The organism is Mesorhizobium sp. 128a (assembly GCF_053848025.1).
Map to the genome: position 1 here is coordinate 1 of NZ_JBSPKY010000013.1, position 114,527 is coordinate 114,527.

Annotated in this window: 103 protein-coding genes and 1 pseudogene (1 of these 104 running past the window's edge); 38 read left to right on the plus strand and 66 right to left on the minus strand. The window is 63.5% G+C overall.

What is annotated here, in order from left to right; translation table 11 throughout:
* Nucleotides 1-88 precede the first annotated feature (88 nt).
* Nucleotides 89-1,183 carry an S-methyl-5-thioribose-1-phosphate isomerase gene (gene mtnA, locus ACWTU9_RS21055; protein ID WP_455859950.1) on the minus strand — a complete coding sequence of 365 codons (1,095 nt, stop codon included), beginning with the start codon at nt 1,181-1,183 and terminating at the stop codon, nt 89-91.
* Entirely contained in the window at nt 1,180-2,454 is a 1,275-nt protein-coding gene (gene mtnK / locus ACWTU9_RS21060) for an S-methyl-5-thioribose kinase (protein WP_455859951.1), read from the minus strand. Before mtnK ends, mtnA begins: the two co-directional genes overlap by 4 nt.
* A 137-nt stretch (nt 2,455-2,591) precedes the next feature.
* Between mtnK and ACWTU9_RS21065 the strand changes: the two genes are divergently transcribed.
* The 3 genes from ACWTU9_RS21065 to ACWTU9_RS21075 all read left to right on the plus strand — a co-directional run bounded on the left by ACWTU9_RS21065 (nt 2,592) and on the right by ACWTU9_RS21075 (nt 6,278).
* Nucleotides 2,592-4,103, plus strand: a complete 1,512-nt coding sequence (locus tag ACWTU9_RS21065; protein WP_455859952.1) for a sugar ABC transporter ATP-binding protein — start codon at nt 2,592-2,594, stop codon at nt 4,101-4,103.
* A gap of 80 nt (nt 4,104-4,183) precedes the next feature.
* Entirely contained in the window at nt 4,184-5,179 is a 996-nt protein-coding gene (locus tag ACWTU9_RS21070; RefSeq protein WP_455859953.1) for an ABC transporter permease, read from the plus strand.
* 46 nt (nt 5,180-5,225) lie between these two features.
* Complete coding sequence (locus ACWTU9_RS21075; protein ID WP_455859954.1) at nt 5,226-6,278, plus strand: substrate-binding domain-containing protein; 1,053 nt, start codon at nt 5,226-5,228, stop codon at nt 6,276-6,278.
* Nucleotides 6,279-6,344: 66 nt separating this feature from the next.
* Here the strand turns inward: ACWTU9_RS21075 and ACWTU9_RS21080 are convergent, their stop codons facing one another.
* The 5 genes from ACWTU9_RS21080 to ACWTU9_RS21100 form a co-directional block, all read right to left on the minus strand.
* The gene (locus ACWTU9_RS21080; RefSeq protein ID WP_455859955.1) at nt 6,345-6,617 is read right to left on the minus strand and encodes a type II toxin-antitoxin system YafQ family toxin; all 273 of its coding nucleotides are present in this window, start codon (nt 6,615-6,617) and stop codon (nt 6,345-6,347) included.
* A gap of 1 nt (nt 6,618) precedes the next feature.
* Nucleotides 6,619-6,876, minus strand: coding sequence for a type II toxin-antitoxin system RelB/DinJ family antitoxin (locus ACWTU9_RS21085; RefSeq protein WP_455859956.1), 258 nt, complete (start codon nt 6,874-6,876; stop codon nt 6,619-6,621).
* Between the two features lie 64 nt (nt 6,877-6,940).
* Entirely contained in the window at nt 6,941-8,011 is a 1,071-nt protein-coding gene (locus ACWTU9_RS21090; protein WP_455859957.1) for a D-alanine--D-alanine ligase family protein, read from the minus strand.
* Nucleotides 8,012-8,227: 216 nt separating this feature from the next.
* Nucleotides 8,228-10,282, minus strand: a complete 2,055-nt coding sequence (locus tag ACWTU9_RS21095; RefSeq protein WP_455859958.1) for a bifunctional aldolase/short-chain dehydrogenase — start codon at nt 10,280-10,282, stop codon at nt 8,228-8,230.
* 96 nt (nt 10,283-10,378) lie between these two features.
* The gene (locus ACWTU9_RS21100) at nt 10,379-11,356 is read right to left on the minus strand and encodes a sugar-binding transcriptional regulator (RefSeq protein WP_455859959.1); all 978 of its coding nucleotides are present in this window, start codon (nt 11,354-11,356) and stop codon (nt 10,379-10,381) included.
* A gap of 191 nt (nt 11,357-11,547) precedes the next feature.
* Here ACWTU9_RS21100 and ACWTU9_RS21105 point away from each other — a divergent pair, with 191 nt between their 5' ends.
* The 6 genes from ACWTU9_RS21105 (at nt 11,548) to ACWTU9_RS21130 (ending at nt 21,837) form a co-directional block, all read left to right on the plus strand.
* Nucleotides 11,548-13,188, plus strand: a complete 1,641-nt coding sequence (locus tag ACWTU9_RS21105; protein WP_455859960.1) for an acyl-CoA synthetase — start codon at nt 11,548-11,550, stop codon at nt 13,186-13,188.
* A gap of 359 nt (nt 13,189-13,547) precedes the next feature.
* On the plus strand, nt 13,548-14,153 hold the full coding sequence (locus ACWTU9_RS21110; protein ID WP_455859961.1) for a TetR family transcriptional regulator: 606 nt from the start codon (nt 13,548-13,550) through the stop codon (nt 14,151-14,153).
* Between the two features lie 55 nt (nt 14,154-14,208).
* Nucleotides 14,209-15,348: an efflux RND transporter periplasmic adaptor subunit gene (locus tag ACWTU9_RS21115; protein WP_455859962.1), complete on the plus strand. Its 1,140-nt coding sequence runs from the start codon at nt 14,209-14,211 to the stop codon at nt 15,346-15,348.
* Nucleotides 15,349-15,599: 251 nt separating this feature from the next.
* Nucleotides 15,600-18,740, plus strand: a complete 3,141-nt coding sequence (locus ACWTU9_RS21120) for an efflux RND transporter permease subunit (RefSeq protein WP_455859963.1) — start codon at nt 15,600-15,602, stop codon at nt 18,738-18,740.
* Nucleotides 18,741-18,860: 120 nt separating this feature from the next.
* Nucleotides 18,861-20,354, plus strand: a complete 1,494-nt coding sequence (locus ACWTU9_RS21125) for an aldehyde dehydrogenase family protein (RefSeq protein ID WP_455860119.1) — start codon at nt 18,861-18,863, stop codon at nt 20,352-20,354.
* Nucleotides 20,355-20,481: 127 nt separating this feature from the next.
* Entirely contained in the window at nt 20,482-21,837 is a 1,356-nt protein-coding gene (locus ACWTU9_RS21130) for an LLM class flavin-dependent oxidoreductase (RefSeq protein ID WP_455859964.1), read from the plus strand.
* Nucleotides 21,838-21,896: 59 nt separating this feature from the next.
* On the opposite strand, the gene ACWTU9_RS21135 is transcribed toward ACWTU9_RS21130, so the two are convergent.
* From ACWTU9_RS21135 to ACWTU9_RS21210, 16 genes are all read right to left on the minus strand, one after another.
* Nucleotides 21,897-23,606 (minus strand): APC family permease, encoded by a 1,710-nt coding sequence (locus tag ACWTU9_RS21135; protein ID WP_455859965.1) that lies wholly within the window; start codon nt 23,604-23,606, stop codon nt 21,897-21,899.
* A gap of 253 nt (nt 23,607-23,859) precedes the next feature.
* Nucleotides 23,860-26,229 carry a DUF1989 domain-containing protein gene (locus tag ACWTU9_RS21140; protein ID WP_455859966.1) on the minus strand — a complete coding sequence of 790 codons (2,370 nt, stop codon included), beginning with the start codon at nt 26,227-26,229 and terminating at the stop codon, nt 23,860-23,862.
* Between the two features lie 260 nt (nt 26,230-26,489).
* Nucleotides 26,490-27,113, minus strand: coding sequence for a sarcosine oxidase subunit gamma (locus ACWTU9_RS21145; RefSeq protein ID WP_455859967.1), 624 nt, complete (start codon nt 27,111-27,113; stop codon nt 26,490-26,492).
* Nucleotides 27,106-30,087: a sarcosine oxidase subunit alpha gene (locus ACWTU9_RS21150; protein ID WP_455859968.1), complete on the minus strand. Its 2,982-nt coding sequence runs from the start codon at nt 30,085-30,087 to the stop codon at nt 27,106-27,108. Before ACWTU9_RS21150 ends, ACWTU9_RS21145 begins: the two co-directional genes overlap by 8 nt.
* Nucleotides 30,087-30,362 (minus strand): sarcosine oxidase subunit delta, encoded by a 276-nt coding sequence (locus tag ACWTU9_RS21155; RefSeq protein WP_455859969.1) that lies wholly within the window; start codon nt 30,360-30,362, stop codon nt 30,087-30,089. Before ACWTU9_RS21155 ends, ACWTU9_RS21150 begins: the two co-directional genes overlap by 1 nt.
* A gap of 10 nt (nt 30,363-30,372) precedes the next feature.
* Complete coding sequence (locus ACWTU9_RS21160) at nt 30,373-31,626, minus strand: sarcosine oxidase subunit beta family protein (protein WP_455859970.1); 1,254 nt, start codon at nt 31,624-31,626, stop codon at nt 30,373-30,375.
* Between the two features lie 36 nt (nt 31,627-31,662).
* Nucleotides 31,663-32,970 (minus strand): type III glutamate--ammonia ligase, encoded by a 1,308-nt coding sequence (gene glnT / locus ACWTU9_RS21165; RefSeq protein WP_454573663.1) that lies wholly within the window; start codon nt 32,968-32,970, stop codon nt 31,663-31,665.
* A 36-nt stretch (nt 32,971-33,006) separates the two neighbouring features.
* Nucleotides 33,007-34,335 (minus strand): FMN-binding glutamate synthase family protein, encoded by a 1,329-nt coding sequence (locus ACWTU9_RS21170; protein ID WP_455859971.1) that lies wholly within the window; start codon nt 34,333-34,335, stop codon nt 33,007-33,009.
* A 6-nt stretch (nt 34,336-34,341) separates the two neighbouring features.
* The gene (locus ACWTU9_RS21175; RefSeq protein WP_455859972.1) at nt 34,342-35,070 is read right to left on the minus strand and encodes a GltB/FmdC/FwdC-like GXGXG domain-containing protein; all 729 of its coding nucleotides are present in this window, start codon (nt 35,068-35,070) and stop codon (nt 34,342-34,344) included.
* A gap of 4 nt (nt 35,071-35,074) precedes the next feature.
* Nucleotides 35,075-35,971: a class II glutamine amidotransferase gene (locus ACWTU9_RS21180; protein WP_454573666.1), complete on the minus strand. Its 897-nt coding sequence runs from the start codon at nt 35,969-35,971 to the stop codon at nt 35,075-35,077.
* 85 nt (nt 35,972-36,056) lie between these two features.
* Nucleotides 36,057-36,383 (minus strand): hypothetical protein, encoded by a 327-nt coding sequence (locus ACWTU9_RS21185; protein ID WP_455859973.1) that lies wholly within the window; start codon nt 36,381-36,383, stop codon nt 36,057-36,059.
* Complete coding sequence (locus ACWTU9_RS21190) at nt 36,380-37,069, minus strand: hypothetical protein (protein WP_455859974.1); 690 nt, start codon at nt 37,067-37,069, stop codon at nt 36,380-36,382. Before ACWTU9_RS21190 ends, ACWTU9_RS21185 begins: the two co-directional genes overlap by 4 nt.
* A gap of 42 nt (nt 37,070-37,111) precedes the next feature.
* On the minus strand, nt 37,112-38,518 hold the full coding sequence (locus tag ACWTU9_RS21195; RefSeq protein ID WP_454573668.1) for an APC family permease: 1,407 nt from the start codon (nt 38,516-38,518) through the stop codon (nt 37,112-37,114).
* A gap of 14 nt (nt 38,519-38,532) precedes the next feature.
* Nucleotides 38,533-38,694, minus strand: coding sequence for a hypothetical protein (locus ACWTU9_RS21200; RefSeq protein ID WP_455859975.1), 162 nt, complete (start codon nt 38,692-38,694; stop codon nt 38,533-38,535).
* A gap of 27 nt (nt 38,695-38,721) precedes the next feature.
* The gene (locus ACWTU9_RS21205) at nt 38,722-39,099 is read right to left on the minus strand and encodes a hypothetical protein (RefSeq protein ID WP_455859976.1); all 378 of its coding nucleotides are present in this window, start codon (nt 39,097-39,099) and stop codon (nt 38,722-38,724) included.
* A 10-nt stretch (nt 39,100-39,109) separates the two neighbouring features.
* Nucleotides 39,110-39,397, minus strand: a complete 288-nt coding sequence (locus ACWTU9_RS21210; protein WP_455859977.1) for a hypothetical protein — start codon at nt 39,395-39,397, stop codon at nt 39,110-39,112.
* 286 nt (nt 39,398-39,683) lie between these two features.
* Here ACWTU9_RS21210 and ACWTU9_RS21215 point away from each other — a divergent pair, with 286 nt between their 5' ends.
* The 4 genes from ACWTU9_RS21215 to ACWTU9_RS21230 are packed head-to-tail and all read left to right on the plus strand — an operon-like array spanning nt 39,684 to nt 43,467.
* The gene (locus ACWTU9_RS21215) at nt 39,684-40,817 is read left to right on the plus strand and encodes an aminomethyltransferase family protein (RefSeq protein ID WP_455859978.1); all 1,134 of its coding nucleotides are present in this window, start codon (nt 39,684-39,686) and stop codon (nt 40,815-40,817) included.
* Nucleotides 40,818-40,858: 41 nt separating this feature from the next.
* Complete coding sequence (locus ACWTU9_RS21220; RefSeq protein WP_455859979.1) at nt 40,859-41,455, plus strand: dimethylamine monooxygenase subunit DmmA family protein; 597 nt, start codon at nt 40,859-40,861, stop codon at nt 41,453-41,455.
* Nucleotides 41,452-42,417, plus strand: coding sequence for a PDR/VanB family oxidoreductase (locus tag ACWTU9_RS21225; protein WP_455859980.1), 966 nt, complete (start codon nt 41,452-41,454; stop codon nt 42,415-42,417). Before ACWTU9_RS21220 ends, ACWTU9_RS21225 begins: the two co-directional genes overlap by 4 nt.
* A 9-nt stretch (nt 42,418-42,426) precedes the next feature.
* Nucleotides 42,427-43,467 (plus strand): heme-dependent oxidative N-demethylase family protein, encoded by a 1,041-nt coding sequence (locus ACWTU9_RS21230; protein WP_454586765.1) that lies wholly within the window; start codon nt 42,427-42,429, stop codon nt 43,465-43,467.
* 153 nt (nt 43,468-43,620) lie between these two features.
* Here the strand turns inward: ACWTU9_RS21230 and ACWTU9_RS21235 are convergent, their stop codons facing one another.
* Nucleotides 43,621-44,337 (minus strand): helix-turn-helix domain-containing protein, encoded by a 717-nt coding sequence (locus ACWTU9_RS21235; RefSeq protein WP_455859981.1) that lies wholly within the window; start codon nt 44,335-44,337, stop codon nt 43,621-43,623.
* Nucleotides 44,338-44,591: 254 nt separating this feature from the next.
* Between ACWTU9_RS21235 and ACWTU9_RS21240 the strand changes: the two genes are divergently transcribed.
* Nucleotides 44,592-45,950 (plus strand): NAD(P)-binding domain-containing protein, encoded by a 1,359-nt coding sequence (locus tag ACWTU9_RS21240; protein WP_455859982.1) that lies wholly within the window; start codon nt 44,592-44,594, stop codon nt 45,948-45,950.
* Nucleotides 45,951-45,961: 11 nt separating this feature from the next.
* On the opposite strand, the gene ACWTU9_RS21245 is transcribed toward ACWTU9_RS21240, so the two are convergent.
* From ACWTU9_RS21245 to ACWTU9_RS21285, 9 genes are all read right to left on the minus strand, one after another.
* Nucleotides 45,962-46,180: a hypothetical protein gene (locus ACWTU9_RS21245; protein ID WP_455859983.1), complete on the minus strand. Its 219-nt coding sequence runs from the start codon at nt 46,178-46,180 to the stop codon at nt 45,962-45,964.
* Nucleotides 46,181-46,187: 7 nt separating this feature from the next.
* Nucleotides 46,188-48,167, minus strand: coding sequence for an ABC transporter permease (locus tag ACWTU9_RS21250; RefSeq protein ID WP_455859984.1), 1,980 nt, complete (start codon nt 48,165-48,167; stop codon nt 46,188-46,190).
* Nucleotides 48,164-49,237, minus strand: coding sequence for a quaternary amine ABC transporter ATP-binding protein (locus tag ACWTU9_RS21255; RefSeq protein WP_455859985.1), 1,074 nt, complete (start codon nt 49,235-49,237; stop codon nt 48,164-48,166). The genes ACWTU9_RS21250 and ACWTU9_RS21255 overlap by 4 nt, the downstream gene beginning before the upstream one ends.
* 71 nt (nt 49,238-49,308) lie before the next feature.
* The gene (locus tag ACWTU9_RS21260; protein WP_455859986.1) at nt 49,309-50,283 is read right to left on the minus strand and encodes an ABC transporter substrate-binding protein; all 975 of its coding nucleotides are present in this window, start codon (nt 50,281-50,283) and stop codon (nt 49,309-49,311) included.
* Nucleotides 50,284-50,702: 419 nt separating this feature from the next.
* The gene (locus tag ACWTU9_RS21265) at nt 50,703-51,488 is read right to left on the minus strand and encodes an SDR family oxidoreductase (protein WP_455859987.1); all 786 of its coding nucleotides are present in this window, start codon (nt 51,486-51,488) and stop codon (nt 50,703-50,705) included.
* Nucleotides 51,489-51,499: 11 nt separating this feature from the next.
* Complete coding sequence (locus tag ACWTU9_RS21270; RefSeq protein WP_454573683.1) at nt 51,500-52,264, minus strand: SDR family oxidoreductase; 765 nt, start codon at nt 52,262-52,264, stop codon at nt 51,500-51,502.
* 110 nt (nt 52,265-52,374) lie between these two features.
* Nucleotides 52,375-53,883 (minus strand): sugar ABC transporter ATP-binding protein, encoded by a 1,509-nt coding sequence (locus ACWTU9_RS21275; RefSeq protein WP_455859988.1) that lies wholly within the window; start codon nt 53,881-53,883, stop codon nt 52,375-52,377.
* Between the two features lie 29 nt (nt 53,884-53,912).
* A complete protein-coding gene (locus ACWTU9_RS21280) occupies nt 53,913-54,851 on the minus strand; it encodes a substrate-binding domain-containing protein (protein ID WP_454573685.1) in 939 nt (312 codons plus the stop codon).
* Nucleotides 54,852-54,986: 135 nt separating this feature from the next.
* Nucleotides 54,987-55,970, minus strand: a complete 984-nt coding sequence (locus ACWTU9_RS21285; RefSeq protein ID WP_455860120.1) for an ABC transporter permease — start codon at nt 55,968-55,970, stop codon at nt 54,987-54,989.
* Nucleotides 55,971-56,257: 287 nt separating this feature from the next.
* On the opposite strand from ACWTU9_RS21285, the gene ACWTU9_RS21290 reads away from it, so the two are divergent.
* Nucleotides 56,258-57,220 (plus strand): sugar-binding transcriptional regulator, encoded by a 963-nt coding sequence (locus tag ACWTU9_RS21290; protein WP_455859989.1) that lies wholly within the window; start codon nt 56,258-56,260, stop codon nt 57,218-57,220.
* A 202-nt stretch (nt 57,221-57,422) separates the two neighbouring features.
* On the opposite strand, the gene ACWTU9_RS21295 is transcribed toward ACWTU9_RS21290, so the two are convergent.
* From ACWTU9_RS21295 to ACWTU9_RS21310, 4 genes are all read right to left on the minus strand, one after another.
* The gene (locus tag ACWTU9_RS21295) at nt 57,423-58,910 is read right to left on the minus strand and encodes a xylulokinase (RefSeq protein WP_455859990.1); all 1,488 of its coding nucleotides are present in this window, start codon (nt 58,908-58,910) and stop codon (nt 57,423-57,425) included.
* 17 nt (nt 58,911-58,927) lie between these two features.
* On the minus strand, nt 58,928-60,250 hold the full coding sequence (locus tag ACWTU9_RS21300; protein ID WP_455859991.1) for an NAD(P)H-dependent oxidoreductase: 1,323 nt from the start codon (nt 60,248-60,250) through the stop codon (nt 58,928-58,930).
* Between the two features lie 169 nt (nt 60,251-60,419).
* Nucleotides 60,420-61,304 (minus strand): DUF427 domain-containing protein, encoded by an 885-nt coding sequence (locus ACWTU9_RS21305; protein ID WP_455859992.1) that lies wholly within the window; start codon nt 61,302-61,304, stop codon nt 60,420-60,422.
* A gap of 24 nt (nt 61,305-61,328) precedes the next feature.
* A complete protein-coding gene (locus tag ACWTU9_RS21310; protein WP_455859993.1) occupies nt 61,329-62,984 on the minus strand; it encodes an ABC transporter substrate-binding protein in 1,656 nt (551 codons plus the stop codon).
* A 115-nt stretch (nt 62,985-63,099) separates the two neighbouring features.
* On the opposite strand from ACWTU9_RS21310, the gene ACWTU9_RS21315 reads away from it, so the two are divergent.
* Nucleotides 63,100-64,008, plus strand: coding sequence for a LysR family transcriptional regulator (locus ACWTU9_RS21315; RefSeq protein WP_455859994.1), 909 nt, complete (start codon nt 63,100-63,102; stop codon nt 64,006-64,008).
* A 7-nt stretch (nt 64,009-64,015) separates the two neighbouring features.
* Here the strand turns inward: ACWTU9_RS21315 and ACWTU9_RS21320 are convergent, their stop codons facing one another.
* The 8 genes from ACWTU9_RS21320 to ACWTU9_RS21355 all read right to left on the minus strand — a co-directional run bounded on the left by ACWTU9_RS21320 (nt 64,016) and on the right by ACWTU9_RS21355 (nt 73,809).
* The gene (locus ACWTU9_RS21320; RefSeq protein WP_455859995.1) at nt 64,016-66,034 is read right to left on the minus strand and encodes a dipeptide ABC transporter ATP-binding protein; all 2,019 of its coding nucleotides are present in this window, start codon (nt 66,032-66,034) and stop codon (nt 64,016-64,018) included.
* The gene (locus tag ACWTU9_RS21325) at nt 66,027-66,902 is read right to left on the minus strand and encodes an ABC transporter permease (RefSeq protein ID WP_454586747.1); all 876 of its coding nucleotides are present in this window, start codon (nt 66,900-66,902) and stop codon (nt 66,027-66,029) included. Before ACWTU9_RS21325 ends, ACWTU9_RS21320 begins: the two co-directional genes overlap by 8 nt.
* Entirely contained in the window at nt 66,899-67,852 is a 954-nt protein-coding gene (locus tag ACWTU9_RS21330) for an ABC transporter permease (protein ID WP_455860121.1), read from the minus strand. The genes ACWTU9_RS21325 and ACWTU9_RS21330 overlap by 4 nt, the downstream gene beginning before the upstream one ends.
* 69 nt (nt 67,853-67,921) lie before the next feature.
* Nucleotides 67,922-69,586: an ABC transporter substrate-binding protein gene (locus tag ACWTU9_RS21335; protein ID WP_455859996.1), complete on the minus strand. Its 1,665-nt coding sequence runs from the start codon at nt 69,584-69,586 to the stop codon at nt 67,922-67,924.
* Between the two features lie 308 nt (nt 69,587-69,894).
* Entirely contained in the window at nt 69,895-71,079 is a 1,185-nt protein-coding gene (locus ACWTU9_RS21340; protein ID WP_455859997.1) for a mandelate racemase/muconate lactonizing enzyme family protein, read from the minus strand.
* On the minus strand, nt 71,076-72,185 hold the full coding sequence (locus ACWTU9_RS21345) for a mandelate racemase/muconate lactonizing enzyme family protein (protein ID WP_455859998.1): 1,110 nt from the start codon (nt 72,183-72,185) through the stop codon (nt 71,076-71,078). The genes ACWTU9_RS21340 and ACWTU9_RS21345 overlap by 4 nt, the downstream gene beginning before the upstream one ends.
* A gap of 35 nt (nt 72,186-72,220) precedes the next feature.
* Nucleotides 72,221-72,913, minus strand: coding sequence for a GntR family transcriptional regulator (locus ACWTU9_RS21350; protein ID WP_455859999.1), 693 nt, complete (start codon nt 72,911-72,913; stop codon nt 72,221-72,223).
* 107 nt (nt 72,914-73,020) lie between these two features.
* A complete protein-coding gene (locus tag ACWTU9_RS21355) occupies nt 73,021-73,809 on the minus strand; it encodes a HalD/BesD family halogenase (protein WP_455860000.1) in 789 nt (262 codons plus the stop codon).
* Between the two features lie 100 nt (nt 73,810-73,909).
* On the opposite strand from ACWTU9_RS21355, the gene ACWTU9_RS21360 reads away from it, so the two are divergent.
* A complete protein-coding gene (locus ACWTU9_RS21360) occupies nt 73,910-74,803 on the plus strand; it encodes a LysR substrate-binding domain-containing protein (RefSeq protein WP_455860001.1) in 894 nt (297 codons plus the stop codon).
* Between the two features lie 22 nt (nt 74,804-74,825).
* Here the strand turns inward: ACWTU9_RS21360 and ACWTU9_RS21365 are convergent, their stop codons facing one another.
* The 4 genes from ACWTU9_RS21365 to ACWTU9_RS21380 all read right to left on the minus strand — a co-directional run bounded on the left by ACWTU9_RS21365 (nt 74,826) and on the right by ACWTU9_RS21380 (nt 80,014).
* Complete coding sequence (locus ACWTU9_RS21365) at nt 74,826-75,209, minus strand: hypothetical protein (RefSeq protein ID WP_455860002.1); 384 nt, start codon at nt 75,207-75,209, stop codon at nt 74,826-74,828.
* A 181-nt stretch (nt 75,210-75,390) separates the two neighbouring features.
* Entirely contained in the window at nt 75,391-76,545 is a 1,155-nt protein-coding gene (locus ACWTU9_RS21370; protein WP_455860003.1) for an efflux RND transporter periplasmic adaptor subunit, read from the minus strand.
* A gap of 14 nt (nt 76,546-76,559) precedes the next feature.
* Entirely contained in the window at nt 76,560-79,769 is a 3,210-nt protein-coding gene (locus tag ACWTU9_RS21375) for an efflux RND transporter permease subunit (RefSeq protein WP_455860004.1), read from the minus strand.
* Nucleotides 79,754-80,014, minus strand: a complete 261-nt coding sequence (locus tag ACWTU9_RS21380; RefSeq protein WP_455860005.1) for a hypothetical protein — start codon at nt 80,012-80,014, stop codon at nt 79,754-79,756. Before ACWTU9_RS21380 ends, ACWTU9_RS21375 begins: the two co-directional genes overlap by 16 nt.
* A 241-nt stretch (nt 80,015-80,255) precedes the next feature.
* On the opposite strand from ACWTU9_RS21380, the gene ACWTU9_RS21385 reads away from it, so the two are divergent.
* Nucleotides 80,256-80,837: a TetR/AcrR family transcriptional regulator gene (locus ACWTU9_RS21385; protein WP_455860006.1), complete on the plus strand. Its 582-nt coding sequence runs from the start codon at nt 80,256-80,258 to the stop codon at nt 80,835-80,837.
* A 325-nt stretch (nt 80,838-81,162) separates the two neighbouring features.
* Here the strand turns inward: ACWTU9_RS21385 and ACWTU9_RS21390 are convergent, their stop codons facing one another.
* The 6 genes from ACWTU9_RS21390 to ACWTU9_RS21415 all read right to left on the minus strand — a co-directional run bounded on the left by ACWTU9_RS21390 (nt 81,163) and on the right by ACWTU9_RS21415 (nt 86,706).
* Entirely contained in the window at nt 81,163-82,185 is a 1,023-nt protein-coding gene (locus ACWTU9_RS21390) for a LacI family DNA-binding transcriptional regulator (RefSeq protein WP_455860007.1), read from the minus strand.
* A 137-nt stretch (nt 82,186-82,322) separates the two neighbouring features.
* Entirely contained in the window at nt 82,323-83,117 is a 795-nt protein-coding gene (locus ACWTU9_RS21395; RefSeq protein WP_112565680.1) for an ATP-binding cassette domain-containing protein, read from the minus strand.
* Nucleotides 83,118-83,122: 5 nt separating this feature from the next.
* Nucleotides 83,123-84,109, minus strand: a complete 987-nt coding sequence (locus ACWTU9_RS21400) for an ABC transporter permease (RefSeq protein ID WP_455860008.1) — start codon at nt 84,107-84,109, stop codon at nt 83,123-83,125.
* Nucleotides 84,110-84,227: 118 nt separating this feature from the next.
* On the minus strand, nt 84,228-85,160 hold the full coding sequence (locus tag ACWTU9_RS21405; protein WP_112565674.1) for a substrate-binding domain-containing protein: 933 nt from the start codon (nt 85,158-85,160) through the stop codon (nt 84,228-84,230).
* 233 nt (nt 85,161-85,393) lie between these two features.
* The gene (locus tag ACWTU9_RS21410) at nt 85,394-85,543 is read right to left on the minus strand and encodes a hypothetical protein (RefSeq protein WP_455860009.1); all 150 of its coding nucleotides are present in this window, start codon (nt 85,541-85,543) and stop codon (nt 85,394-85,396) included.
* Nucleotides 85,544-85,548: 5 nt separating this feature from the next.
* A complete protein-coding gene (locus ACWTU9_RS21415) occupies nt 85,549-86,706 on the minus strand; it encodes a fumarylacetoacetate hydrolase family protein (RefSeq protein WP_455860010.1) in 1,158 nt (385 codons plus the stop codon).
* Nucleotides 86,707-86,884: 178 nt separating this feature from the next.
* Between ACWTU9_RS21415 and ACWTU9_RS21420 the strand changes: the two genes are divergently transcribed.
* The 6 genes from ACWTU9_RS21420 to ACWTU9_RS21445 all read left to right on the plus strand — a co-directional run bounded on the left by ACWTU9_RS21420 (nt 86,885) and on the right by ACWTU9_RS21445 (nt 92,933).
* A complete protein-coding gene (locus tag ACWTU9_RS21420) occupies nt 86,885-88,168 on the plus strand; it encodes an NAD(P)/FAD-dependent oxidoreductase (protein ID WP_455860011.1) in 1,284 nt (427 codons plus the stop codon).
* A gap of 96 nt (nt 88,169-88,264) precedes the next feature.
* Complete coding sequence (locus ACWTU9_RS21425; protein ID WP_455860012.1) at nt 88,265-89,146, plus strand: ABC transporter permease; 882 nt, start codon at nt 88,265-88,267, stop codon at nt 89,144-89,146.
* Nucleotides 89,143-89,967, plus strand: a complete 825-nt coding sequence (locus tag ACWTU9_RS21430; protein ID WP_455860013.1) for an ABC transporter permease — start codon at nt 89,143-89,145, stop codon at nt 89,965-89,967. The genes ACWTU9_RS21425 and ACWTU9_RS21430 overlap by 4 nt, the downstream gene beginning before the upstream one ends.
* Nucleotides 89,968-89,992: 25 nt before the next feature.
* A complete protein-coding gene (locus ACWTU9_RS21435) occupies nt 89,993-91,081 on the plus strand; it encodes an ABC transporter substrate-binding protein (RefSeq protein WP_455860014.1) in 1,089 nt (362 codons plus the stop codon).
* A gap of 174 nt (nt 91,082-91,255) precedes the next feature.
* Nucleotides 91,256-91,864 carry a cupin domain-containing protein gene (locus tag ACWTU9_RS21440; RefSeq protein WP_455860015.1) on the plus strand — a complete coding sequence of 203 codons (609 nt, stop codon included), beginning with the start codon at nt 91,256-91,258 and terminating at the stop codon, nt 91,862-91,864.
* Nucleotides 91,854-92,933: an ABC transporter ATP-binding protein gene (locus tag ACWTU9_RS21445; RefSeq protein WP_455860016.1), complete on the plus strand. Its 1,080-nt coding sequence runs from the start codon at nt 91,854-91,856 to the stop codon at nt 92,931-92,933. Before ACWTU9_RS21440 ends, ACWTU9_RS21445 begins: the two co-directional genes overlap by 11 nt.
* 451 nt (nt 92,934-93,384) lie before the next feature.
* On the opposite strand, the gene ACWTU9_RS21450 is transcribed toward ACWTU9_RS21445, so the two are convergent.
* Nucleotides 93,385-94,089, minus strand: coding sequence for an SOS response-associated peptidase (locus ACWTU9_RS21450; RefSeq protein ID WP_455860017.1), 705 nt, complete (start codon nt 94,087-94,089; stop codon nt 93,385-93,387).
* 188 nt (nt 94,090-94,277) lie between these two features.
* Between ACWTU9_RS21450 and ACWTU9_RS21455 the strand changes: the two genes are divergently transcribed.
* Complete coding sequence (locus ACWTU9_RS21455) at nt 94,278-94,631, plus strand: SnoaL-like domain-containing protein (protein WP_455860018.1); 354 nt, start codon at nt 94,278-94,280, stop codon at nt 94,629-94,631.
* Between the two features lie 96 nt (nt 94,632-94,727).
* Here ACWTU9_RS21455 and ACWTU9_RS21460 read toward each other — a convergent pair whose 3' ends face one another.
* The 3 genes from ACWTU9_RS21460 to ACWTU9_RS21470 are packed head-to-tail and all read right to left on the minus strand — an operon-like array spanning nt 94,728 to nt 96,129.
* Nucleotides 94,728-95,207 (minus strand): SRPBCC family protein, encoded by a 480-nt coding sequence (locus ACWTU9_RS21460; RefSeq protein ID WP_455860019.1) that lies wholly within the window; start codon nt 95,205-95,207, stop codon nt 94,728-94,730.
* Entirely contained in the window at nt 95,204-95,560 is a 357-nt protein-coding gene (locus ACWTU9_RS21465) for an ArsR/SmtB family transcription factor (protein WP_455860020.1), read from the minus strand. Before ACWTU9_RS21465 ends, ACWTU9_RS21460 begins: the two co-directional genes overlap by 4 nt.
* Nucleotides 95,560-96,129 (minus strand): dihydrofolate reductase family protein, encoded by a 570-nt coding sequence (locus ACWTU9_RS21470; protein ID WP_455860021.1) that lies wholly within the window; start codon nt 96,127-96,129, stop codon nt 95,560-95,562. Before ACWTU9_RS21470 ends, ACWTU9_RS21465 begins: the two co-directional genes overlap by 1 nt.
* A gap of 155 nt (nt 96,130-96,284) precedes the next feature.
* Between ACWTU9_RS21470 and ACWTU9_RS21475 the strand changes: the two are divergent.
* Nucleotides 96,285-96,631 (plus strand): annotated as a pseudogene (locus ACWTU9_RS21475) (ArsC family reductase).
* A gap of 238 nt (nt 96,632-96,869) precedes the next feature.
* Here ACWTU9_RS21475 and ACWTU9_RS21480 read toward each other — a convergent pair.
* The 3 genes from ACWTU9_RS21480 to ACWTU9_RS21490 all read right to left on the minus strand — a co-directional run bounded on the left by ACWTU9_RS21480 (nt 96,870) and on the right by ACWTU9_RS21490 (nt 99,497).
* On the minus strand, nt 96,870-97,223 hold the full coding sequence (locus tag ACWTU9_RS21480; RefSeq protein ID WP_455860022.1) for a DUF488 domain-containing protein: 354 nt from the start codon (nt 97,221-97,223) through the stop codon (nt 96,870-96,872).
* Between the two features lie 16 nt (nt 97,224-97,239).
* On the minus strand, nt 97,240-98,496 hold the full coding sequence (locus ACWTU9_RS21485; protein ID WP_455860023.1) for an aminopeptidase: 1,257 nt from the start codon (nt 98,494-98,496) through the stop codon (nt 97,240-97,242).
* 86 nt (nt 98,497-98,582) lie between these two features.
* Complete coding sequence (locus tag ACWTU9_RS21490; RefSeq protein ID WP_455860024.1) at nt 98,583-99,497, minus strand: LysR substrate-binding domain-containing protein; 915 nt, start codon at nt 99,495-99,497, stop codon at nt 98,583-98,585.
* 94 nt (nt 99,498-99,591) lie between these two features.
* Here ACWTU9_RS21490 and ACWTU9_RS21495 point away from each other — a divergent pair, with 94 nt between their 5' ends.
* The 3 genes from ACWTU9_RS21495 to sbmA all read left to right on the plus strand — a co-directional run bounded on the left by ACWTU9_RS21495 (nt 99,592) and on the right by sbmA (nt 102,434).
* Nucleotides 99,592-99,795 (plus strand): hypothetical protein, encoded by a 204-nt coding sequence (locus ACWTU9_RS21495; RefSeq protein ID WP_455860025.1) that lies wholly within the window; start codon nt 99,592-99,594, stop codon nt 99,793-99,795.
* 91 nt (nt 99,796-99,886) lie between these two features.
* A complete protein-coding gene (locus ACWTU9_RS21500; protein WP_455860026.1) occupies nt 99,887-101,044 on the plus strand; it encodes a YbfB/YjiJ family MFS transporter in 1,158 nt (385 codons plus the stop codon).
* Nucleotides 101,045-101,165: 121 nt separating this feature from the next.
* Nucleotides 101,166-102,434, plus strand: coding sequence for a peptide antibiotic transporter SbmA (sbmA, locus tag ACWTU9_RS21505; RefSeq protein WP_455860027.1), 1,269 nt, complete (start codon nt 101,166-101,168; stop codon nt 102,432-102,434).
* Nucleotides 102,435-102,461: 27 nt separating this feature from the next.
* Here the strand turns inward: sbmA and ACWTU9_RS21510 are convergent, their stop codons facing one another.
* Nucleotides 102,462-103,466, minus strand: a complete 1,005-nt coding sequence (locus ACWTU9_RS21510; protein WP_455860028.1) for a polysaccharide deacetylase family protein — start codon at nt 103,464-103,466, stop codon at nt 102,462-102,464.
* A gap of 293 nt (nt 103,467-103,759) precedes the next feature.
* Between ACWTU9_RS21510 and ACWTU9_RS21515 the strand changes: the two genes are divergently transcribed.
* Entirely contained in the window at nt 103,760-104,422 is a 663-nt protein-coding gene (locus ACWTU9_RS21515; RefSeq protein WP_455860029.1) for a tetratricopeptide repeat protein, read from the plus strand.
* Nucleotides 104,423-104,477: 55 nt separating this feature from the next.
* Nucleotides 104,478-105,908, plus strand: coding sequence for a ribosome biogenesis GTPase Der (gene der / locus ACWTU9_RS21520; protein ID WP_455860030.1), 1,431 nt, complete (start codon nt 104,478-104,480; stop codon nt 105,906-105,908).
* A gap of 253 nt (nt 105,909-106,161) precedes the next feature.
* Here the strand turns inward: der and ACWTU9_RS21525 are convergent, their stop codons facing one another.
* Nucleotides 106,162-107,088 carry a LysR substrate-binding domain-containing protein gene (locus tag ACWTU9_RS21525; RefSeq protein ID WP_455860031.1) on the minus strand — a complete coding sequence of 309 codons (927 nt, stop codon included), beginning with the start codon at nt 107,086-107,088 and terminating at the stop codon, nt 106,162-106,164.
* Nucleotides 107,089-107,204: 116 nt separating this feature from the next.
* On the opposite strand from ACWTU9_RS21525, the gene ACWTU9_RS21530 reads away from it, so the two are divergent.
* The 7 genes from ACWTU9_RS21530 (at nt 107,205) to ACWTU9_RS21560 (ending at nt 112,801) form a co-directional block, all read left to right on the plus strand.
* A complete protein-coding gene (locus tag ACWTU9_RS21530) occupies nt 107,205-108,500 on the plus strand; it encodes an MFS transporter (protein ID WP_455860032.1) in 1,296 nt (431 codons plus the stop codon).
* A 136-nt stretch (nt 108,501-108,636) separates the two neighbouring features.
* On the plus strand, nt 108,637-109,821 hold the full coding sequence (locus tag ACWTU9_RS21535; RefSeq protein ID WP_455860033.1) for a cell wall hydrolase: 1,185 nt from the start codon (nt 108,637-108,639) through the stop codon (nt 109,819-109,821).
* A 265-nt stretch (nt 109,822-110,086) separates the two neighbouring features.
* A complete protein-coding gene (locus tag ACWTU9_RS21540; RefSeq protein ID WP_455860034.1) occupies nt 110,087-110,479 on the plus strand; it encodes an AtpZ/AtpI family protein in 393 nt (130 codons plus the stop codon).
* A 63-nt stretch (nt 110,480-110,542) separates the two neighbouring features.
* Entirely contained in the window at nt 110,543-111,301 is a 759-nt protein-coding gene (locus tag ACWTU9_RS21545) for a F0F1 ATP synthase subunit A (RefSeq protein ID WP_454573732.1), read from the plus strand.
* Nucleotides 111,302-111,383: 82 nt separating this feature from the next.
* Nucleotides 111,384-111,608: a F0F1 ATP synthase subunit C gene (locus tag ACWTU9_RS21550; protein WP_006206606.1), complete on the plus strand. Its 225-nt coding sequence runs from the start codon at nt 111,384-111,386 to the stop codon at nt 111,606-111,608.
* A gap of 91 nt (nt 111,609-111,699) precedes the next feature.
* Nucleotides 111,700-112,299, plus strand: coding sequence for a F0F1 ATP synthase subunit B (locus ACWTU9_RS21555; RefSeq protein ID WP_455860035.1), 600 nt, complete (start codon nt 111,700-111,702; stop codon nt 112,297-112,299).
* Between the two features lie 10 nt (nt 112,300-112,309).
* Entirely contained in the window at nt 112,310-112,801 is a 492-nt protein-coding gene (locus ACWTU9_RS21560; protein WP_455860036.1) for a F0F1 ATP synthase subunit B, read from the plus strand.
* Nucleotides 112,802-113,033: 232 nt separating this feature from the next.
* Here ACWTU9_RS21560 and ACWTU9_RS21565 read toward each other — a convergent pair whose 3' ends face one another.
* Together ACWTU9_RS21565 and ACWTU9_RS21570 are read right to left on the minus strand one after the other, a co-directional pair.
* Complete coding sequence (locus ACWTU9_RS21565) at nt 113,034-113,729, minus strand: ribonuclease HII (protein ID WP_455860037.1); 696 nt, start codon at nt 113,727-113,729, stop codon at nt 113,034-113,036.
* A gap of 155 nt (nt 113,730-113,884) precedes the next feature.
* Nucleotides 113,885-114,527 carry the 3' portion of a PA0069 family radical SAM protein gene (locus ACWTU9_RS21570; RefSeq protein ID WP_455860122.1) on the minus strand. Its footprint extends 512 nt past the window's final position, so 643 of the gene's 1,155 nt are visible here — the last part of the coding sequence; its start codon lies off the right edge, out of view — the gene reads right to left on this strand; its stop codon occupies nt 113,885-113,887.

Consider the following 114,527-nt stretch of genomic DNA (forward strand, 5'->3'; position numbering starts at 1 on the left):
CGGAAACCACTTCGCTGCGCCCCTGCCGTCTCTCCAGGCGTCCAAAGCCTAATAACGCAACAGGCCCACGAGGGGGGAGATCAGCCAATTATCCGCGCTCCGGGAACATCGCCTTCAGCCCTTCACGCGACGCCTTGGCCACCCCGCGCTCGGTGATCAGCCCCGTCACCAGCCGCGCTGGCGTCACGTCAAAAGCCGGGTTCGCAGCAGGCGTCGCATCCGGCGACACGCGCACCTGCGCAATCTTCCCATCCGCCGTCTTGCCCCAGACCAGCGACACCTCATCACCCGACCGTTCCTCGATCGGAATCTCGGCCAGCCCGTCACCCACCGTCCAGTCGATGGTCGGCGAGGGCAGGGCGACATAGAAGGGAACATCATTGTCGGCGGCGGCGAGCGCCTTGAGGTAGGTGCCGATCTTGTTGCAGACATCGCCATTGGCTGTGGTGCGGTCGGTGCCGACGATCACCATGTCGATTTCGCCACGCTGCATCAGATGGCCGCCGGCGTTGTCGACGATCAGCGTGTGCGGCACGCCGTGGCCGGCCATCTCCCAGGCGGTCAGTTGGGCCCCCTGGTTGCGCGGCCTGGTTTCGTCGACATAGACGTGGACCGGAATGCCGGCCTCGACAGCCAGATAGATCGGCGAGGTCGCGGTGCCGTAGTCGACGGTCGCCAGCCAGCCGGCATTGCAATGGGTGAGGATGTTGACCGGCTCGCCCGGCCTCTTGCGCGCAGCGATCTCCTTGACGACTTTCAGGCCGTTCTCGCCGATGGCGCGGTTCAGCCCGACATCCTCGTCGGCGATCTCCGCGGCGCGCTTGTAGGCGGCCTCAGCGCGTTGCGCCGGTGGGAGCGGCTTGAGGAAGCGGCGCATTTCGTCCAGCGCCCAGCGCAGATTGATCGCCGTCGGCCGCGTCTTGTGCAGCGTCTCCCACACCGCGTCGAGCGCTGCGTCCGTCGGGTCGTCCGCCATCTGAATGGCAACGCCATAGGCGGCGGTGACGCCGATCAGCGGCGCGCCGCGCACCCACATGTCGCGGATGGCGGTGGCGATGCCGTCGACCGTGCCTATCCTTTCGACGCGGAACTCATGCGGAAGCCAGCGCTGGTCGATGATCTCGACCGCGCGCTTGTCGTCGCTCAGCCAGATGGTGCGGTAATGGCGCTCGCCGACGTTCAAATCCTGCTCTCCCGTTCGATCAGCGTGGCCAGATTGTTGACCTCGTCGATGCTGTGGATCTGGCGCCGGTTGACGGCGATGTGGCGGCCGAATTTCAACGCCTTGGCCTCGCAAGAGGCGCGCAGATCCTCGTCCTCGATGGTCTCGAAATCGGCATTGTGGGCGAGGCCGAGAATGCGCCGATGCACCTCGATGCCGGCAAAGCCCAGGAGGTCGGCCCAGATCTGGTCCAGCACATGATCGAGCGCCTGCTCCGAGGCGAGAATGTCGCCCTGATCCTCGAACAGGCTCTTCTGGTAGAGCATGCCGGTGCGCTCGGTCCGCCACAGATGCGAGAACTCGGCGCGGAACACCGACCATGTCTCGTTCGTCACCCCGAGCAGATAGGCGCGCATGGAGTCGCGCTTGCCCTGCTGCTCATGGCCGCGCTGCGAAAAGAAGGACATCCAGAAATTGGCGAGCAGCATGCCCACGTCGAAGGCCATCGGACCGTAGAAGGCGAACTCCGGATCGATCATCCTGGTCTCGGTGTCGGTGACCATGATCGAGCCGGAATGCAGATCGCCATGCAGCAGGGTTTCGGCATTGGCGGCGAAGATATGCTTCAGCCGTTGTGCCTCCACCTTGAGGTCGCGGTCGGCGCGCAGTTCGGCGACCAGGCCGTCCAACTGCGGCGAGGTATGCCGGTTCAGCTTGGCGTCGAAATAGGGGTCGGAAAACACCAGGTCCTCGGTGATGCCGCAAAGCTCGACATTGTCGGCGAACAGCGCCAGGTCCGCCTTGCGGTCCTTGGTCGGCATGGAGAGATCGGAGCCGCGAAACAAAGTGCGGGCCATGAACAGGCCGATGTCGCGCGCAATGTTGGGAAGCTGGCGGCCGTCGATCAGGGCGCGGCGCAGGATGATATGCGGCGGCGCCAGATATTCCATGATGATCAGCGCCTGACCCTCGTCGAAATGGTAGATCGCTGGCACCGAGCCTGGCGAGCGCGCCTCTTGCCGTGTCAGCGCATGGTATTCGAAGAAGGAGCGTTTGAGCGGCAGCGGCCAGCTGTCGCCGACGAGGCGGACATAGGGCAGGGCCTGTTTGACGACGGCAGCACCCGACGCGCCTTCGACGATGAAGACGAGGTTCAGATTGCCGTCGCCGACCTCGCGCACCTTCCAGGCGCTGGTGTCTTTGCCGATCTTTGAGCAAAGCGCGCCGTTGGCGCCGAGGCGCGTAGCAAGCGTCTCGACCGACAGTGCTTCGAACGGCAATTTTCCAGTCATTCCTCACCCTCCCGCTTGTTCGTTCCGATCATAGTGGAGCGATGGCGGCGGGGCCAAGCTAGGAAGCTGTCTGGCAATTGTCAATCGAGTTGACAATTGATGACATAGCCCATAGCGTCATCGTCAGGGAGGAACGAATGGGCAATGATGCCGTGTTCCGCGTGGACGGCCTGAGGAAGTCCTTTGGCCATATCGAGGTGCTTGGCGGCGTCTCGCTCGAATTGCATGCCGGTGAGATCACCGTTCTGATGGGCGCCAACGGCGCCGGCAAGTCCACCCTCGTGAAAATCATCAGCGGCGTCTACGACCATGCCGGCGGCACGATGAGCCTCGCCGGGGACAGCTTCGCGCCGAGCACGCCAGCCGAGGCGATCCGCGCCGGCGTCGTCACCGTCCATCAAAACATAAATGACGGCGTTGTCGCCGATCTCGATGTCGCCACCAACCTGACGCTCGACCGGCTGAGCGGCAAGGGCGCGCCGCTGCTGTTCAATCCGGGCCGCGTGCGGCGCGAGGCGAGGGCGGTCGCCGACCGCATGGGGCTGACCATCGACCTCAGGGCGCGGGTCAGCGACCTGTCGCTAGCCGACCGCCAGATGGTGGCAATCGCGCGCGCCATGGCGCACCAGCCGAAAGTGCTGATCCTTGACGAGCCGACTTCGTCCCTGTCCAGCGCCGAGGCCGACCGGCTGTTTTCGCTGCTCGACCGGCTGCGCGAGCAAGGCGTCGCCATCCTCTACATCTCGCACCGCATGTCAGACATCAGGCGGCTTGCCGACCGCATCGTCTCGATGCGCGACGGCGTCGTCTCAGGCGTGTTCGAGCAGAAGCCGCTCGACTATGAGGGCGCGGTCAACGCAATGCTCGGCCGCAAGATCCATCTCGACCGCATCGAAGCCAAAAGCGCTGCCAAGCCGATCCTGACCATCACAGGCCTGCGCATCGCGCCGGGAGCCCGGCCGATCTCACTGACGCTCGGCGATGGCGAGGTCGTTGCCGTCACCGGTCTCGTCGGCGTCGGCAAGACCGTGCTGGCCGAAACGCTATTTGGAGTGCGCAAGCCACTTGCCGGCACGATGGCTTTGAACGGCAAGCCGTATGCACCTGCATCGACGGGCGAGGCCATTGCCGCCGGCGTGTTCCTGGTTGCCAAGGACCGTGGCGAAAGCGGCATCGTCGGCGGTTTCAACATCCAGGAAAACATCAGCCTTCCCTTCCACAAGCGCATGTCGCGTTTTGCCGTGCTCAAGCGCGGCCTCGAACGCGCCACCGCCCGCCGCCAGATCGAAGATCTCGGCATCGTCTGCCGCTCCGAGAAGGACGAAATGACCACGCTGTCGGGCGGCAACCAGCAGAAGGTGATGGTCGCGCGCTGGATGGCGCAGGCAGCCAGACTGTTCATCCTCGACGAGCCGTTCCAGGGCGTCGACATCTCGGCCAGGCGCGACATCGCCGCCAAGCTGAGGGCCAGCGCCAATGGCCGCGCCACGCTGCTCTTCGTCACCGAGCTCGACGAAGCGCTGGAGACGGCCGACCGCATCCTGGTGATGTCGGAGCAGACCATCGTCGGCGAACACCGCAATGCCGATGTCGATCTCGACCGCCTGCTGGCAGAAGTCGCCGGCGGGCCGCTGCACAGCGCGGCGTGAGCCAAGATGATTGACGAACTGACGACGAGAATTGGAATGGAGTGCATGGGTTTGAGTTGGGTATTGACGGCGGGCGCTGAATGACACTGCGCGATTACGCCATCCGCTATGGGTTCATCGTACTGTTATTCGGGTTGATCGCGTATTTCGCCGTCGCCGCCGATGGGTTCGTCTCGCCGCAAAGTGCCGTCTTCATCTTTCAATCGGTCGCCATCACCGGCGTGCTGGCGCTCGGCGTCACTGCCACGCTTGTCGTCGGCGGTTTCGACCTCTCGATCGGCTCGGTCGCGACCTCTGCCATGATGGCAGCGTCCTATGCCATGGTCGTGCTGGAGCAGAACGCGTTCGTTGCCGTTCTCGCCTGCATCCTCATCGGCGTGCTCGTCGGCCTCATCAACGGTTGGCTGATCGTCTATATGCGGGTGCCCGATCTCTTGGCGACGCTCGGCATGATGTTCCTGCTTGTCGGCCTGCAACGCATCCCGACGGAAGGGCGCTCGATCGCCACCGGCATGACCATGCCGGACGGCTCGGTCGCCAACGGAAAATTCTCCGACGCGTTCCTGGCGCTCGGCCGCCACCGCTTCGACTTCTTCATCCCGAACCTCATTCCGGTCTCGGTCGTGGTGCTGATCGTGCTGGCGCTGCTGATCTGGTTCTTCCTCGAATACACCCGTTTCGGCCGCATGATGTATGCCGTCGGCAGCAATGAACGCGCCGCTGAACTCGCCGGCGCGCCTGTCAAGGCATACAAAATCTGGGCCTACGTCATTTCAGGAGTTTTTGCCTCGATCGGCGGCATTTTGCTCGCGGCACGGCTTGGACGCGGCGACATCGCCTCGGGTAATAATCTGCTGCTCGATGCGGTTGCCGCGGCGCTGATCGGTTACGCGGTGCTTGGCGCCGCCAAGCCGAACGCTTTTGGCACCGCCGTCGGCGCGCTGTTCGTCGGCATTCTGCTGCAAGGCCTGACCATGATGAACGCGCCCTACTACACGCAGGATTTCGTCAAGGGCGTGGTTCTGGTCGTCGCCCTTGTCTTCACCTTCGCCCTTTCCGGCAGGGGCAGGAGATAGAAACGGCTGCCGGAACAGTTTGGGTTCAACAAATGGAGGAAACAACGTGAACGTCACAAGAAGACTTCTGGGGAAGGTCGCGCTCGGGCTTGCCGGCGCAACCATGCTGATGCAGGTGCCGGCTCTGGCCGCGGACAAGCTGGCGCCGTTCGACAAGCCGGGCGTCAAGATCGCGCTGGTGCGCTATCTCTCGACCGGCGATTTCTTCCAGGCCTATCTCTCGGGCGTCGAGGCGCAGTCCAAGGCGCTCGGCGTCGATCTGCGCGTGCTCGACAGCCGCCAGGACGCGGCCTTGCAGGCCGACATGGTCGACCAGGCCATCGCGCTCGGCGTCCAGGGCATCATCATCCAGCACGGCCTGACGGAATCGATGAAGGACGCCGCCCAACGCGCCGTCGACGCCGGCATCAAGGTCGTCGCCTTCGACGTCAATGTCGAAAATCCGAAGATCCCGCAGGTCGAACAGTCGGACAAAGACCTGGCCCGCCTCGCACTGGAGCAGGCGGTTAAGGACAATGGCGAGAGCTGGAACGCCGGTTACGTCTATGTCGCCGGCATCGCGCCGCTCGACCGCCGCAACGAGACTTGGGTCGACGTGAAGAAGAAATACGCCGGCATCAAGGAAGTGGCGATGTTCGGCACGCTCGACAACCCGATCGCCAACTCGGTCGCCAACCAGGCGCGCTCGGTGCTGTCGGCGCACCCGGACATCAACGTGATGTTCGCCCCCTATGACGAATTCGCCAAGGGTGTGAAGATCGCCGTCGACGAGGCGGGCCTGAACAAGAAGATCAAGATTTACTCCGCGGACATCTCGACCTCGGACATATCAGCCATGCGCGAGACCGACAGCGCCTGGGCAGCGACCGCCGCCACCAACCCGGCCGTCGTCGGCCAGGTTTCGGTGCGCGCCCTGGCGCAACTGCTCGCCGGTGAAGACCCCGGCCACAATGTCATCGTGCCGCCGACGCTGATCACCCAGAAGGACTTGATCGACAAGGACATCAAGAACATGGAAGACCTGTCGGCCAAGCTGCCGCAATTCGCCCATGCCGATGTCGCTATGCCGGCCTGGATGCCGAACCCGAACGCGAAGTAGGGTCAGCTACAAATCACAAAGCCGCCTGCAACAATCGCTGCAGGCGGCTTTTTGCCGAAGATATCTTCACTCGTTAAACAGGTCGGAATGAGAGCCCGTGCGGGCAAGCTGCAGTTCATCGCCGGCGACGCGATAGATCAACAGCCAATCCGGTTCCAGGTGAGCATCCCGATAACCCTTCCAATCGCCTTTCAAAGGGTGATCCTTATAGCTCGCCGGCAGTTCGTGCTCGGTAATCAGCAGGCCCAGGACGGCGCGCAACTTGCCGACATCTTTGCCGCGCTTCTCCATACGCTTCACATCCCTACGGAATTGCCCGGAGCGAACGGGCGTGAGCATGTCAGATACCCAAATCCTTGAACAAGGCATCGGCCGACCCCAGCCGCTTGCCCTTGCCTTGTTCCAGTTCGGCCATGGCCTTCCGGGTGGTTGCGTTAGGCACCTTCACCGGGAAGGGGAATTCCTTGTCGGCGGCAACGCGAACTAGCAGCAGGCGAATGGCATCGGAGACCGACAGTCCCATCGCCGCCAGAGCTTCCGTTGCTTGATCCTTTGTCGCGGCATCGATGCGAGCGCGGACGACCGTATCCGTTGCCATATCGTGACTCCTTCTTATTGAGCCACAATGTAGCTACAGTCGCCCGTTCTTGCAAGCGCATCTCTCAGCTTGAACGCCGAACTCTCGCCAACCCATGCGCCACCAGCCGGTCGATGACCTCCGGATAGCCGACACCGCTTGCCGCCATCGCCTTGGCGTACATGCTGATGTCGGTGAAGCCGGGGATGGTGTTGAGCTCGTTGATCACGAACGTCATGTCCGGCATCAGGAAAAAGTCGACGCGCGCCATCGCATCGCAACCGACGGCCCTGAACGCCTTTGCGGCCGTGTCGCGCATGGCGGCTTCGACCTCCGGCGGCAGCTGCGCCGGCACCACCAATGCCGCGCCATTCTCGTCGATGTATTTGGCGTTGTAGTTGTAGAAGCCGTGGCTTTCCGCCGGCACGATCTCGCCCGGCCGTGAGACGAAGAGCTCGCCATCGGTGCTCTCCAGCACGCTGTATTCGATCTCGCGGCCGCGAATGAATTCCTCCGCAAGCAGCTTGCGATCATGCTGTAAAGCTTCCGCGAGCGCCCGCTCGAATTCCTGGCTGCCATTGACCTTTGCCACGCCGACCGACGAGCCCTGCCGCGCCGGCTTAATGAAGATCGGCAGGCCAAGCTGGTCTTCCAGCACCGCCAGAGAGGGTGCCGCACCGTCCTCGATCGTCACCGAGCGCGTGACGGGCACCCCTGCCGCCTTGAGAAGCCGCTTGGCGACATCCTTGTCGAGCGCGGCCGCCGAACCGAGGATGCCGCAGCCGGCAAGCGGCACGCGCGCCACCTCGGCCAGCCCTTGCACAGCGCCGTCCTCGCCATACAGGCCGTGCAGCACCGGAAACAATATATCGATGGCGGGCAGGTCGTGCGGCGCACCCCTGGCGGGGATCGCCAGCATCCGCCCATGTCCGCCCGGCACCAGGCAAAGCTGCGTTCCGTCTGACGGCGTCGCCAGCGCACCATCCTCGAAGCGGCTTAGCAGCCATTGCCCCTCACGGGTGACGAAGACCGGAACGGCATCGTATTTCGCCGGATCCAGCGCACGCATGACATTGGTTGCCGAAAGCAGCGAAACCTCATGTTCGGCGGAACGCCCGCCGAAGAGCACGCCGATACGAAGTCTTTTCGCTGCCATCGAGAACTCCACCAAGGATCAGGGTTGGAGCTCGCATGCGAAACACATGGCGTCCCCCTAAACTGGTCGAGCAATAAGCGAAGGATTGGAGTGGGATTTTGACCGGTTCGAGCAGTTTTTCAGCACGAAGTGCGAAAGCGGCTTTCCGCCCGGAGTCCGTCAAGACCGGGAGCGGTTCGCCGTTTTGATGAGACGATGAACCGCTCCAGGCCTATGTCAGCGCAGCGCCGCCGCGATGTTGCCGCCGTCCACCGTGGTGACATCGGCGGTGGTGCGCTCGGCCAGCGCATGGTGCAGGAAGGCTTGCGCGACGTCATCGGCCGTCACTTCCTGCCCGAGCAGATTGCCGGACATGTATTCCTTCTCCGACACGCCGCGCGCGCCGGAGCGGCTGGCGATCATGGCGTCGGTCAACAGGCCGGAGCGAATACGGTCGGCATTGACCGCATTGGAGCGGATGCCATGCGCGCCGTAATCGAGCGCATATTGCCGGGACAGGAACAGCGTTGCCGCCTTGGGCACGCCATAGGCGCCGAATTTCGGGCCGGGATTGACCGCCTGCTTGGAGGTGTTGAAGAGCAGCGCGCCGCCGGTGCCTTGTTCCAGCATGATGCGCACCGCGTTCTGCGCCGCCGACTGATGCGCGAAGAAGTTGAGCTCGAAACTCTTGCGCAGCAGAGCATCGTCGAGTTCGCCGATGCGGCCTTCCCAGGCGGCCCCTGCGTTGGAGACCAGGATGTCGACGCCGCCATAGACGGCGACAGCCTTGTCGAAGGCAGCGCGCATTTCGGCAGGGTTGGTGATGTCGGCGCCGACGCCGATCGAATTGTTGCCGGCGGCCTTCGCGGCCTCGGCCGCCTTTGTCGCGTCGAGATCGACGACGACCGCATGCGCGCCATTGGCGGCGAACAGCTTGGCCGTAGCGGCACCGATGGCGCCGGCGCCGCCGGTGATCAGCACCACCTGGCCGGTCAGCGGCTTCGGCTTGTTGGAGGCAAGCTTGGCCTGTTCCAGCGACCAGTATTCGAGCGGGAACAGGTCGGCCTTGGACAGCGGATGGAAGCTGCCCACGGCCTCAGCGCCGCGCACCGCCTCGATCCACATCTCACCGACATCCGAGGCGATCTTTGCATCCTTCAGCGTCCGGCCATGGCCGAACATGCCGAGGCCCGGCACCAGCGTCAGCCGCGGCATTGGATCGAGCGTGGTGCGCTTGACGTCGTCCAGCGCGTCATTGGTCTCGAAATAGGCGCGGTAATCCTTGGCGAAGGCGTCGACATGGCTCTTGATGATTGCCTTGTAGTCGCCGGCCTTGTCGGCGTCCGGGGCCGGCACCGCCATCGGCCCGGTCTTGATGCGGATCGACAGGTCAGGCGTCGACACGCCGCGCGCGGCATAGTCGGCAATCCCGGCCGAGTTGATGAAGTCGACGATGGCGTCCGAGGTACGGAAGTCGCTGATCATGCGGTCGAAGCGGCCTTCGCCGCGCGACACCGCCACCGCGCCGCGCAGCGCCGGTGCGATGGAGGCCGGTGTCGCCAGCCTTGCCGGCAACGCGGCCTTGGCCGGTTGCGGCTTGCCGTTCCTGGCGACATAGTCTTCCGCCACACTCACATAGTGAATCATTCGGTCATAGGCCTGCCTGGCATCATCGCCGAAGGTGAAGATGCCATGCTTGTCGAGGATCAGGCCTTCGACATCAGGATCGGCGTCGTAGACATCGGCCGCCACTTTGGCGAGGTCGAAGCCTGGCTTGATGTAGGGGACATAACCCAATCTGTCGCCGAACACGGTCTTGATCAGCGCCTTGCTGTCCGCCTGGTCGACGATGGCGAGGATCGCCGTCGAATGGGTGTGATCGACGAATTTGTGCGGCAAGAAGGCATGCAGCAGCGTCTCGACCGACGGGTTGGGGGAGGCGGGGTCGATGAGGTTTGCCCGCTGCAGCGCCACCATGTCCTCATCGGCGAGGCTGTCCAGCGCGCGTGCCTTGAGCAGCGCGGCCATCTTCACCGCCGGCAGGCCTTGCGGCTCGATGACGCCCATGTCCCAGCCGCTGCCCTTGACGCACAGCACGTCCCACTCGTCGCCGACGAGATCGGTCGCCTTGGTCTTGCAGGAGGTGTTGCCGCCGCCATGCAGCACCAGCCGCGGCTCGCCGCCGAGCAACCGGGTCGTGTAGACCCGCAGCGCGAGGTCGCGGGCAACGCCCTTTTTCGCATAGTCGGCAACCAGTCTTTCCGCGTCGCCATCATTCCAAAGGTTCTTCATTTCGCTATGTCCGCTTTGCTGTCTTTGTTGTGTTGGTGTGAACAGGAATGCCGCGACGCCTTGATGACAATGCGCCGGCTGCAAGGATCTCGTTTCTCAGGAAGCCTTTTTCGCTCCCGCTGCGACCCCCGCACCGGCATGGTCGAGCAGCCGCCGCGCCATGCTGGCGCCCACGACCAGATGCGTGCACAGACCGCCTGCGAGTGCCGCCAGCAGCGGCCCGAACTTGCTGTCCTCCTGCACCACCATCAGGCGCTTTTCGATCTGGCGTAGCGACGCGAGCGAGGCCGAAATGACGCGGCGGTTGTAGCTGCAGTCGAGCGCCTTGCCGGTGGCATCGATGATCTGGCCGGCGATGACGCCGGCGGCCCCCGCCTCGCGCAACACCCCCATCTCGCCGGCGCTCAGCGCACCGCATTTGACGACATGGCTGTCGGCGTCGACGGTTCCGACAGAATAGAGCGCGAGATCGCAGTTGCTGATATCCGACAATTGCCCGCGGATCACCGGTTCGGCGCGCAGGCCATGCGCCAGCAATTCCGTCGTCAGCACCAGCGGCGCGTAGAAATTCAGCCCCTTGGCGTTGAGCCGCCGCGCGATCTCCATCGTGCACTGGTCGGGCCGATAGGAATAGGGCGCGCCGAGATTGCCGCAGAGCTGCACCACCGTGACGTCCTGCAGGTCGGCATAGGACATGATGTCGGCGATTGTGTAGACGGTGCGGCCCCAGGCGACGCCGATCCGGTCGCCTTTCTTCACCAGTTCCAGAAAGACGCTCGCCGCCAGCACCGCAATGTCGGTCGACGGATCGAGAACATAGTCGTTCTCCGGCGCGATCCACACCGCATCGAGCTTCAGCGCATCCTCGAGCTGGCGCGCCAGCACATCGTCGGTGAACAGCTGCGTCGAGGTCGAAATATTGACGATGCCGGTCTCGCGCGCCTTGCGCAGGTACATAGCCACCGACGCTCGGGAAATGTTAAGCTGGCTTGCGACCTGGTCCTGGCGCAGGCCATGGGCATAATAGAGCCACGCGGCCTTGTGGATAAGCTGTTCTGCCGGTCGGATCGCCATGCCGTCTCCTCGCTGACATTATTCACGGCTCTCGACAAAAGTCAAACTGGCATGGGTACATGATACCTTCTTGCCTGTCGAAACTGGACAATCATTGCGCCAAATGTGCCTGGTCGGGATTCGCTGATGGTGACGTGGCCGAAACCTGTGGTTAGAAGTTCTCAACAAAAGAAAATTCGGGGAGGAGCGGGATGGGCAATCCCTACGATCAGGATCTGGGCAAGAACGCTGCCAACCACCAGCCGCTGACGCCGCTCACCTATCTGGAGCGAGCGGCAAGGACCTATCCCGACCATGTCGCCATCATCCATGGCAACCAGCGCATAGACTATCGCACCTTTTGGCAACGCTCGCTCAAGCTCGCCTCGGCGCTGTCGAAGCGCGGCATCGGCAAGGGCGACACCGTCACCGTCATGCTGTCCAACACGCCGCCGATGCTGGAGGCGCATTTCGGCGTGCCGATGACCAAGGCGGTGCTGCATTCGCTCAACACCCGCCTCGACGCCGCCGTCATCGCCTTCCAGCTCGACCATGCCGAGACCAAGGTGCTGATCGTCGACCGCGAATTCTCCGGCGTCGTCAAACAGGCGCTGGCGCTGGCGAAAGTGAAGCCTCTGGTCATCGACTATGACGATCCCGACTATGCCACTGATGCGCCCTATCCGAAGGGTGAGCGCATCGGCGCGCTCGACTATGAGGATCTCGTCGCCGGTGGCGACGCGGATTTTGCCTGGTCGATGCCCGACGACGAATGGGACGCGATCTCGCTCAACTACACATCCGGCACCACCGGCAATCCGAAGGGTGTCGTCTACCACCATCGCGGCGCTGCCCTGATGGCCTACACCAACACCATCCATGCCGGCATGGCCAAGCACGCCGTCTACCTCTGGACGCTGCCGATGTTCCACTGCAACGGCTGGTGTTTTCCGTGGACGCTGGCCGTCCAGGCCGGAACCCATGTGTGCCTGCGCTGGGTGCGGCCGAAGCCGATCTACGACGCTATCGCCGACCATGGCGTCACGCATCTGTGCGGCGCACCCGTCGTCATGTCGGTGCTGATCAACGCCAGGGAAGAGGACAAGCGCCACTTCCCGCAGACAGTCACCTTCAACACCGCAGCCGCACCGCCGCCGGAAGCCGTGCTGTCGGGCATGGCCGATGCCGGCTTTGCTGTCACCCATCTCTACGGCCTGACCGAGACCTACGGTCCGGCGGTGGTCAACGAATGGCATGGCGAATGGGACGATCTCGACAAGGGATCGAAGGCGCAGAAGAAGGCCAGGCAAGGCGTGCGCTATGCCGCACTCGAAGGCCTGACGGTGATGGACCCCGAAATGATGCAAGAGACGCCGGCCGACGGCGAGACCATCGGCGAGGTCATGTTCCGCGGCAACATCGTCATGAAGGGCTATCTGAAAAACAGGAAGGCAACCGACGAGGCTTTTGCCGGAGGCTGGTTCCATTCCGGCGACCTCGGCGTCATGCACCCCGACGGCTACATCCAGCTCAAGGACCGCTCCAAGGACATCATCATCTCCGGCGGAGAGAATATTTCGTCGATCGAGGTCGAGGACGCGCTCTACAAACACGCGGCCGTCGCCTCCTGCGGCGTGGTGGCCAGGGCGGACGATAAATGGGGCGAGGTGCCAGTCGCCTATGTCGAGCTGAAGCCTGGCAAGGCGGCCAGCGAAGCCGAGATCATCGATCACTGCCGAGGACTGCTTGCGCGGTTCAAGGTGCCGAAGGCGGTGATTTTTGCCGAGATTCCGAAGACGTCGACGGGGAAGATCCAGAAGTTTCGGCTGCGCGAGATGGCGAGGGGCACGTAGGCTCGGTCAAATGCGCTAAGTCGAGTTCCTGCCCACCCCCCTCTGTCCTGCCGGACATCTCCCCCGCAAGGGGGAGATTGACAGCTTCGCCTTCGTACGGCTCCTGAAACGTTGCTGGTTGGCGAAAGCCGAAGTGACATCTGATCTCCCCCCTTGCGGGGAGATGTCCGGCAGGACAGAGGGGGTGGGAAGGATCGCCACGCCGAAAGACGACCTTGCTTGCGCTCCTGGCTCACGCCCACCCCCTGTCACCATCTGTCACCAATTATACGCGTACGTCGAATCTGCATTGACACCCTCTCTCTTTCGATTTACGAGTGACGAAAGTTGAAATTCGTCACTAGTCAAACGAAAGAGCCATGTCCGAAGCCGCCAGCATCATGGTCGACGCCGCCCGCCAGGAGAATGTCACCCGCATTCTCGACTGCGCCGAGCGCCTGTTCCGCCACTATGGTTACGGCAAGACCAATGTCGCCGATATCGCCCGCGAACTCGGCATGTCGCCGGCCAACATCTACCGTTTCTTCGCCTCCAAGGTTGAAATCCACCAAGCCGTCTGCGGCCGCATGCTCGGCGCCAGCTACAGGATGGCCTACGAGATCATGCATCTGCCGATCGGCGCCGAGGAGCGGCTGCGCCGTTATATCCATGCGCAGTACAAAATGACCATGGAAGTCATGCTCGACGACCAGAAGGTGCACGAGATGGTCATCGTCGCGCTCGAGCGTGACTGGGGCGTCATCGACAAGCATGTCGATTCTGTCCACGACCTGTTTGCCGAGGTGATCCGCGAAGGCATCGAGGCCGGCGAGTTCCGGGAACAGGATCCGGTCATCGCATCGCGCTGCTTCGGCGCCGCCACCGTCATTCTGTGCCACCCGCAAATGGTGGCGCAGTGCCTTGCCAAGACCAATCGGGCGATGCCCGACGACCTCATCGATTACGCAATCAAGGCCCTGAAATAACCGCCGCCCGCCGGGCGCCGGTGTCGACCGTTCATCTCCAGTCGGGAGTACGAAAGTGTCTTTGCCCAGTTCCATCCTCCGCCAGCTGCCGGCCGCCGGCCTGATCGTCGCCACGCTCGGGCTCGCCGCCTGCAGCCAGGAGAAGACCGAAGTCCAGGACATCATCCGTCCGGTCAAGGTGGTCGAGATCGGCCAGGCCGAAAACAGCCGTGAACTCGCCTATTCCGGTTCGGTGCGCGCCCGTACCGAAATGAATCTCGGCTTTCGCATCTCGGGCAAGGTGACCCAGCGCCTGGTCGATATCGGCCAGCATGTGACATCGGGCGATGTACTCGCCCGTATCGATTCCACCGACTACGAACTTTCGGTCAAGAGCGCCAAGGCCAGCCTCGATGCCGCCGAGCGGCAGGTCGAGACGGTCGATCTGTCCCGCAAGCGCGCCGAGCAGCTTTTTGCCAAGAACTTCACCTCGAAGTCGCAGCTCGAGCAGGCGACGTTGAGCTACAACCAGGCCGTGGCGACGCGCGATGCCGCCCGTTCGACCCTTTCGCAGGCGCAGAACCAGGTCGTCTATACCGATCTCAAGGCGAGCGAGAACGGCATCGTGACTGCGGTTTCCGCCGATGTCGGTCAGGTGGTCGGTGCCGGAACGCCAGTGATGACGGTTGCCGTCGACGGCGAAAAGGAAGTCTTGATCGCGGTTCCCGAAATGGACATCGCCGCCTTCAAGCCAGGCAAGGATGTCACCGCCAGCTTCTGGTCCGACGATGCGCTGAAGCTCTCCGGCAAGGTCCGCGAAGTGGCCGGCAGCGCCGACCAGCAGTCGCGCACCTTTGCCGTGCGTGTCTCGCTGCCCGACGATCCGCGCGTGCTGCTCGGCATGACGGCCAACATCAAGGCTTCGGTGGCCAAGAAGCAGGAGATGGTATCGATCCCGCTCAGCGCGCTGGCGGAAAAGGATGGCCAAAAGATCGTCTGGACCGTCGACCGCGCCGGCGAGACGGTGCACGAGCGCCCGGTCAAGGTTGCGGAGTTTACCGCCGACGGCGTCAGTGTCGCCGACGGGCTCAAGCCGGGTGATGTCGTCGTTGCCGCCGGCACCCAGTTCATGACCGAGAATCTCAAGGTCAAGCTGAACGGCGATGCGGTGCAGGCCGCCTCCGCGGAAGGCGACGCCGCAAAGGCCCTGCGCTGACGGCAGGCGCATGAAGCCGGCTTGATCGTCGCTTCGGCGAAGAGGGCTGGCGAAGCATTCAAGGTTTCCGGGCGGCGAGTGCCCGATGGTCGAGACGCCAAGGTCGAGTTCCCCCGCATCGATCCACGCGTCCCACCGCGATGAGGGTCTCTCCCGCTCGGAAAGCCTCGCCGCCCGGAAGCCAGCATCGGAATTCCCCGGACCGCATGCCGAGGGCGTGCGCTCACGATCAACGAATTGGACTGACGCCGATGACCACCACCAACGACAGCAGTGAAAAGCGGCCTTTCAATCTTTCGCGCTGGGCCATCGGCCATCCCTCGATCGCCCGCTTCCTGTTCGGTCTGATCATCATTGCCGGCGGGCTCGGCCTGATGCGCATGGGCCAGAAGGAAGACCCCGATTTCACCTTCCGCGTCATGGTCGTCCAGGCGATCTGGCCGGGCTCCTCGATCCAGGAGATGGAGGATCAGGTCGTCAACAAGATCGAGCGCAAGCTGCAGGAAACGCCGCATCTCGATTTCGTCCGTTCCTACACCCGCGCCGGCAGCGCCATCATCACCGTTCAGGTCAAGGGCGACGCCGATGCAGCTGAGGTGAAGGACGCCTTCTACCAGGTGCGCAAGAAGGTCGGCGACATCTCGGGCGACCTGCCGCAAGGCCTGCTCGGCCCCTATTTCAACGACGAGTTCGGCGACACTTTCATTACGCTGCACTCGATCAGCGGCGACGGCTACTCCTATCCCGAGCTGAAGAAGTTCGCCATCCAGGCGCGCGACATGCTGCTGACGACGCCGGGCGTCGAGAAGGCCGTCATCATCGGCGATCAGCCGGAGAAGATCTATATCGACATCTCGTCCAAGGCGCTGGCCGAACGCGGCCTGACGCTCACCGACCTGCAGAACGCCATCAAGGGCCAGAACAATGTCGATCCGGCAGGCTCGGTCGACACCGGCCTGCGCTCGGTGCGCATCTCGGTCGAGGGCGATGTCACCAAGGCAGCCGACATCAGGGAATTGCGCCTGCGCGCCGGCGGCCAGGTGACGCGTCTCGGCGACATCGCCACCGTGTCCTCCGGCCTCGAGGATCCCTATCAGCGCAAATACCGCTTCAACGGCCACGAAAGCGTCCAGGTCGGCGTCGTCATGGCCAAGGGCTTCAACGTCACCGATGTCGGCAAGGATGTCGAGGCGACCTACAAGCGCTTCGAAGAGGCGCTGCCCTATGGCGTTTCCGTCGACCAGATCTCCGACCAACCGGAAGTCGTGCGCGATGCGGTGAAGGAGTTCATGGAGGCGCTGGGCGAGGCGCTGCTGATCGTTCTGGCCGTCTCGCTGCTGTCGATCGGCTGGCGCTCCGGCCTGGTCATCGCCATCGCCATTCCGCTGGTGCTGGCCGCCACCTTCGCCATCATGTACGAACTCGGCATCGACCTGCAGCGCATTTCGCTTGGCGCCTTGATCATTGCGCTCGGCCTGCTCGTCGACGACGCCATGATCGTCGTCGAGATGATGGAGCGCAAGCTGGAGGAGGGGCTGGTCAAGATCGAGGCGGCGAGCTTCGCCTATTCCTCGACCGCCTTCCCGATGCTGACCGGCACGCTGATCACCACCGCCGGCTTCATCCCGGTCGGCTTCGCCGCCTCCACGGCCGGCGAGTATGTGCGCACGCTGTTCTACGTCGTCGGCATCGCGCTGGTCGTGTCCTGGTTCGTCGCCGTCTATTTCACGCCGTGGCTGGGCTACATGATCCTCAAGCAGCGCAAACATGCCGGCAATCATCACGATGCCTTCGACACCGGCTTCTACCGCCGGCTGCGCGCCACGGTCGGCTGGGCGGTGCGCCATCGCATCATCGTGCTGGTGATGACACTGGTGACATTCGCCACCAGCCTGTGGGCGTTCCAGTTCATCCCGCAGAACTTCTTCCCGCAATCCTCGCGTCCCGAAATCCTGGTCGATCTCTGGCTGCCTGAGGGAACCTCGATCAAGGAGGTCGAGACGCAGGCCAAGGCGCTGGAAGCCAGGATGATGGACGACAAGGACAAGCGCTTCATCGCCACCTATATCGGCGAGGGCGCGCCGCGCTTCTTCCTGCCGCTCGACCAGCAATTGCGCAACCCGAACTATGCCCAGCTTCTGGTGATGGCCAATGACGAGCCGGCGCGTGAGCGACTGATCCTTAAACTGCGCTCCATCCTGGCGCAGGATTTCCCCTCGATCCGTTCCAAAGTCGATCGCCTGTTCCTCGGTCCGCCGACCGGCTGGCCGGTGCAGATGCGCGTCATGGGTCCGGACCGCCAGGAAGTGCGCCGCATCGCCGATCAGGTGAAGGCGAAATTCGCTGAAAATCCGCTGCTCGGCGCCGTTCACGACGACTGGCTGGAGCCGGTGCCGGCGATGAAGCTGGTCATCGACCAGGACCGCGCCCGGGCGCTCGGCGTTACCTCGCAGCGCATCCGCCAGATGCTGCAGGCATCGATGTCCGGCGCGCCGCTGGACGACTTCCGCGACGGCGAGGAGACGGTGTCCATCGTCGCCCGCGAACCGGACGCCAGCCGCAACCTGCTGTCCTCGGTCGACTCGGTCTATATCCAGACCGATTTCGGCGGCTTCGTCCCGCTCTCGCAGGTCGCCAAGGTGGTGCCGGTGCTCGAGCAGGGTGTCGAATGGCGGCGCGACCGTCTGCCGACCATCTCGGTGCGCGCCACGCTGCCGGACGGCGTGCAGTCGAACGATGTCGTCACCAAGCTCTACAATGACATGCAGGGCATGCGCGCCGGTCTCGCGCCCGGCTACAAGATCGAGATCCAGGGCGGTGCCGAGGATTCCGCTGAAAGCCAGGCGTCGATTGCCGCCAAGGCGCCGGTCATGCTGGCGGTCATCGTCGTGTTGCTGATGATCCAGCTGCAGCATTTCGGCAAGGCGATGCTGGTGCTGGCCACCGGTCCGCTCGGCATCATCGGCGCTGCAGCCGCTCTGTTGATCAGCGGTGCGCCGTTCGGCTTCGTCGCCATCCTCGGCGTCATCGCGCTGCTCGGCATCATCATGCGCAACTCGATCATCCTGGTCGACCAGATCGACCAGGACATCGCCAGGGGTATGGATCGATCGGAGGCGATCATCGGCTCGGCCGTGCGTCGTTTCCGGCCGATCGTGCTGACGGCGATGACGGCGGTGCTGGCGCTGATCCCGATCTCGCGCGCCGTGTTCTGGGGGCCGCTCGCCTACGCCATGATGGGCGGCATCCTGGTTGCCACCGTGCTCACCATCCTGGTGCTGCCGGCAGGCTATGCGCTGTTCTTCGGCCGCGAGCCGAAGAAGGCCAAGGAGCCGGCGGGCGAGGCGGTTCAGGACAATGACAGGCCGCAACTGGCCCTGGCCGCCGAGTAACAGCCGCTGGCGCATAGGATGCGCCCTGGGAAAAATGCTACAACGCCGTACGTTTGACGTGCGGCGTTGTGGCGTTCCGGCGGCCATGATGCCCCATTTGTCGCGTGGAGGATGATCATGATGACCCTGGCCCAGACCCCGATCGCCCTGCGCCTGCCGATCGACGGGCGCCATCGGCAGATGTTCATCGACGGCGCCTGGGTCGATGCCCGCTCGGGGCTTACAATGGAAACCCGCAATCCGGCAACCGGCGCGGTCATCGCCACCGTGCCGCGCGGCGACCGGCAGGACATTGAGCTTGCCGTGGCTTCGGCGCGTAAGGCTTTCGAAGGGCCGTGGAGCCGGTTCAAGCCTTACGAGCGGCAGGTGCTGCTGCTGAAAATTGCCGACCTCTTCGAAAAGCACTGGGAAGAGATCAGTCGCTCCGACACGACGGACATGGGCATGCCGATCGTGCGCACCCGCGCCAATCGCAACCGCGTCATCGGCATGCTGCGCTACTACGCCGGCATGGCCACCGCACTGCACGGGGAGACCATCGACAATTCGCTGGCCGGTGAAATCGTCTCCTTCACCCGTAAGGAGCCGGTCGGCGTCGTCGGCGCCATCATTCCGTGGAACGCCCCCACCGCGGCCTCGATCTGGAAGATCGGCCCGGCGCTCGCCACCGGCTGCACCATCGTCTTGAAACCGTCGGAAGAGGCGCCGCTGACGCCGCTCTTGATAGCCGACATCATGAACGAGGCCGGCGTGCCGGCCGGCGTCGTCAACATCGTCACCGGTACCGGCGCCGAGGCGGGTGCCCCACTTGCCGAACATACCGGCGTCGACAAGATCGTCTTCACTGGCTCGACCGCGACCGGCCAGTCGATCGTCCGCGCCTCGGCCGGCAATCTGAAGCGCGTCTCACTGGAGCTCGGCGGCAAGTCGCCGGTCATCGTCTGCGCCGATGCCGATCTCGACAAGGCCGTCCCGGTGGCGGCGATGTCGGTGTTCGCCAATTCCGGCCAGATCTGCATTGCCGGCTCGCGTCTGTTCGTCGAGCGCTCCATCCATGACGAGTTCGTCGCGCGGCTCGCCGCTTACGCCGAGGGGCTGAGGATCGGTGACGGCATCGACCCGGCGACCGAGATCGGCCCGCTGGTCTCGCTGCGGCAGCTCGAACGCGTGACCGGTTATCTCGAAGCCGGCTCGGCCGATGGCGCAAAGCTGGTCACTGGCGGTACCCGCCTCACGGAGGGCGCGCTCGCCGCCGGCAATTTCGTCGCGCCGACCGTGTTTGCCGGCGTCTCCGACGACATGAAGATCGCGCGCGAGGAAATCTTCGGTCCGGTCATCTCGGCGCTGCCCTTCGACACGCTGGACGAAGCGGTCGAGCGCGCCAACAACACGCCCTACGGCCTTGCCGCCGGGGTCTTCACCCAGAACGTCGCCAAGGCGCACCAACTGTCGCGAAAGATCCGCGCCGGCTCGGTCTGGGTCAACACCTACCACGCCATCGATCCGGCGGTGCCCTTCGGTGGCTACAAGATGAGCGGCTACGGCCGCGAGGGCGGCGCCGAGCATCTCGGCGAATATCTCAACACCAAGGGCGTGTTCATCAAGATAGATTGAACGGCCGCCCGTAGGAAATGCTCCACGGCAAGGGTTTTGCAAAACAGAATTCCTTTCCAGGACGGCAAAGCCGTCCGATCCTGCTGATATCGGAGCGATAGAGCTCATCTACCTCAGGTGACCATCCATGGCAGACAAAAAACAATTGCGGCTCGGCGCCTTCATGCGCCCGGTCAGTCTTCACACCGGCGCCTGGCGCTACCCCGGCGCCTATCCAGACGCGAATTTCAACTTCGCGCATCTGAAGCGTTTCGCGCAGACATTGGAGGCGGCGAAGTTCGACGCCTTCTTCATGGCCGATCACCTGGCCGTGCTCAACATGCCGATCGAGGCGCTGCGGCGCAGCCACACGGTGACCTCCTTCGAGCCGTTCACGCTGCTGTCGGCGCTGGCCGCCGTTACCGACCATATCGGCCTGGTCGCCACCGCATCGACGACCTTCGACGCGCCCTATCACATCGCCCGCCGCTTCGCCTCGCTCGACCACATCAGCGGCGGGCGCGCGGGCTGGAACATCGTCACAACGTCCAACCCCGACGCCGCGCTGAACTTCGGCCTCGACGATCATGTCGAGCACGACGAGCGCTATCACCGGGCGCGGGAATTCTACGATGTGGTGACCGGCCTGTGGGACAGCTTTGCCGATGACGCCTTCATCCGCGACGCCGAAAGCGGGCTCTATTTCGACCCCGCCAAATTGCATGTGCTGGACCACAAGGGCGAGCATCTCTCGGTGCGCGGCCCGCTCAACATTGCCCGCCCGGTGCAAGGCTGGCCGGTCATCGTCCAGGCCGGCGCCTCGGAGGCCGGGCGGCAGCTGGCGGCCGAAACCGCGGAGGTTATTTTCGCCGCCCATAGCGATCTTGGAGCAGGGCAGCGCTTCTTTGCCGATGTCAAAGGTCGTGCGCAAAAACTCGGCCGTTCGCGCGACGACATCAAGATCTTGCCCGGCGCCTTCGTCATCGTCGGCGACAGCGTAGAGGAAGCGCGGGCCAAGCGGGCGAAGCTCGACAGCCTGGTCTATTACGAGAGCGGCATCGCCTCATTGTCGATCGCCCTCGGCCATGACGCATCCGGCTTCGATCCCGACGCGCCCTTGCCCGAAATCCCGGAGACCAACGCTTCGAAGAGCAGCCGCGAGCGGGTCATCGAACTGGCGCGCAAGGAGAACCTGACGGTCCGGCAATTGGCGCAGCGGCTTGGCGGCTATTCCGGCCTTGCCTTTGTCGGCACCCCGAAGACCATCGCCGACGAGATGGAGGAATGGCTGCTCGCCGAGGGTTCCGACGGCTTCAACATCATGTTCCCCTATTTGCCGGCCGGTCTCGACGACTTCGCCGAGAAGGTGGTGCCCGAATTGCAGCGGCGAGGCCTCTTCCGGCGCGAATATGAGGGCACGACCTTGCGTGAGAATCTTGGCCTGAAGCGGCCGCCGAACCGGTTCTTCGAAGGCTCCGAAGCGGCCATCCGCAAGGCCGGCTGACCTCTCAGCACGAAAGGGCGCGCCGAAGCGCGCCCATTCCTTTCAAGCCGCCGTCATTTTCAGATGACGAAGTACCAGTTGGCGAGCAGCATCACCACCACGCCGGCGACCAGCGTCAGATAGGGCAGCATGCCGGCCTTTTTGACCGAGAGGTCGGCTCCCGCCATGCCGAGGTCGGCCAGCATGTGGTCGGGGAACTTGCCCTTGTCCTGGACGTAATGCCGGTAGCAGAACACCGGGATGATCAGCGCTGCGGTGATCAGGCCGGCCCATAGCGCCATCGGGTTCCACACCTTGGCACCGGCGCCCATGAAGATGGCGTTGACATAAGCGAAAATGGCGCCGAGGCCGAGCAGCCAGCTCGGGGCCTTCCAAGGCCGGCTGATGTGGCCGTTGTCGATGCGGTGGATCCAGCCGGCATTGAGGTTGAGGAAGTTGAAGATGATGTAGCCGCAGTTCGACACGGCGAGGATGAAGAAGAAGCTCGTCGCGTCGGCCGAAGCGATGGCCAGCACGATCAGGTTGAAGACGAGGTCGGTCCACATCGCCCGCGTCGGCGCGCCATGTTCGTTGACGTGGCTCAGATAGCGCGGCAGCCAGCCGTCGACCGAACCCTGGTAGAGCGTGCGCGACGAACCGGCCATTGCCGTCATGATGCACAGCACCAGAGCCAGGATCATCAGCATCACCAGCAGGCTGTGGATGAGCGCGCCGCCGCCGACCATGCCGGCCAGTGCGTCCGCAACGCCCGAGCCGTCGACGATCGGCGTCGCCAGCATGCCGTTGAGGCCGAGCACGCCCTGGAAGGTGAAGGGAACCAGGATGAACAAAAGCATGCAGAGCAGGCCGGAATAAAAGATCGCCTTGAAGGTGTCGGTGCCCGGGTTCTTGAACTCCGAGGTGTAGCAGACGGCCGTTTCGAAGCCGTAGGTCGACCATGCGGCGATGAACATGCCGCCGAGCACAAGCGTCCAGCCGGGAATGTTCCACGAGCCGGGCTCGGGCGCGTAGGCTGCGGCCAGCGGCACCAGCGGCGAAAAGTTTGCCCAGTTGATCTGGCCGGTGACGATCGGCACGACGCCGACGATCAGCATCGGGATGATGACCAGCAGGCCGATGTACTTCTGCACATTGGCGGTGCCCAGAATGCCGCGATGCTGGATCGAGAAGATGATCAGCATCAGCACCGCGCCGATGAAGAAGGTTGCGTTGAGGGTGAAGGAGACAGGACCGAGTGTGTGGCTGAAAAGCGTCCAGGTGCGGATTGCCGGCGTGGCCGCCGCGGTCACCGCGGCGATGGCGTCGGCAGGCGCCGTTCCGGCATGCGCCGCGATGTAGGCGACGACATCCGGCGACGCATCGGTGAACAGCGGCACCGGCGCCAGCGCATTGAGGATATAGGCAGCAGCGATCGAGCAGCCGAGCGACAGCACCGGTGACCAGGCGAACCAGTTGCACCACACCGACAGTGGCGCGATGAACTTGGAGTAGCGCAGCCAGGCGGTCGCGCCATAGATCGAGGCGCCGCCCGACTTGTTAGGGAACAGGCCGGCGATCTCGGCATAAGTGAAGGATTGCAGGAAGCCCATGACCATGGACACAGTCCAGATCAGGAAAGCCAGCGTTCCCGTCGTGCCGGCAATGCCGCCGATCGAAAACAGGACCAGGGCCGGAACGCCGCTCGCCACCCAGAAGGCGCCGCGCCAGTCGATGTGTCTCAGCAGCTTGCTGTCGGCAGGCTGCTCGAGTGCCGTGCTTATCGTGCTCATATCAATGAATTCCCCTTTTTCTGTTCCCTGCCGGCGGTGCCTCGACTGTCGCGAAGCTTCTCCCCGGCCCATCATTGCCGCGACATCAGTGTTTCCACTCAGTCGTATTTTTTTCTTAACAGTGAAGATTGATCCGGCGCGCTTTCACGTCAAGCGATTTGTGATGTCATGCACATCACGCTTGCGAAACATGGATCGGAGGGGCCGCCGGCAACAGCCGGCGAAGCAATTCTGTTCGATCCTGAAGGGGCTATCAGGAGCGTGGCTTGGTCTTTTGCGGATCGTAGTGGGCGAAGGCCACCACCTTCGCGGGCAGCCGCTTGGCATGGCCGTCTAGCTTGCCGATCTCGACCTCGGTGCCGATGGCCGCATGGGTGACGTCGAGCCTGGCCAGCGCAATGTTCTTGTTCAGCACCGGCGAGCGCATGCCCGAAGTGACGACGCCGATCTGGGCGCGGCCGACATGGACGCAATCGCCGTGACCGACGGCAACATTGCTGTCTATGTCGAGCCCAACCAGTTTGTGCTGCGGGTGTTCCTTTCGCCGGATCAGCGCCTCGCGGCCAATGAAGTCGTCGGTCTTGGTCTTCAAAGGCACGGTGAAGCCGATGCCGGCTTCGAACGGATCGGTCTGGTCGGAAAACTCGTAGCCGGCGAAGATCAACCCGGCCTCGATACGCACCATGTCGAGCGCCTGCAGGCCCATCGGCTTCAGCCCGTGCGGCTGGCCGGCTTCCCAGATCGCGTCGAAGACTTTCTCGGCGTCGCGCGGATGGCACCAGATCTCGTAGCCAAGCTCGCCGGTATAGCCGGTGCGTGACACGACGACCGGAATGCCGTTGCCGCCGCCGATGCGGGCCACCGCGAAGCGGAACCATTCGAGCTCGTCGATCGAGGGTTGCAACGGCGAGGTCCAGATCACTTCCCGCAAAATGTCGCGGCTCTTCGGTCCTTGCACGGCGACATTGTGCATCTGGTCCGTCGACGAGCGCACCAGCACGTTGAGGCCAAGCTTCTTCGCCGTCTCGCGCAGCCATTCGCCGGACAGGTCGTCGCCACCGACCCAGCGGAAATTGTCCTTGCCGAGCCGCAGCAGCGTGCCGTCGTCGATCATGCCGCCATGCTCGTAGCACATGGCGGAATAGACGACCTGGCCGACGCCGAGCTTCTTCACGTCGCGGGTCAGCGTGTATTGCAGCAGCGCTTCGGAATCCGGACCTGTGACCTCGAACTTGCGCAGCGGCGACAGGTCCATGATGACGGCGTCCTGCCGGCACGCCCAGTACTCGGCGATCGGCCCCTCCTTGGCGAAGGAATTGGCGAGCCAATAGCCCCTGTACTCGGCGAAGTTGCGGGTATGCTTGGCAAAGCTCGAATGGAAAGCGGTCTCTCGGGTCATTTTCGGTTCCGAATCGGGCGTCATGCGTCTGGCGATCGCGCGCGAGAATTTGTGCTGGCCGGAATAGGTGCGCACATGGATGTCGGTGAGGTCCCAGCCATTGGCGGGCGTCGTGTCGTCGGGGCAGGCGGAGGAGACACAGACGATGTCAGTCAGCGCCCTGAGCAGCACATAGTCGCCAGCCCGCGACCATGGCTCGTCCGACACCATCACGCCATGGGCATCGATCGCCGTGTTGAAGAAAAAGTTGATCGCCATCCAGCCCGCGCGCGGCGTCACGCCCTTGTCTGACAGCGCGCGATTAAAGTTCTCCGAGCAGTTGGTGTGGCCTGGATAGCCGATGTCGTCGTAATATTTGGCCGCACACGCCAGCGCGAACGCGTCATGCCGGCCGCACGTGTCCTGCACCACCTCGACCAACGGCTCCATGTCCTGGTCGTAATATTTCGAATGCAGGCCTGGCATCGGATAGCTCGATCCCATCAGCGTGCGCGTCGTCGTCACGTCGAGCGGATGGTCGAGCCCCTTGTCCAGCTTGCGCGCCGAGAAGCACTGGAAGTCTGTGCATTGGCGGCCGTCGACATCGATGATCTGCACATAGTCGCCAGCCTTGACGAAATAGGATTCGGCGGTGGCCGAATGGACGCGCAGATCGAGCACCGGATCGGCAAGCGGATCGGCAAGCTGCGACTTCGATTTCAGGCGGATCGTGGCGCGGCGCACGATGACGGTGAGCGGCGTCGCTGTGTCATGGCCATCGACCAGCATCGGTCCGCCGGGCGCTGCAATCAGCAAGCCGCCGTCGCGCGCGACGGTGAACGCCTGTTCCGTGCCGGCAGGCGTCGCGCCGCCGAACACGCGCATCGCCTTGGGCTGATCAAGTTGCAGCCGCCGGCGTTCGAGGCCGCGGCGCACGGAAGCGAGGCTGTCGTCACCCTCGGCCAACAGCGCCTTGATCCCTGCGGCATTGCTGTTGGATTTTTCGCCAAGGATGCCAGGATCGGTCGCGCCGCTGCTGTCCCAGGCCAGCAATTCGCAAGCCTGGCCGCCCTCGACATTGCGCACGGTGATCATATCGCCGGCCTCAACGTCGATCAGCACCGCGCCATTGCCCTGGATCGTGTAGCGCTCCATGCCCGGTGGCAGCGCGATCTGGCCGGGCCTCAGGATGAGGCTTGGCCTGGGCGGTCCGGCTGTCACGGCGGGGTAGGGCGACTGGCTCATTTCAGCCTTGCGGTTCGAGAAACAAGTTTGCCTGTGTGTAAAATTATTTTAGCAGGGAGAATAGCAGGGGGATCGCGTTTGGCAAGGCGGAGATGGTGCAAGCTCCCCTTCTCCCTTGTGGGAGAAGGTGTCGCCGAAGGCGACGGATGAGGGGTGTTCCGGCGGAGTGAGACGCTGGCGTTCCCTGGAACACCCTCATCCGTCTCGGCGCTACGCGCCGATCCACCTCCTCCCACAGGGGAGAAGGGAAGGGCGCGCCTTTACGCCAACGCCTCGGAATGCGCGATCGTCACGCCATACTCCGCTGCCGAGTCGAGTATCGTATGCCACAAGCTCTCCGCGAAAGTCGCGAACACAAGCAGATTGAACACCGCTTGCCCATCGCGATCTCCGCCACGCCAGAGCGTGACGCTGGTGTGGTCCATCGACGTTGCCGCCGTGGTGCCAACCGGAAACACGTCCGGATGCAAATCAATCGACGACAGCTTCGCCAGCATCGTCCGCGCCTTGGTGCCCGAGATGCTGATCAGCACCCGCGCATGCGATTGGTCCGACAGCGACGCAGAAGATGCAAACGCCTGGGCGAGTGCTTCAGTCGTGTGCTTGCCGCCCTTCGACAGCACGAAGAACTGATCGGGTCCTGACCAGATCAGCGTCGCATCCGAAGTCTGCACCGCCTTGGGTGCATCCGGAGCCGCAACGCCGAAGCGGGCCTTCGCTGCCTTGGCCAAATCATCGGCCTTGCCGCGTCGCGCCATTACCTGCACCAGGTCGTAATTGCGGATCTCGGTCAGCGATACGCCGGTATCGCCTTGCGCACCGTAAGGCCCGACAACAAGAGCCCGCTCGATTGGGCTACGAACATCCCAGGAAAACTCAGCCACGCTGGCGCCCTCCATCCGGGTCGTAGAAGACGGGATTGCAAAGCTCGACATCATAGTCCTCGCCGCGCAGCGGGTCGTGCGCGTGGACGATCTCGCCGATGCGCTCGCGGCCGCGTTCGACAAGGCCGAGCCCGATCCACTGATCGAGCGTCGGCGAGAAGCAGACCGAGGTGACGTAGCCCTGGTCGTTGTCAGGCCCAGGGGTCTGCCCCTTCGGAATGATATGCGCGCCGGAGCGCAGCCGCCGCGCCTTGTCGACCGGCTTGATGCCGACCACGACCTGCCGGTCCGGCGCCACCAGCGCCTCGCGCCCTGCCATGACGCGGCCGATAAAATCCTTCTTGGTCGACATCATCTTGCCGAGACCGAGATCGGCCGCAGTCGTCGTGCCGCTCAGTTCCGGTCCGGCGACATGGCCCTTTTCGATGCGCATGACGCCCAAAGCTTCAGTGCCGTAGGGCGTCACGCCGAACGGTTTTCCCGCCTGCATCAGATTGCGCGCCATCGCCTCGCCATACCGGGCCGGCACCGAAATCTCAAACGCCATCTCGCCGGAGAACGAGATGCGGAACAGCCGCGCCTTGATGCCGCCGCGCAGCGCGACTTCGCGCGCGCCCATGAAGGGGAAACCTTCGTTGGAGAGGTCTTCGGCCGGGTCGACGATTTCCTTCAGCAGGTCACGTGTCTTCGGTCCGGCGATCGAGAATTGCGCCCACTGGTCGGAGACCGAGGTCAGTTGCACGTCGAGTTCGGGGAACAGCACCTGCCGGCAGAATTCGAGGTGTTGCATCACCAGCCCGGCCTTGGCCGTGGTGGTGGTGAGGAAATATTGGTCTTCGGCCAGCCGCGAGGTGGTGCCGTCATCATAGACCAGGCCGTCCTCGCGCAGCATCAGCCCGTAGCGGGCCTTGCCGACGGCGAGACTGGAGAAGGTGTTTATGTAGACGCGGCCGAGGAAGACGCCGGCATCCGGGCCATGCACGTCGATCTTGCCGAGCGTCGAGACGTCGCAGAAGCCGACGCCCGAGCGCACTGCCCTGACCTCGCGGGTGACGGATTCCAGCCAGTCTTTTTCGCCGGCGCGCGGATACCATTGCGCGCGCTTCCACAGGCCGGTGTCGACGAAGATCGCGCCCTGCTCTGCGGCCCAGTGATGCGAGGGCGTCAACCGCGTCGCGTGGAAATTCTCGTCGCGATGGTGGCCGGCAAAGGCGCCGATGGCAACGGGCACGTATGGCGGGCGATAGATGGTCGTGCCGGTCTCGGGAATGGATTTTCCTGATACCGCCGCCATGATGGCGAGACCGGCGACGTTGGACGTCTTGCCCTGATCGGTCGCCATGCCGAGCGTCGTGTAGCGCTTCAGATGCTCGACCGATTCAAAGCCCTCGCGCTGCGCCAGCTCGATGTCGGACGCCGTGACGTCATGCTGCTGGTCGACAAAGGCTTTTCCCTTGCCGGCGACATGCCAGAGCGGCGTCAGCGAAAACGCCTCGTCATCGGCGACAGGTGCGGAGCCCGCGTTGGCGGTGCGTCCCGCGTCCCGCGCCGCCGCCGCACCGGCGGCAAAACCTTGGTTCAGGCAGGCGCCGAGCCCGAAGGCGCCGTTGGCCGCACCTGCAGCGACCATGCCGGGAGGCGCGCCGTCCGGTACAAACGCGGCGATATCGTCGCGCCATTTCGGCCGGCCGCGATGGTAGGAGGTGAGCCCGATCGCCGGGTTCCAGCCGCCCGACATTGCGAGCGCATCGGCCTCGACCTCGGCCCGCGCGCCGCCGGTCAGCGACACCGAGATCTTGCGCACGCCGTCCTTGCCGCCGTCGACGCCGCTGACGGAGCCATGCAGCACGGTGAAGCCATTCTTGGAGGCGAGCGAGCGATGGGCGGGTGAGACGTCACTGCGCGCGTCGACCACCGCGGCGATCTGCAGGCCGGCAGCGAGTGCGGTCTCGACCGTGCGCCAGCCATCCTCATTGTTGGTGAACAGCGCGAGGCGTTTTGCCGGCGTGGCGGCATAGCGTGAGACATAGGTCCGCATGGCGGATGCCATCATCACGCCGGGCGTGTCGTTGCCGGCGAAGACGATGGGACGCTCGATCGCGCCAGCCGCGACGACGCAGCGCTTGGCCACGATCCGCCACAGCCGCTGCCGCACCTGATGCTCGGGCGGCGTCGGCAGATGGTCGTTGACGCGTTCGATGGCGCCATAGGTGCCGCCGTCATAGACGCCGAACAAAGTCGTGCGGGTCATGATGCGAACATCCGGCATCGAGCCAAGCTCGGCCAGCGTACGCGCCAGCCACTCCGCTGCCGGCAGCCCGTCGATCGTGCCGCCATCCGCAAGCAGCCTGCCGCCGGGAACGAAATCCTCTTCGCACAGGATGGCGCGCGCACCACTGCGGCCTGCTGCGAGTGCGGCTGCGAGACCGGCCGGGCCGGAACCGGCGATCACCACATCGCAATGCGCCCAGCCCTTGTCATAGTGGTCGGGATCCGGGACGACGGCAGCGCGGCCGAGCCCGGCGGCCCGGCGGATCGCCGGCTCGTAAATCATCTCCCAGAATTTCGCCGGCCACATGAAGGTCTTGTAGTAGAAGCCGGCGACGAAGATCGGCGCGAACAGCTGGTTGACGGACATCACGTCGAAGTTGAGCGACGGCCAGCGGTTCTGGCTGGCAGCTTCGAGCCCGTCATAGAGCTCCGCCGTCGTCGCCTTGGTGTTGGCCTCGCGCCGTGCTCCGGTGCGCAGTTCGACCAGCGCGTTGGGCTCTTCCGAACCGGCGGTGAGAATGCCGCGTGGGCGGTGGTACTTGAACGAGCGCCCGACCAGCTTGACGCCATTGGCGACCAGCGCCGATGCCAGCGTGTCGCCCTGGAAGCCGGAGAAGCTCTTGCCGTCGAAGCGGAAGTTGAGCGGCGCCGAGCGGTCGATGAGCCCGCCATTGTCCAGCCGGTTTGTCTGCGCGCCGGCCATCACGCGCCAACCTTTGCAGCACCAGCACCAGCAGCGGCTTCCACCTTCGTAATCTCATGCGTCAGCGTGTTGCGCGTGACCTTCAGCCAGGATCGGCAGCCACCGCCATGGTACCAGTTCTCGCTCATCACGCCGGCGACATTGTCGCGCAGGTAGACATAGTCGTAGACGGCGTCCTCGCCGGCTTCCGCCGCCGGCCGTTGTGGCTTGGCGTCGCCGAGATAGGTGAACTCGCCGAGTTCACGTTCGCCGCAGAAGGGACAGACAATCCGCATTTCGCCGCCCTCAGTGCAGGTTCGGTTGGGCGCCCACGCCCTTTTCGTCGATCATGGCGCCGCGCTGGAAGCGGTCGAGGCGGAACCGTGCGGCTTCCTTGTGCGTCTCATCGCGCGCCAGCAGATGGGCAAAGACAAAGCCCGAGCCTGGCGTCGCCTTGAAGCCGCCATAGCACCAGCCGGCATTGAGATAGAGACCTTCGATCGGCGTCTTGTCGATGATCGGCGAGCCGTCCATCGACATGTCCATGATGCCGCCCCATTGGCGCAAAAGCCGCACGCGTCCGATCATCGGGATCAGCGCCATGCCGCCTTCGCAGACATCTTCCATGACCGGCATGTTGCCGCGCTGGGCGTAGGAATTGTAGCCGTCAATGTCGCCGCCGAAGACCAGCCCACCCTTGTCCGACTGGCTGACATAGAAATGGCCGGCGCCGAAGGTCATGACGCCGGGAATGAGCGGCTTGATCGCCTCGGAGACGAAGGCTTGCAGGACATGGCTTTCGATCGGCAGGCGCAGGCCCGCCATCGAAGCGACGCGCGAGGACGAACCGGCGACCGCCATGCCGACCTTGCCGGCGCCGATCTTGCCGCGGGAGGTCTCGACCCCGGTCACCTTGCCGTTGCCGTCTCTGACAAAACCGGTGACTTCGCAATTCTGGATGATGTCGACGCCAAGTTCGCTCGCGGCATGGGCATAGCCCCAGACCACCGCATCGTGACGCGCCGTGCCGGCACGGCGCTGCAACAGGCCGCCCTGCACGGGAAAGCGTGCGTTCTCGAAATTCAGGAACGGCATCATTTTGCGAAGCCCCGCCTGATCGAGCAGCTCGGCATCGATGCCGTTTATGCGCATGGTGTTGCCGCGCCGTGCATAGGCGTCGCGCTGCGCGTCGGAATGGTAGAGATTGACGATGCCGCGCTGGCTGACCATCGAATTGTAGTTGAGGTCCTGCTCCATCCGCTCCCACAGCTTCATCGACAGTTCGTAGAAGCCGGTATTGCCGGGCAGGCCGTAATTGGAGCGGATGATGGTGGTGTTGCGGCCGGCATTGCCGGAACCGATCCAGCCCTTTTCCAGCACCGCGACATTCTTGATGCCGAACTCGCTGGCGAGAAACCAGGCGGTGGCGAGCCCGTGGCCGCCGCCGCCGATGATCACCACATCATAGTGATCTTTCGGGCTGGCGTCGCGCCAGGTGCGCTGCCAGTTCTTGTGGCCGGAAAGGGCGGCGCGGGCGAGCGAGAAGATCGAATATTTCATCAGGTCATTCCGAGGCCGCTCGCCCCACGCCGGACATCAGATGTCCAGCGTGTGGTCGCGCTCCCATTGCGTGAAGTGCGAAGCATAGGAATTCCATTCCTGGTGCTTCAGCTTTAGGTAAGCCGACGAGAATTCCTCACCCAGCGCCGCCTTGAGCGATTTGTCCTTGTCGTATTCGCGCAGCGCGTCGAGCAGGTTGAGCGGTAGCTTCGGCGCGCCCTTCACCGTATGGCCATGCTGGTACATGTCGATGTCGTAGCGCTTGCCGGGATCGGCCTTGGAGCGGATGCCATCGAGGCCGGCCGCGATGATGACCGCCTGCAAGAGATAGGGGTTGGCGGCGCCATCCGGCAGGCGTAGTTCGAAGCGGCCGGGGCCGGGTACGCGCACCATATGGGTGCGGTTGTTGCCGGTCCAGGTCACCGTGTTCGGCGCCCAGGTGGCGCCCGAAATGGTGCGCGGTGCGTTGATGCGCTTGTAGGAATTGACCGTCGGGTTGGTGATCGCGGCAAGCGCCGAGGCATGCTTCATGATGCCGCCGAGGAAGTTCCTGCCCTTGGCCGACAGGCCGAGTTCCATGGAATTGTCGGCAAAGACGTTGGTCTTGCCTGCCTTGTCCCACACCGAAATATGGGCATGGCAGCCATTGCCGGTCAGGCCCTGGAAGGGTTTTGGCATGAAGGTCGCGCGCAGCCCGTGCTTTTCGGCGACGGACTTGACCATGAACTTGAAGAAAGAATGCTTGTCGGCGGTCGCCAGCACATCGTCGAAGGCCCAGTTCATCTCGAACTGGCCGTTGGCGTCCTCGTGGTCGTTCTGGTAGGGGCCCCATCCCAGCGCCAGCATGTGGTCGCAGATCTCGGCGATGACATCGTAGCGGCGCATCACCGCCTGCTGGTCGTAGCAGGGTTTCGAGGCCGTATCGTATTTGTCGGAGATGACGCTGCCGTCCGGCGAGATCAGGAAGAACTCGGCCTCGACGCCGGTCTTGACATGCATGCCGTCGGTGGCCGCTTCGGCAATCAGTCGCCTCAACGTGTTGCGCGGCGCCTGCTCGACTTCCTTGTCGTCCATGATGCAATTGGCGGCGACCCAGGCGACATCGCGCTTCCACGGCAGCTGGATGGCCGAGTCCGGGTCCGGCACCGCGAGCATATCGGGATGCGCCGGCGTCAGGTCCAGCCAGGTGGCGAAACCGGCAAAGCCGGCGCCGTCCTTCTGCATGTCGGCGATCGCCTGTGCCGGCACCAGCTTGGCGCGCTGGCCACCGAACAGGTCGGTGTAGGAAATCATGAAATATTTGACGCCGTTCTCTTTGGCGAATGCGGCGAGATCGTTCCCCATTATAGTTCCTCGCTTATGTGATCTGGGTAGTCTTTGTCAGAAGCCGTTCTTCCCCGGTATCCAGTTGGTGCCGGCGAGCGGCACGCCGGCCATGGCGGCGGCTTCGATGGTGAGCGCGACGAGATCCTCGGGCTCGAGATTGTGCAGGCTGTTTTTGCCGCACGCGCGGGCAATCGTTTGGGCCTCGAGCGTCATCACCTTCAGGTAATTGGCCAGCCGCCGTCCGGCGGCGATCGGATCGACCCGCTTCATCAGCTCGGGGTCCTGCGTGGTGATGCCCGCGGGGTCGCGGCCCTCATGCCAGTCGTCATAGGCGCCGGCGGTGGTGCCGAGCGCATTGTACTCCGCCTCCCAGCGCGGATCGTTGTCGCCGAGCGCAACCAGCGCCGCCGTGCCGATCGACACCGCGTCGACGCCGAGCGCCAGCGCCTTGGCGACATCGGCGCCGTTGCGGATGCCGCCCGACACGATCAGCTGTACCTTGCGGTGCATGCCGAGATCCTGCAGCGCCTGCACCGCCGGCCTGATGCAGGCAAGCGTCGGCTGGCCGACATTTTCGATGAACACTTCCTGCGTCGCCGCGGTGCCGCCCTGCATGCCGTCGACGACGACGACATCGGCGCCGGCTTTCACGGCAAGAGCTGTATCATAATAGGGGCGGGCGCCGCCCACCTTGACGTAGATCGGCTTTTCCCAGTCGGTGATTTCGCGCAGTTCGAGGATCTTGATCTCGAGATCGTCAGGTCCCGTCCAGTCGGGATGACGCGAGGCCGAGCGCTGGTCGATGCCTTTCGGCAGCGTGCGCATCTCGGCGACGCGGTCGGAAATTTTCTGGCCGAGCAGCATGCCGCCGCCACCCGGCTTGGCGCCCTGACCGACGACCACTTCGATGGCATCGGCGCGGCGCAAATCCCCGGGGTTCATGCCATAGCGCGACGGCAGGTACTGATACACCAGCGTCTGGGAATGTCCGCGCTCCTCCTCGGTCATGCCGCCGTCGCCGGTGGTGGTCGAGGTGCCGGAGAGCGTCGCGCCGCGGCCGAGCGCTTCCTTGGCGGGGCCGGAGAGCGAGCCGAAGCTCATGCCGGCGATCGTGATCGGGATTTTCAGTTCGATCGGCTTCTTGGCATGCCGCGAGCCCAGCACCACCGATGTGTCGCAGCGTTCGCGGTAGCCTTCGAGCGGATAGCGCGAGATCGAGGCGCCGAGGAACAGAAGATCGTCGAAATGCGGCAGCTTGCGCTTGGCGCCGGCGCCCCGGATGTCATAGATGCCGGTCGCCGCGGCGCGGCGGATCTCGGAAAGCGTGTAGTCGTCGAAAGTCGCGGATTTGCGCGGCGTCGTTGGCGGGTTCTTGTAGGTCATGCTGCCTCAATACGCGTCGGCGTTGTCGATATTGAAATTGTAGAGCGTGCGCGCCGAACCGTAGCGCTTGAACTCCGACGGCTTGACCCCGGTCACGCCAGCGCGGTCGAGCAGGCCCTGCAGGAGTTCGATATGCTCGGGCCGCATCTCCTTGGCGATGCAGTCGGCGCCAAGGCTCTCGACCTTGCCGCGCACGAACAGCCGCGCCTCGTAGATGGAATCGCCCAGTGCGTCGCCGGCGTCGCCCAGCACCACCAGATTGCCCGATTGCGCCATGAAGGCCGACATGTGGCCGATATTGCCGTGCACGACGATGTCGATGCCTTTCATCGAAATGCCGCAGCGCGACGAGGCATTGCCTTCGATGACCAGCAGCCCGCCCTTGCCGGTGGCGCCGGCATACTGGCTGGCGTCGCCCTTGATCACGATCGAGCCCGACATCATGTTTTCGCCGACGCCGGGGCCGGCCGAACCGTGCACGGTGATCGCCGCGCCGTCATTCATGCCGGCGCAGTAATAGCCGACGCTGCCGCGCACATCGATTGTAACTGGCTGGTCGACGCCGACGGCGACCGAATGGCTGCCCTTCGGGTGTAGCACTTCCCACGCCGTTTCGTTGGAACCGGGCGTCAGCTTGTGCAGCGCCTGGTTCAGCTCTCGCAGCGACGACACATCGAGATCGAAGACCCTGGAGGCGTGGTCTTGGACCACCTTCGAAAGTTTGGTTGCCGGCATGGACTCAATGCTCCCAGAAATAGACGGTTGCGGGTTCCGGTTCCCAGACCCTCGCATTGTCTATGCCGGGCAGCTTGGTCAGCGCGCGATATTCCGAGCCGAAGGCGACATACTGGTCCGTCTCGGCCATGACGGCGGGCTTGCAGGCGATCGGATCGCGCACCACGCCGAAACCGTTCTTGGTGCCGACGACGAAGGTGAAGAAGCCGTCGAGGTCCGACAGCGTGCCTTCCAGCGCTTCACCGAGATTCTTGCCATGCGCCATCTGCGACGAGAGATAGGCGGCGGCGACCTCGGTGTCGTTCTCGGTCTCGAAGGTCATGCCTTCGCGCCGCAATTCGCGCCGCACATTGTTGTGGTTGGACAGCGAACCATTGTGCACCAGGCACTGGTCGGCGCCGGTCGAGAACGGATGCGCGCCCATGGTGGTGACGGCCGATTCCGTCGCCATGCGGGTATGGCCGATGCCATGCGTGCCGGTCATCGAGCGGACGTCGAACCGATCGACGACAGCTTCCGGCAGGCCGACCTCCTTGTAGATCTCCACCGCTTCACCGGCGCCCATGATGCGCACGTCCGGCCGGATCGACTGCAGCGCTTCGCGGGCGGTGTCGACCTTGTCGGGCGCGGTCCTGAGCACGGCATGCGTCGACTTCACCGCAATGCTCACCGGCGCGCCGATGGCCTTGGCAAGCTCGGCGTCGAGGCCGCGGAAATCGCGATCGGGCTTTGCCGACTGGATGGTGATCTTGGCCTCGTTCCTGGACGAGGCGCCATAGATGGCGATGCCGGCGCTGTCGGGCCCGCGGTCGCTGAGCGAGATCAGCATTTGGGACAGCATCGAGCCGAGCTGCGGCTCAAGCGACTTGTCCTTCAGAAAAAGTCCGACGATTCCACACATGTCAGCCTCCCGGCGTTTGCAGCTAAGAGATGATGTACCGAATGCGCTGTCCGAATTCAATCATATGAAAAAAATATTCCTGTAGTTACGTATGTGGCTCAATGCCGCTTTGCGCGGTGTCCGCGCCGGCACGGGCGCTGTGAGCCCATATGGCCGTGCGGATGCGGGCCATTCTGTAGGCGTCGAGGATCGACAGCGCATAGATCAGGAAGCCTCCGGCATGACGGCCGACGAAGCTGGCGTCGGCCGGCGCGATCCTGGCCGTCACCAAGGCGAGGATCACCATGAAGAACAGGAACTGCAGGCCGCGCACCGGCACGCCCAGAATGACATGGCCGCTTGCCGGCAAAACGATCGCGGCGCCGAGGACGAGATAGGGATTTGTCGGCGCGGGCGGGAGTACGTTCGTCATGCCACCTGCCTTTCCTGTCCGTTGATGGCATCGCGCAGCACCGAGGCTGAGGTAAGGAGCCTCTCGATCAGCGCCGGATCGAGCCTTGTGGTGCCGAATGCTGCCTGGCGGAACACGCCGTAGCGCGCGCGTTCGGCCTCGGCCAGCAGCCAGACGATGCGCACGCCGTTCGGTGTGATCAAGAGCTCCTTGGCGCGGCCTTCGGCAAAAATCTCCAGATGACTGGCGATCAGATTCTGCGGGAAGCGCGCCGCCCTGAGGTCGGTTCGCAGCACGGCTTCGGCTGGAAAGCCCGGAGCTTTCGGCAGCGTATGCTGGAGGTGGTCGAAATTGGAGAAGGTCGTCGGCGAGCCCGGCCGCATCATCATGTCAAAGGTCGCCGGCGCCGCGACCGGTTCAGTGACCGTGACACTGAGCCAGCGTGCCGGCAGTTTTCGCGTCGCCAGCGTGTCGACTATGGTGCGCACCTGCACGCGCCGATCGTTCCATGTGCCTGCCCAGGTAATGACGCCTGCCGTGCCGTCCGAAACGTCTGAAGCGTCGGGAATGACGGTGCGGATGCAGGCCACCTCGGCCTCACGAGCGGCGGTTGCCCTGTTGCGGCTGGCGCGCGCCAGCCAGGCGAGGTGCAGGACGAGAGCCAGGGCGATCGCCCCGGCCAGCAATGCTGTCGTCACCTCGGACACCTCGTCACGTCATGCCTGCCCTAACCGGCAGGTCCTCTCCTATCAATAGCCCTGCGGCTTCGGCCACGGCATGGTGAACTGGTCGCCGCGGCGCACATAGCGGTAGCGGTAGAAGTGGAACCACACAGAGATCAGGAAATAGAAGATCGTCATCGCGATCAGCTGCGAGCCGAAGCCGAGGAAGATGGCGAAGAAGGTCACCACGCACAGGCAAAACAGCACAATCGCCGGCAGCGGATGGAAGGGATGCGTATAGCCGCGGCGGATGGTGCCGAGCGGCCACTTCTTCCGGAACATCATGATGTTGATGCTCATGAACGTGTATTGCAGCACGCCCGACAGGATCGAGAATGTGATCGCCTGGTTGAGGTCGGCGATGAAGGCGAAGGCCAGCGCGATCGGCAGCAGGAACAGGATCGAGCGGTAGGGCGTGCGGTATTTCGGATGCACGGCCGAGAACCACGTCGGCAGATAGCGGTCGCGTCCGAGCGAGAACCAGGCGCGGGCCGCATCGTTGATACAGCCATTAGCCGACGCGAGCGCCGCGAGCAGCGTGGCGATGAACAGCAGGTTTTCGAGCAGTGCGCTGCCGGTCAGCTTGCCGGCGTCCCACAACGGATAATAGGTGATGCCGAGATACTCCCAGGGCATCAGTGAGGCGCAGACATACCAGGTCATGGCTGCGGCGATCAGAAGCGTGATCATGCCGGCCATCGTGCCGTAGGGCAGCGAACGGGCCGGCGAGCGCACTTCCTCGGCCGCCTGCGTGGTGCCTTCGATGCCGAGATAATACCAGATGCCGAACTGGAAGGCGGCGATGACGCCGATCCAGCCATAGGGCAGCGCATTGCCGGGCGTGACCAGTTCATTGAGCTTGAGCACCGCGCCTTGCGTCCACGGGCTGACCGAGAAGAACAGGATGACGATCGAGACATAGGCGATCGCGGTGATGACGAAATTGACGTTGAGCGTCATCAGCACGCCGCGGTAGTTGAGCCACGCCAGCACGACGATGGTGGCGGCGATGAAGGAATTGTGGGTGAGCCCTTCGACGCCGGCCTTGGCGACGATGGTGTCGCCGAGCAGGATGGCGTCCGACACCTCCAGCATCGTATAGGCAAAGACCAGGAACAGCGCGACGTTGAACGCCATCAGCGGTCCGACAATGTGCTTGGCCTGGGCGTACTGGCCGCCGGCGGCGGCGACCGTCGATGTCACCTCGGAATCGATCATGGCGACCGAGGTGTAGAGCAACCCGACCACCCAGCAGACGATCAGCGCCGCAAGCGCACCGCCCTTGTCGGCCGAGAAATTCCAGCCGGTGAATTCACCGACCAACACGATGCCGACGCCGAGCGCCCAGACATGGGCCGGGCCGAGCACCCTGAGCAGCGAAACCCTGTCGCCGTGAATGGTGGTGGTGATGGTATTCTCAACCGCGGCGGTCATTGATCGATCCCCACTCAGATCCGGTGTTTTTCGGAAACGGCTTCAAGCTCGCCTTCGCGCGAGGAGGTCAGCACATCCTCGGAGTAAGTCGTGTCGATGCTGAACCAGTCGTAGAGCATCCACAGCGCAAGCACGACCGAGATGCCCCAGCATGCATAAGAGAGTACGGTCCACATGAGCGTGCTTCCCCAGGATTTCTTGCGTTATTTGTCGTCGAACTTTTCGTTGATGACGTCGCGATATTCGCGGTCGGAGGCGCGGAACAGGAAGACGAAATAGCCGATCAGCACGGCTGCCATGATAATCAGCGTCGGCCAGTCGATGATGTAGTGGAAGCGATTCTGGATGATGTCGTGCGCGGTCTCGGGCGTATAGCCGAGCTTTTCCCAGATCGCGGCCATGGTCGGGTTTTGTCCGAGCGCCTCCCAGGTCTTGGCGTCGAGCGCATCGATGGATTTTGCGGCGCCGGCGAAACCGAGTTTGAGGGGCAGCCACAACGCCACGAAGATGGCGACGACGACGACGACAATGTCGAAAATCTGCCCGGCCCGGCTTTGCTCCGGCGGTGTGTAGCGTGGCATCTCTCTACCCTCAGATCTTGCGGTTGCGGGCGGCGTCGGCATTCTTGATGTCGAGCCCGTAGATGAAGTCCTTGTCTTCCTTGTAGTGATTGACCATCGCCAGGATGGCGGCCGTGTTGAAGATCAGCACGGCGGCGGCGGCGATCGCGACGACGATCTTGATCCCGGTGTCCGGGATGTAGGGCCATGTCATGATGAGCACGAAGAGGATCGTCACCCACAGGCAGATGATCAGGAGCGCGGATCCGCGCACGTCGGAGCGGTACAGCGCTTCGATGCGCTGCTGCAGGTCTGACATCGGTTTTCCCCTTTATTCCAACGCCGGCTTCCGAGCTGGCCGGTCATTGCCCTCTTTCAAGAGAGTGAAATTTTTTTCATAAATTCAGTCCGATTTGCGGAATTGTCAAGACGAATTTACGTTTGGTTAACCGGTCATTTGGCCTGACAGATTTTGCCTGACAATGAAATTATTTGCTTATGGGTATTGCGAGATCAGGACGTTTGCGGTCAATATTCGCTCAAAGCCCCCACAGCAGTGCGAGGGGCAGGGAACAGCACAGAATTTTCGAACGGAGGATTAGCGGATGACGGCATCCTGGAGATTTTCGACCCTGGCGGATCGCCATCGCGCGCTCGGCTCGAAGCTCGAAGACTGGAGCGGCATGGGCACCGCTTGGACCTACGACAAGGATGCCGACGAGGAATACACCGCCATCCGCACCAAGGCCGGGCTGATGGATGTCTCTGGCTTGAAGAAGGTCCACATCACCGGGCCGCATGCCTCACATCTCATCGATCTCGCCACCACGCGCGACGTCGAAAAAATCTATCCTGGCAAGTCGGCTTATGCCTGCATGCTGAACGAGGCCGGCAAATTCACCGACGACTGCATCCTCTACCGCACCGGGCCGAACGCCTGGATGGTGGTGCACGGTTCGGGCACCGGCCATGAGGAACTGCAGCGCGCCTCGGTCGGCCGCGACGTCTCGCTGCGCTTCGACGACAACCTGCACGACCTGTCGCTGCAAGGGCCGACAGCCGTCGACTATCTCTCAAAGCATGTGCCGGGCATCCGCGACCTCAACTATTTCCATCACATGCAGACGCAGCTTTTCGGCTTTCCGGTGATGATCTCGCGCACCGGCTATACCGGCGAGCGCGGCTACGAGATCTTCTGCCGCGGCCAGGATGCCGGCACGATCTGGGACAGGATCCTCGACGAGGGCAAGAGCGCCGGCATCATTCCTTGCCGCTTCACCACGCTCGACATGCTGCGCGTCGAAAGCTATTTGCTCTTCTACCCCTATGACAATTCGCAGAAATATCCGTTCGAGAATGAAGGCCCCGGCGACACGCTGTGGGAGCTGGGCCTCGACTTCACCGTCAGCCCCGGCAAAACCGGCTTCCGCGGCGCGGAGGAGCATTATCGGCTGAAGGGCAAGGAACGCTTCAAGATCTATGGCGTTCTGCTCGACGGCAAGGAGCCGGCCGACGAGGGCGCGCCGGTCTATCGCGACGGCAAAAAGGTCGGCGTGGTGACCTGCGCCATGTATTCGCCGTTGGTCAAGAAATCGATGGGCATCGCCCGCCTCGACGTCGACTGCGCGGTCAAGGACACCAAGCTCGAGATCCGCAACAAGAGCGGATCGATCAAGGCGACGGCGGAGCCGCTGCCCTTCGACGATCCCAAGAAGACCAAGCGCACGGCGAAAGGCTGAGGCATAATCGAGAGCGAGGGATTTTAGGGCACGAAGAGAGAATGGCAGCCAAGACGATCATCAGCCGGCCCATTTACGGAACCCTGTCTCCGCAGCCCGGCAAGCATCATCTTTTCGTGGCGGATGCGGAAGGCGCGCTGGCGATCGTCGATATGGCAAGGACGGCTCCGGCCGGCTTCTTCGACGGCGCCGAGATCGTCTTCATTCCCGGCATTGACGGCAAGCATGTCGCAGCCCTCGAAGCGCTGAAGCCGGCGCAATTTCACGTCGCACCGTCCTTCGCCAGCCTGTTGCCGCGGTTGAAGCAGACGCTGGCCAACGCCCATATGGGCCTGCGCCTCTATCTCGTCGGCACTGAAGGGCTGATCGGCCAAGCCATGCAGGTGGCGCTCGAAGCCGGCATCGACCACACCTCCATGCAAACCGAACACCGCGGCTCGCTGGCGCGGCGCATGCAGTGTGTGCACTGCAAGGGCATCACCGAGAATGTGACGACGCAGCCTGCCCCCTGTGCGCATTGCGGCCTGCTGCTTCTGGTGCGCGATCATTATTCCCGGCGCCTCGCCGCGTTCCAGGGCGTGTGCATCAATGCCGAGGACCGCTCGGAAATTCCTCCCATGGAGGAGGCCTTCCCATGAGCACCGGCACCACCAAGCTCGATGTCGTGGTCAGCGATGTCGTCCCGGTCAACGACCTCGTCACCCGCTTTCATTTCCGCCGCCGCGATGGCGAACTGTTGCCGACTTTTTCCGGCGGCGCCCATGTCGTGGTCGAGATGCGCGATGGCGATCTGACCAGGCTCAATCCCTATTCGCTGATGGGCTCTCCGCTCGACACGCGTGAATACACCATTTCTGTGCGCCGCGACGATGTCGGCCGCGGTGGCTCATTGTTCATGCACCGGTCCGTCAAGCCGGGGCTGGAGATGGTGGTCAGCTATCCCGTCAATCTGTTCTCGCTCGATCTCAGGGCAAAGAAGCATCTGATGCTGGCCGGCGGCATCGGCATCACGCCATTCATGGCGCAGACCGCGCAGCTCGCCGGGTCCGGCGGCAATTTCGAACTGCACTACACCTGCCGCACCGCTTCGCTCGGCACCTATGCCGACGTGCTGCAGGAGCGCTATGGCCGCCGCATCCGGCTCTATCACGACGACCTCGACCAGCGCATCGAACTCGACCGGCTGTTGTCGTCGCAGCCGCTCGGCACGCATCTCTATGTCTGCGGCCCGGCCGGCATGATCAACTGGGTGCGCGATCGTGCGGCAAGCCTCGGCTGGCCGCCCGAGACCGTGCATTTCGAGCATTTCGCGGCGCCGCAGCCCGGCCTGCCTTTCGACGTCACACTTGCCGTCAGCGGCAGGACAATCCGCGTCGGCGAGCAGCAGAGCCTGCTCGAGGCCATCGAGGCCGCCGGCGTCGATCCGCCCTATCTCTGCCGCGGCGGCGTCTGCGGCCAGTGCGAGACCAACGTCATTTCGTATGAAGGCAAGTTCATCCACAACGACCACTGGCTGAGCGAGGAAGAGCATCGTTCCGGCTGCAAGATCATGCCGTGCGTGTCGCGCTTCGAAGGCAAGTCGCTGGTCTTGGAAAGATAGGAGGCGAAGATGGGCATCACCTTTCGCAAGGAAACGTTCCGCGACGATTTCACCTTCAAGAACAGCCCGGAGCATATCAGGCGGTTTCCGTTTCCGTTCCACGAAGACAGCTACATGTATGCGGTCAACATCGAGCCGCATGTCGTGGGTCCCAAGGGCAGCGTGCTGGAAAACCTGATCGACGTCGACGAGCACTATGTCGCCGAGATGCAGGATCGCGCGCTGGTGCTGGCCGAGGACCCGCTGCGCTGCCAGTCGCTGCCGCACATGACGCTGGCCGGCTGGGACCTGCTCGAACTTTTGATGGAGCAGCAGGCGCTGGGTTATCCCGAACATTTCACGCTGACCCGTGATGGCGATCGCTGGCGCTGGATCAACCGGCCGCTCGGCATCGACGACACCTTTACCTTCGGCGACACCTCGACGCTGCCCTATGGGCCGATGGAGTACATCACCCGCCAGAGTCAGGGCGATTTCTGCATCCTCGACCAGCGCGACGGCAATCTGTGGATGGATGCCGGCATGGTCACCACCCAGGCCGACTGGTCGCTCGATTTCGACATCGGCATGAACTTCTTCGAGTGGCACGCGCCGGTGCCCCTGGCCCACGAAAAGGGGATCTTTGTCCGCGCGCTGAAATTCCTCACCAACATCCAGCAGGGCAAGCCGGCGCGGCGTCTCAACTGGACGATGACCATCAATCCGCGTCTCGACACCAGCCCGGAAAATTATCACAAATGGGGTCCGGACCGGACCACGGTGACGCCGGAGAATGTCGGCGACAAGGTGCATCTGCGCGTCGAGCTGCAAAGCTTCTGGCGCCTGCCGCGCTCGAACGGCATCGTCTTCCCGATCCGCTGCTATCTCATCAAGATGGACGAACTGGTGACGCAGCCGAAATGGGCCCGCCGCCTGCACCGGGTCATCCGCGACCTGCCGGAGGAACTCGCGACCTATAAGGGCCTGACACGGTATCGGCCGACGCTGGTCGAGTGGCTGTCGAAGCTCGATGATGGGAGTGCGACATCGCCGGGGTTCGGGCCGGACTGACCTCCAAAGACTTGGGTTCCTCGCCCCTGCCAGAGGCGGGGGAGAGGTGTCCGCGAAGCGGACGGAGAGGGAGCCTTCGTAGGGCGCTCCCCTCTCCGTCTCGGCTTCGCCGAGCCACCTCTCCCCACTACGTGGGGCGAGGAACCAAGTGCCTCACCCCGCGCTCTGCGGATAGCAAATAATCGACAAATAGCGCATCGGCAGTTTCGTCAGTTTCTCCGGTCCGTGCGGCGCGTCGGCGTCGAAGAACAGGCTGTCGCCCGGCTTCATCGGATAGAGGTTGCTGCCGTGCCGGTAAACCACCTCGCCCTCCAGCATGTAGAGGAACTCCATGCCCTCATGCTGAAAGGTCGGGAACACATCCGAATCCTCGGTCAGCGTGATCAGATAGGGCTCGACGACGACACCGCTGGTGTTGGAACCGATATGTCCGAGCAGATTGTACTGATGGCCGGCGCGCGTGCCGCGGCGCTCGACATCGAGGCCTTCGCCGGCCTTGACGAAGACGGCGCTGCGCTCCTCTTCAAAGCGGCGGAAGAAGGCGGTAACGGGAACGCCGAGCGCCCGCGACAGCGCCTGCAGCGTGGTCAGCGACGGCGAGGTGATGCCGTTCTCGATCTTGGACAGCATGCCCAGCGAAATGTCGGTGGCGACAGCCAGATCGGCGACGGTGATTCCGAGCTTCTTGCGGAAGGCGCGCACCTCGCGGCCGATCGCCACCTCCAGCACCTTTTCGCGTGTGTCGCGAATGGCATGCGGGTTCTGCGTCAGCGGCGTGCGGATGGTCTTCCCATCCCCTGAAACCTTTGCCACTGGCTTTGCCTTTGCCGAAGCGGGGCCAGCCTTGGAGTCGGAAATTGTCTTGGCCATCTCGCCCCCGAATCCTGAAGATTTATTTCACTCTAGGTGAACATATTCGGTGCCGATACAGAAACGCAACCGCCACGGCAAGCCCTTTAGGTCGAATGGTGTCCGGTCCGGATTTGCGCTGTTATCGGTTTTTGCTGGAAATCCGCTGCGGCGAAACGCGGTTTCGTCACAAGGCCTGTTGACAGCATCGAAGGGGCAATTAGTGTCACTGTGAGTGAAATTTGTTTCGTAAGAGAAATTTTGGGAGGCCTGCCATGAACACTCGCGTTGCCGTCATTGGGGCCGGACCATCCGGCCTGGCCCAGCTCAGGGCCTTCAAATCGGCTGAAGACAAGGGTGCCGCGATTCCCGAAATCGTCTGCTTCGAAAAGCAGTCGGACTGGGGCGGCCTGTGGAACTACACCTGGCGCACCGGCCTCGACGAGCATGGCGACCCCGTCCACGGCTCGATGTACCGCTACCTCTGGTCGAACGGGCCGAAGGAATGCCTGGAATTCGCCGACTACACATTTGAGGAGCATTTCGGCCGTCCGATCGGCTCCTATCCGCCGCGCGCCGTGCTGTGGGACTACATCAAGGGCCGCGTTGAAAAATCAGGCCTGCGCAAATGGGTGCGCTTCAACAGCCCGGTGCGCATGGTGACCTTCTCGGACGTGACGAAGAAATTCACCGTCACCGCGCATGACCGCACCAACGACGTCACCTACTCCGAAGAGTTCGACAATGTCGTTGTCGCCTCCGGGCATTTCTCGGTGCCCAACGTCCCTTATTTCGAAGGTTTTTCCACCTTCAACGGCCGCATCCTGCACAGCCATGATTTCCGTGACGCGATGGAGTTCAAAGGTAAGGACATATTGATCATCGGCCGTTCCTATTCGGCCGAGGACATCGGCTCGCAATGCTACAAATACGGCGCCAAATCGATCACCTCCAGCTACCGCTCCAAGCCGATGGGCTTCAAGTGGCCGGAGAACTGGAAGGAAGTGCCGCTGCTGCAGAAGGTCGTCGGCAAGACCGCCCACTTCAAGGACGGCACCACCAAGGATGTCGACGCCATCATCCTGTGCACCGGCTATCTGCATTCCTTCCCCTTCCTCACCGACGATCTGAAACTCAAGACCGCCAACCGCATGTGGCCCGACCAGCTTTATGAAGGCGTCGTCTGGGAGAAGAATCCGAAACTGTCCTATATCGGCATGCAGGACCAGTTCTACACCTTCAACATGTTCGACGCGCAGGCCTGGTTCGCCCGCGATGTCATCATGGGCCGGATCAAGCTGCCGTCACCGCAGGCGATGGCCGAGCACGGCGCCAAGTGGCGCGCGCGCGAGGAAACGCTGGAAGACGCCGAGCAAATGATCTGGTTCCAGGGCGACTACACCAAGGAGCTGATGGACCAGACCGACTATCCCGGCTTCGACGTCGAGGCGGTCAACCAGACCTTCATGGAGTGGGAGCACCACAAGGCCGAAGACATTATGAGCTTCCGCGACCACGCCTATCGCTCGCTGATGACCGGCAACATGGCGCCGCTGCACCATACGCCATGGCTGCAGGCGCTGGACGATTCGATGGAGAGCTATCTTGAGGTGAAGGGCGTCGCGGCGGAGTAGCGCAGCCCATTTCAATCCCGCGGATAGTCCGGAGCCGCTTCGGTCTCCGAAGCTCCGCGGCTGCGATGCCCGGCTTGCGCAGTTCCTCCACCGAGGCGCGCACCCGAGCGATGGCGTAGGATGTTGCCGCATCCACCGTAGCGAAACCGGAACTGTTCACCGTCCGGTTCGCCGGTCTTGGCCATGTCGAAAACGAGAACGGCAAAAGGCGGTTCGCCCGGATCGGACATTCGATCACTATCCCAGTTTTGCCCGAGCCTTCGCCGTCCAGGCGTTGAACAGCCGGTCGGCGACGATGCCGATGAACGCTATCGCCAGGCCCGCGACGATGCCGCGGCCGGAATCGGCTTTCGACAGAGCGATGAACACCTCCTGGCCGAGATCGCGTGTGCCGACCATGGCGCAGATGATGATCATCGCCAGCGCCATCAGGATGGTCTGGTTGACGCCGAGCATGATCTCGGGAAGCGCCAGCGGCAGCTGCACGCGGAAGAAGGTCTGGCGCGGTGTGCAGCCGGACACTTTCGCCGCTTCGATCAGCGCCGGCGGCACCTGCCGGATGCCGTGATTGGTGTAGCGGATCGCCGGCACCACGGCAAAGGCGATCGTCGCGATCATGGCGGTGACGTCGCCCACCCGGAACAACATCACCACCGGAATGATGAAGCAGAAGGACGGCAGCACCTGCAGCGTGTCGATGATGGGCGTGACGATCTTTTCAAAGCGGTCGCTGCGCGCGGCCGCGAGCCCGATCGGAATGCCGATCAGGCAAGCGATAAAGGCTGAGATGCCGCAGAGATAGACCGTCGCCATGGTCTTTTCCCAGAGACCGGTGATGGCGCAGAAAGCAGTCAGCGCGCCGACCAGTGCCGCCAGCCTCAGGCCGCCGAGCTGATAGCCGGCGAGGCCGAGCAGGAACACCGCGCCCAGCCACGGAAAGCCTTCGCAGAAGGCGCGCAGCGGGTTCAGCACATTGAGGATCAGCGCCACGCGAAACGCTTCGATCACATCGAAGAAGTTGATGGTCACCCAGTTCACCGCCGCCTTCCATAACGGCGCGGTGGTGAAGGTGATCGCCTTCGGTACCGCCGCGAAGGCCGGCACGTAGAGGCTGAGCAGCGTGGTGACGGCAAGGATGGCGATGGCCAGCGACAGATAGGGATAGCGCCGCCAGAAGACGGGGCTTGCCTCCTGATGCGTCTGGCCTTTCGCCTGCTTGTGGGCGATGGCCTGGCTCAGCCTATCGAGCGCGATGGCCAGTGCGACGATGGCGAGGCCGGCTTCCATGGCCTCGCCGACCTTCAGCGCCCGCAATGCGAGCAGCACGTCGTAGCCCAGCCCGCCGGCGCCGATCATCGAGGCGATGATCACCATGTTCAGCGCCAGCATGATCACCTGGTTGACGCCGACCATCAGCGTCGGCCGCGACGAGGGAAGAAGCACACGCCACAATTTCTGCCGCGCCGTGCAGCCGGCCATCTCGCTGAAATCGTCGACTTCGGACGGCACGCGCGACAGGCCGAGCATCGTTGCCCGCACCATTGGCGGCGTGGCGAAAATGGCGGTGGCAATCATCGCCGACACCGGACTGTTGCCGAACAGGAGCAGCATCGGGATCAGGTAGGCAAAGGTCGGAATGGTCTGCATCAGGTCGAGGGCAGGGGAGACGATGAGCCGTTCGGCCCAAGGCTTGCGCCAGGCCCAGATGCCGGCGAACAGGCCCGTCACAATGCAGAACGGCACGGCGATGGAAATCAGCGCCAGCGTCAGCATGGCGCTGGTCCACTGGCCGAACAGCGCGATGTAGAGGAAACAGCCGCCGACCAGCAGGCCAAGCTTACGGCCGCCCGCTGAATACCCGGCGAGAAAGGCGGCGGCGCAGATCCCTAACCAGGACATGCGCGGCAGCACATGGGTGTCAGCCCCGTGGCCGATTTTGAAATTCTTGGCGAGCAGATTGAGCGCGAAATCGAGGGGAACACCGAGCACAGCGGTGATCGAGCGGGTCAGCCACGACAGGTTCGACTTGATCCAGCGCATCAGCGCGCTGACCCAGTCGGCGATCGGGACGACCGCCTCGGCCGGATAGTTGACGGCCCAGGGCAGCCTGTCCTGCAGCAGGAACACCACCAGCACGGCGGCCAGTGCCAGGACCCAGATCAGCAGCCAACGCTGAACCGGCGGCCTTGCTTGGCTGGCGCTTGCCGTCACCGTCATGCGCCGGCCCTGTCCAGGCCGGCCAGCAGCCCGATGACGGCTTGTGGCGTCACCTCGCCGATCGGCTTGCCGGTGCCGTTGACCACCGCGAACGGTTTTCCTGAGGCGACGATGCTGGCCGAGAAGCTGGCGATCTTGGACTCCGGCGAAACCGTCCCGCCATGCTCCGAACCATCGCAGGCGCGCATCAGGCTGCGCGCCGAAATCACCTTGGCGCGGTCGACGTCGCGGGTGAATTCGGCGACATAGTCGGTCGCCGGATTGACCACCAATTGCTCCGGTGTGCCGATCTGGATGACCTCGCCGTCCTTCATGATGGCGATGCGGTCGGCCAGCCTGATCGCCTCGTCGAAATCATGGGTGATGAAGACGATAGTCTTGTGCAGCATGGTCTGCAGCCGCATCAGCTCGTCCTGCATCTCGCGGCGGATTAGCGGGTCGAGCGCCGAGAATGGCTCATCGAGGAACCAGATCTCCGGCTTGGTCGCGAGACTGCGGGCAATGCCGACGCGCTGCTGCTGGCCCCCGGACAATTCGCGCGGATAGAAATGCTCGCGGCCGCGCAGGCCGACCAGCTCGATCACCTCGCGCGCACGCGTTTCGCGTGTCGGCCGGTCCTGTCCCTGAATGCTCAGGGGGAAAGCAATGTTGTCCAGCACGTTGAGATGCGGCAGCAGGGCAAAGTTCTGGAACACCATGCCCATGCGATGGCGCCGGAGCTCGATCAGAGCCGCATCGGAAATTTTCAGCAGGTCCTTGCCTTCGAACTCGACCTTGCCGTGCGTCGGTTCGACCAGCCGCGACATGCAGCGCACCAGCGTCGATTTGCCGGAGCCCGACAGGCCCATGATGATAAAAATCTCGCCCTGGCGAATTTCAAGGTCGACGGCCCGCACAGCGCCGACCAGCCCGGCGGCGGCGATCTCGGCCATGCCGGCCTTGCCGTCGCGCTCGCGGATGAAACTGGCCGCGTTCGATCCGAACAGCTTCCAGACATTGCGGCAGGCAAGTTTTATCGGCCGCGCATCCTTTACCGTGCCAGCCGCCTGCGGTTCAGTCGCTTCCGTCATCCAATGGTCCTTCTGGAAATGGGGATATAGACCCGGCCGTTACGGCCGGGTCTGGCCTCCAGTCGGAACGATCACTGCGCCCAGGCTTTCCAGTCGGCTTCGTGCGCGGCGATCCAGGCGGCGGCGACGTCTTCCTGCGTCTTGCCGCCGAGGTCGATCTCGCCGCTCATCTTGTTGAGTTCGTCGGTGTCGACCGTGAAGGCCTTGGCTACCTTGTAGGCGACCGGCCATTTGTCCTTCATGCCGCCCCAGGAGTACTTCCAGATCTCCCCATGCGGCTTGCCGCAGTCATATTTGGCATCGGGATTGGTGCCCCATTTCGGATCGGTGTAGCACTCGGGCGTGTACTCCGGGAATTGCACCCACTCGCCCTTGTACTTGGCCGGCGCCCAGTGCGGCGAATAGATCCACAGCATGATCGGCGCCTTGCGCTGATAGGCCGAGTCGAGCTCGGCGAACATTGCCGCGTCGGTGCCGGCATGGATGACGGTGAAGGGCAGCTTCAGCGCTTCGACACGCTCGTCGTCAAAGCCTTCCCAGGTCACCGGGCCGCCGAGATAGCGGCCCTTCGGCGCCGTCTCCGCCGTCGAGAACGCCTCGGCGCATTTCGGGTCCTTCAGCGCTTCCCAGTTGGGCAGGCCCGGGCATTTCTCCTTCATATATTCGGGGAACCACCATTCCTCCTTGGCCTTCGGTCCCAGCTTGCCGAGCCGTTCGGTTTGGCCGGTGGCATCAGAAGCCTTCATGGCTTCGCCAGCCGTCGTGTCCCAGAATTCGAGGCCGACATCGAGATCGCCATTGGTCAGGCCCGTGGTCAGGCTGGAGAGATAGTCGGCGGTCGGATATTCGACGGTGTAACCGAGCTTTTCGAGGATGCCGCCAAGAATCTTGGCGTTGAGATTGACGCTGGTCCAGTCGAACAGCGCGATCTTGATCGGGTCGTTGGATTCAGGTGCCGCTGCGTAGGCCGGTGATGCAAGCGAGCTTGCCGCGGCAAGTGCGAAGGCTCCCATTGATAGGTTCGAAATCACACTGCGAAATGACATGCTTGTTCTCCTGTCAAACCATGTGGAAATTCTTAGTCGTTCCCTTCTTGCGTCTTTTCTTGATTGTGTTGGAAAGGCGGGTCGTTGCGCAAGCTCGTTCGCATCATTGCCTTGCAGCCGCGACCGGCGCAGGCGAAATGGTGCTCAATCTGGTGGTGGTTCGGTGCTGGATGCGCCCGAGTCATGGCGCCGCATGAATTGCTGCGCGAGCAATCGTCAACGGATCGATCGCCACTCCGGCGGCGCTCTGAGACGTGCGAGCCATCAAGGTCCCATGATCTCGGCCGGCGAGCCCCATCTCCACCAAGGCCGTTTCATGGGATGAAATTATATATACCAACGTTCATGCGGCGCAACGGCTGATGCCATATGCACCGCGGAATTTCAGACTTGTCGATTGCCAACCGCCAGAGCTGACTTCACGACATGATAAGGCCGCCATCGACATTGATGGTCTGGCCGGTGATGTAGGTGGCGTCGTTGCTGGCGAGGAAGCTGACCAGGCCGGAGACGTCCTCGCCGCTGCCGGCGCGGCCCATCGGGATGTTCTTCACCCATTCGGCCATCAGTTCGCCGGGCTTGTAGTTGCCCATCAGCTTGCCCCAGGCTGCGTCGTTGTATGCCCACATGTCGGTGTCGATGATGCCGGGGCAGATGGCGTTGACCGTGATATTCTCCTTGGCCACTTCCTTGGCGAGGCTCTGGGTGATGCCGACGACGCCGAACTTCGACGCCGCGTAATGCGGCGTGTAAATAAAACCCTGCCGCGCCTGGCCTGAGGCCGTATTGATCAGCCGGCCGCCGTCGCCATGCTTGCGGATGCGCGCGATCGCCTCCTGGCAGCACAGGAACACGCCCTTGGTGTTGACCGCCATCACCTTGTCCCATTCGGCTTCGGTCATCGCTTCGATCCGGGCGATGGTGATGACGCCGGCATTCTGCACCGAAATGTCGACGCGGCCGAACTCCCTTTCGGCGAGATCGTAGAGGGCGGTGACCTCGCCCTTCTTGGTCACGTCCATGCGCATCGACGCAACCTTGGCGCCTGCCGCCTTCAGGCTGGCGGCAACCTCTCCGACGCGGGCATCGATGGCGCTGACCACGACCGCCGCGCCTTCCTCGGCGAAGCGCTTCGCCATCGCCGCGCCGATGCCGCCGCTCGCGCCGGTGATGACCGCCGTCTTGCCTTCAAAACGCTTCTGCACTTCTTGTTCTCCTACCAGCAGACAAAGCCGCCATCGACAATCAGGTCGATGCCGGTAACGAAACTCGCGGCGCGGCTTGCCAGGAACACCGTCGGGCCGACCATCTCTTCCGGCGTCGCCATCCGCCCCATCGGCGTGTCGCGCTTGAAGATTTTTATCTGTTCGGCAACTTCCGGCCGCTTGTTCATCGGCGTCAGCGTGTAGCCGGGGCTCACGACATTGACGCGCAGGCCGCGATCGGCCCATTCCATGGCGAGGCTCTTCGACATGTGGATGACAGCGGCTTTTGACGAATTGTAGTGCGCCTGGGTCAGTCCGCGATTGACGATCGAGCCGGACATCGAAGCGATGTTGACGATCGACCCCTTGCGGCGGGCAAGCATGGCGCGCGCCTCGGCCTGGCAGGACAGGAACACGCCGCTGACATTGACGTCGTAGATCTTCTGCCATTTTTCCAGCGGCAACGTCTCGGCAGGTTCGGCGCCGGCGATGCCGGCATTGTTGACGGCGATGGTTAGCGCGCCGAGTTCCTTCTCCGTGCGCGCGACCGCGGCTGCGAGGTCGTCCTCCGACGTCACCGTGCCGGTCAGCACCAGCGTCTTGCGGCCGAGTGCCGTGATCTTGTGCGCCGTCTCCTCAAGCCCGCCTTTCGAGGCATGGCCGAAACAGGCAATGTCGGCGCCGGCTTCGGCGAGCCCGACGGCGATCGCTTGGCCGATGCCGCTGCCCGCACCTGTCACCAGCGCCACGTCGCCGCTGAGATCGAATAGTGTCATGTTTTCCCCTCTCCCTGAAATGAAGGGGCGCCAACTCTTAAGCTGGCGCCCCGCGCGGTCCGGTGCTTGGGAGGGTATCACCTGTTGCGCTTTGTTCCCATCTGCCGCGCTCAGCTTGTGGCGAGTTCCATCACGGCGACATTGCTTGCTTCATTGCGGTCGAGAATGCCGCGCTGGCGGCCACGGCTCAGCACCAGCACGCGATGTGACAGGCCCAGCACTTCTTCGAGATCGGAGCTGACCACCACCACCGCCATGCCGGAGCGGGCAAGGTCGGCGATCACATCATAGATCGCCGCTCGCGCCCCGACATCGATGCCGCGCGTCGGTTCGTCGAGGATGAACACCTTTGGCGGCCGCGACACCCATTTGGCGATGATCACCTTTTGCTGGTTGCCGCCGGACAGTTTTGACACCGCCTGGTTCGGCTTACCCTTGACGCCGAGCCTTGCGATGCCGGCCTCGGCGAATTTCTGCACCGCCTTGGGAAACACCCAGCCCTTTGGCGCGACATGGTCGAAATTGCCGAATGCCAGATTCTCACCGATGGTCTGGTCCAGCACCACGCCTTGCGCCTTGCGGTCTTCCGGCACCAGCACGACGCCAGCCTTGATTGCTGCCGCCGGCCCATTGAGATGCACGGCTTGGCCGGCCACCCGCACCGAGCCCGACGAGATCGGATCGGCGCCGGCGATCGCCCGCACCAATTCGGTGCGGCCGGCGCCGATCAGCCCGGCAATGCCGAGGATCTCGCCTGCTTTGACCGAGAAGGAGACATTGTTGAAGCTCTTCTCCGGCGAGGACAGGTTCTCGACCTCGAGCAGCGTTTCCTCGCGCGGCGGCGACAGATGCGGAAACATCCGCTCGACCGAGCGGCCGACCATCTGCTCCACCACGGTGCGCACCGGAATGTCGGCGCGCTCGTAGCGGGCGACAATGCGTCCGTCGCGCATCACCACCACGCGGTCGGCAATCTGCGCGATTTCGTCGAGGCGGTGGCTGATGTAGATGAAGGACATGCCTTCGGCTTTGAGTTTACGGATCTGCTGGAACAAAAGCTCCGTCTCTTCGCGGCCAAGCGCTGCGGTCGGCTCGTCGAAGATCAGCAACTCGGCGTTCAGCGTCAGCGCCTTGGCGATCTCGACCTGTTGCTGCGCGGCGATGCGCAGCGTGCGCACCTTGCGTTCCGGCGCGACGTCGAGGCCGAGCCGCTTCAATTGCGCCGAGGCCTTGGCGTTCATCTCGGCGCGGTCGATGCGGCCGCCGCGCATCGGCAGGCGCCCGACATAGACGTTTTCCGCCACCGACAGGTCCGGCAGCAGCTTCAGTTCCTGGTGGATCATGCCGACGCCGGCATCGATGGCCGCGGCGGGGTTGGCGGGGGAATAAGGCTTCCCCCGCCAGGTGATCGAGCCGGCATCGGATTTCGTCGCGCCGGCGATGATGTTCGAGACAGTCGACTTGCCGGCGCCGTTCTCGCCGAGCAGCGCCACGACCTCGCCCGGTCGCACCTCGAAGCTCGCATCGGCCAGGACCTGGACCGGTCCGTAGCTCTTGCACAGGCCGTTGACGAACAGCCCGCTATGCGGGCTTTCGCTGCGGCGAGGTTCTGGGGACATCGTGGCGCTCTCTTACGCGGTGCCGCAGGTTACGGATGCTTGGCGATGAACTGCTCGACATTGTCCTTGGTGGTCAGCGTCGCGTCCTGCAGCTGTTCGGCTGGAATGCTCTCGCCGGCCACCAGCTTGATCGCCGCATCGACGGCGAGCCTGCCCATGCCTTGCGTCTGCTGCGTCGCGGTGACGTCGAACACGCCGTCCTTCAGCGCCTTCAGCGCCGCAACGTCGCCGTCGAAGCCGGCGACCCAGACCTTGTGGCCGGGATTGGCGACCTTGACCGCCTGTGCTGCGCCCAGCGCCAGCGCGTCGGCCTGGCCAATGACGATCGACACGTCGGGATGCGACTGCAGCAGATCCTGCGTCAGCTTGAAGCCTTCGTCCTGGTGCCAGCCTTCGCTCCACAATTCGCCGACCACCTTGATGTCGGGGTAGCCCTTGAGCGCTTCGCCGCAGCCCTTGGAGCGGTCGACTTCCGGTGTCGTGCCCTTCTGGCCGTGGATGATGATCAGCTCGCCCTTGCCGCCGGCCTGCTTGGCGATGTAGTCGCACACCGCCTGGGCCGAGGCGACGCTGTTGGTGGCGATGAAGGTGTCGCCCGGCGCGCCGTCGGCGTTGCGGTCGACATTTACCACCGGAATGCTGGCAGCCTTGGCGGTCTTGGTCGGCACGGTGGCGGCGGTAGCGCCGGCCGGGATGTAGATCAGCGCATCGATGTTCTGCGTGATCAGATCCTGCACCTGGCTGACCTGCGTCGCCGAATCGCCCTTGGCGTCGACGGTGACGATCTCGATGCCCTTCTCCTTGCCGTAGGCTTCGACGGATTGCTTGATCTGGTTGAAGAAGTCGGCCTGCAGATTGGCGACAGCCAGTCCGAGCTTCTTGGCCTCCTTGGCCGAGGCCATCTCGGTCAGGCCAAGCAGCGGTATGACGGCGGCAGCGGCAAGCAGCAATGAACGTTTGGTCAGCATGTATTCCTCCGTTGATGTTCAAATCCGTTCAGCCGACGCACCCCATGGCGCCCTTGGCCGAACACTCCCAGTCTCGGATCGACCGATCCGTCTATCGCCCGGACATCCGGGCGAATTCCTGTTGCGGCTCGCTCCTCACTGCCGTCGCCGACGCCAGGTGTCGGTGGCGACCGCCAGCGCGATCACCACGCCAATCACCACCTGCTGGATGAAGGGCGAGACGCCGAGCAGATTGAGCCCGTTGCGCAGCACGCCGATGATGAGCACGCCGATGGCCGTGCCGCCGATCGAGCCGACGCCGCCCGACAGGCTGGCGCCGCCGATCACCACGGCAGCGATGGTGTCGAGCTCATAGCCGAGGCCGGAGCTCGGCTGCACCGAATCCAGCCGCGCCGCCAGCACGATGCCGGCAAGCCCGGCGAGCACGCCGCAAATGGCATAGACCCAGTTGGTCAGCGACTTCACCGGAATGCCCGAGAGCCGCGCCACCTCGGCGCTGCCGCCGATGGCGTAAAGGCTGCGGCCGGTGGCGCGATAGTTGAGGAAGATGGCGAAGATGATCGCCAGCACCATCATCAGTCCGACGGTGACCGACAGGAAGCCGAAATGGCGGATGATCGACAGGTTGGTGAACCAGTCGGGAAAGCCGACGATCTGCGAGCCGTCGGTGATCATGTTGGCAAGACCGCGCGCCACCGACATCATCGCCAGCGTGGCAATGAAGGGCGGCAGCTTGGTGACGGTTACAAGCAGGCCAGACACCAGCCCGCAGAGACCGGCCACCACAAGGGCGGCAACGACGCCGGCAGCAAGGCCGAGATTGAGATAATCGGGGTGGGCGACGAAGCCCATCACCATGGCGGCCAGCGCCAGCACCGAGCCGACCGAGAGATCGATGCCGCCGATCAGGATGACCAGCGTCATGCCGATCGCCATGATGCCGAGAACGGTGATCTGGTCGAGCACGTTGAGGATGTTGCGCACGGTGAGGAATGTATCGGTGGTCAGGGTCAGCGCCAGGCACAAAAGCGCCAGCCCGATCAGCGGTCCCATGGTTCCGGCGAACAGCGCCGAAAGCTTCGCGCTCGTCGCGCCTTGCGCGCTGGGCGCGGCTTTCAACTCGCCAGCTTTCGAGTCGCTTGCATCATTGCTCACGGCCACTTCGTCTCCTCCGTCAGCGAAACGGCGATGGCCTGCGGTCCGCTCTTGTTCACTAGGCACCTCCCTGTGAACAATTTATCTTTGATATGCAATTTTGTTCAGCTAAACTGTTCATTAGAAAATTGTCAAGAGCCGTTGCGCCACTCGGCGACGGTTTGCGCCACAGGGCGGTTTGTCCTAGGGAAGGCCAGGGGGCGGCGCTTTGCGGAAAAGATTTCCGAAATCTGCCGCGGGAGGGCACGAGCATGGCGACCGTCGAAAACGAGAAGGCCTCGCGCTTCCCCGATGCCGAGCTGAAGGCCCGCGCCGCCTGGCACTATTATGTCGAGGGCCTGACGCAGGAGCGCATTTCGGAAATCCTCGGCGTCGGCCGGATCAAGGTCCACCGCATCCTCTCGGCCGCCCGCGAGGAGGGCATCGTCCAGTTCCGCATCCGCGACAGTGTCGTCGAATGCGTGCAACTTGAGGAAAGCCTGAAGCAGCGCTTTGGGCTCAGCCAGGCCGTCGTGGTGCCGTCGGCCGCCGACCGCAGCAACGCGCCGCTGATGATCGGCCACGCCGCCGCCGCCTATCTCGCCGACAACGTCAATGCGGGCGATGTCATTGCGCTGGGCTGGGGGCGTACGCTGAAATTCGCCATCAACGAATTGCCGAGGCGGCCGATCGCCAGAACCACTGTCGTGTCGATGCTCGGCGGCCTCACCCATGCGCAGCCGCTCAACCCGACCGAAAGCGCCTGGGAGTTCGCCGAAAAGATCGGCGCCGAATGTTTCCTGCTGCCGGTGCCGGTCTATGCCGACAGGCCGGAGCAGCGCGACGCCTTCATGAGCCAGCGCAGTGTCCAGGATGTCGTCTTCCGCGCGCGCCGGGCCAACATCGCCGTGCTCAGCGTCGGCTCGTTCTCCAACGACAGCCCGATCGCCAATTATGGCTTCATCAAGCCGAGCGAACTAGAGGAGCTGCAGGCGGCCGGCGCGGTCGGCGACCTGTTGTGCCACTTCATCGACGCCGAGGGCCGCTCGGTCGACCACGAGGTCAACCGCCGCGTCTGCGCCTATCCGCTGCAGGATCTGTCCGACATTCCGAGCATCATCCTGGTTTCAGGCGGCCAGGAGAAGGTGCCTGTCATGCGCGCGGCGCTGGCGGGCACCAAGGTTTCGGTGCTGATCACGGACGAGGATGCCGCCAAGGGATTGCTTGGGCGTTGATTTCAGAGGTCGCGATCCTTCGCGCCCCCCTCTGGCCTATCGTCCATCTCCCCCCAAGGTGAGATTGTACGCGCCTCTGCTTTCGCCAATCTTCATCGTTGTAGAGGTGAGCGAGGCGCCGAAGCTGCTGATCTCCCCCCCTTGTGGGCCCTTGTGGGGGAGATGTCCGGCAGGACAGAGGGGGCGCTGTCCCGCCGACGTCTCAGACCTCACCCAACCGTGCATGGATGTCGCGCGTCGCGTGATAGAGGTCGCGGTAGATCGCCTTGCGTGCCCGGTAGGCCGGGACCAACGCATCGACCGGGTCGACCTTTCTGGTCGGCTCCACCGTCATCGCCTTGGCCGCCGCCTCTGGTGAGGGGAACCATCCAACGGCCGACGCCGCCAGCATGGCGGCGCCCAGTGCAGCGGCTTCGTTGACCGGCGAAACCGAAAGCGGGCGCTCGAGCACGCTGGCCATGATCCGCATCAGCAGTGCCGAATTGGTGCCGCCGCCGGCGGCGATCATTTCCGCCGGTGTGCCACCGCTCTCGGTTTCCATCGCCTCGCTGGCGATGGCCTGCTCGAAAGCGATGCCTTCCAGCGTCGCACGGAAGAGGTGCCTGGGCTCATGGTCGAGCGACAGGCCGACGATGGCGCCGCGTGCCGCGCCATCCCAATAGGGGCTCATGACACCGGCCCAATAGGGCATGACCAGCAGCCCGTCGCTGCCGGCCGCGACATCGACCGCAAGCCTCTCCAACTCGGCTGCGGAAGACGCGCCGGTGGTACGCACGATCCAGTCGACCAGTTGCATGCCCGAGCGCAATACGGTCTCCAGCATGAAGCCGGAGCCGGTCGGCGAGACCAGCGTGCGAAACGCGTCGGACGTAGTGACCACGCCGGAATAGCAGCCGCTGACGACGCCGGAGCCGAGCGACAGATAGCTCTTGCCGGCCCCATAGACACCCATACCGAGGCCCATGGCCTGGCCGTCGCCGGCACCGGCGACGATTGGCGTGCCCGCCTTCAGGCCGGTCGACTGCGCAATGCCTTCGGCAAGCCCGCCGCAGAGCTCGCCTGGACCGACCAGCGCCGGCAACTGCTCGGGCTTGAGTCCCGCAGCTGCGATGAGCTCGGGGCGCCATTCGCCTGTCGCGACGTCGATCAGCCCAAGCGGGTCGGCACTTGCCGTGCTGGTGACCAGACGTCCAGTCAGCCGGTGGACGAAGAAGCCGTGGACGTCAACCAAAGCGGCCGCCTTGGCCAGAACCTGCGGCTGGTGCTCGGCCAGCCACGCGATGGCGTAGAGCGCCGGCGTTGGATCCGGCGGCTTGCCGCTCCAGTCGCGGATCGCCTCGCGGCCGAGCTCGGCCGACAGCCTCGCGACCTGCGGCCGGGCGCGCTCGTCGAGCCAGAGGATCGCCGGGATGAGCGGGTCGCCGGCCTCATCGATCAGCGTGAAGCTCTCGCGCTGATGGGCGATGGCAATCGCCGCCACCCGCGCGGCGCCGACCTTGGTCGTGACCTGCTTCAGCGCGCCGACAAGGGCTGCCCACCAATGTTCGGCATCCTGCTCGAAATGGCCGGGCCTCGGGTTTGAAAGCGGATAGGTTTCGCGTGCCTGGTAAAGCTCGGTGCCATCGCGCGCGAAAGCGATCGCCTTCACGGCCGTCGTCGAGGCGTCGATCCCGATAACGACATCGTCCATCAAGAGGCCCCGAAGGTTCAGGCGGCGTTGGTCACGAACCGTCCGTCCGACTGGTCGAGACGACGGCGGATCTGCGTTATCACCATCGAATCGTCGGGTACACAATTTTCATAGGTGAGAAAGTCCCCGGTCTTGATCGGCTTGACCACCTTGGCGCGTTCGGCAAGCCCCAGCGGCAGCGCACCCTTGGCGCGCGCGCCCTCCCAGGTCATGGCAAAGCCGCGATAGTCGGTCTCGCCGATCATGCCGAGCGATTGCCCGGCGCCGAGATCGCTCTTGGCGACCGCCACCGCCTCTGCCACCGGATGGTCGAGCGGCTCCATGTCGGCGCGCTTGTAGACCACGGCGCGCGCCGCCGACAGCGGCACTTCCAGACTTGTCAGGTGGTAGGGCCGGAAGATCGTGAAATAGGGGCCCTTGCCGACCTTGAGGTCGATCATGCGCTCCATGACGCGCGGATGCCTGGTCTCGATGACGCAGAACACGCCGGGCGCCACGCCCTTGCCGATGGAATAGTCGACCACGCCCTTGCGGTGCAGCACGCCGCCATCCTCGCGTGGGCAAAGCACGCTGGCCAGTTCCTCCAGCGTCGCGGTCGGGCCATGCATGCCCGGCACGTCGGGAACCAGCCCGGTGGCATTGGCGATCGCCACCATCTCGATCGCGGTCTTGGAGCCGTCGACGAACTCGACCAGCATGCGCGCATTCATGTTGCGCTCGGCCGCCTCCTTGGCGTAGTCGGCCGGCATGGCGTCGAACTTCAGAGGGTTATTCTTGCCCTTGCCGGCGGCGATGATGTTGAAGCCGAGACTGCGGGCAAAGCCGATGATCTCCAGCGTGCAGGCGGGCTCGTCACCGGCCGCCCCGGTGTAGACGACGCCGGCCTTGCGCGCTTCTTCCTTGAGGAAGCGGCCGATGGTGATGTCGGCCTCGACATTGAGCATGACGATGTGCTTGCCGTTCTTCATCACTTCAAGCGCAAACAGCGTGCCGATGTTGGGATTGCCGGTGGCGTCGATGATGACGTCGATGCGGCCGGCGGCGGCCAGCGCGTGCAGATCCTCGGTGATAGCGATCTTGCCGGCCTCGATGGCGCGGTCGATGGCCGAGGCATTCGCCGCCTGGACGATGTCGGAGCGATCATGGCCGGCCAGCAGTGCGGCATCGATCGCCGCTTGTGGCCGTACCTCTGAAATGGCACCGATCCGCATGCCCGGCATCAACGCGACCTGGACGATGATGTCGGTGCCCATCTGCCCGGCGCCGGCCAGGCCGATGGTGATAGGCCCCTGGGCTTCAGCGCGCTGCAGAAGTTCCGCTGCAAATTGCGGATGGGCCATATCGCTTCCTCCAGTCGTGACGCACTGCTGCGTCAAATCATCATTTTGAACATTCCTATTTCCATTTGAAAAATATTTCAACCGGGAAAAGAGCGGGAAAAGAGCGAGGGGGGCGCGAAGGAGCGCTGCGGCTACCCTTCGGCACCCGCTACCTAGACGGGGCGTACCCTCAGAAATACCCGCTCGAAGCCGCCGTGGCTTCCTTCGAAATCTCCACCCCATCAACCAAAATCTTGTCGACGAGCTCGTGGTGGAAGCACACCAGGCCCTTGATGCGCTCGGCCTCATGCACCGGTTCGGGATAATACCAGACCATGTTCTCGTGCCGCTTGGTGGTGGTCGTCACGTGGTAGTAGTTGGAGATGCCCTTGTAGGGGCAGCGCGAGATGTAGCGGCTGGGCGCGAACATATCGAGCCGGGTGTCAGCGATAGGCAAATAGTGGCGTACCGGATGGCCGGTCTCGAACAGGAACACGCCGCGGCGTGAATCCGCCACCTGCTCGCCGTCGAGGATGACCTGCACCCGCCGCGACGAGGGCAGGCAGTCGACACGGCGGAACGGATCACGGGCGTGGACGAAGATCTCCTCATCCTCCTCGAACCAGTGGCCCATCTTGCTCCACACGAACGACATGTAGCCGGCAATCGGCGGGCAGCCCTTGGCCGGGTCGAGATAGCGCCATGCACCGTCCTCTACCAAAGTGATGCCGGTGTTGAGCGAGTAGAAGGTTGCGGTGCCCTTATAGGGGTCTTCGGTCGTCGTCTTCGAGGGCAGCAGGAACTCCTCGCGCACATCTTCGATCGGGAAATAGTAGACCGGCAGGTGATCGGATTCGTAGAACACCAGCGCCCTTGTCGTGTCGGCGACGGTCATCGAGCCGACCTGCACCCGCAGCCGTTTCAGCGTCGGCATGGTGAAGGCGACATAGCCGGGCTCGAACTCGTACTGGACGATCTGATCGAGCACCGGGAAATGCGGTCCGCGACCGCGCAGATGAGGCTTGCGAATGGTAGTCTCCCGTTTCTTGTCCTTTGTATCAGGACGTTGGCGCATGACCTCAAGCCGAGGTTGGATCCTCTACCCCAGGGATACGCGATCGAGCAGCAGGCCGGCGGCAATCGGCGGCAGGCCGCTGACATTCTTGCGCACCGGCACCAGAAGGTCGGGGAAATAGCTGAAGATGACGGGCGTCTCGTCGAGCAGCAGCTTCTGGATGTCGGAGGCGGCAGCCTGCTGCGCGCCGATATCGAGCGCCTTCAGATAGGAAGTGACCATCCCGTCATAAGCAGGGTTCCTAAAATGCGCCGCATTCCACGGTCCGTCGCTGACGAGCGGGCTCTTCAGGAAAACGTTTGGCACGCTGCGATGCGCGTAGTCGGTGATCCCAAGCGGACTGTCCAGCCAGTCCGACTGGCCGAACACCGCCTTGCCGTAATATTTGTCCTGGTCCTCGATGTTGAGCGCGACGCGGGCGCCGATCTCCTTGGCGAAATTCTGGAACAACTGCGCATAGCCGGGAATGTCGGAATAACGCAGCGTCGTCAGCGTGATGTCGAAGCCGCCGCCGAGCCCCGCCGCTTCCATCAGCTGCTTGGCCTTGGCGATATCCTGCGCACGCTGCGGGATCGATTTGTCGGTGGCCGGGAAGGCCGGCGCGAAGGGGCTGTCATTGCCGGTCGCCGCCATGCCGCGGCAAAGCCCGTCGACCAGCTTGGAGCGGTCGATGCAGAGCGCCAGCGCCTGGCGCACGCGCTTGTCGGTGAACGGCGCCATATTGCAGCGCATATGCAGCTGGCGATGCGCGGTGGAGGCAACGCGCAGCACCGTGATATCGGGGCTGTTCAGCACCACCTGGCTGACATCGAGCGGGACGGCGTCGAGCAGGTCGACTTCGCCTGCCTGCAGCGCCAGGATGCGCGGCTGCACGTCGCCATAGAATTTGAATTCGAGCCGGTCGGGCAGCGCCTTCTCGCCCCAATAATCAGGGTTGCGCACGAAGGTAGCGCCGACCTTCGGCGTGTAGCTCTCCAGCCGGAACGGGCCGGTGCCTTCGAAGGTCTTTTCGTAATCGCCCTTGTAGCTCGCCGGCAGAATGACGGCGTTGTAATTGTCGATCGACACCGAATAGGGGAAGCTGCCGTTGGGCGCATCGAGATGGAAGGCGACGGTGTGGTCGTCGACTTTCTGGGTGCCGCCTTTCGACAGCAGCCCCTTGAACACCGAAAGCGCATTGGAGGCGCCGGCGGGATCAGCCAGCCGGTCGAAGGTGGCGACGACGTCGTCCGCCTTGAAGTCCTCGCCATTGTGGAATTTCACGCCCTTGCGCAGCTTGAAGGTCCACACACTGCCGTCCTCGTTGGGCGACCAGCTCTCGGCCAGCACCGGCTTCAGCGTCAGGTCCGGCTGGGTGACGCATAAAAACTCGGCGGTCTGGAACACCAGCTGGTAGCTGCCGCTGTCATAGTAGGTGACGGGATCGATGGCGCCGCCCGGCGTGGCGATGCCGGCGCGCACGGTGCCGCCCGGCTTGCCTTCGGCGCGCGCCGGCTGTGTGCCGTAGCCGGCCGCCGCAACGATGCCGCCGAGGAATGGCAGCGACAGGCCGAGCAAACTACCGTGCCTGAGGAAATCGCGCCGGCCGATGCGGCCGGCCAGCAACTCGTCGACAGCGGAATTTTCGATGGCGCTTAAATGCTTGCGGGCTGTATCGATGGTGCAGAAAAGCCTGGGCATGGCGGACTTCCCTAGGGTTTGTGGGGGCTTTGCCAAATAGGTCACTGTTGACCTCGGCCGGAAAGCGATATTTTTTGATGGGGGCCATCGAAATTTTCGATGGCGGAGCCAAATCATGGACACCGAAAATCTGCGCAGTTTTCTCGAGGTTGCCACCCATGGCAGCTTCACCGTCGCCGCCAGCCGGCTGAACCTCGCCCAGTCCACGGTCAGCGCGCGAATCAGAGGTCTGGAGGAGCAACTGGGGCGCCGCCTTTTCGTGCGCGACCGCGACGGCGTCACGCTGACGCCGGCCGGCCGCCAGTTCCTACCGCATGCCTCGACGATCACCCGCACCTGGGAGCAATCGCGGCAGGACATCGCCGTTCCCCATGGCTATGAGACACTGCTCCGGCTCACCGCGCCCGCCTATCTGTGGGACCGCATCACCTCGTCCTGGATTGCCTGGATGCGCGAAAGGCGGCCGAATGTGGCGCTGAGGCTGGAAGGCAGTTTCCCGGACCAGGCGATCGACCAGCTGGCCGAAGGCCTGCTCGACATCTGCATCCTCTATCTGCCGCGGCCGCATCCCGGTGTCGTCTACGAGACGCTGGCGGTCGATCAGATCGTGCTTGTCCAGCATGCCGCACAGACCGGGCCGTGGACCGAGAATTACATCTTCATGGACTGGGGACTGGAATTCCGCATCGAGCACGACCGCGCCTTTGCCGGCATGGTCAAGCCGGCCATCTCGGCAGGACTGGTCTTCATCGGGCTGCAGCATGTCTTGTCGCAGCAGGCGGCGGCCTATCTGCCGCTCAGCGCCGTCAGCGGTCATATCGAGCGCGGCGAGATGCGGCGCATCGAGGACGCGCCGGTTTTCCAACGGCCGATCTATCTCGCCTATCCCGCAAACCCGCTTTCGTCGGACACCCTCAACGTCGCGCTCGATGGATTGCGCGCGCTGGCCAATGACTGGACGCCGGGCGAGGGCTTTGCCGAAGGTGATCGCGTCTTCAGCATGGCGGAGGGTTATCGGGGTTAACCAGCCCTCAGGCTGGCACTGGCTGCTTAGGCGCCTGCAGCCTTGCCAGCTCCGCATAGGGAATATGGCAGCGGATCGAATGGCCGGGCTGGGCTTCGCTGAGCGGCGGCTCCCGTTCCTCGCAGATCGCGCCGATCTTGCGCGGACAGCGTGTGTGGAAGACGCAGCCTGAGGGTGGATTGGTGGCGCTGGGGATTTCGCCGTCGAGCCGGATGCGCGACGTTTCCTTGTGGTCGAGCTTGGGCACCGCCGACAACAGCGCTTCCGTATAGGGGTGATGCGGCCCGGCAAAGACATTCTCGGACGGTCCGAGCTCCATGATGCGGCCGAGATAGAGCACGGCGATCTTGTCGGAGAGGTAACGCACCACGCCAAGGTCGTGCGAGATGAAGATGTAGCTGACATCTTCCTTCGACTGCAGGTCGGCAAGCAGATTGAGGATCGCCGCCTGCACCGAGACGTCGAGGGCCGAGGTCGGCTCGTCACAGACGACGATGCGAGGCTCGCCGGCAAAGGCGCGCGCAATGGCGACGCGCTGCTTCAGCCCGCCCGACAGCTGGCGCGGCTTGACGGCCAGATGCCGGTCGGTCAGCCGCACCGAGCGCACAAGCTCTTCAAGCCTGGCCTGCAGTGCAGCACCCTTCAGGCCGGCCAGCCGCTTCAACGCCCGGCTGATCAGGTGGCGGATCGAATGCGAGCGGTTGAGGGCGGAATCCGGATTCTGGAAGACGATCTGCATCGCCTTGATCTGGTCGTCACTGCGGCTGCCGAGGCTGGGCGCCAGCCGCTTGCCTTCGAGTTCGATCATGCCGCCTTCATCAGGGGGCACGAGGCCGAGCAGCAGCCGCGCGAAGGTGGTCTTGCCGCTGCCGGATTCGCCGACAAGGCCGAGCGTCTCGCCGGGCCGCAGGCTGACCGAGACATCCTTCACCGCCCGCAGCGCATGGCCATGGCTGGCATAGGTTTTGTTCAGTCCGTCGACGCGCAGAACAGCCGGAGCCTCCTTGCGGGCAGGGGCCGTGACATCGCTCGGCGTCGCGCGGGGCAGCGCCTGCGCCTGTTCGTGATAGTGGCATCGCGACAGTCTTCCACCGAGATCGTAGAGCGGCGGCAATTCGGTGCGGCAGCGGTCGGTGGCGAGCGCGCAGCGATCGGCGAAGGCGCAGCCCTTGATGGTGGCGCCGATGCCGGGCAGGAAGCCCGGTATGGTGTCGAGCCGGCCATGGTCCTTGCGCTGGCCGCCGCGCGGCAAGCAGCGCAGCAAGGCCACGGTGTAGGGATGGCGCGGATCGCTGAACACGCGATCCGTCGGCCCTTCCTCGACCAGCATGCCGGCATAGAGCACGCCGACCCGGTCGCACATGTTGGAAACGACGGCGAGGTTGTGGCTGATGAACAGGATCGAGGCCGACAGTTCGCGCCTGAGCTGCGCAATCAGATCGAGCACCTCGGCTTCCACCGTCGCGTCGAGGCCGGTCGTAGGCTCGTCGAGGATCAGCATGGTCGGATCGTTGGCCAGCGCCATGGCGATCGCCACGCGCTGCTGCATGCCGCCTGAAAGCTGATGGGGGTAGCGCTGCATGACGCTCTTCGGGTCGGAAATGCGCACCCGGTTCAGCATGGCGATGGCGCGGTCTTCCGCCGCCTGTCCGGTGACGCCGCCAAGCTCGAAAATCTCGGTCAGCTGCCGGCCGATGCGCAGCGACGGGTTCAACGCCTTGCCCGGATCCTGGTAGACCATCGACACGCTGTCGGCGCGGGCGCGCCTGAGCGCCTCAGCGTCGAGCTTCATCACATCCTGGCCGTCGAGCGATATCGCGCCACCGGTGATCGAGCCGTTGCGCGGGAGATAACGCACCACGGTGAGCGCCACCGTGGATTTGCCGCAGCCGGATTCGCCGACCAGCCCGTAGGCCTCGCCCTGTTTGATGTTGAGGCTGAGATTGCGCAGCACCGCGCGGTTGCGGCCGTTGACGCGGTAGGCGACGGAGAGGTCGTTCAGTTCGAGCGCGTTGGTCTCAGTCATTGAGCGCCCCCTGGACACCGTCGGCCGCAAGGTTGACGCCGATCACCAGCGAGGCGATGGCCAGCGCATCGAACAGCACCGTCCACCAGAAGCCGCCGCCGATCATGCCGTAATTCGAGGAGATCGACAGACCCCAGTCGGGCGAGGGCGGCTGGATGCCGAAGCCCATGAAGGAGAGCGTGGCGACGGCAAAGATCGCATAGCCGAGCCGCACGGTGGTCTCGACCAGGATCGGCGGAATGACGTTGGGCAGGATCTCGACGAACATCGTATGGAATGCGCTCTCATGCCTGAGCTGCGCTGCGGCCACATAGTCGAGCTCACGTTCGGCAAGCACGGCCGAGCGCACGGTCCGCGCAATGATCGGCGCGAAGCTCAGGCCGATGACGACGATCACCGTTGCCTTGGAGGTGCCGAGCGCGACGATTGCCAACAGTGCGACGATGACCACGGGAATAGCCATGAAGGCTTCGAGGATACGGCTGACGATGTCGTCGACAATACCCCGGAAATAGCCGGTGAAGAGGCCGAGCGCGGTGCCGGCCACGGTCGCCAGCAGCGTCGCCAGCGGCGCAACCGTCAGGATATCGCGCGAGCCGACGATGACACGCGAGAAGACGTCGCGGCCTATCTGGTCGGTGCCGAACCAGTGCTCGCCCGAAGGCGGCGCCAGCGCGTTGATGATGTCGTCGGCAAGCGGGTCATAGGGCGCGAAGTGCTCGCCGAACAAGGCGCAGGCGACCCAGAACAGCACGATGCCGAGGCCGACGAGGAAAGTCGGCGACCGCAACAGCGAGAAGAACACTTCGGCCCATGGGCCGCGCGGGGCGGCAGTGTCGGTCGACGGGAGGGTTTCGGTCGTACTCATTGGTCTGTCCCCAGCCGTATTCGCGGATTGAGCACGGAATAGAGAAAGTCGGCAGCAAGGGTAGCCACCGCATAGACGATGCCGATGGTCAGGATGCCGGCTTCGAGGATCGGGAAATCCTTGCCGCGCGCGGCAGTAAAGATCAGCGAGCCGATGCCCTGGTAGCGGAACAGCGTCTCGATGACGACGAGGCCGCCGATGAGATAGCCGGTCTGCGTCGCGATGACGGTGATGGTCGGCAGCAGCGCATTGCGCAGCACATGCCGCCAGATCACCGTGCGCCACGGCAGGCCCTTGAGCACGGCCGTGCGCGTATAGTCGGAATCCAGCGCCTCGATCATGCCGGAGCGCGCCATGCGGGCGATGTAGCCGAACAGCACCAAAAACAGCGGCAGCGACGGCAGGATCAAATAGTAGAGCTGGGTGAAGAAGCCGGCATCCTTCGGCCATGCCGCCGAGATCGGCAGCCAGCGCAGCCACACACCGAAGATCAGGATCAGGATGATGCCGGTGACGAACTCCGGCAGCACCGTCACCGAAAGGCCGCCGAGGCTGATGATGCGGTCGAGCGGCCGGTTGAGGTTGAGCGCGGCAATGACGCCGCCGAGGATGCCGATCGGCACCACCAGCACGAAGGCAACGGCTGCCAGCTTCATCGAATTGACGAGCGCATCCAGCACGAAAGGCGCCACCGGCGAGCGGAAGATGTAGGACGTGCCCATGTCTCCCTGGATGAAATTCCAGATCCAGCTGCCATATTGGGTGAGCAACGGGCGGTCGACGCCGAGCGTGTGGTTGAGCGCATCGACGGCGCGCTGGTCGGCGAACGGCCCCAATATGGCGCGCCCGACATTGCCGGGCAGCACCTGGCCGCCCAGGAACACCATGATCGAGAGCAGGAACAGCGTGACGAGCGACAGCGACACACGCCGGGCGAGGAAGGAGAGAATGGCTGAGACTCCTTGGCTAGCCAGCTCCTGTGCGGGAGCTGGCCGTTAGAGGATAGGCTTTCCCTTCCCTCAGGCCTTTGACGCCTTGTCCAGGAACAACTGCGACATCGCTGTCGGCTGTACGCCGGTCACGCCTTTCGCCGTCGCCGTCAGATAGTCGTAGAAATAGCCGAAGATGACCGGCGTTTCCTCGAGCAGCAGCTTCTGGATCTTGCCGGCGTCGGCCTTCTGCGCCTCGAGGTCGAGGGCGGCGATGTAGCTGGTCGCCAGCGCGTCATAGTCCTTGTTCTTGAAGTGCGCTGCGTTCCAGGTGCCTTCGCTCTTCAGCGGTGCCGCCAGATACACATTCGGCACGCCACGGTGGCCGTAATCGGTGATGCCCATCGCCGAATCCAGCCAGTTCGATTTGCCGAACACCGCATCGCCATAATAGGCGCCCTGGTCGAGAATGTTGAGCTCGAGCTCGATGCCGATTTCCTTGACCCAGTTCTGAACGAGCTGGGCGTATTCCGGGATCTCCAGATAGCGCTCGGTGGTGAGCGTCATCTTGAAGCCCTGGCCGACGCCCGCCGCTTCCATCAGCTGCTTGGCCTGGGCAATGTCCTGCTTGCGCTGCGGCACGCTGGTGTCGGTCGAGGGGTAGACGGCGGCGAACGGGCTGTCATTGCCCAGTGCCGAGCGTCCCTTCATCAGGCCGGCGGCGAGCTTCTCGCGGTCGAGGCAGAGCGCGATGGCGCGGCGCACGCGGGCGTCCTTCGTCGGGCCCTCATCGCAGTGCATATGCAGCTGCTGATGCGCCGACGACTTCAGGCTGATGATGTCGACGTTCGGATCGTTGAGCAGCGCCACACCTGACAGCACCGGCATCTGGTTGATGATGTCGACCTGGCCGCCTTGCAGCGCCAGGATCATCGGCTGCATGTCGGCAAAAAAGGTGAACTCGGTGCGCTCCGGCAGGGCCTTCGGGCCCCAATAATTTTCGTTGCGGACGAAGGAAGCGCCGACCTTCGGTGTGTATTTTTCGATCTTGAACGGGCCGGTGCCGTCGAAGCTCTTTTCGTAGTCGCCCTTGTAGCTGGCCGGGATGATGACGGCGTTGTAGTTGTCCGACGACAGCATGTAGGGGAAGTTGCCGTTCGGCGCGTCGAGATGGAATTCGACCGTGTAATCGTCGACCTTCTTGCTCGCGCCCTTCTTCAGGATGCCATTGAACACCGACAGCGCGTTGGACGAATTGGCTGGATCGGCAAGGCGGTCGATACTGGCCACCACGTCCTCGGCCTTCATCTCGCCACCCGAGTGGAATTTCACGCCCTTGCGCAGTGTGAACGTCCATACCGTGCCGTCGGCGTTCGGCTTCCAGCTTTCGGCAAGTGCGGGCTGCAGCACCAGATCGGGGCCGTCGACGCAGAGGAATTCGGCCACTTGCTGCATCACCAGCAGGCCGCCGGCGTCGGCAATGGTCACCGGATCGATGGCCGCGGCAGGCACGCTGCTGGCCACACGGATGGTGGCCCCGGGCGCGCCTTGAGCGCGGGCAAGCGAGGGCATGCCACTGAGCCCGGCTGCCGTGGTGATGCCGCCGAGCAGCGGCAGCGACAGGCCGAGCAGGCTGCCGTGGCGGATGAACTCGCGGCGGCTGACGCGGCCATCAACCAGCCCGTCGATCAGGTGGTTTTCGAGCGGCGTGCGCTGGCGCCGGATGAGGTCGAGAAGGCGGTAATTCTTGATCATGGGTTCTACCCTTTCCCCTGTGTTTTTGTAGTTGGTTGGTTTGTGGCTGACGAAATTCCGTGGAGTTCTCCTTGTCCCGGGCGTCAACAATGTCTCTCGGCCGGGACTGTAGCATGCGATTTTCCGCGGTTCATCCGGTCCACAATGAGGAAGGGCCGGACTTTGCGAGGCATCTGCTTTTTACCCGTTCGTCCCGCGCGCTTGTGATCGTTACCACGAGCCGCAGGCTTCTCTTGTTGTATCCGTCTCTTGTCGGCTTGTGTGATCACTCCTCGTTGTTTTGACGCAAAATCCGAACCGAAACCCGCTTAGCTCAACGGCAGCCGGCGATAGGTGCCTGGCTTGGCCGGATCGTGGTATTTGTTGCATGGCCCGTTCTCGACGAAGTCGCGATGGCAGGCGGCGAGCCTCTCCTGCGACAGCGTCACGCCGAGACCGTGGCCTCCCGGCACCGGCACGACATTGTTCTTCGGTGCGAACGGCCCTTCCTCGATAATATCCATTGGCTGCATGCGAAACAGCGACTGGTTGGGCTCGCGGATCCAGCCAAGTGCGGCGCACAGATGCAGGTAGCAGGCGCTGCCGACGCCGGTGTCGCCGCTGTAGCACCAGTAGTCGATGCCTGCATGCTCGCAGGCGCCGACGAAGCGTTGCATGCGGCCGATGCCGCCATGCGCGGTCGGGTTGCCGACAAAGGCGTCCGGCACCTTCAGATCCATGGCGCGCGCAATGTCGATGTTGTGGGTCGAAAACGGGATCGAGGTGTGACGCCGCAATTCGCGCATCTCCTCTGACGTCGCCACCGGGTCCTCCCAGTTGCGCACGCCAAGCTCCTCCAGCGGCCGTGCCAATTGTCTGGCCGTGGCCAGCGAATAGGCCTGGTTGGAATCGATGCGGATCATCACATCGTTGCCGAGTTTTTGGCGGATCAGCTCGACCATCTTCAGCGAGAGTTTCGGATCATGCGTCGAGAACTTGCCTTCGAAGAAGGTGGTGCCGAAGCGCTCGTTGAGTTCGACGCAATAGTCGGCGACTTCTTCGGGCGTCTTCTCTCCCTTCACCTTCGCGCCATCGCCGCGCAGCGAAAAATAGTCGGTGAAGGGAATGTCCTTGCGCACGGCGCCGCCGAGCAATTGGTAGAGCGGCTGCTTCCACGCCTTGCCGCGCAGGTCCCACAGCGCCACCTCGATGGCGCCGAAGGCCATGATGCGGGTGCGGTCATTGATTGACTGCACGCCGCCCCAGAAGGGCAGGCAGACCTCCTCGGCGCCGGCTATGTCGAAAGCGTCGCGGCCGACAAGTCGTGGCGCCAGCACATCGTTGATGATCGCTGCGGCGCCTGGCGTCGGCGCTTCGCCGATGCCGACCAGCCCGTCCTCGGTTTCGACCTCGACGATGGTCGGCGAGAACCCGTCGAGTTCGCCGAACACCCAGACGTAGGGCGCTTCCAGACGATAGTTGATCGGCGTTGCCTTGATGCGCTTGATCTTCATCTTGAGCCGATCTCGAAGAAGGGCTTGCCGAGCAGGCTCGGGTCGACATCGATGCCGAGGCCGGGCCCGTCGGGAATGCCCATATGGCTGCCGGTGACCGGCGGAGCGTTTCTGGCCGTGCGAACCGTGACCCATTCATGGAAGGCGATGGCGTGCAGCCGGCGTTCGGCCGGCGTCGACAGCGACAGATGCGCCATCGCCGCCGTGTCGATCTCGGCGCCGCCCGTGTCCTCGACGGTGATCATGAAGCCGAGATCGACCGCGACGTCGCGGATTTGCTTTGTCCTGGTCACGCCGCCCAGCCGCGAGATCTTCAGCGTTAGTCCGTCGGCCGCGCCCAGGCGGTGAATTTCCAGCATCGCCTCCAGCGAGATGACGCTCTCGTCCAGCACCATCGGCTTGTCCAGCATGCGGCGCACCGCCATGTTCTCTTCGATCGTCGTGCAGGGCTGCTCGAACGTGTAGTCGATGCCGCGCGTGGCGTCGGCGAACTGGCGCGCCTGATAGGATGTCCAGCCGGCATTGGCGTCGCAGAAAATGACGGTGCCTTTCGGCACCGCGGCTGCGACCGTGCCGACGCGCTCGATGTCGTCATGCACATTGCCGCCGACCTTGACCTGCAGGCGGCGACAGCCCTCGGCGATGATCCTTTTGGCTAGCGCCGCCATCTGGTCGAGCGTGCCATGGGTGACGACGCGATAGGTCTCGGCCATGTCGCTTTCGCGGCCGCCAAGCATCGTCACCAGCGGCACGTCGGCGGCGCGCGCCGCCAGATCCCAGCAGGCCATGTCGAGCGCCGACTTGATGTAGGGATGACCCTTGAACACCGTGTCCATCAGCCTGCCAATGCCGGCCAGCCCACGCGGATCCTGGCCGATCAGATGCGGCGCGATTTCCGGCACGCCCGCCCGCGTTCCCGCCGGAAACGCGGCCGAATAGAAATTGCCGAGCGGCGCCATCTCGCCCCAGCCGGTCACACCGCTGTCGGAGGTGATGGCGACGATCACCGCGTCGAAACAGTCGGCAACCCGCCCCTTGGACATGCGGTACGGCCCGTCCACGAAGGGCTGCACGACATGATATGCCTTGATGTTCTTGATCTGCACTTTGTCTGTCCGTTGTTTCTTGCTGTAGGAACTCTTCAAGCGCCCTTCGATGCCCGCTGTTCGAGGCCGCGCGCATAGGCAAGCAGTTCCTCGAAATCGAGGTCGATGTGTTCGCGCGCATGGCGCTGGGCGGCGCGCATGTCGGCGCCCGTCAGCAGCCGCACATAGGTCTCGTGGACATCTTCGGCGGGCACTGCTTCCTTGCGCGCCTGCTGGTGTAGGGCGAAATACATTTGCAGCCGGCTGGTCAGCCGCTGCCATGTCTCCAGAAGCACCGAATTGTCGGCCCATTCATAAATCAGCCCGTGCAGTTGCAGCGCGGTCTCGATCTGGCGCGTGGTGTCGCGCGCGCGCGTCGCCTGCTTCACCGCTTCGTGGCGGCGGTCGAGCTCGTCGAAGAAGCGCTGGTCGCGCAGCTTCCAGGTGCGCTCGATGGCGAACTCGTCGAGCACCTTGTTCAGCGAATAGGCGTCGTCAATGTCCTTGGCAGTGACGTCGATGACGAACGTGCCGGCATAGGGGATGCTGGTGAGGATGCCTTCCTGCACCAGTTCGCGCATCGCCTCGCGCAACGGCGCGCGGCTGACCCGCATCTGCTCGGCGATCCTGAGTTCGTTGAGTTTCTGGCCGGGTTCCAGTTGGCCGGTCAGGATCGCTCGCCTGAGCAGCGCGACGATCTCGGCGCGGCGTGTCGTATCCGCGATCGGACTGAAATCCAGCTTGGCCATGTCGCCACTCCAGTGAGAGCCGGAAACAAGACAAGCAGATTGTCGACAATCCTACAAGTGCCATTTCGGGATTCTTGTAGCCGGGCTGGCGCCTCAGCCTTTCGGCCTCAAGCTGAGCGGCCGTAGAAGCCGACTCGCTCCTCGTCGCTGAACACCACACCGGGCTTCTCATAGTAGGAAAACACCGCGATCATCCGCTCGCGCTCGCCCTGGACGGTGGTGACGCGATGCGCGGTGTTCTTGCCGCGAAAGACATTCAGCGTACCTGGCTTCAGGCGCAGGATTTTTGCCTCGGGATCGCGTCCTTCAAGCAGCCTGGCGACGCCGTCATAGTTCGGATTGTCGTCCGACCGCAGATCGGTGCGGTATTCAAACTCGCCACCCTGTTCCGGCGCCTGCAGCAACAGCGTGGTGGTGAATTCCGAACGGTCGAAATGCCAGTTCAGCGCTTCGCCGGCGCAATAGGCCATGACATTGGTGCGCGCCAGCGGATCCTGCATGACGTGCAGCCGGCTCTTGCCCATCGCCGCCGCCAGGAAACGCAGCAGCGGCTCGTATTCATAGATGGCAAGCACCGTGCTGCCGGGGATCTGGTCGGCGCAGACGGTGTGGCTGATGGTCTCGACCTTGCGCAGGGCAGGGTGATCCGGAGCGAGTTCGGGAAGGTCCGGCTTGAAATAGATGTTGTGCATGCGCTTGTGCACGTGCGAGCGCGCCGCCATCACCGGCTGGATTTGCTGAACCGCCTTCTCGGCCACGCCGGACCGCAAAAACCCTTCGAGGTTGAACATGCCGTCGGCCTCCAGCGCGGCGACGGAACTGTCCACCAGGCGCTGCCATCCAGGGCTGCCTTCGCGGTCGAGCGGGTAGCGGTCGAGATCGAGAATGTCTTTCATCGTCAAATGCTCCGGTTTCGAAGCCAGAAGACGACAAAGAAATCTTTCTCTCAACGCGGAAAATTATTAGGGTTGCACAAGAAAAAATTGAGGAAGCGGTATGGAAAAGCTCCCGCCTTTGAACGCCGTGCGGGCCTTCGAGGTCGCCGCGCGCGCCGGCTCCTTCACGCTCGCCGCCACTGAACTCGGCGTCTCGTCCGCCGCCATCAGCCAGCAGATACGCAATCTTGAAAGCTGGTTCGGCAAGCAGCTTTTCGTGCGCAACGGCAACCGCATCACGCTCACCGATGCCGGCCATGCCATCTACCCGCAGACGGCGAAGGCATTGGGCGACATAGCGGCGGTCGGCCGGCGCATGCTGGAAGGTGGTGTGCGGCCCCGTCTCGTCGTCAGCCTACCGTTCTCGCTGGCCGAATTGTGGCTGGCACCCCGGCTGGCGGAACTGCTCAACGGCTTCCCGCAAATGGCCATCGACATCCGCGTCGAGGACGATCCGGTCGATGTCGTGCGCCAGAACATCGACCTGCGCATCTCCTATGGCGACTATCACTATCCGGCGCTGCGGATGGTGCGTCTGGTACATGACGAGGTGCTGCCGGTCGCGTCGCCCGATTTCCTCAAGCGCCACGGCGACGTCCTGGCGGATATGCATGAAAGCCAGTTCATCCACACCAACTGGGGTCCCAACTACGCCTCGCATCCAAGCTGGGCGGACTGGTTCGCTGCCGTCGGCGGCAACCGCGCGCCCGACCCCTCGCATGGCCGCCGTGTCGGCCTGTCCAGCCTGGTGATATCGTCGGCGAGGCTGGGGCTGGGGGTCGCGCTTGGCCAGAAGACGATGGCGAGCGCCGATCTGAAAGCCGGCCGCCTGATCGCGCTCTCACAGGTCTCCGTGCGGCTCGGTCAGCCCTATTGCGCCTTCATGCTGCCGGCGAAGGCAGAACGCGCCGATATCGCCGGATTACTCGCGTTGCTTGGCAAAACTCCACCGTGACGTCCGCCTTTGCCGGGGCGTTTCAATCGGCAACCGCCTGGTCGTCAGGCTGCGTTGCCACTTTCTCGACCGCCTCTGGGCTGACATGCATGAAAGTCAGCTCGAACGGAGAAGGCAGGGCATCGGCCGATTCTTCGCCTCTTTCGATTGCATCTTTGACAGCCCCGGCGTGCATCCCCTCGATCATGGCAGCCAGTCCGTCGCCAGACCTCAAAGCCGGGCTTGAATAATTGTCATTCTCATCAAATTCAGAAAAAGCGCTTCGCACATGTACCTCAAAACACTCTTGAGGTGGTGCCTCGCTTATCCTTGACAACTCATCGGCCAGTTTCCGCAAGGCGTCGCGTGTCATATAGACCGTCAGGCCCGTGCAATCGATGTACAAAGCCGTCGTGTTTGCTGCCATGGGCTTTCTTTCGTCGGTGTGCCGATAGGAGGATGCTCTTCGACGATACTATCGCTATGAACGCCGCGTCAGCCAGAGGGCATTGTTGCCAAGCTCGATATTGCGACAGGTGCAGCTTAGCAAAACGACGCCCTCGGCGTGGGTGCCGAGGGCGTCACAGAACCGGGGCCGATGGGGGTTATCAGCTGGCCGGTTTTTCCTGGGGCAAGGGCGAGATCGGCATTCCTGGTCCGATCTTCTGCAGATTGCCCGTTATCACCTGGTCGCCTTCGGCAACGCCGCTGAGGACGGCTACGAGGTCGCCACTGGTCGCGCCAAGCGACACGATCCGCTGGTCGACCGTGTTGCCCTTGCCGACGACATAGACATATTTGCCGAGCTGGCTCGAACCCAGCGCCACCTGCGGCACCATCAGCGCGTCGGGCAGCTGCTTGATATGCAGCCGAACGCGCACATACTGGCCCGGCAGCAGCGAGAATTTCGCATTGCCGATGGTGGCGCGCGCCGTGATCGTGCCGGTCGAGTGGTCGACCGTGTTGTCGATGAAGGTGAGTTCGCCCTTCTGGCTGGCTTCGGTCTGGCCCGGCAGCAGCACCTCGACCTCGATCGGGCCGGCCGCGCGGGCCTGCTCGATCTCGGCCAGATCGGTCTCGCTCGGATTGAAGGTGACGTAGATCGGGTCGAGCTGCACCAGCGTGTTCAGCACCGTGCCGGCGACGCTGACCAGCGTGCCGACCGAAGCCTGGTTGCGTCCGACGCGGCCGGCGAACGGCGCGTGGATTTCGGCATAGCTCAAATTGAGCTCGGCCGTCCGCACCGCGGCCTGGTTGACGGCAAGCGAGGCCTCGGCCTGGCGCAAGGTGCTGGTGCGCTGGTCGAACCCATCCTTGGCGAGGTAGCCGCTCTTGGCGAGCTCGGAGCCGCGGCCGAGATTGGAACGTGCATAGTCCAGCGTCGCCTGGTCGCGCTGGACCTCGGCCTTGGCCTGGTCGAGAGCCGCCCGGAAGTCGTCAGGCGAGATCTTGTAGAGCAGGTCGCCTTTGCGCACGTCCGCGCCGTCCTCAGCCGTCTGTTCCTCGAGGTAACCGGGCACGCGGGCCTGCAAGGTGACGCTGCGGATCGGTTCGATGCGGGCGGCGTAGTCGAGATAGATCGGGATCGTCTTCTTGACCACGCTTGCCACCGGCACCGGCATGACGAATGCCGCTGGCGCCGGCGTCGCTGCCGCCGTTCCGGCATTGAGGCTGAGATTGGCCATGTCGAGGAAATGAACGCTTGCCACCGAGATCGCCCCCAGGGCGACGGCCGTTCCCAAAGCAATTTTCCATTTACGCATTTTGGTCTCCAATTCTATTCGGCTGCTTCGGCCAGTCGCACGAGCGCTGGTTCGGCAGTCGGTTCATTATTGTCCTGGTCACCATGGTCCTGGTCATGTGCGGCGGGTTCGCTGCGCTCGCGGCGTTCGCGCAGCTGTTCGATGACCGCGTAGAAGACTGGCACGAACACCAGCGACAGGATTGTCGCTGCGACCATGCCGCCGAAGACGGTGGTGCCGATCGATTGCCGGCTTGCAGCACCCGCACCTGTCGCAAACATCAGCGGCAGCACGCCGAGGATGAAGGCGAAGGCCGTCATCAGGATCGGCCGCAGCCGAAGCCGCGCGGCTTCCATCGCCGCGTCGACAATGCTCAAGCCTTCCTCGCGCCGTCGCCTTGCGAACTCGACGATCAGGATCGCGTTCTTGGCCGCCAGACCGATCAGCATGACGAAGCCGATCTGCGAGTAGACGTCGATCTGCATGCCACGCAGGAACAGGGCCGCGAAGGCGCCGAACAGCGCCAGCGGCACCGCCAGCAGCACCATGAACGGCATCGCCCAGCTTTCATACTGCATCGCCAGGATCAGGAAGACGAAGACGATGGCGAGGCCGAAGACGACCGACGCGATCGATCCTGCCTTGAGCTCCTGGAAGGTGATGCCGGTCCATTCGAAACCGAAATCCCTGGGCAGAGCGGTGGCCGCGGCCCTCTCCATAGCGGCGACCGCTTGGCCCGACGAGAAGCCGGGGGCTGCGCCGCCATTGATAGTGGCCGAGGCGTTGTTGTTGTAGTGCGGCACGGTTTCAGGGCCGACGAACGGCACCAGCTTGCCCAGCGTCGAGAGCGGCACCATGCCGCCGGACGCATTGCGCACATAGAGCCGCGAAATATCGGCCGCACCCGCGCGTGCATCCTTGTCGGCCTGGATGGTCACCCGGAAGGTGCGGCCGAACAGGTTGAAATCGTTGACGTAGAGCGAGCCGAGATAGATCTGCAGCGTGTTGAAGACGTCAGGCAGGTTGAGGCCCAGCAGTTTGGCCTTGCTGCGGTCGAGGTCGTAGTTGAACTGCGGCGTCGAGGTCGAGAACGGCGAGAACAACTGCTGCGGATTGATTTCCGGCTGCTTGCGCGCCTCGGCGATGACGGCCTGCGTCGCATCGTTGAGGGCTTGGCTGCCGCGACCGGTGAGATCCTCGACGACGAATTCGAATCCGCCCGTGGTGCCGATACCCGGGATCGAAGGCGGATCGAAGGACAGCGCGAAGGCTTCCGGAATCTGCATCAGCTTGCCGCGCACATCGGCGACGAGTTTTGAAGCGCTCTGGTCGGGGCCGCGCTCTTCCCAGGGCTTCAGGATGGCGAACTCGACGGCCGAGTTCGACTGCGCCGCACTGGTCAGGAAGTTCAGACCGCTGATCGAGCCGACAATGTCGACGCCGGGCGTCGCCTGCAATATATCGCGCGCCTTCTGCGCCACCGCGTCGGTGCGTTCCAGCGAGGCGCCGTCTGGCAGCTGGATGACAACGAAGAAGTAGCCCTGGTCCTCGACCGGAAGGAAGGTCGAGGGCAGTTTTTGCCAGACGAAGTACGTCGCCACCAGACCGGCCGCAAACAGGCCGAGCATGATCCAGCGCAGCCGGATGAGGATGCGCACACCGTGGGCATAGGCATGCGACAGCTTGTCGAAGCCCGTGTTGAACCAGCGGAACGGCGCGAACTGCGTCTCGCCGCGATGGCGCAGGAAGGCGGCACTCAGCGCCGGGCTGAGCGTCAGCGAATTGAAGGCCGAGATGCCGACAGAGATCGCCACTGTCAGCGCGAACTGGTTGTAGAGTTTGCCGGAGACGCCGGGAATGAAGGCGACCGGCACGAAGACGGCCATCAGCACCGCGGTGGTGGCGATGATCGGTCCGGTGACTTCGGCCATGGCGGCCTTGGTCGCCGCCAGCGGTTTCAGCCCGGCCTCCAATTGTCGTTCGACATTTTCGACCACCACGATGGCGTCATCGACGACGAGGCCGATGGCTAGCACCATGCCGAGCAGAGAGAGCATGTTGAGCGAGAAGCCAAGCATCTCCATGACGACCATCGTCGCCACCAGAGACACCGGAATGGCGATGGTCGGGATGATCGTCGTGCGCCAGCTTTGCAGGAAGATGAACACCACGGCCACGACGAGCACCAGCGCTTCGCCGAGCGTGATCAGCACGTCATGCATCGAGGCCGAAACGAAGCGCGTTGTGTCGTAGTGCATGGCATAGGAAACGCCCTTGGGGAAACGGGCCGACAACTCCTGCATCTTGTCCTTGACGCGCTGCTGCAGATCGAGCGCGTTGGAACCGGGCATCTGGTAGACGGCGAGCACCACGGTCGGGTCCTTGCCGAAGAAGGCCGACGATGAATATTGCAGCGCGCCGAGTTCGATGCGGGCGACGTCGCGCAGCCGCACTAGCGAACCGGTGTCCGTATTGGCGCGCACGACGATGTCGCCGAATTCCTTAGGGTCGCTCAGGCGGCCGACGGCGTTGACCTGCATTTCGAAGGCGGTCCCGGCGGGCGCCGGCGACTGGCCGATCTTGCCGGCGGCCACCTGGACGTTCTGTTCCGAAATAGCGTTCTGGACGTCGACGGCGGTGATGCCGAGGTTGGCGAGCTTGTCCGGGTCGAGCCAGACGCGCATCGAATAGCGCCGCTCGCCGAAGATCTGCACGTCGCCGACGCCTTGCAGCCGCTTCAATGGATCGACGATCTGCAGATAGGCAAGGTTCGACAGCGCCACCGGGTCGACCGATTTGTCGGGCGAGGTCAGGTTGACGATGAGAACGAAGTTCGGGTTCTGCTTCTTGATCGTCACACCGCCCTGGTTGACGATCGCCGGCAGCGACGAGGCGGCTTGCGAGACGCGATTCTGGACGTCGACGGCCGCGGTGCTCAGGGGATAGCCGACATCGAAAGTGATGGTGATGGTCGAGGAGCCGTCATTGGAGCTCGACGACGACATGTAGGTCATGCCTTCGACGCCGTTGATCTGCTGCTCCAGCGGCGTCGTCACCGTATCGGCAACCACTTGTGCACTGGCGCCCGGATAATGCGCGCTGACCACAACCTGCGGCGGCGTGATGTCGGGAAACTGCGAGACCGGCAAAAGGAAATAACAAATCGTCCCGGCGAGCACCATGATGATGGCGATCGCCGAGGCGAAAATCGGACGATGGATGAAAAAATTTACCACGACAAGCATGCCTCTTTAAACGAATGGGCCTCTTTAAAAGAATGGGCAGACCGGGCGAGCCGCCTGGTGCGCACTGAGCCCGGGTCCTGCAAAAAGTACGAAGACGGCGCCGGCCCGCTGAGGCCTTGCTCATCGGCCACCGTCCTCAGCATCGCTTCGAAGGCGCGCGGGTTGACGCGGTCCGCCTTCATCACCAGCCGGATCATCGGATCCCGGATGGCTTCATCGATGGTCAAATCCTTGCGCTGCGACATTGGAGCGTCTCCATTCCAGCGTTCGCATCGAATGATCGCGAACCGTTTTCATCACTTCACCGGCCGGAGCCGCATGATTTTCAGTTTTTCACCTATCCTGGCCCGGCAGGACCAGTTCACGGCCTTGTTATTGACGGAAGCCGACATAGGTGTTACCAGTAAGTAACATCTGGATAGTTACAGACCGGTAACACCCTAGTCAAGAGGTGAACCGAATTTTTAGGGAGACAAGGAGACTGCGATGGCAGACGGCATTACGGATCGTGTGCGCCCCCGGGATCGAATCCTGGAAACGGCGCAGGACATGTTTCACAAGCATGGCATCAAGGGCGTCGGCGTCGACGCCATCACGGAAGCCGCCGGCACCAACAAGATGACGCTGTACCGTCATTTCGAGTCCAAGGACGAACTCATCATCCAGTGCCTGCGCGCTTCGGCTGCCAAGGGCGCCGCGATATGGGATGAGTTCGAGGCGGAGCACCCCGGCGACAAGCTGGCGCAATTGCACGCCTGGGTCCGCAAGGTCGCCAACATGCTCGCCGCCGACGGGCGCGGCTGCGACATGGCCAACGCCGCCGTCGAACTGACCGAGCCGAACCATCCGGCGAGGAGCGTGATCAAGGAGCTCAAGAGCGCCCAGCGTGATCGCCTCGTTACGCTGTGCCGCGATGCCGGCATCGGTCAGGCCGAGCTTCTCGCCGACACGCTGTCGTTGCTGTTCGAAGGTGCGCGCGTCAGCGTGCAGACGATGGGCTGCCAAGGTCCCAGCACCCAATTCGTGAGCATGGCCGAAGGCCTGATCAGCTCTTTCAGAGCGCGCTGAGGTACCGCCTCAGAGCTGGAGTTCCTCGTCATCCGGCGGGGCTGCGGCTGTTTGCGAAGCCCTCCGCTCAGCTTCAAATTCACCTGGAAAAGAAAAAGCCCGCTGCCGGGAGGAGGTGGCAGCGGGCTTGATTTCGAATACGGCGCGGGAGGAGGTGCACCGCACTCAACGCCGGCATCGCATCTGGGAGGAGTAGATGGCCGACCACCAATACGTACGAGTTGCTTAATGATTCGGCAACCATAAAAGATGCATAGCTGCTGTGCAGATTTGCGGCAGCTACCCCGACTTGTCGGACAAATAGACAAGCCGCCACGCCGCAAATTCACTGCACCGGCACATTTTCCTTGAAGATCAGCCGCGGCTCGATGAACTTCTTCGTCAGATAGGGTGCGGAAGACGCGATCGAGCCGAGCAGGCGGATCACCGATTGCTCGGCGATGAGCCGCGCATTCTGGTCGATGACAACATCGGCGAGGTCGTCGACGAGATAACCGCGCGTCTCCTTCGTCAGGTCGTGACAGATGAACACCGGCTTCTTCTTTGGCCTGACTTCAAGCAGGGCGCGCGCCACACCTGAGCGTCCGGCGCCGACGCAATAGATGCCGAGCAGGTCCGGCTCGTTGTGCAGCGCCTGCATCGTCGCCGCATAGCTGCCCTCCGGCTCGTCATTGATCTCCACTGCGCTGGTAACAGTCAGGTTGGGAAATTCCTCTGCCAGCACCGAACGGAAGCCCATTTCGCGCTCCTCATGCCCGCGATACGAGCGTGATCCGACAACCATCGCCAGATGACCCTGGCGGCCGCCGAGGAAGCGCCCCATCAACAGTGCCGCCGTGCGCCCGGCGACCCGGTTGTCGATGCCGACATAGGCCGAACGTGGCGCTGCCGGAACGTCGGAGACCAGCGTGACGAGCCGGATGCCGGCCTCGACGACGTCGCGCAATATGTTGCGCGTTCGCGGATGGTCGACGGCGATGACGCCGACGCCGTTCGCCTTCAGCGAGATGTTTTCGATCGCCGCCTGGAGCGCGTTGGGCGAGATGCCGGCAAGACTATGGATGCGGCAGGAGGCGACGAGCGGCAACCGCGCCGCATAGTCCTCGATGTGGCCGGCAAGGTCGATCATGAAGCCGTTGGCGCCGAGCGGCAGGAAGAATTCGAGATGCGCCGGCCGCGACGGCAGCGTCACCTGGTCGACCACGGGCAGATAGCCGAGCTGCTTGGCCGCCTCCATCACCCGCTGCCGGTTGGCCGCACTTGCGCCGGCGCGGTTGTTCAGCACCCGGTCGACGGTCGCAGTCGACAGGCCGCAACTCCTGGCTATGTCCGAAACGGTGGCTTTCATGGTCACAGTCATAGAGCATGATCCCGAAAAGTGGGAACCGGTTTTGTCGGACAAACGGGAACCGTTTTGTCCGAAAGATCATGCTCCACAACGAGTTAGAGCGGATGCGTTTCCGTGCCAGACGGCGCGAAGACGGTTCAGCCGTGCGATGGCTTGCCTTCAACGATGGCGTCGCGGATTTCCTTGTCCGACATGCCGGTGATGATGCGCTCCACCTCGGCGACCGTGGTCTTCTTCGGGTCGATGTCGTCGGCCACTACCTTGCCCCGGCGCATGACGACGATGCGGTCGACCACCTGGAAGACGTGATGGATGTTGTGCGCGATGAAGATGCAGGAATGCCCGGAATCGCGCGCGTTGCGCACGAAGCTCAGCACGCCTTGCGTCTCGGCGACGCCGAGATTGTTGGTCGGCTCGTCGAGTATGATCAGGTCGCTGTCGAAATGCATGGCGCGGGCGATGGCAACCGCCTGCCGCTCGCCGCCCGACAGCGAGCCGATCGGCGTCGTCGGCGGGATGTTCTTGGAGATGCCGACCTGCTTCAGCAGATCGCGGGCGACCACATTCATCGCCTCCTGATCCATGCGGTTCAAGAAGCGCGGTGGCTTGATGGGCTCGCGGCCGAGGAACAGATTGCGCGCGATCGACAGCTGTGTCACCAGCGCCGAGTCCTGGTAGATCGTTTCGATGCCCTGCGCGATGGCGTCGCTGGTCGAGCGCAGATTGACCTTCTTGCCGCGGATGAAGATGTCGCCGCTGGTCAGTGGCACCGCGCCCGACAGCACCTTGATCAGTGTGGATTTGCCGGCGCCATTGTCGCCGAGCAGGCCGACAATCTCCCTTTCGTTGACATGGAAATTGGCGTCCTCGAGCGCTTGTACGCGCCCGTAGGACTTTTTGATGTTGGTCATGCGGATGAGCGGTTCAGCCATGGTTCTCAAGTCCCTGCCTGATGCCGGCGTTCGAGCCATGAATGGAGCGCCATCATGCCGAGAATGATGGCGCCGATGAAGATGTTATAGGCGAGACCGGGCACGCCGATCAGCACGATGCCGTTGCGCATGACGCGCAGGATCAGGATGCCTAACACCGTGCCGACGATGGTGCCGCGGCCGCCGGTCAGTGCCGTGCCGCCGATCACCACCATGGCGATGACTTCGAGCTCGTAGCCGGTGCCGCTATTGGGGTTGGCGGCCGACGTACGCAGCGAGGAGATGACGCCGGCAAGCGAAGCCATCAGCGACGACAGGATGAACAGGCCGATCTTGACGCCGTTGACGTTGACGCCGCGTGCGCGGGCTGCATTGGGATTACCGCCGGCTGCCTGGATCCAGTTGCCGGTGCGGCTTTGCGTCAGCACGTAGCCGAGGATCGCTGCCGCCGCGATGAACCAGAACAGCGACATGTAGATGCGGAACGGCCCGATGAAGAAATCGCCGACCAGCGCTTCGGCAAGCCAGCTGCCTTCCGCGCTCCAGGTGCGTTGCGGAAAGCCATCGGTGACGAACAAGGCCGTGCCGCGCACCACCAGGAGCATGCCGAGCGTAACCAGGAAGGACGGGATCTTGAGCTGCGTGACGAACCAGCCATTGACCAGGCCGATGAGGGCGGCGACCAGCAGGGCGGCGAGGAAGCCGACTTCCAGCGAGGTCAGGCCGCTGTTGAACAGCGTCCACATCAGCACCGGCGAAAAGCCGAACAGCGAGCCGACCGAAAGGTCGAATTCGCCAGATGTCATCAACAGCGTCATGGCCAGCGCGATCAGCCCGAGCTCGACGGTGAAGGCCAGCGTGTTGGAGATGTTCTGCGGCGACAGGAAATCGTGGTTGATGCTCCAGAACACCGCGATTTCGACGATGAGCAGCACGAACGGCCCGAATTCCGGCCTCGCGATCAGGCGTTGGATGAGCGAACGGTTTTCCACTGATAACCCACGACAGGAAGGGAAGGGGCTGAGACCCTGCGCATTGTCTGCGAAGGCTCGGCGGAACGGCAGGACAGTCGCGGCCGCCGATGCGGTCGCGACTGTTTCCAGGTCTGGATTACTTGCCGGACAGGATGTCGTCGTAGACCTGCGCCGTGTCCTTTTCATAGAGCGCGCCGGTGATGACATTGAAGCCCGGAGGAATGCCTGAGGCAGCCATGTTGGCGAGCGACAGTGCGACGTAGCTGGTCGCCTGCGGGTCCTGCCATTGGCCGGCATTGACGTAGCCGGTCAGCACTTCCTGGGTGGTGTCGAGCGAGTTGCCCCAGCCGACGACCGGGATTTCGCCCGGCTTGATGCCGGCCTGGTCGAACACCCGCTTGATCGAGCCAGTGACCAGATCGCCGAGGCCGATGATCGCCTTGACCTTGGCTTTGTTGGCGGTGAGGTAGTCGACCATGCGGTTGATGGCTTCGGCCTGGTCGAGCGTCGCTTCGGTGATCTCATAGGTGATCCCGAGCGGCTCGAAGACGCTCTTGATGCCTTCTTCTTCCTGGACGCCATAGGTGGCACCGGGGATCTCGACCGGCATCCAGACGAAGTCGCCCTTCTTCACCAGGCCCTTGTCGACCAGATACTGTGCCCAATGCTTGCCGAAGGTGACGTTGTCGCCGCCGACATAGGCGTTGAAGCTGGCCTTCGGATCGGGCGTGTTGAAATTGATGATCGGAATCTTGGCGGTGTTGGCCTCCTTGGCGATCTCGATCAGGCTGCCCGGATCGGGGCTGGTGGTGACGATGCCATCGGCTTTGGCCGAGATCGCGGCGCGTACCGCTTCCTGCTGCGAGGCGACGTCGCCATTGTGGAACGAGGTGTTGACGGTGTTGCCGGTATCCTTCGCCCATTGCTTGGCGCCGGCCAGGAAGTAGGTCCAGACCGGGTCGGCCGGGCCACCATGCGAAATCCAGTAGAACGTCTTGGCTTGCGCCGCCGCCGGAATGGCCAGCGCCACAATTAGGCCAAGCACGAGTAATCGTAGCCTCGTCAGCATTTGCTTCCTCCCATGTTGAAAAACGACCTCCACGTCCGGCGATGATCCGGGCCATGCCCCGATCATATCCTCCTGCCAGCGCCGACCCGGATGCTCAGAGCATCTTCTTTTCCGGCCGATGGCAAGCCTCCATCCGCCCAATGGATGGTGGCGCGATGCAACACGCCATCAGCGATCCCATCAGATCGCATCAGTTCGTGGAGATATTTCCCGGCAGGCGGGGGTGCTGAAGCTCAGGCGTGCAGATTTTCGTGAAGGCGCGCGGCCCGGCGGTTCCGCAGCAGCCTGACCAACCGGTCGAGCCCCAGGGCAAGTAGCATCACGGCACCGATCATGAAGGGGCTCCATGTGGCGTCGATGCCGAACAGGGTCACGTCGCTCAAAAAAATCAGAGAAGGCCGGCCTTGGCGAGATCGCGCATGAGATGGCTGGCGCCGTAGGTCCAGTGCGGGCAATCTGGCGACAGAAGCACGCGATTGACCAGCGCGCCGAATTTCTCCGACGAGATGGTGACGATGTCGCCGACCTTGTGGGTGAACCCCTTGCCCTTTTCGCCGCGGTCCTTCGACGGAACGAACATGGTGCCGAGATAAAGCGCCAGCCCATCCGGATACTGGTGGTGTGGTCCCATGGCGGCCGCGACCAGCTCTTCAGGCGAGCGGCTGATCTCGGCCATCGAACTCTCGCCCTCCAGCGAAAACCCGTCCTCGCCCTCGACCTTGAGGCGCACGATGGCCTGCTTTACGTCGTCGATGGAGAAGGTTGCGTCGAACAGCCGGATGAACGGACCGAGTGACGCCGAGGCATTGTTGTCCTTGGCCTTGCCGAGCAGCAGCGCCGATCGCCCTTCGACATCCCTGAGATTGACGTCATTGCCGATGGTGGCCCCGACGATCCTGCCGGTGCTGGCGGCGATCATCGCGATCTCCGGCTCCGGATTGTTCCAGGTCGACACCGGGTGCAGCCCGACATCGGCGCCGAAGCCGACCGAGGCCATCGGCTGGCATTTGGTGAAGATCTCGGCATCGGGGCCGATGCCGACTTCCAGATATTGCGACCAGGCTCCGCGCTGGATGAGCTTGGCCTTGATCTCCATCGCCTCCGGCGAACCGGGTTTCAGCTTCGACAGGTCGTGGCCGATAAGCCCGGCGATGTCGGCGCGGATTGCATCGGCCTTTTCGGCCGAGCCGCGCGCCTGCTCCTCGATGACCCTTTCGAGCAGACTGACGACGAAAGTCACGCCCGACGCCTTCACCGCCTGCAGGTCGACGGGCGAGACCAGATAGGGCTTGCCCGGATCGCGGGTGGCCTGAAAACTGTTGGCGGCAATCGCGTCGAGCGAGCCGATCGCTTTGCCCTTGGCTGAGCTGACATAGCCGGCCGGATCGGCCATCTCGCAGACGTCACGCACGGTCGGAGCGGTGGCGGAGGTGATGTCGAAGACCGTACCGTCGCGCACCGTGACCACCAGCGGATGCGCGGCATCGGTTGTCTTGGCGCGGCCGATGAAGAGCCCGTCGGCGGGAAGCTGCGTTGGGTTCGTCATGGCTTACGGTCCTTTGAATTGTCGAACTGGCCGGAACGGCGCGGCACTTTCACCGGATTCCGGGCAAAGGTCTATCCCGTGGCGCAGCCAATTGTCGGTGCTGACATGAAGCGTGCTCTTTCAAAAAAATGAAATGACTACTAGAATTTTCATTTCCCGCCCTACGCCAGGTGAATCATTGCCCGCGCCATTCTCCGTTCCGATCTGGCAAAAGCCAAAGACCGCATCCGCATTCCAGTCGCTGATTCCCAACGGCAAGCCAGTCGATGTCGTCATCGTCGGTGGCGGTTTTATGGGCTTATCGACGGCCTTGCATGCCGCGCGGCTTGGCCTCGGCGTCCAGGTGCTGGAGGCCGGCGGGATCGGTCAGGGTGCCTCGGGTCTCAATGGCGGCCAGGTCATTCCCGGCCTGAAATACGATCCCGAATGGCTGCTCGAGCATTTCGGCCCCGGGCGTGGCCAGGCATTGGTCGATTTCGCCGCCTCGACGGCGGATACGGTGTTCGACCTGATCCGTGACGAAAAGCTGGCGGTGCCGTTCACGCGCAATGGCTGGATCCAGGCCGCGCACACCGAGACCGCTTTGAAAGCAGCAGCGAACCGGGATCGGCAATGGCGCGCGCGCGGCGCCGATGTCCAGCTCCTGGGCCAAAGCGAGATCGCGGCGATGACCGGCGCGCAAGGTTATCTCGGCGGCTGGCTCGACCGCCGCGCCGGCATCATCGATCCGCTCGCCTACACGGCGGAACTGGCGCGCATCGCCGCTGCTGCCGGCGTCAGCATTGCCGAGCGACATAAGGTGCTGAAACTCGCTAAGGACGCCGGCCTTTGGCGTGTTTCGACCGAAAACGGCACTGAAGTGAGCGCCAAGGCGGTTGTCCTGGCAACCAACGCTTATACCGATCGGCTGCTGCCGGGCCTCGCTGAGACGATCGTGCCACTGCATTCCTTTCAGATCGCAACGGCGCCGCTGTCGTCCAACCTTGCGGCGACGATCCTGCCGGAAGGGCAGGCGGTATCGGACTCGCGCCGCATCCTCGTCTATTACCGCAGGAGTGCTGACGGCCGGCTGGTGCTTGGCGGCCGCGGTCGCATGGCGCTGCCTTCAAGCGAAGCGGACTGGGGCCACTTGCAGCGCGCACTGGTGCGGCTCTATCCGGCGCTCGCCGATATTCCCATCGAGAAGCGCTGGTTTGGCCGCGTGGCGATGACGCCGGATCATCTCCCGCACATCCACGAGCCCGAAAAGGGCTTGCTCGCCGTGGTCGGCTGCCAGGGCAGGGGTGTCGGCCTGATGAGCGCGTTGGGAAAACGCATGGCGGGCTATCTGGCGAACGGCGATGCCAACCAATTGCCGTTCCCCTTGTCGCCGATCCGGCCGATCCCGTTCCACGCCTTCCGGCAGGTCGGCGTCGCCGCGACCATCGCCTGGTACCGGATGCTGGATGCCTTCGAGCGCTGATCCTTGTCCGGCCGTTGAACGCCGGCGGATTCAGCTTGACAGTTTCAGGAATATGAAAAAATCTAAGTCGATTTCACATTTCCGTTGAGCAGCTTGATGTCGACCATCGTTGCAACAGAAGCGCCAGCAGGGGCCGCCCGGGGCTTCCGCTTCGCCATGTTGCTGCCGGGTGGGCTGGTCACCTTCTTCCTGATCCTGTTTGCACTTGGCCTGGTGCTCTTCCTCGCCCTGCGCGGCAATGACGGTTCGCTGCTCGGCGCCGGTTTCACGGCGGACAATTTCATCACCGTGGTCGCCGATCCGCTCTACTGGACGGTGACGCTGCGCTCGCTGGTGATCGCCGGACTGGTGACGCTGGTAACCGTCGTCACCGCCTATCCCGTCGCGTACTATCTCGCCTTCCATGCCGGCCGCCGCCGCAGCCTGCTTTTGTTTCTGGTGACGCTGCCGTTCTGGACCAGCTATCTCCTGCGCGTCTTCGCCTGGAAGATCGTGCTCGCCTATAATGGCGTCTTGAACTCGGCGCTGATCGAAAGCGGCATCTGGTCGGAGCCGACCTTGGCCTTCCTCAACACGCCGGCCGCGGTCGTTGTCACTTTGGCGCATGCCTATGCGCCCTTCGCCATCCTGCCGATCTATGTGGCGCTGGACACCATTCCGAAATCGCTGCTCGAAGCCGCTTCCGACCTCGGCGCCAGACCCTTCACCGCGTTTCGCCGCGTCGTGCTGCCGAACTCGATGCCAGGTGTGCTGGCGGCAGCCCTCGTCGTCTTCGTGCCGACGGTCGGTGACTATGTCACCCCGGCCATGGTCGGCGGCCCGGCCAGCACCATGATCGGCTCGCTGATCCAGTCTCAATTCGGCAAGGCCAATGACTGGCCGTTCGGCGCCGCACTCTCCGTCGCCGTGATGCTGGTCATCCTCTGCGTGGTGCTGGTCGTGCGCTTCGCCGACCGCAAATTCGGCAGCCGCACATGAGCGCAGCGCGCACCGAAGGCGGTCGCTGGCTTGGCGTCTACGTCATCGCCTATCTCGTCTTTCTCTATCTGCCGGTTCTGTTGATCCCGCTGTTTTCGTTCAATAACTCCATCCAGGCGGCGTTTCCGCTACAGGGCTTTACGCTCGAATGGTATGCCACGCTCTATGGCAATCCGGCGCTGTCCGGCGCGCTTTTGAACAGCCTCGTCATCGGCGTTGTGGCCGCTGCCGGCGCGACGCTCTGCGGCATCACCGTGTCCTATATGGACCTCTACGGCCGCTCGCCGCTGGCCGCCACGATCAGCGCCATCTCCAGGCTGCCGATCCTGATCCCGGGCGTTATCGTCGGCATATCGCTGCTTATCCTCGTCAATCTCATCGGCCTCGGCCCGTCGCGCATCGCCATCGTTCTCAGCCACATACTGGTGGCGCTGCCGACGACGGTGGTGATCATGCGCAGCCGCTTTGCCGCCATCCCGAAAACCATCCGCGAGGCCGCACTCGATCTCGGCGCTTCCGACTGGACCACGTTCAGGCGGGTGATGCTGCCGCTCGCGCTGCCGGCCATCATCTCGGCCTTCATGCTGGCGTTCCTGATTTCTTTCGACGAATTCATCGTCGTCTTCTTCCTCGCCGGCACCGAGCCGACGCTGCCCCTCTACATCTGGAGCCAGCTGCGCTTCCCCCGCTCGCTGCCGACCGTGATGGCGCTGGGGACAGCGATCCTCACCGTGTCCTTCATCATCGCCGGCCTAGCCGAAATCCTGCGCCACCGCGGCCTCAATGCAGCCCGTCGGCCCGCGCCTGCCAATCCAGCCTGAACCATAACAAGAGAGGAGAACCGAAATGGCATACAATGTGAAATCAATTGCTGGGCTGAAATCGATCACTGGAAAGACAGCCCGCACCGGGCTTGCCGCACTTGCAATCGTCCTGTCGTCGACCGTCGCCTTCGCCGCCGACAAGCTGCAATATTTCACCTGGTCGGGCTATGAACTGCCCGATTTCAACAAGAGCTTCCTGACAGCCCATCCCGATGGCGTCGAGGCCTCGATCTTCGGCGATGACGACGATGCCTTCACCAAGGTCAAGGCCGGCTTCCGCCCCGATATCGCGCATCCCTGCTACGACAAGGTGGCACGCTGGAACAAGGAAGGCCTGCTGCAGCCGATCGACACCAAGCGCATCAAGAACTGGGATTCGATCTTCCCGGTGTTCAAGAACCTGCCTGACATCCAGGCCGGCGACGGGAAGGTCTGGATGGTGCCGTGGGATTGGGGCAACACCTCGATCCTCTACCGTACCGATCTGGTGAAGAACCCGGAAGCGAGCTGGAATCTTCTGTGGGACAAGCAATATGCCGGCCGCATGGCAACGATCGATGCCGTGCACGACACCCCGATCGTTGCCGCGCTGCTCGCCGGCGTCAATCCATTCGACATGACGCCGGAGCAAATGGACAAGGTGGCGGAAAAACTGCGCGAGCAGCGTCCGTTGCTCTCCAACTACACCACCGACATGACCTCGGTGGAGCAGGCGCTGGCCAGCGGCCAACTGGTCGCCGCCATGACCTGGAATGCGTCGGCCACCTCACTGAAGAAGCAGGGCGTGCCGGTCGAGTTCATGAAGCCGAAAGAGGGCATGCTGACCTGGGCCTGCGGCTTCGTCATGCTCAAGGACGCCAAGAATGTCGATCTCGCCTATGACTTCATCAACAGCCGGTTGGATGCCGACTCAGGTAAGTACCTGATCCAGTCCTACGGCTATGGCAGCTCGCTGAGCACCGCCTTCGCCGGCGTGGGCAAGGACGAGCTCGACAAACTGCAGCTGCCGGCGGATCCGGAAGTGATGCTGAAGTCGACGATCTTCACCGGCCCGATGAAGCAGAACGACGATATGGCGAAGATGTTCGAGAAGGTGAAGGCTGGGGGATAAAGCTCCCCCTTCTCCCCTTGTGGGAGAAGGTGTCGCCGAAGGCGGCGGATGAGGGGTGTTCCAGCGGAGTGAGACGCTGGTTTTCCCTGGAACACCCCTCATCCGTCTCGGCGCTATCGCGCCGATCCACCTTCTCCCACAGGGGGAGAAGGGAAGGGAAACAAGGACCAATGCATGGACATGCTCGACGAAGCCGCCGCAAAACCCAAGGACGATGCCGACATCCGCGTCGGCCGGCGCGTGCGGGCGCTCAGGCTGGAGCGCAATCTGTCGCTGGCCGAGCTTGCGGCGAAGGCCGGCGTGTCGATCGGGGCGCTGAGCCAGATCGAGCGTGGCTTGTCTTCGCTGCGCGTCAAGGTGATCTGGCCGCTCGCCGCCGCCCTCGACATCGAGCCTTCGGCGCTGATCACCGACGGCAACGATGCCGGCAACGACCTCTATTGCGTGCGCGCCGACAAGAGGCGGCAGATCCCGGTCAAGTCCGAAGGCATCGCCAAGGCGCTGCTGTCGCCGCCGGGCGCGACGCTGACGGGTCTGCTTGTAACTGTGGAAGCCGATGGCGGCACCGCCGAGGCCTATGCGCATATCGGTCATGAATTCGGCTACGTGCTGTCGGGCGAGGTCGAACTGGTGGTGGATTCGACAAGATATGTGCTGAAGGCCGGCGACTCCTTTGCCTTCAAGAGCACGCTTCTGCATGCCTTCCGCAATCCCGGCATCGAACGCTGCGAGATCCTCTGGGTCAACACCACGAAACCGTCCGAGGTGCGCGATGGCGCCTGATCCTCTCGTCCGGCTGCAGGCGGTCTCGAAGGTTTTTCCCGGCGGCATTGTCGGGCTCGACGCCGTCGATCTCGACATCACCAGCGGCGAGTTCATCACGCTGCTTGGTCCCTCCGGCTGCGGCAAGACCACCAGCCTGCGCGTCATTGCCGGTTTCGAAAGCCCGTCCAGCGGCAAGGTCCTGCTCGACGGTCGCGACATCACCGGCTTGAGGCCCTTCGACAGGCCGGTCAACACCGTGTTTCAGGACTATGCGCTGTTCCCGCATATGAACGTCACTGAGAATGTCGCCTTCGGCCTGTCGCTGCGCAAGCTTTCAGGCACCGAACAGGCCAAGCGTGTCGGAGAAGCGCTCGACATGGTCGGCCTCGCCGACAAGATCGGCGCCCGCGTCTCCGAACTGTCGGGCGGCCAGCGCCAGCGCGTTGCCCTTGCCCGCGCCATCGTCTGCGAGCCGCGCGTCCTGCTGCTCGATGAGCCGCTATCGGCGCTCGACGCGCATCTGCGCGAACAGATGCAGGTCGAGCTGAAGCGGCTGCAGTCGCGGCTCGGCACCACCTTCGTCATGGTCACCCACGACCAGACCGAAGCGCTGTCGATCTCCGACCGTATCGTCGTCATGAACAAGGGCCGCATCGAGCAGATCGCGCCGCCGGCCACGCTCTATGACCGGCCGGCGACGAAATTCGTGGCGAGCTTCATCGGCACGATGAACCTCTTGCAGTCGCGCTTTGTCGGCCGCGACGGCGCGCGGCTGCGGTTCAGCGCCAGTGGCCTGCCGCTGGAAGCGACGTCCGAAACCGGCGAGCTGCCGGGCGAAGGCGCCATGCGCACCATCGGCGTGCGTCCCGAAGACTTGCTGGTGGCGACCGAGGCCGCCGCCGGCACAGCGCCCGTGCGTGTCAACTCGGTCGTCTTTCACGGCCGCACCTTGCGCCTGCACGCCGAGCTCGAAAAAGGCGCACCGATCGTGATCGACGCACCACGCCAGGGTTTTCAGTTCAGCGTCGGCGACATGGCGCATATCAGTCTGCGCCGTGGCGCCAACTGTCCTATGCTCGCCAGCTGATCTCCTCGCTACCCTTGTCACCGGTCGACCGCGGCCGCCGGCTGTGAACAAAAGAACCATGGAACTAAGTAGGAATTGACTCGGCAAGGAATACATTCCTAGGTTGGCCGATGCCGGAACTCAGCAGCCGACCGCGCCGAAATGTGCAGACCTTGTGCCTCGCGCACGAAGTCGGGCAGCTCGTCCGAGTCCGGTGCCGGAACTGCAACATCACTCGTCACTATCTGCCTGGCGATCTCGCGAAGCTTGTTGGTGACATTCCCTTCTGGGACGTCGAACGGCATATGCGGTGCGAGCGCTGTAAGCTTCGCGAGCTTGATGCCAGCATAATTTTGCCGAGCGCTGCTGAGCGCTTGAAAATTCGCGTCAGACGCCTTGTCGAAATCCGCATGGTCCGTCGGGTGATCTGGCGAGACGACGATTGAGGAGAGTCGATCCCGTTAGAACCCCGTTAGAACAGAGACCCTTGCGCTGGCGCCTGCGGTGGGAACTTGATCTGTGTGGCTGGCTTCTCAACGATCACCAATGCGTCGTCGGGCGCTGTCCGCTGCAAATGCCGTGCTTCTGACCATGGAGCTGTCAACCAGGCCTCAGTGTCTTCCGGCGTCGTCAGGATCACCGGCATGGCCTTCTCATGAATTGGCGCGATGAGGGCATTAGGCTTGGTTGTCATGAATGCGTATAGCTCGAAATCGCCGGGACCATCCTTGACCCTTCGCACGCCCTGCCAAGGGGTCCAGAAACCAGCGAAGAAAAACAGCGGTCGGCTTTCGTCATGGGCAAACCAGTAATTGCGCTGGATCCCCGTTTCCGGGTCTTTGTCGTTCGGTGTCGGGCTAGGTTCGGCAAAGCTGGTCACCGGGACCACACATCTGTGCTCGACGCCGACATACTGCTGCCAGTGCGAATATTGCGGATTGCGAACGTTGGTCGTGCCGTAGTCGGCCTTGCCTTTCATGCGCTCGGGCGGCGTTGGCAAACCCCAAAGCAGTTTCGCCAGCTCACGCTCCCCGTCCGCCGTGTTGCGAACGACCGGACCGAGCTGATTGGGATAGATGTCGACCGAAGGTTCGAGGTTGCCGCTGATATCGCGCAGTGCGCGAGTCCATTGGCGGATCGCCTCTTGTGTGGTCGTGATGTTGTAGAGGTTGCACATGCACCTAGCATTGCGGACTTGACTTGTGTCTGCAACCGGCGTCGCCGTCGGCGCCCGCCCAAATCGCCGTCACATAGCCGCGCTATACCTATCGTCCTGACACACACTGTCAGCTATCTAGCTGCCTGACGGTGGCGGACCGGCAAGCGCTTCCCTACTTCAAATCAGTCTGAACAGGAGGAACACAAATGACCATCGCGGATATTGCCAAGGATTTCACCGAACTGCTCCAGCAGGGCGATCACCTGGGTGCTGGTGAAAAATACAATGCCGATGATATTGTCAGCCTCGAAGCCATGGAGGGGCCAATGGCCATCGCCCGCGGCAAGGAGGCTCTCAGGCAAAAGGGCGAGTGGTGGCAAGCGAACAATGAAGTCCATGGCGGCTCGGTCGAGGGCCCCTATGTCAACGGCGACCAGTTTGCCGTGCGCTTCAAGTTCGACATAACGCCCAAGGCGACAGGCGAGCGTGTCACCATGGACGAGGTTGGCCTGTACACGGTCAAGAACGGCAAGATCACCGAAGAGCGCTTCTACTATTGAGGTGCTATTGAGGCCGGACCGGCTTCCAGTTCACTTCGCTGCATAATCCAAAAATCAGACGGCCGGGACAACGTCCCGGCTGCCATGTGAAAAAGCTCAAATCGTCGTCACATACTGCGCCAGCTGATCGGCCACCGTGCCCCAGCCGTCGAAGAAGCCCATCTCTTCATGGCTGTTGCGGGTGGCCTCATCGCGGTGGATAGCGGTGGCCGTGTAGCGCGTGCCTTTGCCGTCCGGCTGAAGGGAAATCACCGCGGTGATGAAGGGCTCGCCTGATGGCCGATAGCCTGGCAGCAGCGCATCGGTCCACACCAAGCGCTCGTTCTCCACGATGTCGAGATAGCAGCAGTGACGGTCGTTGACCTCCTTGCCGTCGGGCGACTGCATGCGTGTGCGGAACAGTCCGCCAGGCCTGAGATCGATCTCGCAATCGGTGATCAGCCAGGGCTTTGGCGTGAACCACTGCTTGACATGCTCCGGCACCGTCATGGCTCGCCACAAGAGTTCGCGCGGCGCGTCGAGCTTGCGCTCCAGGATCAGATCCAGTCTGGGGTCGGGCTTGAAGGGATAGCTCACTTTTCCTGCTCCTTGAGGCTCATCACATAGGCGTCGAATTGATCGAGACGGCGCTCCCACAGCGTGCGCTGTTCGGCCAGCCAGGTTTCGGCGAGCTGCAGCGGCTCGGGCGCCAGCTGATACGTCCTGGTGCGGCCGATCTTTTCCGATCGCACCAGCCCGCAGCCTTCCAGCACTTTGAGATGCCCGATGAAGGAAGGCAGCGCCATCTCGAAAGGCTGCGCCAGTTCGCTGACCGAGGCCGGGCTGCGGTTCAGCCGCTCGACCACGCGCCGCCGTGTCGGGTCGGCCAGCGCGCGGAAGATGCCGTCGATCGGCGGAAGGGTTGGCGTGGTGGGTTGCAAACCGGTCATCACGATGCCCGCTCCACGTGATAGGTGAGCACCACGGCCCCATTGCCGAAGGTGCGTGTGTCGACCAGCTTGAGGTCGGTCGCGTCCTCCGTCCTGTCGAAAAGCTGCGCGCCGCTGCCAAGGATGACGGGGAACACCATCAGCCGATATTCGTCGACGAGATCGTGCTGCTTGAGCGCGTTAACCAGCATGCGGCTGCCGCCAACCACGATATCGCTCTTCATCTCCCATTTGAGTTTGCGGATCGCGTCCATCGGCTCGCCTTGCAGGACGGTCGTGTTGTTCCAAGCCGGGTTCTTCAGCGTCGAGGAGACGACATATTTCGCCATGCCGTTCATCCGGTCGGCGAATGGCCCCTTGTAGGTCGGCCAGCTGCCGGCGAAGCTTTCATAGGTCACCCGGCCGATGAGCAGGGCTTCGTGGTCCAGCACCTCCTGGAACTTGTATTCGATCATGCCGGCCTCGTGGCGCTTGCCGACCCAGTTGGTGTGCCGGTAGCCCGGCTCACCACCCGGCGCTTCCGTCACGCCATCGATGGACATCAATTCCGACACAACGATCCTCGCCATGACTTTCCCTTTCCGATTTTTACAACACTTAGGAAAATTCCTTAGTATTGACAAGGCCTACAAATGCGCTGATGGCGGTCGGGATGCTGGCAAAGCGGGGAGGGCGGTTTTAGGCTGTCCGGCGGATTCGACGGTAAGACCAGGGGAAGCGCGTTTTGACCATCACAATGTACGGCATCACCACCTGCGACACGATCAGGAAGGCACGCACGTGGCTGGAGGGCCATGATGTGCCTTACCGGTTCCATGATTACCGGGCCGAAGGGATCGATGCGGCTAAGCTGGATGGCTGGGTCGGCAAGGTCGGATGGGAGCCGCTGCTCAACAAGGGCAGTGCGACGTTTCGCGAGCTGGCCGACAAGGACAAGCAAGGTCTCGACGAGAACAAGGCCAAGAAGCTGATGCTGGCCAACCCGACCATGATAAAGCGGCCGGTGCTGGAGGTGGGGGACCGGATTTTGGTCGGGTTCAAGGTGATGCTTATGAGGCGGCGGTGAAGTAGGGCGCGAGGCGTTGAAACAGCCAATCTCCCCCCTTGCGGGGGAGATGGCCGGCAGGCCAGAGGGGGGTGTGACGGATCGCCAACCTCGACAGATTGTTCCGGCGCATGTGGCTGCCGTTTGTCAGGCCGGAGGGACAGCACCCCCCTCTGCCTTGCCAGGCATCTCCCCCGCAAGGGGGGAGATTGGACGGCGCCGCAGCTTTCGCCAATCGCCAGCGTTTGCACGCCGTTGTTTGCTTCAGTTCTTCAAGAGATACCCCGCCAGCGCCACGGCGTTGTTATGCACTTCGTCATGCGCGCCGTAGAGCAGCGTCACCTTTCCTTCGCCGAACAGGGCACACAACTGCGCCACCACTTCGCCATTTGCATCCAGTTCAGCCCGATACCGCTCGCGAAATTCCGCCCAGCGCGCTGGCTCATGCCCGAACCATTTGCGCAGTTCATCGCTCGGCGCGATCTCCTTCAGCCACAGTGTCAGCGCGGCATCTTCCTTGCGAACGCCGCGCGGCCAGATGCGGTCGACCAGAACCCGCTGCCCGTCATCGGGTGCGGGTGGCCCGTAAATCCGCTTCACCATCAGGTCGAAACCCATCCGACCCTCCGCAAGCTCAGGCCCACTCGCCCTTGCGCATCACCGGCACCTTGCGGCCGTCCTTGTGGACGCCATCAATGTCGATCTTGTCCGAGCCGATCATCCAGTCGATATGGATGAAACTCTTGTTGCCGCCACGCTGGGCGATCTCGTCCTGGCTGAGCGAGGCGCCGTCGACGAAGCATTTCGAATAACACTGCCCGAGCGCGATGTGGCAGGCGGCGTTCTCGTCGAACAGCGTGTTGAAGAACAACAGGCCGCTGGCCGAGATCGGTGAGGAATGCGGCACCAGCGCCACTTCGCCGAGACGGCGTGAACCCTCGTCGGTGTCGAGCACCTTCTTCAGCACATCCTCGCCCTTCGAGGCCTTGGCCTCGACGATCCTGCCTTCCTCGAAACGCACCGAAATCTCGTCGATCAGCGTGCCCTGGTAGGAAAGCGGCTTGGTCGAGGAGACATGGCCGGAAACCCGCCGTGCATGCGGCGTTGTGAAGACTTCCTCGGTCGGGATGTTCGGGTTGCAGGTGATGCCGTTCTTGGCGGTGGAGGCGCCGCCCATCCACTCATGGCCGTCGGCCAGCCCGACGGTGAGGTCCGTGCCCGGTCCGGTGAAATGCAGCGCATGGAAATTATGGCCGTTGAGCCACTCGGTGCGGCCACGCAGCGCTGCATTATGCGCCGTCCAGTTTGCGATCGGGTCTTCCACATCGACCCGTGACGCCGCGAAAATGGCGTCGGCGAGCTTTGCCACGGCAACATCGTCGGCATCCTCCGGAAACACCTGCTTGGCCCAGGCGAGATCGGGATAGGCGACGATGTTCCAGTTGATGTCGAAGCCGGTGATCTTTTCCAGCGCCGGCTGATAGGCCATCGAGTTCGCGTTGTTGGCGCGCGCCACCTTGGCCGGGTCCTGCGCCGACAGCAGCGACGGGTCCTCGCCGCGCACCGCAAGCCGCGCCGCATTGCCGGCAAAGGCTTTCGCCATGCCCTCGTACATCCAGCCGGCGGCCCGGTCGAAGCCGGCATCCGCGCCGTAGCGGAAGCGCGCCAGCGTGATTTCGTCATCGTTGAAGATCGGCGTAACCAGCCCGGCGCCGGCCTTGTACGCATGCTCGACGATGCGCCTGGTCAGCGGCAGGGCCGCAATCGACGAGGTCAGCACCAGATCCTGCCCCGGCTGCAATTGCAGCCCGACCTTGATGGCGACTTCCGCCAGCCTGTCGAGCTTCACCGGGTCGATCGTTGCTGAAACGCCGCGCGAATGTGTGGTCATGATCCTGCCTGCCTTGGTCTGGGGGTGATGCTTCCAACATAGATCGGCGCGGCTGTGCTTTCCAGCATCGTCGCGACAGCCGGCGTTTACGCAGCGCTATCGAGCGACCTGAATTGCTCCACGGTCGCCGCGATCTCTTCGCGGATCCAGGTCTTGAAATCGCGGACCTTGCGGCTTTCGGTCTTGGTGGCCGAGGTCACCAGCCAGTAGCCCAGACCGCTCTGCGCCCGCACACCGAAAGGCGCGACCAGGCGGCCGTCGGCCAGCGCATCGGCGGCCAGCAATTGCCAGCCGAGCATGACGCCGTGGCCGGCGATTGCCGATTCCAGGCACAGCATCGGATCGGTGAAGCGCGCGCCCTTGCGGAAGGTGACCGGCTCGACCCCGGCAGCCGCAAACCAGCTTTCCCAGGTGATCATCGCCCGCTCGTCGGTGATGGCGCAGGTCTGCGCGAGGTCGTCGATCGACTCCAGCTTCTTGGCGATATCAGGCGCGCAGACCGGGAACACTTCCTGCGCCAGAAGCAGCTCTGCCCGTCCGCCCGGCCATTTGCCGTCGCCAAGCCGGATGGCGATGTCGATATCGGAACGCTCGAGATCGGCCAGCCGCACCGAGGCGTCGATGCGCAGCAGCACATTGGGATGCCGGTCGAAGTGACGTGACAGTCGCGGCAGCAGCCATTTCGAGGCGAAGGCCGGTGCCACCGAAACCACCAGCGTGCACTGGTTCGCCTCGTCGGCAAGCGCCACCGCTTGCGCCAACTCTCGGAACCCAACGCCGAGCCGGCCCGCGAAAGCCGCGCCGAACTCAGTCAGCACCAGGCCGCTGCCGGTTCGTTCGAACAACGCCTGTCCCAGCTGCTTTTCGGTGCGGTTGATCTGCTGGCTGACGGCGCTGACCGAAACGTTGAGTTCACCCGCCGCTGCCGCGAGCGAGCCGAGGCGGGCGACGGTTTCGACGGCGCGCAAGCCGTTGAGATGGACGCGGTTTAGCATGGCCATTTCAGTTTTTCTAAACCGCTCCGGCTGAAATCTCAATTGAAAGGCCGCCCGATCGAGCAGATTTTAGCCGGGAAGTCAGACCGAGGAGGCGAGGATGGTGACCATCATATCATTGCTCAAAGTCTTTGCCGCCGGCTACACGCGGCGGCGCCCTGACGGCGATGCCGTCAACTGGGTGGCCGATCCGCTGTCGCATCCGGCGCTCGACACCATGTCGGAGCGCGAACTCGGCGACATGCCGTTCCGGCTAACGGCACGGCGCACCGCATACGAGACCGGCGCGGTCAGCTGCGGGTGACGCGGTAGCCGCAGGCCTTGGCCGTGCGTGGCCTGCTGGCCCAATACAAATCAGATTGTTTCGACGCCGGCCAAATCTATGGTGCGCTGCAATGAACGCCGCGCCATCACCCCTTCGCCTGGCTCTTGCCGGCATGATCGCCATGGCCGTCGCCATGGGCATCGGCCGCTTCGTCTACACGCCCATCCTGCCCGGCATGATGGAAGAGCTCCATCTGTCGCCGGCCGATGCCGGCTGGATCGCGTCGGCCAACTATCTCGGCTACCTCGTCGGCGCGCTTGCGGCAGCCGGTGGCTCGGCGCATGGGCGCGAGCGCCTGCTGATGTTTGGCGGCCTTGCCGCAAGTGCTGCGCTCGCCGGGCTGATGGGCTTGAGCGATACAATGACGGCCTTTGTCGTCATCCGCTTTCTCGCCGGGCTGGCCAGCGCCTTCGTCATGGTGTTCATGGCCAGCATCGTCTTTGGTCATCTGGCTGCCGCCAACCGCAGCGACCTGCAGGCGCTGCATTTCGGCGGCGTCGGCCTCGGCATTGCGGCGTCCTCGGCGCTGATGGCGGTTCTCGTCACCGAACATGCCGGCTGGCCGGCAGGCTGGCTGTGGTCGGCGGCGATTTCCGCCGGCGGCCTTGCGCTCGTCGCCTGGCTCGCCGGTGGCACAGCGCCCGCCGACGGCGTGGCCGGACGCGAACCGGCGTTGCCCAAGGACCTGTCGTTGATGAAGGTCATCGTCGCCTATGGCCTGTTCGGTTTCGGCTATGTGGTGACGGCAACATTCCTGGTCGCCATCGTGCGCCAGGGCGGCGGCGGCCGCGTCTTCGAGGCGACCGTCTGGATGGTCACCGGCCTTGCCGGCTTCCCCTCGGTCTGGCTGTGGCAGAAGGTTGTAGCACGGATCGGACTCTACGCCGCCTATGCGCTGGGCTGCCTGATCGAGGTGGTCGGTGTCACCGCCAGCGTCGCCATCGGCGGCGCAATCGGGCCGTTGCTGGCGGGCGTCCTGCTCGGCGGCACCTTCATCGCCATCACCGCGCTCGGCCTGCAGACGGCGAGGCAGCTCGTGCCGCAGGCGCCGCGCCGCATCTTTGCCGTGATGACCGCGTCCTTCGGCATCGGCCAGATCGTCGGCCCGATCATCGCAGGGCTGCTGGCGCAGGCGTCGGGTAACTTCTTCCTCGCCTCGATCGTAGCTGCCGCTGTTTTGTTGGTTTCGGCCGGGATCACTTGGTCGGCCGCACCAAAATCGCCATGATTGTGGTCTTGCTCGATGCCGGGCATCGGGCACGGGCATTTGCTTTCCAGCTAATGTGTGACTTTATGCCCGCTGAACGGCAACCCCGCTGATTTGTGCATCGACCGAGGATTTCACCACAGTGTTCGTATCTTTCTTCCCGCAGCCGAAGATTTTTTTCACTTCGGCGGTCGTCTGGACTGCTGTTCTCGTGGCAGGCTGGTTCCTCGGTGGTGACCAGCTCGGCGCGTTTGTCGGCCTGCCTCCGGCTCTTGCCGATGCGCCGCCCATCATAGGCGTCTCGGTGTTCTGGTCGCCCCCGTTCCTCTGGTTTTACATCTACTATGCGCTTGGCGTTTTTATATTCTATGGCTTCTGGCACTGGTATTCCCCGCACCCGTGGGACCAATGGTCTATCCTCGGCAGTTCGCTGCTCTTGTTCACGACCTATTTTCAGGTGCAGGTGAGCGTGGCGATCAACGCTTGGTATGGACCATTCTGGGACCTCATTCAGGGCATCGTGAGCAAAACCGTAAAGGCAACCGAGGCTGATCTTTATGCTCAAATAATCACTTTCCTCGGTATCGCTCTGGTCGCGGTTACCGTGTTCGTTTTGACGAATTTCTTCGTCAGCCACTGGGTGTTCCGCTGGCGCACCGCCATGAACAATTACTACATGTCTTATTGGCCGAAGCTGCGCCATATCGAGGGCGCCGCACAGCGCGTGCAGGAAGACACGATGCGGTTTTCCAAGATCATGGAAGACCTTGGCACCAGCTTCGTCGATTCCATCATGACGCTCATCGCTTTCATGCCGATCCTGCTCGGTTATTCCAAGCATATTACAGAGTTGCCATTCATCGGCCACGTTCCGCAGCCCCTGGTTTTGGCTGCGATCTTCTGGGCAATCTTCGGCACAGTCGTCATTGCGACCGCAGGCATCAAGCTTCCTGGCTTGCAGTTCCGTAACCAGCGCGTCGAGGCTGCGTATCGCAAGGAACTTGTCTACGGTGAGGACGATTCGACCCGGGCGCAGCCGCCGACCGTCACGGAGCTGTTTGCGAATGTGCGGCAAAACTACTTTCGCCTGTATTTCCACTACGTGTATTTCAACGTGGTCCGCTATCTCTATCTGCAGACCAACAACGTCTTCTCCTACTTCCTGATGGTGCCTTCCATGATCGCTGGAACGCTGACGCTGGGTCTCATCAACCAAGTCAGTTCAGCCTTCAGCCAGGTAACCAACTCATTCCAGTATCTCGTCAATTCCTGGTCGACGATTGTCGAGCTTCTGTCAGTCCACAAGCGCCTGCGCGCCTTCGAGGCGACGATCCGCGGCGAGCCGCTTCCCGATATCGACCGTCGCTTCATGGAACGTCACGAACAGGCAAAGGAACCAGACCCGGCCTGATCGTTTCTGATGGGGACTGTGGGCGGCTCAGCCGCCCACCGACGCCTGCCTGTCGCCACCACGCTGCCGCGCAACATAGTCGCGAAAACTGATGCATTCGACGTCGGCCTTCACGCATGTCTCGCCGGCAAAGCGCTCCAGCGCGTTCCAGTAGGCGCCGTCATTCATCAGCGTGAAATGGAAGCCGAGCTCCAGCGGGAGCCGCTTGCCCTGATATTGCTTGTCGAAGGCGGCGCGGAATGCCCGATAGCTCCGCTCGGTGAAGTCGGCCGCCTGGCTCGGCCGCTCGAAGCCGCCGGAATGGCGGACATAGAGATTGTAGTCCATGGCGATCACCGGTCTTGAACTTGGGCCCTCCGGGATCTGCGGCAGCGAAAAGCGGGTGAGGCCGCCATTGGTCGGCGGCTCGATCGGGCCGTTTGAGACGCCGCTGGCGTCATAGTCGTAGCCAGCTTCAGGCAAGGCCTTATAGAGCCCTTTGCTGGTCGATAGATAGGGCGCGCGAAAACCGGTCACGGCATGGGCAATGTCGCGCCAGCCGGCGGGCTCGGGCTCAATGCCGTTGATCGCATAGGCGTTCTCGAGAATGCGCGCGAACGAGGCGAATTCCTTCAGCCAGTCGGCCCTGCTCCAGCCCTTGCCGTCGAAATGGCCGCAGCCATGGCTGGCGATGTCATGACCCTCCGCGGCCGCGAGGCCAATCTGTTCGAGGCGGTCCGCGACCTCCTGTTTCGAGGTGGCAAAGCCGATGTTGGATTTGCCCGCGGACTTGGCCGGCGCGGTGTATTCAGCGCGCGTCTGCTGAGACAGCAGGAAGACGCAGGACAGAAAGTAGGTGAAATGCGCGCCGGTGCGCTTGGCCAGCGCCCGGCTGCGCTGCCATTGCGAAATCTCGCGGGCGCTGTCGAAGGAGATGATGACGATTTGCTTCGGCTTGGCCGGGGCAAGTGCAGCCGGCGGGTCGGCGAGAGCAGCGCCCGCCGTGGCAAGCACGGCTGTGGAAAACGCAACAACGCGGGACAGAAGAGGCATCGGCAATCTGGACTTGATCTGGAGGCGATCCAAGCCGGCTATCGGCAAAATGTGGCGTGGGTGCGGTCGGCGTACAGAGCATGATCCCGAAAAGCGAGACCGGTTTTCGGAAAAGATCATGCTGAAAAACAAAGATGGAGCCCCATCCCGACCCCGTCGGGAAGGAACAGGGTCCAGGCCGGGTTCCCCGCCATTAGCCGATTTTCCTGGCCAGCCCCTTCCATGCCGACAAAATTTCGCTAAAACGCGGGGCTCAAGAAGCGCCCCTGCCGGGGCAGCAATGGTTTTGATTGATGTCCGACGACAGTTTTATCCGCGAAGTCAACGACGAGATGCGCCGCGACCAGGCACAGGCGCTGTGGGACCGTTTCGGCCCGGCGATCCTTGGCCTCGCCATCCTGGTGGTGCTCGGCACCGCCGCCTTCGTCGGCTATCGCTATTGGGACGAGACCCGCGCCAACCGCTCGGGCGATGCCTTTTCGCAGGCGCTGAAGCTTGCCAATGACGGCAAGGCCGACGATGCGCTGAACGCGCTCGAGCAGTTGGAAAAGGAGGGCTACGGCGCCTATCCGCTGCTCGCCCGCATGCGCGCGGCAACCGTCAAGGCCGACAAGGGCGACTTTACTGCTGCCGTCGCGGATTTCGATGGCGTCGCCGCCGACACCGCTATTCCCCAGGGCATTCGCGACATGGCGCGCCTGCGGGCCGCGCTGCTGCTCGTCGACCACGGCTCTTTCGCCGACGTCTCCAGCCGCGTCGAGGCGCTGACCGCCGACAACAACACGCTGCGCCACACGGCGCGCGAAGCGCTCGGCCTTGCCGCCTGGAAGGAAGGCAAGACCCAGGATGCGCTGAAACTGTTCGACCAGATCGCCGCCGATGACGGCGCCCCGCGCAATGCGCGCCAGCGGGCGACCCTGATGTCGGAACTGATCCGCGGCTCTGGCGCGTCATGATACGCGCCGCCCAAAATGCGCTGCGGTTTTGGGCGACATGGATGACGAGGGCCGGATGAGCTTCAAAGTCGCCATTATCGGCCGTCCCAACGTCGGCAAATCGACGCTTTTCAACCGGCTGGTCGGAAGGAAGCTGGCGCTTGTCGACGACACGCCCGGCGTCACCCGCGACCGTCGCGTCCACCCGGCAAAACTTTACGATCTGCATTTCGACGTCATCGACACCGCCGGCTTCGAGGACGCGGCCGCCTCGACGCTGCCCGGCCGCATGCGCGCGCAGACCGAGATCGCCATCCGCGAAGCCGACCTGATCTTCTTTACCATCGACGCCAAGTCAGGCCTGCTGCCCGACGACCGCACCTTTGCCGAGATCGTGCGCAAGTCCGGCAAGCCGGTCGTCCTGGTCGCCAACAAGGCCGAGGCCAAGGGCGCCCAGGGTGGCATGCTGGAGGCCTGGGAGCTTGGCCTCGGCGAACCGATCCCGGTCTCGGCCGAGCACGGCCAGGGCTTGCCCGACCTGCGCGACGCAGTGATCGCCGCTCTTGGCGAGGAGCGCGCCTTCGGCGAGGAAGAAGACGAGGCCGACGACATCGCCGCCAGCGAAGTGCTGATCGGCGAGGACATCACCGATCCGGATGCTGAAGCAACCTATGACGACACCAAGCCGATGCGCATCGCCGTCGTCGGCCGCCCCAATGCCGGCAAGTCGACGCTGATCAACGCGCTGATTGGCGAGGAGCGATTGTTGACCGGTCCGGAAGCCGGCATCACCCGCGATTCCATCTCCGTCGACTGGGACTGGCATGGCCGGCGGCTGAAGCTGTTCGACACTGCCGGCATGCGCCGCAAGGCCAGGATCCACGAAAAGCTGGAAGTGATGTCGGTGCAGGACGGCCTGCGCGCCGTTCGCTTTGCCGAGATCGTCATCATAGTGCTGGACGCCACCATTCCCTTCGAGAAGCAGGATCTGCAGATCGCCGACCTGATCATCAGGGAGGGCAGGGCACCGGTCATCGCCTTCAACAAATGGGACCTGATCGACAATCCGCAGGAACTGCTGGCCGAGTTGCGCGAAAAGACCGGACGGCTGCTGCCTCAGGTGCGCGGCATCCAGGCGGTGACGGTTTCCGCCGAGACGGGCCGCGGCCTCGACAAGCTGATGGATGCCGTAATCAAGACGCACAAGGTCTGGAACAGCCGTGTTTCCACCGGCAAGCTCAATCGCTGGCTGGAAAGCATATTGGCGCATCACCCGCCGCCCGCCGTCGCCGGCCGCCGGCTGAAAGTCAAATATGTCACCCAGGCCAAGACCCGGCCGCCTGGCTTTGTCGTCCAGTGCTCGCGGCCTGATGCGATGCCGCAATCCTATGTCCGCTATCTCTCCAACAGCCTGCGCGAGGCCTTCGACATGCCCGGCGTGCCGATCAGGATTGCGCTGCGGACTTCGGACAATCCGTTCGCGGGGCGGGCGAAGAAGCGCAGCTGAGGCGTCCCTGAGAGAACGCCCTTGCCTGCAGGGATCCTCTGCAACGTTGGCGGGACAGCACCCCCTTCTGGCCTGCCGGCCATCTCCCCCGCAAGGAGGGAGATCAGCAGCTTTACCAACGGCGCTTGTTTTGCAACGTCAGCGTTTGGCGAAAGCGAAGGCGACATCCAATCTCCCCCCTTGCGGGGGAGATGCCCGGTTAGGGCAGAGGGGGGTGTGACGGAACGCGACGCTGGATACCTGTTCCGGCTGCCTAAGCAACCGCTCTCAGCCCCTCATTCTCCCGCGCACCCGGCAATGCTTGCAGCGCTCCCACCGCCGCCTGCAGCAATATATCCGCCAACCGCGACGGCACCGGCTCCAGTTCTGCGTCTTTCTGGTGCAGCACCAACGCCAGCTTCGGCAGCGCGGGCAAACCGAGCACCTGCGGCGCCATCGCCCTGACATTGGCCGGCAGACCGATATCGGTGCGGATCGTCAGGCCGAGCCCGGCCGCGACCGCCGCCCAGACGCCGCCGAGGCTCGGGCTGGAAAAGGCCATCCGCCACGGCAGGCCGGCGCGGTCGAGCGTTTCCGTCGTCACCGTGCGCAACAGGCAGGGCGCTTCCAGCGCCACCAGCGGCAGTGCCTCGCCCTCGCGCAGGCTGGTCTCGATCGCCTTTGCCGGGCCGATCCAGCGCAACTGCGCATCGCCGACATGCCTGACGTAAGGCAGCGCCTGGCCGCTGTCCCAGGCCAGCGCAATGTCGAGATTGCCTGATGTGATCCGCTCGGCAAGTTCATAGCTGCGCGCGATCCTGGCCTCGATCTTGACCTTGGGGTGCGCCCGGGCGAAGCGCCCGAGCACCTCCGGCAACACCGCCTCGCCGAAATCCTCCTGCAGGCCGAGCCTGACCCAGCCTTCAAGCTCGACATCATGGATGGCGGAGGCCGCCTCGTCATTGAGCTCGAGCAGCCGGCGCGCATAGCCGAGCATGGTCTCGCCGGCCTCGGTCAGCGCCAGGCCGCGGCCCGACTTGCGGAAGATCGGCGTCGCCGCTTGCTCCTCCAGCTTCTTCAGTTGCGCGCTGACCGCCGACGTCGAACGCCCGAGCCGGTCGGCGGCCTTGGCGAAGCTGCCCAACTCCATGCCGGTGACGAAGCTTCTGAGGACGTCGAGGTCGAAGGTTATGCGTCGCATCACAACAGTCCTGATTTTCGGGAATAATTGTCAAAAACTTCCCGATATTCAGGATGAAGTTACGGCGGTAGAGACGGAGCGTCAAGGTCCGGGAGGGCCATAACAGGAGTTCTGCCATGTCGATCGCCGACGCGAATTGTGAGCCATGCCGGGCTGGTCGAGCCGCCGTCACCGCCACTTCGAAGGCTGAACGATTTCGCGCCAATCATCGCTGGAAGGTGCTTGGCATCGGCGTTGCCGCCAATGCCAGTTTCTCCGCCACCTTCGCCGGCATACCGGCGGCGGCGGTTTTTCTGCGTTCGGGCTATCAGCTCTCCAACGGCAATCTAGGCCTGGCCCTCGGCCTTCTCGGGTTAGGCGTTGCCTTGAGCGAACTGCCCTGGGGCCTGCTCACCGACCGCTGGGGCGATCGCGGTGTGCTGTTGACCGGCCTCGGCGCGACGGCGGCGTGGCTTGTGCTCATGGCGGTATTCATCGTGCCGTCGGCGACTTATGTGCCTGGCGTTGCGATGCTGGCCGCGTGTCTTCTGGTCACCGGCCTGCTCGGCGGCAGCGTCAACGGCTCCAGCGGCCGCGCCATCATGGCCTGGTTCCGCGAAGGCGAGCGCGGCTTTGCCATGAGCATCAGGCAGACGGCGGTGCCACTCGGCGGCGGGCTCGGCGCGCTGGTCCTGCCATCGCTGGCGTCAGTGCATGGCTTCGCGGCGGTCTTCGGACTGCTGGCGGCCGCCAATGCCATCTCGGCGCTGTTTGCCTGGCGTTGGCTGCACCAGCCGCCGGAGACCGGTGCCGGCAGCATTGCCGCAGCAGAGCCGGCCGGCCCGGCGCCGCTGCGCAATGTCGAGGTCTGGCGCATCGCCACCGCCATCGGCCTGCTCTGCTTTCCGCAGGTCGCCGTGCTCACCTTCGCTTCCGTCTTCCTGCACGATTTCGCCGGAATGGGCACGCTCACGATCAGCGCCAGCCTTGCCGCTGTCCAGACCGGCGCCATGGTGATGCGCGTCTGGAGCGGCCGCTTCACCGACCGCCACGGCAACCGCCGCTGGTTCCTGCGTTTCTGCAGCATGACGAGCGTGTTTGGCTTCGCGGCTCTCGGCCTGCTGGTCCTGGCGGCCGCCGCCATGCCAGCCTCGCACACCGCGCTGATGCCGGCAATCGCCGTGCTGCTGGTCGTTGCCGGCATATCGGTCTCGGCCTGGCATGGCGTCGCCTACACCGAGCTTGCCACGCTTGCCGGCGCCAGCCGCGCCGGAACCGCGCTCGGCCTCGCCAACAGCTTCGTCTTCATCGCCTTCTTCGTGGTGCCGACGGCCATACCGGCATTGCTGCTCATCTGGTCGTGGCCTGGAGTCTGGCTGGTCGGGGCGCTCTGTGCGCTCATCGCCTGGCCGATCCTGCTACGGCCGAACTGACGGTTCGGCCGGCCCGCAAAAGGCGTCCCGTTCGGGCCGGTTTGAAAAAACACCATCGATGCCGTTAACCCCGCATCAAGGTTAATGCTTCACTTTGGCTCTTCAGTGGCTCAGTGGCGTTTCTGGAGAGTTCCCCGTGCATCGACGTGTCTTGAAGCGGCTGGCCGCCGCCGCCGGTGAGAAAAAACGTTCCTTCGTATCGCCATTGGTCATCGGGCTCGGCATCTGGATCGGCTTTCCGACCGTCACTGCGTACCAGGACATGGGCAGCCTGATTTCCGGCCTCGAAGCGTCGGGCAGCCGCTGGAACGCTTATGTCGAGCGGTCCGTCGCCGGATCGGTCCATGCAGCCGAAATGCCTTTCATCGATTCCGTCACCACCGGTTCGCTTTCGGGCTCGGGCGTGCGCCTGCCTGGCGTCGGCAAGGTCTCGTTTCGCGGCAAGGGCAATGTCGCCGGCGTCACGCCCGACGAGGACCGCGTCATGCGCGCCGACAAGAAGGGCCGCATCATTCAGGTCTCGCCGGTGGCGCCGCCCAGGAACTTCAATGCCGGCTCCATCTTCCAGCGCACCTCCTCGCTGCTGCGGCCGAGCATGGATAGCGGCCTGAAACTGGCCTTCGCCAAGCCCGGCATCAAGGGCAAGGAAATCCAGATCGCCCAGGCCTTCCATATCAGTGTGGACAAGAAGCCCGCGCCCGGCGTACCGGCAGCGCTGATCGCTCTCGTCAACAATGACAAGGCGGACATTCTTGCCACCGCCTATGCCCAGGCCGAACCCGACTACGCCAAGGCCTCGCCCTTCGAGGCGTTGCTGCAGGACGAAGAGCCGAACGATGGGCGCTTCATTCCGCCGATGGCCAAGGGCGACCACTCGTGGATCCAGAACCCGCTGCCGGCCAGCGTCTTCTCCAAGAAGGAGCAGGCCTGCCTTGCCAACGGCATCTATTTCGAGGCGCGCGGCGAATCCGTGCGCGGCCAGGCCGCCGTCGCCCAGGTCATCCTCAACCGCGTCCGCAACCCGGCCTATCCGAACTCGATCTGCGGCGTCGTCTACCAGAACGACGATTGGCTGAACCGCTGCCAGTTCTCGTTCGCCTGCGACGGCCGCAAGAAGCGCATCGAGAGCCCCGACCACTACAAGACCGCGCAGGATGTTGCGATGGCCGTCACCGCCGGCAAGATCTTCATTCCGGAAGTCGGCTCATCGACCCATTACTACGCCAACTATGTTCATCCGGGTTGGGCCCGCACGATGCAGAAGATGACCAAGATCGGCCTGCATATCTTCTACCGCACCTATGGCGGCGGCTGGAGCTGAGGCCTTCGGACTGCCGTCTGTTACTGGCCGCAAAAGGCCCCGGGCGCCGAAATCGGACGCCGGTCGCCGGATGGATTCGGGGCATGTGCCGACCACATAGTGCCGGGCACGATGTCGCACCTCTCCAAGTGGTTGATTTCAATAGAAAAAATACATGGCTTTGAAGGTCTGCCCGTGGCTTGACGGGCGCAAACCCTCTAACTATGTTGCCGGCGACTTTAGAAGCGGACGGACGGTGACGGTCTGACCGGGCAGGGGGGTTACGATGGCCGACAAGAACGGGCCAGACGGAACCGGAGAAACCGGCCGCGGCAGCAAGCACGAGCACGACATCCGCGATGAAGACCTCGAGCGCCGTCGGCGCGAGCTTGGAGCATCGCTTGCGACAAGGCGGCCGGATCGGCTAGAGGGGAATGACGGCGCGAAAGCGACGGCCGGATATGGCCAGGCGCTCAAGCTGTCCAGCGAGTTCATCGCCGGGATAGTTGTGGGTGTGGGCCTTGGCTGGTTTCTGGATCGTGTGGCGGGAATCTCGCCATGGGGTCTGATCGTCGGCTTGCTGCTGGGCTTTGGCGCCGGCGTGCTCAATGTCCTGCGTTCGGCGGGGGTTGTGGCGGAATTCGGAAAAAGCGAGAAGTCGCGCGATCCGAAAGAATGAACTGGCGCCGCCAATGGCGCACAAGAACACTTAAAGCCGTTCGTGGCTTTGACGGGGATATAAATGGCTGCTGACAAGGTCGATCCGATCCACCAGTTCCATATCGTCAAGCTGATTCCGATCAACATCGGCGGCTATGACCTGTCCTTCACCAATTCGGCTCTGTTCATGGTCGCGACCGTGCTCGTGGCATCGGCGTTTCTTTACCTCTCGACCTCGAGCCGCAGCCTTATTCCCGGGCGCCTGCAGTCGGTTTCGGAAATGGGCTACGAGTTCGTTTCCAACATGCTGCGCGACGCCGCCGGAACGCAAGGCATGAAGTTCTTCCCCTTCGTGTTCTCGCTGTTCATGTTCGTTCTTGTCGCCAACCTGCTTGGCCTTTTCCCCTACTTCTTCACCGTCACCAGCCACATCATCGTCACCTTCGGCCTCGCTGCCTTGGTGATTGGAACCGTGGTTGTCTACGGTTTCATGAAGCACGGTCTGGGCTTCCTGAAGCTGTTCGTGCCGCATGGCGTTCCGGTTTTCCTGCTGCCGCTGGTGGTGCTGATCGAAGTGATTTCCTTCGTCTCGCGCCCGGTCAGCCTCTCGGTTCGTCTGTTCGCCAACATGCTGGCCGGCCACATCACGCTGAAGGTGTTTTCGGGCTTCGTCGTCAGCCTGAGCGCGCTGGGCGCCGTCGGCGTCGCCGGTTCGGTACTGCCGCTGGCCATGGCAGTCGCACTGACTGCCCTCGAATTGCTGGTCGCCTTCCTGCAGGCCTACGTCTTTGCCGTGCTGACCTGCATGTATCTGAACGACGCCCTGCACCCCGGGCACTGACGCCCGGGCACTGGCCAAGAGTTTCCGGCATCGGTCGCCGGATGGAATTGCAACGGAATTACAGATCCAAAGGAGTTTTAAAATGGACGCAGAAGCAGCAAAGTACATCGGCGCCGGTATCGCTTGCCTGGGCATGGGCGGCGCGGGCATTGGCCTCGGCAACATCTTCGGCAGCTACCTGGCTGGCGCCCTGCGCAATCCGTCGGCAGCCGATGGCCAGTTCGGCCGTCTGATTTTCGGCTTCGCGGTGACCGAAGCTCTGGGCATCTTCTCGCTTCTCATCGCGCTTCTCGCCCTGTTCGGCTGAGCCCTGTTTCGGCCAGCTATGGTCGGACAAGCATTGGGAAGAATTGGCTGGCCGCATTCCTGCGGCCATGCCTGATATCAGGGGATAGTCCATGTTCGTGACATCTGCCTTTGCGCAAGAGTCCGCACCCGCCACCGAAGGCGTCCACACCGGCACGGAAGGCGACACGCATTCCGGCACCGGCGTGCCCGCCGAGGCGCACGGCGCGTTCCCGCCATTCGATCCAGCGACGTTCCCGTCGCAGCTTCTGTGGCTGGCGATCACGTTCGGGCTGTTCTACCTGTTCCTGAAGAAGGTGGTGATGCCGCGCCTTGGTGGCATTATCGACGTGCGTAGCGATCGCATCACGCAGGATCTCGACCAGGCCGCAAAGCTGAAGGGCGAGGCTGACGCTGCCGTTGCTGCTTACGAGCAGGAACTGGCGCAAGCCAAGGCGAACGCCAATGCGATCGGCCAGCAGGCCAACGACGCGGCCAAGGCCGAAGCCGAGACCGCCCGCAAGAAGGTCGAAGCCGCGCTCGACAAGAAGCTCGGCGAGGCCGAGGCCAGCATCGCTTCCATCAAGGCCAACGCCATGAAGGAAGTCGGCACGATCGCCGAGGACACCGCTTCGGCAATCGTCGACGCGCTTGTCGGCGGCAAGGCCAGCAAGGCCGAGATCGCGGCTGCCGTCAAATCCGTGGCCCGCTGAGGAGCACATCATGGACGCCACATCGCTCGCTACACTCTGGGCCACCGTCGCCCTTGTCATTTTCCTCGGCGTCGCCGTCTACATCAAGGTACCGGGGGTGATCGCCAAGGCGCTTGACGCCCGTGCCGCCAAGATCAGCAATGAGCTCGATGAAGCCCGCAAGCTGCGCGACGAGGCCCAGCAGTTGCTCGGCCAATATCAGGAGAAGCGCAAGGAAGCCGAGCAGGAGGCCGCCGCAATTGTCGCCGCTGCCAAGCGCGAGGCAGAGATGCTTGCCGCCGAAGCGCACAAGAAAACCGAGGACTATGTCACCCGCCGCACGGCGCTTGCCGAGCAGAAGATCGGCCAGGCCGAGCGCGAAGCAGTCGCCGAGGTGCGCGCCAGCGCCGTCGACATCGCCGTGGAGGCAGCTCGCACGCTGCTTGCGGCCAAGGTCGACGCCAAGGCAGGCGCGGATTTGTTCAAGTCCGCGTTGCAGGATGTGAAGGCCAAGCTCAACTGAGCGGTTGTTTCAGTCGCAGACATCAGGCCGCCCGGGCAACCTGGCGGCTTTTTTGTTGGGTGCTGACGAAGGGAGGCGCGGATAATCTCCCCCCTTGAGGGGGAGATGTCGCCGAAGGCGACAGAGGGGGTCGTCTCGCGTGGAGCGCAAACCTCCATCTGCAGTAAGGAAGTCGCGTCCAGTCGGACCGACCCCCTCTGCCTGCCGGCCATCTCCCCCTCGAGGGGGGAGATTAATCGAGGCCTACGAAACTCTCTTCCTCGGCCATCTCAACGCCGCCCAGCCGGAACGGCGCGAACGACGCCCGATGCAGTCTTGCCACCGGTCCATGCGCCTCGATTGCGGTACGATGGCGGACCGTGGCGTAGCCCATATGGACCTCGAACCCGTAACGCTCGTGGTGGCTGCCGCAGCCGCACATCATGCGGTCGCGCATCACCTTGGCGACGATCGACGCGGCGGCGATCGATTGCGAGCGCTGGTCGCCCTTGATCAGCGCGCGGCCCTCGCACATAAGACCCGGCGGCACGTCGCGGCCGTCGGCCAGTGCCAGCTTTGCCTGGATGGGCAGGCCGGCAAGGGCGCGGCGCATCGCCTCCAGGCTGGCCTTGAGGATATTGCTGCCGTCAATGCCTTCGGCGCTCACCGAGGCCATCGACACGCCGAGCGCGGAGCCGAGGATTTTCAGGAACAGCGCCTCGCGCTGCAAATGGTTGAGCCGTTTGGAATCGTCGAGCCCATCGGGAATGTTGGCGGGGTCGAGGATCACCGCTGCCGCAACCACAGGCCCGGCCAGCGGACCGCGGCCGGCCTCGTCCATGCCCGCCACCGGCCACAGGCCTTCAGCCATCGCCTTCGTCTCGAAGGAGAAGTCGGGCTTCTCGACGATTTCGAAAAGAAGCGGAGAATCGGAACGCGCGCGAGCCATGGTGCGGCGAGGTTCGCATCGGCTCCGATTCTCCGCAAGTCCCTCCAGGGTCGAATGGGGCAAGACCGGGAGGGCACCGTCTGCAGGCCGGGGGACAGGCCGGACGGGATTCTTGTTTCCTGCCCGGCCGAAGACGGCAGGCAAGAGAAGTATCTTCAGAGCAGCATCAGCTGCTCGGTCGCATTGGCGGCGGCGACGAACTGGTCGGTCCTCAGCGTCCGCCGTTCGGCGTTAAGGCCGAGCCGCTTGGCGGTGATCTCGAAGCGTCGGCCGATCTGCCAGGCATAGGGTCCGGCGCCTTTCATGCGCTTGCCCCATTCCGAATCGTAATCCTTGCCGTCGCGCATCGAACGGATCAGCGACATCACATGCCGGTAGCGGTCAGGATAATGGCGCAGCAGCCAGTCCTTGAAGATCGGCGCCACCTCGAGCGGCAGGCGCAGGATGACATAACCGGCCTCGCGGGCGCCGGCGGCGCGGGCCGAATCGAGGATGCGCTCCATCTCCTGGTCGGTCAGCCCGGGGATGATCGGCGCCACCATCACCGAGGCCGGGATGCCGGCATCCGAAAGTTGCCTTATTGCCTCCAGGCGCTTGGTCGGCGTCGACGCGCGCGGCTCCATGGTCCGCGCCAGCATGCGGTCCATCGTCGTCACCGACAGCGCCACCTTGGCCAAGCCCCGTTCGGCCATGCGCGACAATATGTCGATGTCGCGCGTCACCAGATGGGATTTGGTGACGATGCCGACCGGGTGTCCGCGCGCCTCCAGCACTTCGAGAATCTCGCGCATGATCCGG

Bases quoted from the DNA above. Each gene is read 5' to 3' on its own strand.
- mtnK (WP_455859951.1), bottom strand. From the start codon at position 2,454: ATGACTGGAAAATTGCCGTTCGAAGCACTGTCGGTCGAGACGCTTGCT.
- ACWTU9_RS21065 (WP_455859952.1), top strand. From the start codon at position 2,592: ATGGGCAATGATGCCGTGTTCCGCGTGGACGGCCTGAGGAAGTCCTTT.
- ACWTU9_RS21070 (WP_455859953.1), top strand. From the start codon at position 4,184: ATGACACTGCGCGATTACGCCATCCGCTATGGGTTCATCGTACTGTTA.
- ACWTU9_RS21080 (WP_455859955.1), bottom strand. From the start codon at position 6,617: ATGCTCACGCCCGTTCGCTCCGGGCAATTCCGTAGGGATGTGAAGCGT.
- ACWTU9_RS21085 (WP_455859956.1), bottom strand. From the start codon at position 6,876: ATGGCAACGGATACGGTCGTCCGCGCTCGCATCGATGCCGCGACAAAG.
- ACWTU9_RS21090 (WP_455859957.1), bottom strand. From the start codon at position 8,011: ATGGCAGCGAAAAGACTTCGTATCGGCGTGCTCTTCGGCGGGCGTTCC.
- ACWTU9_RS21095 (WP_455859958.1), bottom strand. From the start codon at position 10,282: ATGAAGAACCTTTGGAATGATGGCGACGCGGAAAGACTGGTTGCCGAC.
- ACWTU9_RS21100 (WP_455859959.1), bottom strand. From the start codon at position 11,356: ATGGCGATCCGACCGGCAGAACAGCTTATCCACAAGGCCGCGTGGCTC.
- ACWTU9_RS21105 (WP_455859960.1), top strand. From the start codon at position 11,548: ATGGGCAATCCCTACGATCAGGATCTGGGCAAGAACGCTGCCAACCAC.
- ACWTU9_RS21110 (WP_455859961.1), top strand. From the start codon at position 13,548: ATGTCCGAAGCCGCCAGCATCATGGTCGACGCCGCCCGCCAGGAGAAT.
- ACWTU9_RS21120 (WP_455859963.1), top strand. From the start codon at position 15,600: ATGACCACCACCAACGACAGCAGTGAAAAGCGGCCTTTCAATCTTTCG.
- ACWTU9_RS21125 (WP_455860119.1), top strand. From the start codon at position 18,861: ATGACCCTGGCCCAGACCCCGATCGCCCTGCGCCTGCCGATCGACGGG.
- ACWTU9_RS21130 (WP_455859964.1), top strand. From the start codon at position 20,482: ATGGCAGACAAAAAACAATTGCGGCTCGGCGCCTTCATGCGCCCGGTC.
- ACWTU9_RS21135 (WP_455859965.1), bottom strand. From the start codon at position 23,606: ATGAGCACGATAAGCACGGCACTCGAGCAGCCTGCCGACAGCAAGCTG.
- ACWTU9_RS21140 (WP_455859966.1), bottom strand. From the start codon at position 26,229: ATGAGCCAGTCGCCCTACCCCGCCGTGACAGCCGGACCGCCCAGGCCA.
- ACWTU9_RS21150 (WP_455859968.1), bottom strand. From the start codon at position 30,087: ATGGCCGGCGCGCAGACAAACCGGCTGGACAATGGCGGGCTCATCGAC.
- ACWTU9_RS21155 (WP_455859969.1), bottom strand. From the start codon at position 30,362: ATGCGGATTGTCTGTCCCTTCTGCGGCGAACGTGAACTCGGCGAGTTC.
- ACWTU9_RS21160 (WP_455859970.1), bottom strand. From the start codon at position 31,626: ATGAAATATTCGATCTTCTCGCTCGCCCGCGCCGCCCTTTCCGGCCAC.
- glnT (WP_454573663.1), bottom strand. From the start codon at position 32,970: ATGGGGAACGATCTCGCCGCATTCGCCAAAGAGAACGGCGTCAAATAT.
- ACWTU9_RS21170 (WP_455859971.1), bottom strand. From the start codon at position 34,335: ATGACCTACAAGAACCCGCCAACGACGCCGCGCAAATCCGCGACTTTC.
- ACWTU9_RS21175 (WP_455859972.1), bottom strand. From the start codon at position 35,070: ATGCCGGCAACCAAACTTTCGAAGGTGGTCCAAGACCACGCCTCCAGG.
- ACWTU9_RS21180 (WP_454573666.1), bottom strand. From the start codon at position 35,971: ATGTGTGGAATCGTCGGACTTTTTCTGAAGGACAAGTCGCTTGAGCCG.
- ACWTU9_RS21185 (WP_455859973.1), bottom strand. From the start codon at position 36,383: ATGACGAACGTACTCCCGCCCGCGCCGACAAATCCCTATCTCGTCCTC.
- ACWTU9_RS21195 (WP_454573668.1), bottom strand. From the start codon at position 38,518: ATGACCGCCGCGGTTGAGAATACCATCACCACCACCATTCACGGCGAC.
- ACWTU9_RS21200 (WP_455859975.1), bottom strand. From the start codon at position 38,694: ATGTGGACCGTACTCTCTTATGCATGCTGGGGCATCTCGGTCGTGCTT.
- ACWTU9_RS21205 (WP_455859976.1), bottom strand. From the start codon at position 39,099: ATGCCACGCTACACACCGCCGGAGCAAAGCCGGGCCGGGCAGATTTTC.
- ACWTU9_RS21210 (WP_455859977.1), bottom strand. From the start codon at position 39,397: ATGTCAGACCTGCAGCAGCGCATCGAAGCGCTGTACCGCTCCGACGTG.
- ACWTU9_RS21215 (WP_455859978.1), top strand. From the start codon at position 39,684: ATGACGGCATCCTGGAGATTTTCGACCCTGGCGGATCGCCATCGCGCG.
- ACWTU9_RS21220 (WP_455859979.1), top strand. From the start codon at position 40,859: ATGGCAGCCAAGACGATCATCAGCCGGCCCATTTACGGAACCCTGTCT.
- ACWTU9_RS21225 (WP_455859980.1), top strand. From the start codon at position 41,452: ATGAGCACCGGCACCACCAAGCTCGATGTCGTGGTCAGCGATGTCGTC.
- ACWTU9_RS21230 (WP_454586765.1), top strand. From the start codon at position 42,427: ATGGGCATCACCTTTCGCAAGGAAACGTTCCGCGACGATTTCACCTTC.
- ACWTU9_RS21235 (WP_455859981.1), bottom strand. From the start codon at position 44,337: ATGGCCAAGACAATTTCCGACTCCAAGGCTGGCCCCGCTTCGGCAAAG.
- ACWTU9_RS21240 (WP_455859982.1), top strand. From the start codon at position 44,592: ATGAACACTCGCGTTGCCGTCATTGGGGCCGGACCATCCGGCCTGGCC.
- ACWTU9_RS21245 (WP_455859983.1), bottom strand. From the start codon at position 46,180: ATGTCCGATCCGGGCGAACCGCCTTTTGCCGTTCTCGTTTTCGACATG.
- ACWTU9_RS21250 (WP_455859984.1), bottom strand. From the start codon at position 48,167: ATGACGGTGACGGCAAGCGCCAGCCAAGCAAGGCCGCCGGTTCAGCGT.
- ACWTU9_RS21255 (WP_455859985.1), bottom strand. From the start codon at position 49,237: ATGACGGAAGCGACTGAACCGCAGGCGGCTGGCACGGTAAAGGATGCG.
- ACWTU9_RS21260 (WP_455859986.1), bottom strand. From the start codon at position 50,283: ATGTCATTTCGCAGTGTGATTTCGAACCTATCAATGGGAGCCTTCGCA.
- ACWTU9_RS21270 (WP_454573683.1), bottom strand. From the start codon at position 52,264: ATGACACTATTCGATCTCAGCGGCGACGTGGCGCTGGTGACAGGTGCG.
- ACWTU9_RS21275 (WP_455859988.1), bottom strand. From the start codon at position 53,883: ATGTCCCCAGAACCTCGCCGCAGCGAAAGCCCGCATAGCGGGCTGTTC.
- ACWTU9_RS21280 (WP_454573685.1), bottom strand. From the start codon at position 54,851: ATGCTGACCAAACGTTCATTGCTGCTTGCCGCTGCCGCCGTCATACCG.
- ACWTU9_RS21290 (WP_455859989.1), top strand. From the start codon at position 56,258: ATGGCGACCGTCGAAAACGAGAAGGCCTCGCGCTTCCCCGATGCCGAG.
- ACWTU9_RS21295 (WP_455859990.1), bottom strand. From the start codon at position 58,910: ATGGACGATGTCGTTATCGGGATCGACGCCTCGACGACGGCCGTGAAG.
- ACWTU9_RS21300 (WP_455859991.1), bottom strand. From the start codon at position 60,250: ATGGCCCATCCGCAATTTGCAGCGGAACTTCTGCAGCGCGCTGAAGCC.
- ACWTU9_RS21305 (WP_455859992.1), bottom strand. From the start codon at position 61,304: ATGCGCCAACGTCCTGATACAAAGGACAAGAAACGGGAGACTACCATT.
- ACWTU9_RS21310 (WP_455859993.1), bottom strand. From the start codon at position 62,984: ATGCCCAGGCTTTTCTGCACCATCGATACAGCCCGCAAGCATTTAAGC.
- ACWTU9_RS21315 (WP_455859994.1), top strand. From the start codon at position 63,100: ATGGACACCGAAAATCTGCGCAGTTTTCTCGAGGTTGCCACCCATGGC.
- ACWTU9_RS21320 (WP_455859995.1), bottom strand. From the start codon at position 66,034: ATGACTGAGACCAACGCGCTCGAACTGAACGACCTCTCCGTCGCCTAC.
- ACWTU9_RS21325 (WP_454586747.1), bottom strand. From the start codon at position 66,902: ATGAGTACGACCGAAACCCTCCCGTCGACCGACACTGCCGCCCCGCGC.
- ACWTU9_RS21335 (WP_455859996.1), bottom strand. From the start codon at position 69,586: ATGATCAAGAATTACCGCCTTCTCGACCTCATCCGGCGCCAGCGCACG.
- ACWTU9_RS21340 (WP_455859997.1), bottom strand. From the start codon at position 71,079: ATGAAGATCAAGCGCATCAAGGCAACGCCGATCAACTATCGTCTGGAA.
- ACWTU9_RS21350 (WP_455859999.1), bottom strand. From the start codon at position 72,913: ATGGCCAAGCTGGATTTCAGTCCGATCGCGGATACGACACGCCGCGCC.
- ACWTU9_RS21355 (WP_455860000.1), bottom strand. From the start codon at position 73,809: ATGAAAGACATTCTCGATCTCGACCGCTACCCGCTCGACCGCGAAGGC.
- ACWTU9_RS21360 (WP_455860001.1), top strand. From the start codon at position 73,910: ATGGAAAAGCTCCCGCCTTTGAACGCCGTGCGGGCCTTCGAGGTCGCC.
- ACWTU9_RS21365 (WP_455860002.1), bottom strand. From the start codon at position 75,209: ATGGCAGCAAACACGACGGCTTTGTACATCGATTGCACGGGCCTGACG.
- ACWTU9_RS21370 (WP_455860003.1), bottom strand. From the start codon at position 76,545: ATGCGTAAATGGAAAATTGCTTTGGGAACGGCCGTCGCCCTGGGGGCG.
- ACWTU9_RS21375 (WP_455860004.1), bottom strand. From the start codon at position 79,769: ATGCTTGTCGTGGTAAATTTTTTCATCCATCGTCCGATTTTCGCCTCG.
- ACWTU9_RS21380 (WP_455860005.1), bottom strand. From the start codon at position 80,014: ATGTCGCAGCGCAAGGATTTGACCATCGATGAAGCCATCCGGGATCCG.
- ACWTU9_RS21385 (WP_455860006.1), top strand. From the start codon at position 80,256: ATGGCAGACGGCATTACGGATCGTGTGCGCCCCCGGGATCGAATCCTG.
- ACWTU9_RS21390 (WP_455860007.1), bottom strand. From the start codon at position 82,185: ATGAAAGCCACCGTTTCGGACATAGCCAGGAGTTGCGGCCTGTCGACT.
- ACWTU9_RS21395 (WP_112565680.1), bottom strand. From the start codon at position 83,117: ATGGCTGAACCGCTCATCCGCATGACCAACATCAAAAAGTCCTACGGG.
- ACWTU9_RS21405 (WP_112565674.1), bottom strand. From the start codon at position 85,160: ATGCTGACGAGGCTACGATTACTCGTGCTTGGCCTAATTGTGGCGCTG.
- ACWTU9_RS21415 (WP_455860010.1), bottom strand. From the start codon at position 86,706: ATGACGAACCCAACGCAGCTTCCCGCCGACGGGCTCTTCATCGGCCGC.
- ACWTU9_RS21425 (WP_455860012.1), top strand. From the start codon at position 88,265: ATGTCGACCATCGTTGCAACAGAAGCGCCAGCAGGGGCCGCCCGGGGC.
- ACWTU9_RS21430 (WP_455860013.1), top strand. From the start codon at position 89,143: ATGAGCGCAGCGCGCACCGAAGGCGGTCGCTGGCTTGGCGTCTACGTC.
- ACWTU9_RS21435 (WP_455860014.1), top strand. From the start codon at position 89,993: ATGGCATACAATGTGAAATCAATTGCTGGGCTGAAATCGATCACTGGA.
- ACWTU9_RS21440 (WP_455860015.1), top strand. From the start codon at position 91,256: ATGGACATGCTCGACGAAGCCGCCGCAAAACCCAAGGACGATGCCGAC.
- ACWTU9_RS21445 (WP_455860016.1), top strand. From the start codon at position 91,854: ATGGCGCCTGATCCTCTCGTCCGGCTGCAGGCGGTCTCGAAGGTTTTT.
- ACWTU9_RS21450 (WP_455860017.1), bottom strand. From the start codon at position 94,089: ATGTGCAACCTCTACAACATCACGACCACACAAGAGGCGATCCGCCAA.
- ACWTU9_RS21455 (WP_455860018.1), top strand. From the start codon at position 94,278: ATGACCATCGCGGATATTGCCAAGGATTTCACCGAACTGCTCCAGCAG.
- ACWTU9_RS21465 (WP_455860020.1), bottom strand. From the start codon at position 95,560: ATGACCGGTTTGCAACCCACCACGCCAACCCTTCCGCCGATCGACGGC.
- ACWTU9_RS21470 (WP_455860021.1), bottom strand. From the start codon at position 96,129: ATGGCGAGGATCGTTGTGTCGGAATTGATGTCCATCGATGGCGTGACG.
- ACWTU9_RS21480 (WP_455860022.1), bottom strand. From the start codon at position 97,223: ATGGGTTTCGACCTGATGGTGAAGCGGATTTACGGGCCACCCGCACCC.
- ACWTU9_RS21485 (WP_455860023.1), bottom strand. From the start codon at position 98,496: ATGACCACACATTCGCGCGGCGTTTCAGCAACGATCGACCCGGTGAAG.
- ACWTU9_RS21490 (WP_455860024.1), bottom strand. From the start codon at position 99,497: ATGGCCATGCTAAACCGCGTCCATCTCAACGGCTTGCGCGCCGTCGAA.
- ACWTU9_RS21495 (WP_455860025.1), top strand. From the start codon at position 99,592: ATGGTGACCATCATATCATTGCTCAAAGTCTTTGCCGCCGGCTACACG.
- ACWTU9_RS21500 (WP_455860026.1), top strand. From the start codon at position 99,887: ATGAACGCCGCGCCATCACCCCTTCGCCTGGCTCTTGCCGGCATGATC.
- ACWTU9_RS21510 (WP_455860028.1), bottom strand. From the start codon at position 103,466: ATGCCTCTTCTGTCCCGCGTTGTTGCGTTTTCCACAGCCGTGCTTGCC.
- ACWTU9_RS21515 (WP_455860029.1), top strand. From the start codon at position 103,760: ATGTCCGACGACAGTTTTATCCGCGAAGTCAACGACGAGATGCGCCGC.
- der (WP_455860030.1), top strand. From the start codon at position 104,478: ATGAGCTTCAAAGTCGCCATTATCGGCCGTCCCAACGTCGGCAAATCG.
- ACWTU9_RS21525 (WP_455860031.1), bottom strand. From the start codon at position 107,088: ATGCGACGCATAACCTTCGACCTCGACGTCCTCAGAAGCTTCGTCACC.
- ACWTU9_RS21530 (WP_455860032.1), top strand. From the start codon at position 107,205: ATGTCGATCGCCGACGCGAATTGTGAGCCATGCCGGGCTGGTCGAGCC.
- ACWTU9_RS21540 (WP_455860034.1), top strand. From the start codon at position 110,087: ATGGCCGACAAGAACGGGCCAGACGGAACCGGAGAAACCGGCCGCGGC.
- ACWTU9_RS21545 (WP_454573732.1), top strand. From the start codon at position 110,543: ATGGCTGCTGACAAGGTCGATCCGATCCACCAGTTCCATATCGTCAAG.
- ACWTU9_RS21550 (WP_006206606.1), top strand. From the start codon at position 111,384: ATGGACGCAGAAGCAGCAAAGTACATCGGCGCCGGTATCGCTTGCCTG.
- ACWTU9_RS21555 (WP_455860035.1), top strand. From the start codon at position 111,700: ATGTTCGTGACATCTGCCTTTGCGCAAGAGTCCGCACCCGCCACCGAA.
- ACWTU9_RS21560 (WP_455860036.1), top strand. From the start codon at position 112,310: ATGGACGCCACATCGCTCGCTACACTCTGGGCCACCGTCGCCCTTGTC.
- ACWTU9_RS21565 (WP_455860037.1), bottom strand. From the start codon at position 113,729: ATGGCTCGCGCGCGTTCCGATTCTCCGCTTCTTTTCGAAATCGTCGAG.